A 100,541-nucleotide genomic window follows, 5' to 3' on the forward strand; every position below is an offset into this window, starting at 1 on the left:
GCCGACCCGACCATGGTCACCGACGACCTCATCCGCACCCGTCAGGCCATCTTCCAGCAGCCCGACTGGCTCAAAGCATGCGAGATGAACATGGCGCTACAAGACCTCGAAACCCGCAAACGAAACATGATCACCGACGAAGACCTGCGTGCGATCCAGGCGCCGGCCCTGGTCATCTGGACCACCAAGGATCCCTCCGGCCCCGTTGACGAGGGTCGTCGGATCGCCTCGCTCATTCCCGATGCTCGACTGGAGGTCATGGAGAACTGCGGCCACTGGCCCCAGTACGAGGACGCTGACACCTTCAACCGGATCCACCTCGACTTCCTCCTCGGACGACACCGGGAGGCAACGTCGTGACGCTGGCACTTCTGGCCACCAGCCACAGCCCACTCCTTGAGTACGCCGATCTCCCCAAAGATGTATCCGGCGAACTCGAGAACGCATTCGCCGAGGCCAAGCAGTTCGTCCATGACTTCGACCCGGACGTCGTGGTCAACCTCGGGCCCGACCACTACAACGGGTTCTTCTACCGCCTCATGCCGGCCTTCTGTATCGGCTACGCCGCGACCAGCATCGGCGACTATGGCTCCCAAGCCGGCCCGCTCAACGTCCCAGAAGGTCTCGCCCGCGACCTGGCCGAGGCGGTCATCGCCGACGGCATCGATCTGGCCGTGTCCCTCGACATGGAGGTCGACCACGGAGCCGTCCAGCCGATGGAGATCCTCTACGGCGACATCACCGCCAAACCCTTCATCCCGATCTTCATCAACTCCGTCGCACCCCCCTTCACCCCGCTCCGCCGGATCCGACTGCTGGGGGAAGCCATCGGGCGCCACCTGGCCACCCTCGACCAGAAGATATTGCTCATCTCCTCTGGTGGTTTGTCCCATGACCCGCCTGTCCCACGGCTGACGACCGCCACCACCGATCAGCGCCGCATGCTTATCGGCCAAACGGCGCCTCTCTCCCCCGAGGCCCGCGCATTGCGCCAGCAGCGCGTCATCGACGCCGCCCGCGACTTCGCGGCCGGAACCTCCACCATCCAAGACCTCGCCCCCGAGTGGGACCAAGAGCTCCTGCGCATCCTTGCCTCCGGTGACCTCACACCGATCGACGCCTGGACCCCTGAGGAGATGACTCGGATCGCCGGCAACTCCTCTCACGAGGTCCGCACCTGGATCGCCGGCTACGCCGCCCTCGGCGCTGCGGGAGCGTACTCGGTCCAGTTCAGCTACTACCGACCCATCCGAGAACTCATCGCAGGATTCGCCCTCACCACCGCCACCCTCGACTGACAGCCCGCCTGACAGCCCGCCTGACAGCCCGAGCCGCCACACATCGGAGAACTCCTGATGACAACCTCCAGTCAGACCACAACTGCCGCCACTTCCCCACTCAAAGTCGCTTCTGCCAGCTTCATCGGTACCACCGTGGAGTACTACGACTTCTTCATCTACGGCACCGCCGCCGCGCTGGTCTTCCCAGCCCTGTTCTTTCCCAGTTCCAGCCCCCTGGTCGGCGCCCTCCTGTCCTTCGCGACCCTCGGCGTCGGGTTCCTCGCACGCCCCGTTGGCGGCATCGTGTTCGGCCACTTCGGCGACCGCGTAGGCCGCAAGAAGATGCTGGTGATCTCTCTGGTCACCATGGGCCTGGCGACCACGCTCATGGGTCTGATGCCGACCCATGCCCAGATCGGCTTGGCAGCTCCGGTCCTGCTGACCCTGTTGCGCTTGGTCCAGGGCTTCGCTGTGGGCGGTGAGTGGGGCGGCGCCACCCTGATGGCTGTCGAGCACGCCCCTCGAGGCAAGCGCGGCTTCTACGGCGCCTTCCCGCAGATGGGCGCACCCGCTGGTGTCGGCTTGGCCACCATCGCATTCTTCCTCGCCACCAAGCTCAGCCCAGCCCAGTTCGAGAGCTGGGGGTGGCGCCTGCCGTTCCTGTTCAGCGCCCTCCTGGTCGTTGTCGGCCTCGTCATCCGCCTCACCGTCGCCGAAAGTCCTGTGTTCGAGGCTGTCCGCGAGCGCGGCGAAAGCATCAAACTGCCCGTTGCCGAAGCCTGGCGCAGACACCCTCGCGAGATTCTGCTCGTCGCGGGCACCTACCTCTCCCAGGGAGTGTTCGCCTACATCTGCATGTCCTACCTGGTCTCCTACGCCACCAAAGAAGTCGGGTTGGCTCGCCCCGCAGTGCTCATGGGAGTATTCATCGCCGCCGTTGTCGCCGTCGTTCTTTACCCCTCGTTCGGCGCTCTCGCGGACCGCTGGGGCCGCAAGACCATCTACCTGCTCGGCGCGCTCCTCATGCTGGTTTCGATCGCGCCGGCCTTCGCGCTCATCAACACCGGATCCCCGGTCGCCTTCGGTGTCGCAATGGTGATGGTCTTCGGCATCGCAATGGCTCCCGCCGGTGGTGTCACCGGCTCGCTGTTCAGCATGTTGTTCGCCCCCGAGGTCCGCTACAGCGGCGCGTCGGTCGGCTACACCATCTCCCAGATCTGCGGCGCCGCCTTCGCCCCGACGATCGCAACCGCGCTCTACGCGGCCAACGCAACAAGCGGCCCTGTTGTCATCTACCTGCTGATCGTTGCTGTCATCTCTGTTGTCTCGGTCCTTCTCTTGCCGGGCCGTCTCGGCGACCCCGATCCGCATGAACAGGTCGCCCGCTACGCCGCCTCGACCGGTCCGACTCCGAACCCCTCCGTATGACATGCGCCGCTTTGGCCCGCGAGCGCATGCCCGAAGGACAGGCCCGTCCGCTTAGACTCCCAGTCCCAACACCCCTCTCGAGGAGCCCAACGTGCCTGAACCCGCCGCCAACGCTCGTTCCGGACAGCGGCTGGGCAAGGTAGTTCTCGATGAACTTCGAGAGCGGCTCCTCGCCGGCCGATACGCCGTCGGCTCTCGGATCTCAATCGAAGAGGTCAAGGCCGAGTTCGGTGTGAGCAAGCAGCCGGTGATGGATGCGATGCGGCGCCTCGAGGCGACCGGGATCGTCGAAATCATTCCTCAGAGTGGCTGCCGGGTCGCGCACTATTCGATGCAGGAGATCAGAGACTTCTTCAACCTGTTCGGCCGGTTCGAAGGCGAGATCGCGGCCGCCGCTGCCCTACGACGGTCCGATTCCCAACTGGCCGAGATGGATGAGGCTTGGCGGCAGGTACAGGAACTCGAGAACCTCGCTGATCCTCAAGCCCGTTCACACGGTTATCGATTCCGGAACCGTGAGTTCCACCTCGTCATTCATCGGATGTCGCACTCGCGAGTCATGGCTGATCTCAGCGAACGCATGTGGGATCTGTCAGACTTCTTCATCAACACCGTTGCTGGTCCCCGACCGCTGTCGGACTCCCTCCACGACCGCAACCACGACCACGACGTCATCCGAACGGCGATCCGATCACGTAGCGCCGACATTGCCCGAGTCGCGATGGAGTCCCACATAATCAACACCATCACGCTTTTCGGGGACTCCCAAGACAACACCGCCTAGATGCTCGGAATCGAGCTTGCCCGCTGGTATCGAGATGGATGGCGTTGGACACCTGAGGAAATCGGCTAAAGGTAGGCCCAGATGGCATTGCGCATCGTGGGGGCATCGCCAACGAGCATGAGACCACGAGGTCGGAGATCCTGAGGTTCGTCCACGACTCCGAATGGTTTGCGGTTGCCGTCGCGGCTGCGTCGTCGGGCCACCCAAGACAGATGCAGGTGTACGCGACGTACCGATCCCTCCCGATGTACTTCCCGACGTCCCTGCCCATCTACGCGACTATGCAGCCAAGAGCACGAACGCGCTCCTCTTCCCAGACAGCGCCGGAGCACACCTGACTCCGAGAGCCATCTACGGCGCCGCCACGGTCTACCACCGTCGTGGCCCGAAGAGGCGAGATCAAGCGCACGGGCCACGGCTGGTACCGCGCCCGACAGGCCGCCGTTGCCGACGCGACCATCGCGGAGCTCATGGCGCTCGCCGGCCACTCGACTCCCGGTGCCGCGATGCCCTACCAACACGCTGCGAGCGACAGGACTCAAGATCTCGCCGCCCGTCTCTCCGAGCTCGCAGGCCAGGGCTCGTCGCCCGGGGTGCGGCGCGCGCGGTTGACTGGCAGTCCTTCGCGGCTGACGATGGCGTCAGCGAGGAGATCTCATTTGCAGGACGTTGCATCAGGAGACGTGTTCGTGCCCTTCTCAGACAGCCAATCGCCAGCGGATGTGCAAAGCATCTCCTGGATTCGCACCGTTCAGCCCACCGGTCCCGATGCGATGAGCCAGTCGGTGCTACCACCGGCGTACGTCGCGGACCTCGTCGACCGTGTCGGACCAGGGCCGATCGGTTGGGCCATCGAGGTCGCAGCTGGGATGGCTGAAAGCATCCTTGAGACGATCCCCGAGCTGGGCGTCGACGGGGTCGTTCAGGAGATGCGCAAGGGTTGCGAGGTTGTGGCGGTCCCGGTCGTACGCCGGTTTTGTTGACGCGGTGTTGACACGGGGAGATCAAGGGCCTCGGGTTTGGGAATTGCGGCATGCACGATGAGAACGTGTCGAGCCAACCGAAATCACCAGCAGACGACAATCGGCCCGCCACCCATTTCCGCAGGTGGCGGGCCGATCACGCGGTCGACACAGGTTACAGATACTGCCCCGTGTTGGAGACCTGCTCGATCGAACGGCCGGGCTCGGTGCCCTGCTTGCCGGTGATGAGCGTGCGGATGAAGACGATCCGCTCGCCCTTCTTGCCGGAGATGCGGGCCCAGTCGTCGGGGTTGGTGGTGTTGGGGAGGTCCTCGTTCTCCTTGAACTCGTCCACGCAGGCCTGGAGCAGGTGCTGCACCCGCAGGCCCTTCTGGCCGGAGTCCTCGCCGGAGTCCAAGAACGACTTGATGGCCATCTTCTTGGCCCGGTCGACGATGTTCTGGATCATCGCACCGGAGTTGAAGTCCTTGAAGTAGAGGATCTCCTTGTCACCGTTGGCGTAGGTGACCTCCAGGAAGCGGTTCTCCTCGGACTCCGTGTACATCCGCTCGACGACCGTGCGGATCAGCTCGTCGACGGTGGCCTGCTTGTCGCCGTTGAACTCGCCCACGTCGGTCGGGTGCAGCGGCAGGTCGGGGACCAGGTACTTCGAGAAGATGTCACGAGCACCCTCGGCATCGGGACGCTCGATCTTGATCTTCACGTCCAGACGGCCCGGGCGCAGGATCGCCGGGTCGATCATGTCCTCACGGTTGGAGGCACCGATCACCAGCACGTTCTCCAGAGCCTCGACACCGTCGATCTCGGAGAGGAGCTGCGGGACGATGGTGTTCTCCACGTCGGAGGAGACACCGGTGCCACGGGTGCGGAACAGCGAGTCCATCTCGTCGAAGAAGACGATCACCGGAGTGCCGGCCGCGGCCTTCTCACGAGCCCGCTGGAAGACCAGGCGAATGTGGCGCTCGGTCTCACCGACGTACTTGTTGAGGAGCTCGGGGCCCTTGATGTTGAGGAAGTAGGACTTGCCGTCCGCTCCCGTCTTCGCGGCGACCTTCTTCGCGAGGCTGTTGGCGACAGCCTTCGCGATCAGGGTCTTGCCACAGCCCGGAGGACCGTAGAGCAGCACACCCTTGGGCGGCTTGAGCTGGTGCTCGATGAAGAGGTCGGGGTAGAGGTACGGCAGCTCGACCGCGTCCTGGATCTGCTCGATCTGGCCGGCGAGGCCACCGATCGACTCGTAGGAGATGTCGGGCACCTCCTCCAGGACGAGCTCCTCGACCTCGGACTTCGGCACCTTCTCGTAGACATAGCCCGATCGTGGTTCGAGCAACAACGAGTCACCCGCGCGGATCGCGTCCTGCAGGAGCGGCTCAGCGAGACGTACGACCCGTTCCTCGTCGGCGTTGGCGATCACCAGGGCGCGCTCACCGTCGGCGAGCAGCTCCTTGAACATCACCACCTCGCCGACCTTCTCGAACTCCATCGCGGCCACGACGTTCAGCGCCTCGTTGAGCATGACCTCCTGGCCATAGCGCAGCTCGTCGAGGTCGACGTTGGGCGATGCGGTCACCCGGAGCTTGCGCCCACCGGTGAAGACATCGATCGAGTCGTCCTCGTTGCGCTCGATGAAGGTGCCGAAGCCTGCTGGCGGCTGTGCCAGACGGTCGACCTCCTCCTTGAGCTTGATGATCTGGTCTCGGGCATCCCGAAGCGTCACGGTGAGTCGCTCGTTCTGCGACGTCACCGCGGCCAGGGAGCGCTGCGCGTCAGCGAGCCGCGCCTCCAGGCCACGTGAAGATCCGGGCATCTCGGTCAGTCTGTGCCGCAGGTCGGTCACCTCAGCTTCGAGGAAACGGACATGACTCTCGAGCTCCTCGGGGCTGCGCCCCTCGGAATGGAATCCATCGGATGTCGACATCAGCACACCTCCTCTACTCCCTCGACCCTACAAGGGTGAGGGGCAGGAGCGGAGAAGGATTTACCGGTGTTGGACACTATTCGTCGACAACGGCCAAGTTCGTGTCAACCCGTGGCACACGTTCTGCAGAATGGACTCAGTCCACTTCGGCGCCATCGTCGGGCAGGACCTCCACGACGGGCTCGGGAGCCGGCATGTCGGCCGGGCGCGGGCCGGTGTAGTCGGATCCGTACGCACCGGGGGCAGGTCGGCGTGTCTTGCGCGGCGCGCGCTCGCCCGGCGCCAGCCTTCGCGCTGTCACCAGGAAGGCGGTGTGGCCGATCATCTTGTGACCCGGCCGGACCGCGAGACCCTCGACGTGCCAGTCACGAACGAGCGACTCCCAGGCCTGCGGCTCGGTGAACCCGCCGTGGGCGCGGACCGTCTCGACGAAGCGGGACAGCTGGGTGGTGGTCGCGACGTACGCGCAGACCATGCCGCCGGGGTAGAGCGCCTCGGCCGCCGCGTCCACGCACTCCCACGGAGCGAGCATGTCGAGGATCAGCCGGTCGCAGCGGATCTGCTGGCGCGGCAGCTCCTCCTGGAGGTCTCCCAGGTTGAGCGACCAGCTCGGGTGGGATTCCCCCGCCGGGGTGCCGAAGAACTGGTCGACGTTCTTGCGGGCGACCTCGGCGAACTCCTCGCGGCGCTCGAAGGAGGTGACCTTGCCGAACGGGCCCACCGCACGCAGGAGCGAGCAGGTCAGGGCACCGGAGCCGACCCCGGCCTCCACGACGGAGGCACCCGGGAAGATATCGGCCATGGCGACGATCTGGGCGGCGTCCTTGGGGTAGACCACGGCGGCACCGCGCGGCATCGAGACCACGAATTCCGACAGGAGCGGGCGGAAGACCAGGTACTCACCTCCGGTGGAAGCGGTGACGGTGAAGCCCTCCTCGCGGCCGATCAGCTCGTCGTGGTCGATGTGGCCCTTGTTGGAGAAGAAGCGCTTGCCGGCGACGAGCTCGAAGTTGTGGCGGCGACCCTTGGTGTCGGTCAGCCGCACCCACTCGCCCTCGCGGAGCGGCCCGCGGTGTACGCCCGCTCGGGCCTCGGCCGGAATGTCTGGAATATCAGCGCTTGACACCCGCCGAGGCTACCCGTTTTCCCGGTCAACCCGGCAAACCGCGGCTCGGTCCGGCTCAGGCTCCCGCGCGGAAGGCGGCGTCCACGTCGGAGGTGACCAGTACGCCGTAGATCGAGCCGTCGGGCTCGACCAGGAGGTATTCGGGTGCCGGGGTCTTGGAGATCGCCTGGATCAGGGACTCCCCGTCGATGTCGGCCGGGAGGGTGAGGCCGTCCTCGAGCTGTCGGGTGACCGTCGAGGTGGCCATCCAGGGACGACGGTCCTCCGGGGTCGCCAGCAGCGCGCCCTCGTGGACGAGACCGATCGGCTCGCCGCCGCTGCTCACGGTGACGATGCTGCCGGCTTCGGCCTCCTGGGCACGGCGTACGGCCTCGGCCAGCGGGAGGTCGGCGGGCACGGCCAGGGTGCGGCGGGCGAGGTCGCGGGCGACGAGCAGCGGGAGCCGCATGCGCGCCCTCCCCGACATGATCGCCGCGGAGGCACCGCTCCAGAGGAAGACGCCGATGATCACAGCGAAGACGTAGCTCCTGAGCTGCGGCTCGTTGCCGAGGATCTGGCCCTGGATGAAGGGCCACAGCAGCACGAGTACCGCGAGGACGCGGCCGGCCCAGCCGGCGACGATGCTGCCCCGATTGATGTTGCCCGTCGCGGCCCACACGCCCGCCTTGAGCAACCTGCCGCCGTCGAGGGGCAGGCCGGGGACGAGATTGAGCACGCCGACGAACAGGTTGGTGAACCACAGGCCGGTGATGAACAGCCCGACCAGGCCGCCGGAGGTGAGGAAGGAGACACCGAAGGCAGCAGCCGCGACGGCCAGTGAGGCCAGCGGGCCGACGACAGCGATCCAGAACTCGTCGCGGGGCCGCTTCGCCTCCTTCTCCACGGCGGTCGCGCCGCCGAGGAAGTGGAGCATGATCACGCCCACGGGGTAGCCGAGCCGCTTGGCGACGATCGCGTGGGCCGCCTCGTGCAGCAGCACCGCGCCGTAGAGGACGATCGCGAAGGCGAAGCCGGCGACGTACGTCAACCAGCCCAGACCCGGCTCCACGGCATCGATCCGGGGCGCCATCACCCAGGCGATCACCGCAGCGATGAGGAACCAGGACGGTGTCACCAGGACGTCGCTGCCGGCGACGGAGCCGACCTTGATCGTGCCCGGGACTCGGGAGGTGGGCGCCGCCTCTTCGACCGGCTTGTCGCCGCCGGGGCGTGGGTCAGGGTCTGCCACATCCCGAGCGTACTTGAGCAGCGGTTGTCGGGTGGTGTCGACCCGGTTGTCGGTGCCTGCGAATAGTGTCGACCTCATGAGCACCTCACCCGCCGATTCGCTGTCGACCCCGGTCGACGGCGTCAACGTGCTGGGGTCGCTCTCACCGAGCCGCGCGAGCGACTTCACCTCGTGTCCGCTGCTCTACCGGTTCCGCACCATCGACCAGCTGCCCGAGCCGCCCTCGGAGGCAGCCGCACGCGGGACCGTGGTGCACAAGGTGCTCGAGGACCTCTTCGACCTGCCCGCTCCCGAGCGCACGCCCCGGCAGGCGAGGTCGATGGTGGAGCAGGCGTGGGAGGACGTACGCAGCCTCGACCCGGCCCTGGCGACGCTGTTCACCTCGGAGACCGAGGGGGCGCAGGAGGACTGGCTGGAGTCGTGCCGGCAGGTGCTGCGGCGCTACTTCGACCTGGAGGACCCGCGACGCCTGGAGCCCGCCGAGCGCGAGCACTACGTCGAGGCGCTGCTCGACTCCAAGCTCCTGCTGCGAGGGTTCATCGACCGCGTCGACGTCGCCCCCGACGGCCGGATCCGAGTGGTGGACTACAAGTCGGGCCGCGTGCCCAGCGAGGCGTACGAGGCGAAGGCGCTGTTCCAGCTCAAGTTCTACGCCCTGGTGATCTGGCGCACCCGGGGCGTGGTGCCGGCGATGCTGCAGCTGATCTACCTCGGCTCGGGCGACATCCTGCGCTATGTGCCGGACGAGGCCGATCTGCTGGCCACCGAGCGCAAGGCCGAGGCGATCTGGCGGGCCATCCGCACCGCCCAGGAGACCGGCGAGTGGCAGCCGAGCCCGGGGCGGCTGTGCGAATGGTGCGCCCACAAGTCGCTGTGCCCCGCCTTCGGCGGCACTCCTCCCCCGCTCCCGGCGATCGCAGGCCCCGTCGCCGCGGGAGACGACCTCGATCTCGACTAGGACCGTAGGCGCGTCTACCAGGATCGGCCGGTTACGGGAGTTATCGTCGCGACGAATGTGACGAATGCGCTTGGCTGAGGAGGTGCGGCTGCTCGTGGGCACGACGGACTCGTCCACCGGCTCGACCAGCGGGAGCGCGACCTCGTCTCGGCACCGTCCCGACATCCAGGGGCTCCGCGCGATCGCGGTGCTCGCGGTCGTCGCGCTGCACGTCGGCTTCGGGTCGCTGACCGGCGGCTTCGTCGGCGTCGATGTCTTCTTCGCGATCTCGGGCTTCCTGATCACCCAGCAGCTGATGCGGCAGGTACGCACCGAGGGCCGGGTCAGCCTGCTCGGCTTCTATGCGCGCCGGGCCCGCCGGATCCTGCCGGCCGCGACCGTGGTGCTTCTCGCGACGGTCGTCTACGCGGCCCTCTTCCTGGGCTTCGTACGCACTCGGGAGATCGCCCTCGACGCGCTGTGGTCGGCGGCGTTCGCCGCCAACTTCCGGTTCGCGTCGCTGGAGACCGACTACTTCTCGGCGGCGCTGCCGCCCTCACCGCTGCAGCACTTCTGGTCCCTCGCGGTCGAGGAGCAGTTCTACCTGGTCTGGCCCCTGGTGATCCTGGGATGCCTGTGGGCGATGAAGCGGCGCAGCCGGAACGCCACGACGGACGGCCCCATCGACCAGCGCGGGCGCAGGCGCGTGCTGGTCATCGCTCTCGGCGTGGTCATCGTGGCATCGCTGCTGGCCTCGGCGGTGCTGACCCGGACCAGCCCGGAGGCGGCGTACTTCTCGCCCTTCACCCGCGCCTGGGAGCTCGGCCTGGGCGCGATCGCGGCGATCGCGTTCCGTGACGACGGGACCCAGGACGCCACCGCGCGGTGGCGGGCGCAGGTGCTCTCCGCGTTCGGGATGTTCTTCATCATCTGCGCCTGCCTGCAGTTCAACGACGCTACCCCGTTCCCCGGCACCCCGGCGCTCGTGCCGGTGCTCGGCAGCGTCTTCATCATCGTGGCCGGCACGCTGTGGCACGGCCCGACGGTGGTCGGCCGGCTGCTGTCGGTGCCGCCGCTGCAGGTCGTCGGAAACTGGTCCTACTCGCTCTACCTGTGGCACTTCCCCGTGCTGGTCCTCGCCGAGCTGCAGCTGGGCCGCGAGCTGCGCTGGTGGGAGCAGGTGCTCCTCGTGGCGCTGGCGTTCGGTCTGGCCGGCCTCTCCTACCACTACATCGAGGAGCCGTTCCGGCGCGGCGTGCTCTGGCGCCGTCCGGCGTTCGGTCGAGCCGCCACGCTGGGTCCGGTGGCGCTCTACCCGCTGAGCATCACCCTGGTCGCGGTGACCTGCTTCGGCGCCAACACCTACGCCACCGGAACCGCCCGCGACGGCTACCAGCCGGCGATCACGCTGGCCGAGGCCGATTCCTCCGGGTCCTCCGAACCGCCCAAGCAGCCCGACCGACCCGCCTCGAGCGCCGCGCCGCCCGCCGCCAAGGCGCAGGAGCCCGACCCGCTCCCAGCCCTGCTGAAGGCCTCGGTGCTCGCGGCGCGCAAGAACCAGGCGATCCCGACCAACCTGAAGCCGGGCCTCACCAACCTCTCCGACGACGTGGAGTCGGTCGGCGAGTGCAACTACTACTCGACGAACGTACGCAAGCTGTGCCCGCGCGGTGACGCCGACGCCGAGAAGACGATCGTGGTCATCGGCGACTCCCACGCCCGCCACTGGACGCCCGCGGTCGAGGAGATCGCCGAGCGCTCCGGCTACCGCGCCTACATGCTGGCCATGCCGCAGTGCACCGTCTCGCTGGTCACCCCCGACAAGATCGACAGCACCGACCCGATGACGTCGTGCGACGACTTCCACGACTTCATGCTCTCCTCGGTCAAGAAGCTCCGCCCCGACCTGCTGCTGATCTCCTCGCGCCCGATCAGCGCCGCCTACCACGACTCGTCGGGCCGGCACACCGACCGCGCAGACGTACGCCGCGCCGTCTACCGCGGCTACCAGCGGCTCCTGGCCCAGGTGAAGCCCGCCGCGAAGCGGACCGTGTGGCTGCGTGACGTACCGGCGCTCGAGTTCGACCCGGCCACGTGCCTGAGCAGCAACAAGACGCTCTCGCCCTGCACCTACAAGCCGCTCGAGAGCCAGCAGGACGGCGCCGACCTGCAGATGCAGGCGGCGAAGTCAGCTCGCGTCGAGACCGTCGACCTCGACGACATGTTCTGCGACAGCGTCGGCATCTGCACGACCGTCGTCGGCGACACCATCACCCATCGCGACGGCCACCACCTCACCGCGACCTACTCCAAGGAGCTCGGTCGCACCCTGGGCGAGCGTCTCAAGATCTGGTGATCATCACCGGGTCGGGTCAGGCTCGGGCTCTGGTGGCGTCTCGGCGCCGTCGCGCTCGTCGCGCTCGGCCCACTCGAGCAGCGGCTGGATCGAGAACGGATGGTCGTCGATGTCGGCGTGCAGGTCACCGATCTCCGCGAACCGTGCCGGCACCGTACGCATCGTGAACTCACGTGGGTCGACGTCCTTGGCCTCCTCCCAGGTGATCGGGGTGGAGACCCGGCCGTCGGCGACGCCACGGATCGAGTAGGCACACGCGATCGTGTGATCTCGGGTGTTCTGGTTGAAGTCCACGAACAGCTGCGCCGGGTCGCGATCCTTACGCCACCAGGCGGTGGTGACCAGCTTCGGTGCCCGGCGCTCGACCTCGCGGGCGAAGGCGTGCGCGGCGCGGCGTACGTCCTGGAATCCGTGCTCGGCCGGGATCCGGACATACACGTGCATCCCGGAGCCACCGCTCGTCTTCGGGTAGCCGACCGCGCCGAGCTCGTCGAGGAGCTCGCGTACGACGCCCGCCACCGTCTGCACGGTCGAGAACGGGCACTCGGGACCGGGATCGAGGTCGATGCGCCACTCGTCGGGCTTCTCGGTGTCCTCGCGTCGGCTGTTCCAGGGATGGAACTCGACCGTCGACATCTGGACGGCCCAGATCACCGCGCCGAGCTCGGTCACGCAGAGCTCGTCGGCGGTGCGGCCCCAGCGCGGGAAGTAGAGGCGTACGGTCTCGATCCAGTCGGGCGCCCCCTGCGGCAGCCGCTTCTGGTGCACCTTCGGCCCCGCCAGGCCCTTGGGAAACCGGTGCAACATGCACGGACGCTCCCAGAGCGCGTTGACGATCCCAGGCCCGACGGCGAGGTAGTACTGCGCTACGTCGAGCTTGGTCGCACCGGTCTCAGGGAAGTAGACGCGGTCGGGGTTGGAGATCCTGACGACGCGGTTGTCCACCTCGATCTCCACCGACGGCGATGCCTTGGCCATGCTCGCCAGCGTAGGCGCTGAGATGATGCGGTGAAACGAAACTCGCTCATCTCGATCCTCACGGGGGTGTCACGTGGACCTCATCCCGAGGCGTCGAAAGGATGTGAGCACATCGACCGTGAGGCCTCCCGCCGAGGAGTTCGCCGACTTCGTCCATGCGACGGGCGGCGCGCTCTACCGCACCGCGCTGCTGCTGACGGGTGACCATCACCTGGCCGAGGACCTAACCCAGACGACGTACGCCCGGGCCTTCGCGTCCTGGCGGCGGGTCAGTAGGGCGGACAACCCGGCGGCGTACGCACGACGTGTGCTCCTCAACGGATTCATCTCCCACCGACGGCTCCGGCGCAACGCCGAGACGCCGACCTCGACGCTGCCGGACGATCCGGGCAGCGATGCCGACCCCAGCGCCCGGATCGACCTGCTTGCCGCCCTCCAGCGGCTGTCGCCGACCGACCGGGCCGTGCTCGTCGCGCGCTATTGGGAGGACCGATCCGTGTCCCAGACAGCTGCCGACCTCGGACTGACCGAGACGGCGGTCCGCACCCGCTCGAAACGTGCCCTGGAACGGCTGCGCCCGCTGGTTGCGGACATCTTCCCGGAGAGGACCACCCGATGAACGACCCAGAGACCAGCTTCCGTACGGCACTGCACGAGCGTGTCGCCGACCAGCACCCCGACTACGCGCGGATCTCCGCCGGCGCGATCAGCGCGGGCTCGCGCATCCGCCGCCGCCGGCGGATCACCGGTGCCGTCGGCGCCGCTGCGGCCGTCGGCGCATTCACCGCAGGTGGGCTGGGGCTCTCTCAGTTCCTGACCACGACCGCGGTCGACCAGGCTCCCCTCGGCGCCGCCGGCGCACCGTCGGCGTCGGCCTCGACGGCACCCCTTGCCTCCGGGCAGAGCCTCGACCTCGGCGATGGTGTCACCGGACAGGTCGTCACCAACGACGAGGCCAAGACGATGGACATCACCATCCAGACAGGCAGCGCTCGCCCGGGCGCCGGGACCGGGTTCACGATCGTCCTGTCCGGACCGGCCGTCGCGGTCGAGCAGAAGTGGAGCAACGGCACGCTCCTCGAGGACTATCCCGGCGTCACGATCGCCACCGAAGGCGCGCGCGTAGGGCTCGTCGACGAGGTTCCCGTCGAGCAGCCGCCCGGTTGGACGTGCGAGTGGTACCTGATCGACGACGGGGCCTCCTGCACGTCCGAGGACGGTGGTGTGGCCGGCCTGGTGATCCGCCCGGCGGAGGACTACCCGGACTGGAGCAAGAGCGCCGACAAGGCCGGCCCCGGCTCGGGGTCCTACATCACCCCGCTCCACGGCGACATCTTCATCAGTGTCCAGAGCGGGGAGGGCACCACCGACGCCGAGCTCGAGGCGCTCGCGAGCTCGCTCAGGTGGACCGACTGACCCGCTACGGGGTACGCCGCAGCAGCGCCAGGAACATCGCATCGGTGCCATGGCGGTGCGGCCACAGCTGCACGGTGCCTGCCATCGGCCCGGCGCTGTCAGGCACCGTGCCGACCGTGGCGCCGATCGGCTCGAGGACGACATCGGATCGGTCCTCGAGCACCCTGCGCACGACGCCCTCGGTCTCGGCCAGAACCGGCGAGCAGGTGGCGTAGAGCACCACACCGCCAGGCCGGGTCAGATCGATCGCCCGGTCGAGCAGGGAGCGCTGCAGGTCGACGAGTACGTCGAGGTCGGCCGTGGCTCGCCGCCAGCGTGCCTCCGGCCGACGGCGCAGCGCCCCCAGACCGGTGCACGGAGCATCGACGAGGACCCGGTCGAACGTCGCGTCCTTGAACGGCGGCCTGGTCCCGTCGCCGGCCACGACCCCCGCGGACCCGTCCACGTGCGTGCCGGATGACCGGTCGGTCAGGTTGGCGAGGACGAGTCCGGCACGGTGCGGCTGGCGCTCGTTGGCGACCAGCACGGCGCCCTGTTGCGCGGCCAGGGCGGCCAGCAATGCCGACTTGCCGCCGGGCCCGGCGCACAGGTCCAGCCACAACTCGGTCCCGGAGTCCTGCCGGTCGAGGTCGGCCTCGGCCAGAGCGATGGCCACCAGCTGGGACCCCTCGTCCTGCACCCCGGCGCGCCCCTCCGCGACAGCGGCGATCCCGGCCGGTGAGCCGGAGTCGAGCGTGACGCCGAAGGGCGAGTACGGCGTCGGCATGCCGCCGAGCTCGTCGATCCTCGCCCGCCCGGGGCGGGCGACCAGCGTGACCGACGGCGGCACGTTGTCGGCCTCGAGCAGCGCGTCGATCTGGTCGCGACCGACGGCCTCGGCGAGTCGCTCGACGACCCAGCGCGGGTGGCTGAAGGCGACCGTGGCCCAGCCGTCGTGGTCCCTCTCACGCGGGGGCGCCACCTCGGCGACCCACTCGTCGAGGGACTTGCGGGTGACCTTGCGCAGGACGGCGTTGACGAACCCCGCCGGCCCCTGGCCCACCTTCGACCGGGTAAGATCGACGCTGGTCGAGATCGCGGCATGGTCGGGCACCCGCATGGACAGCACCTGGTGCGCACCCAGCCGCAGCACATCGAGCACTTTCGCCTCGACCTTGGCCAGCGGTCGGTCGATGCAGGCGGCCAGCACGGCGTCGTACGTCCCCTGCTGCCGCAGCGTCCCCGAGGCGAGCTCGGTGGCGAAGGCCGCGTCGCGGCCCTCAAGCCCGAGGCGGCCGAGGACGTGGGGCAGCACCAGGTTGGCGTACGCCTCATCGACCCGCACCGCCTTGAGCACCTCGAACGCGGCGAGCCGTGCGGGATCGGCTGGCTTGGTGGCCCCACGCGGCTTCCCCTGCGGTCGCCGGCCGGCCCCCGGACGCCTACCCGGCTGTGCCCTATTCGAAGGTGACACCGGACTCCAGACGTACGCCTCGGGCCCAGTCGGCCGCCGGCATCTCCTTCTTGCCGAAGGCCTTCACCCGGCCGAGCCGGACCGCCGTGGTGCCGGTGCCGACGAGGACCTCGTTCTTGCGGACGACCAGCTCCCCGGGAGCCGCCGTGTCCTCGGCCATGGTGACCGGCCCGACCTTGAACCGCTCGCCGTCGAGCAGGGTCCAGGCTCCCGGCGCGGGGGTACAGGCGCGGATCTGCCGGTCGATGGCCACGGCGTTCTGCGTCCAGTCGATCTGGGCGTCCTCGACGGTGATCTTGTCGGCGTAGGTGATCCCGTCGGTCGGCTGCTCGCGTGCGTCCAGGGAACCGTCCTCGATCCCGTCGAGCGTGGACACCAACAGCCTGGCCCCACCTTCGGTGAGCTTCTCGAAGAGCGACCCGGAGGTCTCGTCGGGCGCCAGCGCCTGGGTCATGGTGCCGAAGACCGGGCCGGCGTCCATCGCCTTCACGATCCGGAACGTGGTCGCCCCGGAGATCTCCTCGCCGGCCCAGACGGCACGCTGCACCGGCGCGGCGCCGCGGTAGGCGGGCAGGAGCGAGAAGTGCAGGTTGACCCAGCCGTGCCGCGGGATGTCCAGCGCCGACTGCGGCAGCATCGCGCCGTAGGCGACCACCGGGCAGCAGTCGGGCTCCAGCGCCTTCAGCTCGGCCTGGAACTCCGGCTCACGGGGATGCTCCGGCTTGAGCACCGGAACCCCCAGCTCCTCGGCCCGCTGGGCCACCGGCGAGGGCACCAGCCGCTTGCTGCGCCCCTGGGCGGCATCGGGCCGGGTGACGACGCCGACGAGCTCGTGGCGCGAGGCCGCGATCGCGTTCAGCGAGGGCACGGCCACCTCGGGCGTACCGGCGAAGACGACCCTCATCAGAACCCGAACCCGTTCGTCGCGTGCGGCGAGACCTTCACCGTGGGTTTCTCCAGGCCGAACCACTCCGACTCCCGGATCTCCTTCATCGCCGCCTTGCGTGCGGCCTCGTCGAGCCGGTCGATGAAGAGGATGCCGTCGAGGTGGTCGGTCTCGTGCTGGATGGCCCGGGCGAGCAGCTCGGAGCCCTCGATGGTGACCGGCTCACCGTGCATGTCGAAACCCTTCGCCACCACCGACAGCGCCCGGCGGCAGTCGAAGGTGATGTCGGGCAGCGACAGGCAGCCCTCTCCCCCGTCCTGCGTCTCCTCCGACAGGGTCAGGTCCGGGTTGATGAGGTGACCCACCTGGCCGTCGACGTACCACGTGAAGACCCGCAGGCTCACTCCGATCTGCGGAGCGGCCAGTCCGGCGCCAGGCGCCTCGAGCATGGTGTCGGTCAGGTCGGCAACGAGCTTGCGCAGCTCCTTGTCGAAGTCGACGACCTCGATCGCTGGCTTGCGCAGCACGGGGTCGCCGAAGAGTCGGATGGGCTGGACTGCCACTGTTCTCCTAGGTGGTCGAGCGTGTCGGGACCACTTTACGCGGCGGGGCGCTCGCTCAGAGCGTCGGCGGATCCACCTGGACCCGCACCGGGTCGAGCTTGCGCGCCGAGCGCACTCGCTGCAGCTCCCCGAGCGCCTCGGTGAGCCTCACTCCGAGGGATCGCGGGACCCGTACGACCGCGCGAAGCCGTGGCTCACCGGTCGACGTGGGCTCGGCGGGCACCGGACCGAGCACCTCCGCGCCGAGCGGGAGCGCCAGCAGGGTGAGCGCGTCGTCGAGCGCTCCGGGAGTGCCGGTGATGGTGGCCAGCCGCGACGCCGGCGGGAGGTGGGCCTCCTGCCGGGCGGCCGCCTCGCGCTGGGCGAACCCGGGCTGGTCCCAGCGCACCAGCGCCTGTAGCACCGACAGCGCCGGGTCGCCGACGACCAGGACCCGCCCACCGGGCCGCACCAGCCCGGCGGCGTTGCTCCAGCGGCGCAGCGCCTCCTCGTCCATACGCAGATCCGGCCGTCCCAGCAGCAGCCAGGTGTCGAGCAGCAGCACCCCGGCATAGCCACCCTCGGCGACGGGCTCGGCGCCGATGGTCGCGACCACGATCGCCGGAGTGCCCGGCACCGTCTGCTTGACCGCCCCCGCCGAGGAGGTCACCACCCGGACCCCGGCGAAGGACCGACCCATCTCCTCGGCCGTACGCGCCTCACCGATGATCGGCGCCCGCAGCCCGAACCCGCCGCAGGCTCCGCACGCCCAGGCCGCCTCGACGTGACCGCACCAGCCGCACGTCGGCGGCGCGGCCGGCCCCCCGAGCTGGAGCGGCCCCTGGCAGGCCGAGCACCTGGCCGGCGTACGGCACCGGTCGCAGGCCAGCGAGGCCGCATATCCGCGCCGCGGCGTCTGCAGCAGGACAGGTCCGGTGGCCAGTGCCGCCCGGATGATCTCGTGGGCCTCGCGGGGCACCCGGGAGGCGCGGGTGAGCGGGTCCTTCTCGAGGTCGAAGTCGGTGTCGCCGGTGATCTCGATGCTCACCCGCTCGCGGGCCAGCGCCCGGGTGGGCCGGATCTCCTGCGCCCAGCCGGTCTCGGCCAGGAACCCTGCCTCCACGGTCCGCGCGAAGCCACCCACCAGGGTGGCCGCCTGCTCCTGCTCCGCCCGCAGCAGCAGCACGTCACGCGCGTGCGGGTAGGGCGAGCGCTGCTCGGCGAGCAGGTCGTCGCCGTCGTCCCAGACGACCACCAGCCCGAGGTCGTGCACCGGCGCGAAGGCGGCCGCGCGGGTGCCGATCGCCACCTTCACCGTGCCCCGGGCGACCCGCAGGAACTCCCGGTAGCGCGAGGCCGGCCCAGCGTCGGCGGCCAGCACGGCATGCTGCCCCTCCCCCAGCACTTTCGTCATCGCGGTGTCGAGGCGGGCGAGGTCCTTCCAGTCCGGCACCACGACCAGCGCGCCGCGTCCGGAGGCCAGCGTCGTCGCGGTGGCATGAGCGATCAGGTCGGCGTGGTCGGTGCCGGCCGCGGCGTGCCAGACCGCTCGCGGCGCCCCGCCGGAGGCCAGATGTCGTAGGAACGCGGCCGCCGGCTCGTGCCCCGCCCACGCCGCTGCCGCGGCGGCGGCGTCGAAGGGCCGCCCGGCCGGGGCGACCGCTGAGGGCTCCTTCTCGGTCGAAGCGTGCCGGGGCGGGATCGCCAGCCTGAGCACGTCGGCACGGGCACCGGCGTAGCGCCGGGCGACCGACTCGCTCAGTGCCGCCACCTGCGGCGTGAGCACCGGCTCGGAGCTGACGACCCGCTTGAGCGGCTGCAGGTTCGCGTGCTCGGAGGCTTCGGCCCGCTCCACGACGAACCCGTCGACGTCCTTGGGACCGAACCGCACCTTCACCCGGACCCCGGGCTGGGCCTCCTCGGCCATCGAGGCCGGGACCGCATAGTCGAAGGGCCGGTCCAGGTGGGCCATCGGCAGGTCGACCAGGACCTTGGCGACCGGATCGACCTCGGCGATCGACGCCTCGGCGGCCTTTCGTGCCCGCGTCGCCGCGGCCTTCGCCCGGCCCTCCTTGACCCGGTCGCGAACCAGCCCGGGCAGCTCCAGCTCCGCTGCCCCGGCTGCCTCCTGCGGTCCCCGGCTCACAGGGGTCATTTCTACCAGCAGCCGCCGACAACCCAGCGGCGCCGACCCCGCAAACGCCACCGGCGCCCGTCTGTGATGGGACGGACGCCGGACTTCTCTGGCTTTTCCTGCACTTCTCAGGTGTTGCAATGCCTGAGAAGTGCAGGAATACCCGGTTAACCGGGTATTCCTACCGCTCAGGCGCCGGCAGCAGCCTTGAGGGCGTCGGCGCGGTCGGTGCGCTCCCAGGTGAACTCGGGGAGCTCGCGGCCGAAGTGACCGTACGCGGCGGTCTTGGCGTAGATCGGGCGGAGCAGGTCGAGGTCGCGCAGGATCGCGGCCGGGCGGAGGTCGAAGACCTCGAGGACGGCCTTCTGGATGTTGGCCTCGGGCACGGTGTGGGTGCCGAAGGTCTCCACGAAGACGCCGACGGGCTGGGCCTTGCCGATGGCGTAGGCGACCTGGACCTCGGCGCGACGGGCCAGGCCCGCGGCGACGATGTTCTTGGCCACCCAGCGCATGGCGTACGCAGCCGACCGGTCGACCTTCGACGGGTCCTTGCCCGAGAAGGCGCCGCCGCCGTGGCGGGCCATGCCGCCGTAGGTGTCGACGATGATCTTGCGGCCGGTCAGGCCGGCGTCACCCATCGGGCCACCGACGACGAAGCGGCCGGTCGGGTTGATGTGGAGCTTGTAGCCGTCGAAGGGAACCGACGACTTGAACTGCTCGAGCACCGGCTCGATGACGTACTTCTTGATGTCGGCGTGCAACTGCTCCTGAGTGGTCTCCTCGGAGTGCTGCGTCGAGAGGACGACGGTGTCCACGCGCACGGCGCGGCCCTCGTCGTCGTACTCGATGGTGACCTGGGTCTTGCCGTCGGGACGCAGGTAGTCCAGCGTGCCGTCCTTGCGGACCGCGGTCAGCTTCTCGGCCAGCGTCTGCGCCATCTTGATGGGCAGCGGGAACAGCTCGGGCGTGTCGTCGCAGGCGTAGCCGAACATCAGGCCCTGGTCGCCGGCACCCTGCAGGTCGAGCTCGTCGACCGAGCTCTCTAGGCGGTGCTCCTCGGCGGTGTCGACGCCCTGGGCGATGTCCTGGCTCTGGGCGCCGATGGCGACCTGGACGCCGCAGGAGTGGCCGTCGAAGCCCTTGAGGGAGGAGTCGTAGCCGATGTCGAGGATCTTCTGGCGCACGAGCTGGGCGACCGGCGCGTAGGCGTCGGTGGTCACCTCGCCGGCGACGACGACCAAGCCGGTGGTGAGCAGGGTCTCGACAGCCACCCGGCTCTTGGGGTCGTGCTCGAGCAGGTAGTCGAGCACGGTGTCGCTGATCTGGTCGGCGATCTTGTCCGGGTGCCCCTCGGTCACCGACTCCGACGTGAAGAGACGTCCGGTCACGTGTAGCTCCGTTTCAAAGGTTCGTGTGGTTTGAACAGGTAGGCAAACGTCAATCGTTCTGGTCGACAAACATAGACCCCGAACCCCAGGACCGCAGGGGTGGTCCTCATCGTGGCGCGTGGCGTGTCGTCAGTTTGTACGTTGTTCATCCAGGCGTAAGGAGATCTGGTCCCAGATCACCTCTGCAAGGGCGGATTTCGCCCCTTCCTGCACGTCGACGTGGCCTCCGTCGGCGCCCAGGATGACTGCCTTGTTGACCTCGCTGCCGAAGACCGCGCCGCCGCTGACGTCGTTGACGACGAGCAGGTCACAGCCCTTCCGCTTCAGCTTGGCCGTGGCGAGCTCGAGCACCGAGCCGGTCGCGTCGCCCGTCTCGGCCGCGAATCCCACGACGACCTGGCCGGGCTTGGTCCGGTGGTGGGAGAGCTCAGCCAGGATGTCGGGGTTCTGCATGAGCTCGATCGTCGGCGCCGACCCGTCGGCCGCCTTCTTGATCTTGGCCTCGCTCACCCCGGTCGGCCGGAAGTCGGCAGGGGCGGCTGCCATGACGACCGCGTCCGCACCGGTGGCCGCGGAGACGACGGCGTCGCGCAGCTCGGCGGTGGTGCCGACACGTACGACCTTCAGGCCGGCCGGGTCCGGCAGGGTCACGTTGGCGGCGACCAGGGTCACCTCGGCGCCTCGGGCGGCCGCGGCCCGGGCGATGGCGTAGCCCTGGAGCCCCGAGGAGCGGTTGCCGAGGAAGCGGACCGGGTCCAGGTACTCCCGGGTGCCGCCGGCCGAGACGACGACGCGACGACCGACGAGATCGGCGCGCCCGCCATGGGCGAGGACCGCACGCGAGAGCTCGAAGATCTCGGCCGGCTCGGGCAGGCGGCCCTTGCCGGTGTCCTTGCCGGTCAGTCGGCCCTCGGCGGGCTCGATGACGATGTTGCCGCGCTCGCGCAGGGTGGCGACGTTGGCCTGGGTCGCCGGGTGCTCCCACATCTCGGTGTGCATCGCCGGGGCGAACACGACCGGACAGCGCGCGGTGAGCAGTACGTTGCTGAGCAGATCGTCCGCGAGGCCGTGGGCCGCGCGGGCGAGCGTGTTGGCGGTCGCGGGCGCGACCACGACGAGGTGGGCCTGCTGCCCGATGCGTACGTGCGGGACCTCGGTGATGTTCTCGAAGACGCCGGTGGCGATCTCCTTGCCCGACAGCGCCGCCCAGGTGGGGGCGCCGACGAACTCGAGGGCGGCGGCCGTGGGGACCACGGTCACGTCATGGCCGGACTCGGTGAACCGGCGTAGCAGCTCGGCCGCTTTGTAGGCGGCGATGCCGCCGGCGACCCCTAAGACCACGCGCGGCCGCTCCCCCTCGAGGGGAGCGGCCGAAGTGGTGCTGTTGGTGGACAGCGGAGGACCTGGACGATCAGGCGTCGCCGGCAGGCGCCTCGGCAGCGGCAGCCTGAGCCGCAGCCTGGGCGGCCAGCTCGGCCGGGTCGATGTCCTCGCAGGTCAGCAGGTCCTCGTTGATCTCGCGCAGCGCGATCGAGAGGGGCTTCTCCTGAACGTGGGTGTCGACCAGCGGGCCGACGTACTCGAGGAGGCCTTCGCCGAGCTGGGAGTAGTAGGCGTTGATCTGGCGAGCCCGCTGGGCGCTGTAGAGAACCAGCTTGTACTTGCTGTCGGTCTTCGTCAGCAGGTCGTCGATCGAGGGGTTGGTCACGCCCTGGGCGTCGATCTGAGGGGCAGCCACGTGAGCCTCACTTGTCGGCTTGGTCGGATTTCTTGCTCGGAAGCCCGAGCGTCATCAAGGTTACCAACTCATCGGCTGCCTGATGAACTTCGTGGTTAACGATCGTCACGTCGAACTCCTTCTCCGCCGCCAGTTCGACCCGCGCGGTCTGCAGGCGGCGCTCCCGCTCGGCCTCGGTCTCGGTGCCTCGACCGACCAGCCGGCGTACGAGCTCTTCCCAGCTCGGCGGAGCCAGGAAGACGAAGATCGCCTCGGGCATGGTCTCGCGCACGAGCCGGGCGCCCTGCAGGTCGATCTCGAGCATCGCCGGGCGTCCCTCGGCCAGCGCCTTGTCGACGGGACCGCGAGGGGTGCCGTAGCGCGCCATGTTGTGGACCGTGGCCCACTCCAGCAACTCGCCGCCGGCGATCATGGCGTCGAACTCCTCGTCGGAGACGAACAGGTAGTGCACACCGTGGACCTCGCCAGCGCGTGGCTTGCGGGTCGTCGCCGAGACGGACAAGAAGACCTCGGGGTGGTCGTCGCGCACCGCCGCGGAGACGGTGCCTTTGCCGACCGCGGTCGGACCGGCCAGGACGACCAGTCGCTTCTCGTGGCCATCGCCGGCACCGGTCGGGGTCTTCTCGTCCGTCATCAGACTCATCGGCGAGCGAACTCCTCGACCAGCGCGGCCACCTGCTTGGGGCCGAGGCCCTGCACACGGCGGCTCATCGCGATGCCGAGACGCTCCATCATCTGGGTTGCCCGCACCTCACCGAGGCCGGGGTGGGAGGTCAGCAGGTCGATGACCTTCATCTTGCCGACGACCTCGTTCTTCTTCCCTTCCTCGATGACCTCGAGGACGGACATGCCGCCAGTGCGGACCTTGTTCTTGACAGCAGCCCTCTCCTGGCGCGAGGCCGCGGCTTTGACGAGCGCGGCAGCGCGCTGTTCAGGGGTGATGTCCGGAGGCAGAGCCACGAAGACTCCCTTTCACGATCAAATGTGTAGTCGACAGGGCAACCGGGTCGCGCGGTACAGGGATCGTGCCCCCCGGCTGAGCGCTGAAAGTAAGCGCTCGCGCCAATCTAGCCATTACGTTGCCGGGGCGGCAATCGGGGTCGCCTAACTGGTGTCCATTCGGTTCACAGCGTCAAGGACGTGTGACAGACGTCCCGGGCCTGCTGCTGGACGCGTACGGACGCCTCCTGCGTCTCCGTGCTGCTCACCTTCGTGGCCGCGTCGGCGATCTTCTTCGCCTCGGCGTCGCTGACGCCCTCGGGCGGCTCACCGTTCTCGAAGTCGTCGGCCGAGACGCCGGCGTCCTCCAGAGCCGCGCTGAGCCCCGAGATCGCCCCCGTCAGCGTCTTCCAGTCCTTCGCGATGTCGTCGGGCGCATTGCGCTCGAGGTCCTCGAAGATCGGCAGGGCGGCGATCAGCCCGCTGGTGCCATCCTCGCCCAGGGTGTTCGTCAGCTGCTCCTGGTGGCCCCTGAGGGACTCGCAGTAGTCGTCGATCGGATCACCGCACGAGCTCAGGCCCGTGGCGAGGATCGGCAGGACGAGGAACTGGGCGGCCATCCGGAGACTGGTCATGGCGCCAGTGTCTCAGCCGAGCTCGTCTCGCAGCCTCAGGGCCTCGTCGCGCAGCGCGGCCACGTCCGGGCCCTTGCGCAGCAGTCCGCGGCTGGTGCTGGCGACCACGTTGGCGTTGGCGGAACCGAAGATCCGGGCGAGGTCGCCCGGGGTGCCGCCCTGCTCACCGAAGCCCGGCGCCAGGATGGGGCCGTTGAACCCGAAGTCGTACGCCACCCCCGCACCGTCCGCGCCGTCGATCGTCGCGCCGACGACCGCGCCGAACGACCCCAGCGGGGTCTCGGACTCGTTCAGCCGGCGCAGGTGGTCGAGCATGACCCGGCCGACGCTGCGGCCGTCCTCGACCGTCGCGTGCTGCACCTCGGGGCCCTCCTTGTTGGAGGTCAGGGCGAGCACGAACAGCCCGGCGTCGAACTTCGTGGCCGTCTCGACGAACGGGGTCAGCGAGCCGAAGCCCAGATAGGGGCTCACGGTCACCGCGTCGCTGCCGAGCGGGCTCGCGGGATCGAGGTAGGCGTCGGCGTACGCCTGGCTGGTGGAGCCGATGTCGCCGCGCTTGATGTCGAGGAGCACCAGCGCGCCGGCCGCCTTCGACTCGGCGATGACCCGCTCCAGCACCGCGACGCCACGCGAGCCGAAACGCTCGTAGAAGGCGCTCTGCGGCTTGACGACGGGGACATGGGGGGCCAGACCCTCGACCGCGGTCAGGGCGAACCTCTCCAGGCCGGCGAGGTCGTCGTCGAGGCCCCAGTCGAGGAGCAGCGAGGCGTGCGGGTCGATCCCGGCACAGAGCCGCCCCCGCTCGGCGAGAGCGGCGACGTAGCGGGCACCAAAGCTCATCGGCGGACTCCGTTCGCGATCCGGCGGGCGTAGCCTGGACCTTCATAGATGAACCCGGTGTAGCCCTGGAGCAGGTCGGCACCGGCGGCGAGACGCTCGCGGGCGTCCTCGACGGTGGCGATGCCACCCACACCGACCAGCGTCATCTCGGGGCTGACCCGGCTGCGGAGGAGCCGCAGGACGTCGAGCGCCCGCGCCTTGAGCGGGGCGCCGGAGAGTCCGCCGGCACCGGCCGCGGTGATCTCGGCGGGCGCCGAGGCGAGGTGCTCGCGGCCGATGGTGGTGTTGGTCGCGATGATCCCGTCCAGGCCGATCGCGCTGGCCAGGTCGGCGACCTCGACGACGTCGGAGTCGGCCAGGTCCGGCGCGATCTTGACCAGCAGCGGGACCCGGTGCTTGGTGACCTGGTCGGCGATGGAGCGGACGTGCTCCAGCAGCGGCTGCAGCTTCTCGACCGACTGCAGGCTGCGCAGGCCGGGCGTGTTGGGCGAGGAGACGTTGACCACCAGGTAGTCGGCGTAAGGAGCCAGCAGCCGGGCCGACTTGGCGTAGTCGGCCTCGACGGCCGACTGGTCGTCCTCCGGCACGAGCTTGGTCTTGCCGATGTTGATGCCGAGGATGGGCCCGCCGGCGGCCGTGCCACGGCGCTCCAGACGGCTCGCCAGCCTGGCGGCGACCGCCTCGGCTCCGTCGTTGTTGAAGCCCATCCGGTTGATCACGGCGCGGTCGGAGGGCAGCCGGAAGAGGCGCGGTGCCGGATTGCCCGGCTGCCCCTCCCCCGTGACCGTGCCGATCTCCACGTGCCCGAAGCCGAGCCCGCCCAGCGCGTCGATCCCGACCGCGTTCTTGTCGAAGCCCGCGGCCAGGCCGATCACGTTCGGGAAGGTGAGCCCCATCGCGTGCACCGGGGATCCCGGCGTACGTGTCCTGGACAGCGCCGGGCCGGCCGCGCGGATCGCGGCGAACGCCTGCTGGTGGGCACGCTCCGGATCCGTCTTCGTCAGCACCTTGTCGAACAGGGTCCGGTAGGCCTTCACTTCGACGACACCCCGCCGTCGTGGTGGCCGACGACGTCGCGCCACTCCTGCAGGCTGCGTACGTCGATCTCACCGCGCCGCAGCGCCTCGATGCCCTGTACGGCGGCGCCGAGGCCCTGGACCGTGGTGATGCAGGCGATGTTGGCCATCACCGCGGCGGTGCGGATCTCGTAGCCGTCCATCCGGGCGGACTTGGCGTTGGAGGTGCCGTTGGGCGTGTTGATGACCAGGTCGACCTCGCCGTCGAGGATCCGCTGGACGGTGGTCTTCTCGCCATCGGGCCCGGTGCCCTCGGAGTGCTTGCGCATCAGCCGCGAGGGCACGCCGTTGCGGCGCAGCACCTCGGCGGTGCCCTCGGTCGCGAAGATCTCGAAGCCGTGGTCGGCAAGTACCTTGATCGGGAAGATCATGGTGCGCTTGTCGCGGTTGGCCATCGAGACGAAGATGCGGCCCTGGGTCGGCAGCGGGCCGAACGCACCGGCCTGGCTCTTGGCGAAGGCACGGCCGAAGTCGGAGTCGAGCCCCATGACCTCGCCGGTCGACTTCATCTCCGGGCCGAGCACGGTGTCGACCTGCTGACCCTCTGGGGTGCGGAACCGGTTGAACGGCATGACCGCTTCCTTGACCGCGATCGGCTGGTTCGGCGGCAGCGCGCCACCGTCGCCAGTCGCCGGGAGCACGCCGGCCGTACGCAGGTCCGCGATCGACTCGCCGAGCATCACCCGCGCCGCGGCCTTGGCCAGCGGGGTCGCGGTCGCCTTGGAGACGAACGGGACGGTGCGGGAGGCGCGCGGGTTGGCCTCGATGACGTAGAGCACGTCGGAGCCGAGCGCGTACTGGATGTTGAGGAGGCCGCGTACGCCGACGCCTTCGGCGATCGCCAGGGTGGCCACGCGGATGCGCTCGACCTCGGCGGCGCCGAGGGTGATCGGCGGCAGCGCGCAGGAGGAGTCACCGGAGTGGATCCCGGCCTCCTCGATGTGCTCCATGACGCCGCCCAGGAACAGCTCGGTGCCGTCGTAGAGGGCGTCGACGTCGATCTCGACCGCGTCGTCGACGAACTTGTCGACCATCACCGGCTTGTCCGGGGTGACCTCGGTCGCCGCCTCGATGTAGGAGCGCAGCGCCTCGTCGTCGTAGACGATCTGCATGCCGCGGCCGCCGAGGACGTAGGAGGGACGCACCAGGACCGGGTAGCCGATCTCGTCGGCGATCTCGCGGGCCTCGTTGAACGTGGTGGCCATGCCGTGCTTCGGCGCGACCAGACCGGCCTTGTGGAGCACCCGGCCGAAGGCACCGCGCTCCTCGGCGAGGTGGATGGCCTCGGGGCTGGTGCCGACGATCGGCACCCCGTTGTCCTTGAGCGCCTGCGCGAGACCCAGCGGGGTCTGGCCGCCGAGCTGGCAGATGACCCCGACCACCGGTCCGGCCTGCTGCTCGGCGTGGACGATCTCGAGCACGTCCTCCAGGGTGAGCGGCTCGAAGTAGAGCCGGTCGGAGGTGTCGTAGTCGGTGCTCACCGTCTCGGGGTTGCAGTTGACCATCACGGTCTCGTAGCCGGCCTCGCTCAGCGCGAGGGAGGCGTGCACGCAGGAGTAGTCGAACTCGATCCCCTGCCCGATCCGGTTGGGTCCGGAGCCGAGGATGATCACGGCCTCCTTCTCCCGGGGCGCGACCTCGGTCTCCTCGTCGTAGGAGGAGTAGTGGTAGGGCGTACGCGCCTCGAACTCGGCCGCACAGGTGTCGACCGTCTTGTAGACCGGGCGGATGTTCAGCGCGTGGCGAACGCCTCGGACCACGTCGGCCGTCATGCCGCGCATCTTGCCGAGCTGGTAGTCGGAGAAGCCGTGGCGCTTGGCGTAGCGGAGCACATCGGCGGTCAGCTCGGGGGCCGCGATGATCTCCTGGGCGATCTCGTTGATCAGGAAGAGCTGGTCGACGAACCAGGGGTCGATCCTGGTGCTCTCGAAGATCTCCTCCGGCGTCGCGCCGGAGCGGATCGCGTCCATGACCCGCTTGAGCCGGCCGTCGGTGGGGACCTTGATCTCCTCCAGCAGCGCGGGTTTGTCGAGCTCGACGACCTCCTGGGTCCAGTCGAAGACCGCCTCGGGCTTCTCCAGGCTGCGCAGCGCCTTCTGGAGGGCCTCGGTGAAGTTGCGGCCGATCGCCATCGCCTCGCCCACGCTCTTCATGTGGGTGGTCAGGGTCGTGTCGGCGCCCGGGAACTTCTCGAAGGCGAAGCGCGGGACCTTGACCACGACGTAGTCGAGGGTCGGCTCGAACGAGGCGGCGGTGGAGCCGTTCGGCCCGGCGGTGATGTCGTTCTCGATCTCGTCGAGGGTGTAGCCGATCGCGACCTTCGCGGCGATCTTGGCGATCGGGTAGCCGGTCGCCTTGGAGGCCAGCGCCGAGGACCGCGAGACACGCGGGTTCATCTCGATGACGATGATCCGGCCGTCGGCCGGGTTGACGGCGTACTGGATGTTGCAGCCGCCGGTGTCCACGCCGACGGCGCGGATGATGCCGATCGCCAGGTCGCGCAGCTTCTGGTACTCGCGGTCGGTCAGCGTCAACGCCGGGGCGACGGTGATCGAGTCGCCGGTGTGCACGCCCATCGGGTCGAGGTTCTCGATCGAGCAGACGATGACCGAGTTGTCCTTGCGGTCGCGCATGACCTCGAGCTCGTACTCCTTCCAGCCGAGGATGGACTCCTCCAGGAGCACCTCGGTGGTGGGGCTGGCCGCGAGGCCGGCGCCGCCCAGGCGCCGCAGCTCGGTCTCGTTGTACGCGAAGCCCGAGCCCGAGCCACCCATGGTGAAGCTCGGCCGGATGACCACGGGGTAGCCGAGCTCCTCGGCGCCCGCGAGCAGGTCGTCGATGCTGTGGCAGATGACCGACTTGGCGCTCTCGCCGCCGAGCTCGGCGACGATCTTCTTGAACTCCTCGCGGTTCTCACCGCGCTGGATGGCGTCGATGCTCGCGCCGATCAGCTCGACGTCGTACTTCTCCAGGATCCCGCGCTCGTCCAGCGCCACCGCGCAGTTGAGCGCGGTCTGGCCGCCGAGGGTGGCCAGGAGCGCGTCGGGGCGCTCCTTGGCGATGACCTTCTCGACGAACTCCGGGGTGATCGGCTCGACGTAGGTCGCGTCGGCGAACTCCGGGTCGGTCATGATCGTGGCCGGGTTGGAGTTCACCAGAACGACCCGGATCCCCTCCTCGCGCAGCACGCGACAGGCCTGGGTGCCGGAGTAGTCGAACTCGCAGGCCTGGCCGATGACGATCGGCCCGGAGCCGATCACGAGCACGGACTTGATGTCCTCGCGCTTGGGCATCGCTCAGACCTCCTTCGCCATGAGAGAGATGAACCGGTCGAAGAGGTAGGCGGCATCGTGCGGGCCGGCCGCTGCCTCCGGGTGGTACTGGACGGAGAAGCCCTTGAGCTTCCCGGTCTCGGCGTCCTTGAGCTCGAGGCCCTCGACACAGTCGTCGTTGAGGTTGACGTGGGAGACGGTCGCGATGCCGTATTCGGTCTTCGTCTCCTCACCGATCGGCGCGTCGACGGCGAAGCCGTGGTTGTGGGCGGTCACCTCGACCTTGCGGGTGGTGAGGTCCATGACCGGCTGGTTGATCCCGCGGTGACCGTACTTCAGCTTGTACGTCCCGAAACCGAGCGCGCGGCCGAAGAGCTGGTTGCCGAAGCAGATCCCGAAGTAGGGGATGTTCTCGGCCAGCGCCGCCTTGAGCAGTTCGACCTGGCCGGTGGTCGCGGCGGGGTCGCCGGGGCCGTTGGAGTAGAAGAGCCCGTCCGGCTTCGTGGCGAGGACGTCCTCGAGGGACGCGGTCGCCGGGAGGACGTGGACCTCGATGCCGCGCTCCGCCATCCGCTCCGGGGTCATCTCCTTGATGCCCAGGTCGAGGGCCGCGACGGTGAACCGCTTCTCGCCCTTCGCGGGGACGACGTACGCCTCCTGGGTGCTGACCGCGTCGGAGAGGTTCGCACCGCTCATCTCGGCGCTGGCGAGCACCTTCTCGAGCAGGACCTCGGGGTCGGTCTCGATCGTCGAGATCCCGACGCGCATCGCGCCGCGCTCACGCAGGTGGCGGGTCAGGGCGCGGGTGTCGATGCCCGCGATGCCCACGACGGACTGGTCGCGGAGCTCGTCGTCGAGGGTGCGCTGGGCACGCCAGTTGGAGGGGACCCGGGCTGGGTCGCGTACGACGTATCCGGCCACCCAGATCCGACGGGACTCGGGGTCCTCGTCGTTCACGCCGGTGTTGCCGACGTGCGGGGCGGTCATCACGACCACCTGCTGGTGGTAGCTCGGGTCGGTCAGCGTCTCCTGGTAGCCCGTCATACCGGTGGAGAAGACCGCCTCGCCGAAGGTCTCACCCTCGGCACCGAACGACTCCCCCCGGAACGATCGACCATCCTCGAGTACGAGGAGTGCTTCTTTGTGGGCATGCAGCGGCACGCCGTACCTCCTTCTCCGCCTCACGGGACGGTGCTTAAAGGATGTCGGTCAACTTGCTGGTGACAGTATCAAGCAGATGCCGGTTGACGGCAGTTGGCGTCCGCCGCGTACGCCAGCACTGTGACGTACGCGGCATTCGGCCAGCTGTGGTCGGGCTCAGCTGTGCGAGTGGGGCGGCACGACCCCGCCCTCGGACGGCTGGACGATGACGAAGCCGGCGCCGTGGAAGGCGACCTGGAACGCCTCGCCGCTGCCCCGGCCGATGAGCGCACCGGCGGTGAACGACTTCTGCAGGCTGGTCTGGAGGCCGAGCGACCAGCCGACGACCGCGTTGGTGTCGGTGAAGGTGGGCGCCTCGCCTGCGTTGAGGACCACCGGGTCACCCTCGGTGGTGACCGCGACCCAGCCGGAGCCGCGCAGGGTCGTGTTGAAGAGGCCGCCGGTGAGCATCCCGGCACCCTGGACCCGCTCGATGTTCCACTGCAGGCTGTTGGAGAAGGCGAGCACGTGGTCGCCGTTGATCGAGATGCCGGAGTTGTTCAGGTGGAGGATGTGGACCTCCTTGGCCGCGTCGGCCAGGAAGACGTCGCCCTGACCCTCGACGCCCATCAGGCTGAGGCCCTCACCGGTGACGGCCTTCTTGAGGAACTTCCCAACGCCGCCGCCCTGGTACTTGAACTGCACGTTGCCCTGATAGGCCACCATCGAGCCCTGGCGCGCCTGGAACGGCTCCCCGACGCGCACGCGCAGGAGCTTCTTGTTCTGCAGCACCGCGCCGCTGCCCTCGATCTCGGCGAAGCGGCCGTCGATCAGGTCGCCCGAGATCCCGGCGAACGGGTCGCCCGTGGGCTGGGCCTGCGCGGCCTGCTGCCCGTACTGGGCGCCCTGCTGGCCGTACTGGGCGGACGCGGCCTGGGCCGGCTGCGCCTGGGCGCTCTCGCCGTACGCGGCCTGCACCGCCTGCGCCGACCCGACCTGCGTCGGCGCCTCCTGCTCCACAGTGGCCTGAGGCGGCGTCAGGGGCGCCGTCGACTGCTGCCCGCCCGTGGAAACGTGCTCCGTCCACTGGCTCCCGTCGTAGTAGCGAAGCTCGGCCTGTCCGGTCGGGTCCGGGTACCACGCTGCGTCCGTCATCTCTAACCCTTGCGTTCACGGACCCACATCGGTCCTTCTCGACTCCATCCTGGCATGTGCTTGATGCGCGACTCACCGGTGTTCCACTCGGCCGCCCTATTCTGTGACCGTGACGACCAGGTTCGGGGCGACCGACGTCCATTACCCACCATCCGGTGGGGGGCATGCCGCCCTGGTGGTGAGTGACGAACCCGAGTTCGGCGCGATCATCGAGGAACGTACGGCCTGGCTCGGTACCGTCGCCGATTACGCCCCTGGCAGGTTCTACGAGCGAGAGTTGCCCGCCCTGACGGCTCTCCTCGCCGACGCCGACCCGCTCGACGTACTCATCGTCGACGGCTACGTCGACCTCGACCCGACAGGACGGCCCGGCCTGGGGTGGCATGTCTGGGACGCGGGGCTCGCGCCGGCGGTCATCGGAGTCGCCAAGACCAGCTTCCGCGCCGCCACCCACGCCGAGCCCGTCCTCCGCGGAACCTCGACAAGGCCCTTGTACGTCACAGCCGTCGGAATGTCGCTGGCAGACGCCGCTCACCTGGTCCGCACCATGGCCGGCTCCGCCCGCCTACCTGATGCGCTGCGAGTCGTCGACCGCCGCGCCCGGGCCGCGCCTCCTGTCTCCGCCGACGAACAGATGATCTAATCAAGGCAACTCAGGCGATAACTCCGAAGTACCGGGCCAGCCAGGTCTGCGAGAAGGGGCCGCCAGTCGCGAGGGTAAGTAATAGCGCCACAGGCGCCTCCAGGAGCGGCGAACGTACCGCCTGCAATCGCAGGCGGTGATTCGTACGCCTCTAAGGAGAACGCCCATGTCCGACGCCTCTGCGCTGCCCGAGGGTTACACCGAGTGGCTCGGTGACCTCAAGAACCAGATCCGCACCGCGCGCCAGCGTGCCGCGCTCGCCGTCAACACCGAGCTCGTCCAGCTTTACTGGCATATCGGCAACCAGATCGTTGACCGCCAGTCCGCTCAAGGCTGGGGTGCGAAGGTGATCGACCACGTTGCAGATGACCTGCGATCGGAGTTTCCCGACATGACCGGGTTCTCAGCCCGGAACCTCAGATATATGCCCGGAACCTCAGATATATGCGGGCCTTCGCCGCAGCCTGGCCCGTGTCGGCAATTGTGCAAGCACCTCTTGCACAATTGCCCTGGTATCACCAGATCGCCCTGCTCGAGAAGCTCGACACCACCCGAGACCGTCTCAGGTACGCCCGCGCGGCAGTTGAGCACGGCTGGTCGCGCAACGTCCTGGTGCTCCGCATCGAAGCCCGCACCCTGGAGCGCTCAGGCCAGGCGGTGACCAACTTCGAACGCACGCTCCCACCCGAGACGTCTGATCTCGCCCGCGAGATCGTCAAAGATCCCTACAACTTCCAGTTCCTCGGCATCGGCGACGAAGCGCGCGAACGGGACATCGAACAGGCGCTCGTCGACCACGTCACCCAGTTCTTGGTCGAGCTCGGAGTCGGGTTCGCGTACGTCGGGCGCCAGGTGTCTCTCGAAGTCGGCGGGGAGGACTTCTTCATCGACCTGCTCTTCTATCACCTCAGGCTGCGCTGCTACGTCGTCATCGAACTCAAGGCCGGCAAGTTCAGGCCCGAGCATCTGGGGCAGCTCAACTTCTATCTGGCGGCGGTCGACGGGGAGATGGCGCATCCCGACGATGCCCCGACGATCGGGATTCTGCTGTGCCAGAGCCGCAATCAGGTCGTCGCGGAGTACTCGCTGCGCGGTTCAATGCAGCCGCTCGGAATAGCCGAGTATCAACTGCTGGCTAGCCTCCCGAGCGTCGAGCGACTCCAGCAGGAACTGAGCGGTCCTGAGTGAGGCCTCAGAGTCCGGCAGTCCTCAGCTTGTCGAGCATCCGACCCATGTGGGGGTCGAAGAACCGCGCGTCCGCGGCGCGGATCTCGGAAGGTGTCCACCAGCGCACACCGGCGTATTCCCGCTCGTCCGGCACCACAGCGACTCGGTGGTCGTGGGCGAGCACGAACCAGAGGCTGACGTCGGTGTGCGGATCCGGGCGGTCGGGCCGGGTCGTGGTGACGGTGATGAACAACGGGCGTGGGCCGAGGTCAGGGTGGAACCGCGCCTCGACGCCCAGTTCTTCGAGGCACTCGCGACGCACGGTGTCGGCGGGGTTCTCACCTGGCTCGACGTGACCTCCTGGCGGCAGCCACAGCCCCGACTTGCGATGGTCGCCCAGCAGGATGTGGCCGCTCACCGGGTCGACAAGGAGGAAGTAGGAGACCAGGTGCTTGGCTGGCTCGGTCGGAGCGGTGGTGCGCCGGAACACGTCGTTGGTGACGCACAACCACGCTGACGCGTCGGCGATGTGGCCGCTCTCGACCGGGTCCATCGGCTCGATCGAGTCCACCATGATCGTGATGTCGGTCAGCAGTCGGTCCTCCGGGCTCATGGCTGTGGACCATAGAGGCGAGCACCGACAGCCCGGCCAAGCGTGGCGTCAGGTGAGTGCGACACGATGTGACGGTTGTCGCAGGTCATTGCGTTGCATGGTTGTGCACCGCTAGCGTTTCGATGTTTCATCCAGATTTCCGTGCGGGGGTACGCAATGACCGAGACGTCGATCAGCATCGACGCGGACTTGTTGGCCGAGGCGAGAAAGATCGCCGGGACGACGACCAACCAGGCTGCGATCGACCACGCGCTGCGTGACCTCGTCGAGCGTGAGGCCGCCTCGGCGGAGTTCGACAGCATCGTCTCGCGCGAGCTCGGCGACACGAAGGTCACGCTGGAGTTCTGAGCTCGCCGAGCTCGTCCAACGGGACGGGCCAGAAGTCTCGGTCGGTCGCGAGGTGGATGACATCGACCGGCACTGCGGCCGCGGCACACGCTCCGTAGAGATGGGCAGCGTTCTTCCGGTCCGAGCGGCTGGGTGGGCCACCGCCCGGGCGGCACAGCAGGAGCTCGACCCGGTCGAAGCCGTGCGCATCGACCAGGTCACGCAGCATCGTGGCGAGGTTGGCAGCACCGTCGTCGGCGATCTCCACCGGCAGCCCCTCGATCTGACACAGCTGCGGGAACGGCACCCCGTCGGGATCGACCAACATGAACCACAACCGGGGCTCGGGCCAGCCGAGGGGGTTGATCAGATGTCGCCAGGCGGCTTCGACGTCGGCCTGGGTGCGGAGGACTGGAGCGTACGGAATCTTGTCGGTCATGGGTCAAAGGCACCATGGCCTGTCGAGGAGGACAACGACGATCTCGGCGCCTGTGGATAACTCTGCTCATCCACAGGGTTTCGTCCGCAAGTGGCCCGCCCGCGGCGCCTCAGGGCACGAGACGGTGCTCCGGACCCGACCAGCGCCGCCGCAGCCAGCGGTCGTGGGAAGCGACGACGACGGTGCCCGGGGTGACCCCGATCGCCTCCTCCAGCTCGCCTGCCAGGGTGAGCGAGATGTGGTTGGTGGGCTCGTCGAGAAGCAGCAGGTCCGGGCCGGTGGCGATGGCGATCGCCAGGTCGAGCCGCCGGCGCTGGCCGACGCTCAGCGCGCCGACGGGCCGGTTGAGGTCGCGCGGGTGGACCAGGCCCAGGTCACGTAGCGGCACCTGGGTCGCCAGCACCTCCCCCACCGACTCCAGGTAGACGTCGGCGACCTTGCGGCGCAGGTCCCCGAACTGCGGGTCCTGGGTGAGCTCCTCGACGTGACGGGCGCTGACCTGGACCTCCCCGGAGGTCGGCTTCACACGCCCGGAGATCACTCCGAGCAGCGTGGACTTGCCGCTGCCGTTGGGTCCGGTGATCAGCAGGTGCTCCCCCGCCATGATGTCCAGGACCGGCAGGCTGACCCGCTCCTCGACCACCAGGTCGCGTACGACGACCATCCTGCCGCTCGCGCCGGCAGCCGACAGAGCGGCGTTAAGCCGCAGAGGCGGCGGTGGCTTGCGTACCTGTGCCTCCTCGGCCTCCTCCAGCCGGCGGTTGGCGTCCTTCTTGCGGCGGGCGACAGTGCGCTCGACGTTGCTGCCCTTGAACTTGTAGATGAACTTGTCGTTGTCGGTCGGGCCGCGGTTGTGGGCGATCGCGTCGTTGCCGATCTTGGTCGCGGTGCGGAGACGCTTGAGCTCGTCCTGCTGCTCTGCGTACGTCTGCTCCCACCGCTCGCGAGCGGCCTGCCGTGCCTCCTCGTAGGCGCTCCAGCCGCCGCCGAAGAGGCGCCCGCCGGCGCCGTCGGTGCCGAAGGCCGTCGGGTCGAGATCGCAGAGGCCGGTGGCGACCTCGTCGAGGAAGACGCGATCGTGGGAGGCCATCAGCACGACGCCGGGGAGGTCACGCAGGAACTCCCCCAGCACGGCGACCGCCTCGTCGTCGAGGTGGTTGGTCGGCTCGTCGAGCAGCAGTGCGTCGGGCCGCCGGGTGATCGCGGTGGCCAGTGCCAGCCTGGTCCGCTGCCCGCCGGAGAGCGTGCTGATCGGACGCTCGAGGTCAAGGCCGCTGAGGCCGAGACGCTCGGCGGCCAAGATGGCTCGCCGATCGGCGTCCCACGCGTCGTGGGCCACCGCGAAGTCGAGCGCGCTCGCGTACGTCTCGGCGACCTCGGGGTCGTCGAGACGGTCGGCCAGCGTCTCGACCGTCGCGACCGCCTCTCGGAGCGGACGCAGGGTGGTGGCTAGTACGTCCTCGATGCTCGCCGCGTCGCGGAACGGCGGCTCCTGCGGCAGCCAGACGAGGTCGTCGGGTGCCTCGAGCGTGCCTGTGCGTTGGGCGGTGGGCGGCAGTCGGTGTGCGATAGCGCGGAGCAACGTGGACTTGCCGGCGCCGTTCTCCCCCACGAGCGCGATCCGCTCGCCCGGGGGGACGGTGAGGTCTATCCCGGCGAGGACGGAGCCGCTGCGGAAGGAGACGGAGAGGTCGCGGACGACGATGGGTCCGGAGACGATGGAAGATGACATGAGAGCGCTGGCCTTCGGGTTCGAGGACGACCCGCCGGGCATGTGCCTCGGGCGCAGGTCGGAGGTCAGCGCAAGATCTTCATGATGGGTAAAGAGTACGCGGCCGACGGCCGCGGCGTCCAACCGATTATCCGCGCAGGATCTTCTCCATCGCCTTGCCCTTGGCCAGCTCGTCGACGAGCTTGTCGAGGTAGCGCACCTGCCGCATGACCGGGTCCTCGATCTCCTGGACCCGCACGCCACAGACCACACCGGTGATCAGCTCCGAGCTCGGGTTGAGGTCGGCCGCGGCGAAGAACTCCTCGAAGCTCGTCCCCGCCTCGACGTGCTTCGCGATCGCGTCGTCGTCGAAACCCGTCAGCCAGGTGATCACCTGGTGCAGCTCGGCCGTGGTGCGGCCCTTCCTCTCCACCTTCGTCACATAGTGCGGGTAGACGGAGCCGAAGGGCATCTTGTAGACGCGCTCGAGGTTATCCACGTTCCCGAGCCTAGCCCGGACGTTCCGCGACGAGCTGGTACATCCCGGCGATACGTACGAACGGCTCCTGGTCGCACAGCTCGCGCTCGAGCTCGAGGAGACGGTCGAAGTAGGCAGGGTCGGACTTGGCGGCGTCGTCGGTGAGCAGGTCGTTGGCGATCCTGGTGCCGAACCGGCCGGTGAGCTCCAGCCCCGCGGAGACGACCTCGGCCTCGAGATCAGCCATCGGCACCTTGCGTACGTCATGCTCGAAGGTCACGGCCCGCTTGGTGTCCGCGCGCAGCTCGGTGAGAGCGGCCTCGGGTCCGCGCGTGACCAGCTGACGCAGCACCATGCTCGCCGGGTTGGGGACCATCACCGAGAGGCGCCCACCCGGTCGCACGGCGGCCGCGAGGCGGCGTACGTCTCCGGGCTCGGCTGGGCGGTACTGCAGCACGAAGTGGCACAGGACCAGGTCCCACTCCCCGTCGGGCAGATCCTCGAGACCGCCGACGAGCGTGGTCAGCGACGTGCCCGCCTCTACCGCCCGACGCTTCGCCTCCGCCAGCCAGGACTCAGACGGGTCGAGGATCGTGACGTCGTGACCGGCCAGTGCCAGCGGCAGCGCGTCCATCCCGTCCCCGCCGCCGACGTCGAGGATCCGCAGCCCGTCACCCAGGTCCGCACACTGGCGCCGGAGAATCTCCTCGACCACGCTGTAGCGGATCCGGCCCCACGGGGTCGCGGTGTAGGCACGCCACTGCGCGAGCTTGTCGGAGAAGACGTCGGTCATGGCGGTGGAGCCTAACCGGCGTAGGTCTGCTTCCCCCGCAGGTAGGTGGCGACGACGCGGCCAGTGAGCTTGCGGTCGTGCCAGGGGTTGTTGCGGGAGAGCGAGAGCGAACGGTCGCGATCCACGACGTAGGTCGCGGACGGGTCGACCAGAGCCAGGTTGGCTGGCTCTCCGACCGCGATCGGACGCCCGTGCTCCTCGAGGCCGGCGATCCGGGCCGGGGTCGCGGACATGACCCGGGCGACACCGGCCCAGTCCAGCAGACCCGAGGTGACCATGACGGTCGAGACGACCGAGAGCGCCTCCTCGAGCCCGAGCATCCCGAACGCCGCGTCAACGAAGGCGTGCTCCTTGTCCTGGCGAGCGTGCGGGGCGTGGTCGGTGGCGACCGCGTCGATGGTGCCGTCGGCCAGCGCCGCCCGCAGGGCCTCGACGTCCTCGGCGGGGCGCAGAGGCGGGTTGACCTTGAAGGTCGGGTCGTAGCCGGCGAGCAGGTCGGTGGTCAGCAGCAGGTGATGCGGGGTGACCTCCGCGGTCACCGCCCAGCTGCCGTCCTTCTCCGCCTGCGCCTTCGCCCAGCGCAGCACCTCGACGGTGCCCGCGGTCGAGGCATGGGCGACGTGCACGCGCGAGCCGGTGTGGCGGGCGAGCATCACGTCGCGGGCGACGATGACCTCCTCGGCTACTCCCGGCCAGCCGGGCAGACCGAGCCGGCCGGAGAGCTCGCCCTCGTGGCAGCAGGCCGAGCCGTAGGGCGCCAGCGACGGATCCTGGGAGTGCTGGGAGATCACGCCGCCGAACGCCTTGACGTACTCCAGCGCCCGTCGCATCACCCGCGGGTCCGAGACGCAGCGGCCGTCGTCGGAGAAGACCTTGACGCCCGCCCGGGACCGGTTCATCAGGGACAGCTCGGCGAGCTCCTCACCGGCCAGTCCCTTGGTCACCGCGCCGACCGGGAACACGTCGGCCAGACCGGCCTCGCGGCCGAGGTCCCACACCGAGACCGCGGCCTCGGCCGTGTCGGTGACGGGTGAGGTGTTGGCCATCGCCAGTACGGCGGTGTAGCCGCCGGCGGCAGCCGCCGCCGCACCCGAGGCGACGGTCTCGGCGTCCTCGCGGCCCGGCTGGCGCAGGTGGGTGTGCAGGTCGACCAGCCCCGGAAGGAGGACGAGACCGGAGGCGTCGACCACCTCATCGACGGTCGCGGAGAGCGTGCCGATCTCTCGGATCACTCCCCCGTCGACGTGGACATCGGTCGGCTCGGCCCCGAGGACGGAGACTCCCTTGATCAACAAACTCATGCGGACTCCTCGCCGGCAAGCAGGTGGTAGAGGACGGACATCCGGATCGCGACCCCGGCCGAAACCTGGTCGAGGATCCGCGAGGAGGCGGCGTCAGCTGCCTCGGGAGAGATCTCCAGGCCGCGGTTCATCGGCCCGGGGTGCAGGATCGGCGCGCCCTCGCGCAGCATTCCGAGCCGCTGACGGGTGAGTCCGTAGCCGACGGTGTACTCCCTCGACGTCGGGAAGTAGCCACCGCTCATCCGCTCGCGCTGGACGCGCAGCATCATCACCGCGTCGACCTCGGGCAACACGTCGTCCAACGTGTAAGAGGTGGCGAACCCGTCGGCCTTGGCCCACTCGGCGATGCCCGAGGGCATCAGCGTGGGCGGGGCGACGGCGACCACGGAGGCTCCGAGCTTGGTCAGCGACTTCACGTTCGACCGGAACACCCGCGAGTGGGTCAGGTCGCCGACGATCGCGATCCGCTTGCCCTCCAGGGAGCCAGGGCCGCCGAGCTGGCGCTGGAGCGTGTAGCCGTCGAGCAGAGCCTGGGTCGGGTGCTCGTGCATCCCGTCACCGGCGTTGATCACGGGGATGTCGAGCCAGCCGGCGACCTGATGGGCCGCGCCGGAGGCCGAGTGGCGCATCACCAGGCCGTCGACGCCCATCGCGGTCACGGTCAGCACGGTGTCGCGCAGCGACTCCCCCTTCGAGGTCGAAGAGCCCTTCGCGGACAGGTTGATCACGTCGGCCGAGAGCCACTTCCCCGCGATCTCGAAGGAGGACCGGGTGCGGGTCGAGTCCTCGAAGAAGAGGTTGATCACCGTACGCCCGCGCAGCGCCGGGAGCTTCTTGACCTCACGCTTCTGGACGTCGTGCATCTCGGCGGCGGTCGCGAAGAGCCGCTGGATCTCCTCCGCGCTCACGTCGTCGATGGACAGAAGATGCTTCGTCATGCCGGAACCCCCTCGAGCTCCACGATGCGTACCTCGTCGATGCCGTCGGTCTCCTCCAGGCTCAGCCCGACCCGCTCGGAGCGGGCGGTGGGGAGGTTCTTGCCGACGTGGTCGGCCCGGATCGGCAGCTGCCGGTGGCCGCGGTCGACGAGAACGGCCAGACGTACGACAGCAGGGCGGCCGTAGTCTGCCAGGGCGTCGAGCGCGGCGCGGACGGTGCGGCCCGAGAAGAGCACGTCGTCGACCAGCACCACGGTCTTGCCGTCGATGCCGCCCGGCGGGATCTCGGTGTGGTGCGGCGCGCGGGTCGGGTGGGTGCGCAGGTCGTCGCGGTACATCGTCACGTCGAGCGCGCCGTGGGCGACCGGGTGACCTTCGGCGGCCTCGATCCGAGCGGCGATCCGCTTGGCCAGCGGCACTCCGCGGGTGTGCAGACCCAGGAGCACCAGGTCTTCCGCGTCGCGGTTGCGCTCCAGGATCTCGTGGGAGATCCGGGTGAGCGCCCGGGAGATGTCACGGGCATCGAGCACGACGCGACCATCGGTCGACGGCTCTTGCAGGGCATCAGACAAGGTTGTGGTCTCCTTCTCCGCCTCACGGGACGGCTCGTTAAAGGATCGGGCCAACCCTATCCTCACTCCAGGTCGATCAGCACTTTCCCGACGGCACCGGCTTCGACCGCGTCGTGGGCGGCGGCGGTCTCCTCGAGCCGGTAGTGGTGAAGGGGTACGCCACCCTCCGGTCCGACCCGCAGCGCCCCTGCCGCCACGGCTGCGGCGACGTCGTCGGCGGCGGCCTGGATCTGCGCCTCCTCGATGCCGTAGAGCTGGATGAACTGGTAGCGCAGGTTGAGCGAGAAGGTGGCTCGCAGCGGCATCGTGAGCTCGTCGCCGCCGTTGTTGGCGTAGATCGCGATCGTGCCGCGCTTGGCGATGACCGCGCGGTCCAGGTCGTTGTTGACCGCCGGAGCGACCTCGACGATCTGGTCGACGCCGTCGGGTGCGATCTCGCGGATCGCGGCGGCCGGATCGCCCTCGCGGTAGTTGACGATGTGGTGCGCCCCGGCGGCCTTCGCCAGGGCCGCCTTCTCCGGAGAGCTGACCGTGGTGATCACCGTCGCCCCGGCCCACACGGCGAGCTGGATCGCGGCGTTGCCGACCGCTCCGGCGCCGCCGTGGACCAGGATGGTGAGGCCGCTGAACGACTCGGGGGCCACCCGCTCCACCGACCCGGAGGTGAGCGCCCGGTGGGCGGTCATCGCCGGGACGCCGAGCGAGGCGCCGAGGTCGTAGGAGGCGCCTGCGGCCAGCTCGACGGCCTTGTGGGCCGGCACCGTGACGTACTCCGCCGCGGTCCCCCAGGGCTGCCCGTGCTGGACCATGAAGAGCCAGACCGGCTGACCGACGACGTGGTCGGTGACGCCCTCGCCGATCTCCTCGATCACGCCGGCGCCGTCCTGGCCCGGGGTCGCCTCGGGAGTCGTCAAGGTTGCGCTCAGGCCGGCGCGTACCTTCCAGTCGGTGGGATTGACTCCCGCCCGCACCAGTCTGACCAGGACCTCGCCCGGGCCGGGCTTCGGTACCGGGCGCTCGGTCAGACGCATGGCGGAGGAGGGACCGTTCTCGGAGTAGACGACTGCGCGCATGACTCCGACGTTAGCGGCCGATGGCTAGAGCGCGTGCGCCATCCCAGCGCAGGCCTTGAGCCACGACATCTTGGTGTCCTCCGAGAGCTGGGAGTACTGCACCGTGGACCCCGCGACGAGCACCGGGTCGAACGGAACCCGGTAGACCCCGCGGGTGCGCTGCTGGTAGACCTCGGTGAGGTCGCGGGCCAGGTTGGTGTCGACCTTCGGGGACGGGTCGGAAAGCACGGTGATCGTCTTCAGCTTGAGGTCGGCGTAGCCGGACTCCTGGAGCGCGTCGAGCATCCACAGGCCGCTGTAGCCGGTGTCCTCGCGCACCGTCGAGGTGACCACCAGCAGATCGGCGGTGTCGGCCGCGGCCAGCCAGTTCTCGGCACGCATGTTGTTGCCGGTGTCGACCAGGATCACCTTGTAGAAGCGCTCCAGCAACTGGTGCACCTGCCCGAAGTCGTCGGCGTGGATCTGGCCGGTGACATCGGGCCGCTCGTCGGAGGCGAGCACATCGAAGTGGGCGTCGCCCTGGGAGCGTACGAAGGCACCGAGGTCGCCGATGCGGGATTGGTAGACGTTGTTGAACGCGGCCAGGTTGTCGAGCAGCTCGCGGGTGGTGTTGCGGTGGGTGCTCCGCATGCCGCGGATGCCGAGGGTGCCGCGGGTCTCGTTGTTGTCCCAGGCCACGATCCCGCCACCGCGCACGGTGCCGAAGGTGTAGCCCGCCGCGAGCACGCCGGTCGTCTTGGCGGCGCCGCCCTTGGGGTTGATGAAGACGATCGTGCGCGGTCCGTCGAAGTCGCGCTGGATCATCGCCCGGTCCTGCTCGTAGGCGACCTCGTCCTGCCCCATCTTCGGGCTGATCAGCCCGCCGGACATCCTGCGGATCGCGCCTCGCCAGCCCCAGGTCGCGGGGCCGAACCCGGCCGACTCCGCGCGCCGGTCGAGGAAGTCGGTCGCGCTGGGGACCTCCTGCCCGTGAACGGCCGGGGGCGGCGGTGCCACCGCCACCGGAGGGGGCGGGGCGGGTGTCGTGGTGACCTGTGGGTTGGTGATGCGAGTCGCCTCCTGACTCGGGTCCGGATGGGGCTGGCTGGGGGGCGTCACCGGCCTTCCCGCCGTGTTCGGCGGGGGCGGCGTCACCCAGTGCGAGGGTGTGCCGGCCGGCCGGGTGCGCGAGTCCGGCTCGTCGTAGGGGTTGTTCTCCTGCGTCATGCGCTCTCCGAATACGGGTGCTTGGTTACGGCCTCCATCACAGCCTTGGGTCCAAACATACGGTCCCGACCGAAGCAATCGTCGATAACCGGAAAACACACGCGTCGCGCCGCACCCGAAATGACGCTACGCCTGCCCGGAACGGTCCCGGACAGGCGTACGTCTCGTGCCGATCAGGCCTTGGCGAGGTCCTTCGCGACCGCGGCGAGCACGCCGTTGACGAAGGACGGCGAGTCGTCGGTCGACAGCTCGGTCACCAGTGCGGTGGCCTCACTGATCGCGACCTCGGAGGCGACATCGCCGTCGAGGAGCTCCCAGACGCCGAGGCGGAGGACGTTGCGGTCGACCGCGGGCATCCGGGCCAGCGACCAGTCCTTGGCGAAGGCGGCGATCAGAGCGTCGATGCGCTCGGACTCGGCGACCACGCCACGGACGAGCTTGACCGTGAAGGGGTTGTTGGGCACCTCACCCTCGCGGATCTGCTGGTCGAGCAGATCACCGGCGGAGAGTCCACGGGCTTCAGCGGCGAAGAGCAGGTCGAGCGCGCGCTTACGGGCCTTGGTGCGGGCGGTGGCGACGTGAGCCACAGGTCAGCCCTTGACGCGGGAGAGGTAGGAACCGCCCTCGCGGGTGTCGACCTTGATCTTCTCGCCCTGCTCGATGAAGAGCGGCACCTGGATCTCGGCGCCGGTCTCCAGGGTGGCGGGCTTGGTGCGGCCGGTGGCCGAGTCACCCATGACACCGGGCTCGGTGTAGGAGATGACGAGCTCGACCGACGGCGGGAGCTCGACGAAGAGCACGCGACCCTCGTTGGTGGCCAGGATGACCTCCTGGTTCTCCAGGAGGAAGCCGGCGCTGTCGCCGATGATCTCCGGGCCGACCTCGACCTGGTCGAAGTCGGCGACGTCCATGAAGACGAAGTTCGAGCCGTCGTTGTAGAGGTACTGGAACGAGCGGCGATCGACCGTGGCGGTCTCGACCTTGGTGCCGGCGTTGAAGGTCTTGTCGACGTTCTTGCCCGACTCGACGTTCTTCAGCTTGGTGCGGACGAAGGCCGGACCCTTGCCGGGCTTCACGTGCTGGAACTCGACCACCTGCCAGAGCTGGCCCTCGATCTTCAGCACCATGCCGTTCTTGAGGTCGTTCGTCGTCGCCATAACCGTCCGTCAGCCTTCGTCTCTTTGACCTGCACCGATGCAGGCTTCAATTGTCAATGTTCGTGGGGCCCGAAGGGCCTCAGAGAATCCTAGTCAACAGACGTACGCCGACCCAATCCGTCACGCGGTGCCGAGCTTCGCGGCGATGACCGAGAGCGCCTCGTGGTAGCCGTCGATGCCCTTGCCCGCGACGACCGCGACCGCGTGTGGGGTGATGACGCTGGTGTGCCGAAAGACCTCTGGGCGCTCGAGCGGCTCGGAGATGTGCACCTCGACCAGCGGAGCGGTCAGCTGCGCGCAGGCGTCGTAGATGGCGTAGGAGTAGTGGGTCCAGGCGGCGGCGTTGAGCACGACCGGGATGCCCTTGTCGGCCGCGGCGTTGAGCCAGTCGACCATGTCGCCCTCGTGGTTGGTCTGACGTACGTCCACGGCGAAGCCGAGCGCATGACCCCAGTCGACGCACATCGCGGCGAGCTCGTCGTGGGTGGTGTGCCCGTAGATCTCGGGCTGACGCTTCCCGAGACGACCGAGGTTGGGGCCGTTGAGGACCAGGACCGGCTGTAGCTTCTTGCTCACCCGGTCATCCTGTCACGGGCTCTGGGCGGTCTCTGGGCCGTCTCGACACCGGTGACGGCGATCCCAATCTAAGCGCTCACTTATATTGTGCGACACTGGATCCGACACCAGGAGACTCCGACACGAGACTCCGACATGAGGAGGGCGATGAACGAGCTCCGCACCAGCACCCAGGCGCGCGGCGACCGTAGCCGTGCCCGTCTGCTCGACGCGGCGGTCCAGGCATTCTCCGCCAAGGGGTTCCACGGCACCAGCACCCGCGACATCGCCACGGCGGCTGGACTGAGCCCGGCCGCGGTCTACGTCCACCACCGCTCCAAGGAGGAGCTCCTCCACGCGATCGCGGTGCGTGGCCACGAGGTGATCCTCGAGGCGGTCACCGACGCCACCCGCGCCGACGCCACGCCCGCAGAGCGGGTCGCGGCCGCCGTACGCACCTATGTCCTCTTCCACGCGCGCTCCCACACGACGGCCCGGGTCATCAACTACGAGCTCGCCGCGCTGACCGAGGAGCACTTCCGCGAGATCGCGGGGCTGCGCCGCGCCATCGACACCGTCATGCGCGAGGTCGTCGAGGAAGGCGTACGCAGCGGCGACTTCGACACCCCCGACCCCGCCAAGGCCGCCACCGCCCTGCTCTCGCTCGGCATCGACCTGGCCCGGTGGTACCGCGACGACGGCTCCTGGACCCCCGAGGACCTCGCCGACTTCTATGCCGACCTGGCGCTCCGCGTCGTCGGCGCCCGCCCCTGATCCCCACCGGAAAGCACCCGAGGAGAAAGCACCATCATGCGCCGCACCATCTACACCGAGGACCACCAGTCCTTCCGCGAGACCATCCGCTCGTTCATCGAGAAGGAGGTCACCCCGGTCTACGACGAGTGGTACGAGGCCGGGATCGTCCCCCACGACTTCTACCTCAAGCTCGGTGAGCTCGGCGTGTGGGGCATCCAGGTGCCCGAGGAGTACGGCGGCGCCGGGATCGAGTCGTTCAAGTACTCCGCCGTCATCACCGAGGAGCTCGCCCGCGCCGGCGTCTCCTTCGGCGGCTCCAGCACCCACGTCGGACTGTGCCTGCCCTACCTCCTCAAGCTCGGCACCAAGGAGCAGATGGAGCGCTGGATGCCCGGATTCGTCTCCGGTGAGGAGATGTGGGCGATCGCGATGACCGAGCCCGGCACCGGCTCCGACCTCGCCGGCATGACCACCAACGCCAAGCTCACCGAGGACGGCAAGCACTACATCCTCAACGGCGCCAAGACCTTCATCACCGGCGGCGTCAACGCCGACCGGGTGATCGTCTGCGCCCGCACCGCGCCGGCGTCCGCCGACGACCGCCGTGGCGGGATCACCCTGCTCGCCGTCGACACCTCGCTCCCGGGCTACGAGGTCGGCCGCAAGCTCGACAAGCTCGGGCTCAAGGTCTCCGACACCGCCGAGCTCTCCTTCACCGACGTGCAGGTCCCCGTCGAGGACGTACTCGGCGAGGTCGGCAAGGGCTTCTCCTACCTCGGTCAGAACCTGCCCGTCGAGCGTCTCGGCATCGCCGTCGGCGCCTACGCCCAGGCCGCGGCCGCAGTCGAGTTCGCCAAGGCCTACGTCCACGACCGCAAGGTCTTCGGCACCACCGTCGCCTCCTTCCAGAACACCAAGTTCGAGCTGGCCGCCTGCAAGGCCGAGGTGGACGCCGCCGAGGCCGTGGTCGACCGCGCCATCGAGGCCGAGGACGCCGGCACCCTCACCGCCGCCGAGGCCGCCTCCGCCAAGCTCTTCTGCACGGAGGTCGCCCACCGCGTCATCGACCGCTGCCTCCAGCTCCACGGCGGCTACGGCTACATGAACGAGTACCCCATCGCCCGCCTCTACGCCGACAACCGCGTCAACCGCATCTACGGCGGCACCTCCGAGGTCATGAAGCTGATCATCGCCAAGGACATGGGTCTGTGAGTTGAAGGTCAGGCGGGCTGGGGCTTCTCCGAGTCTCCAGCCCGCCTGGGCTCCTCTGCCCGCGCGAGCTCGGCGATGTAGTCGTTGAGCCAGGCGCCCGCCTCGGAGACCGAGTCCAGCACATCGAGCCCCTCGGCCGCCTCTTCGTACAGTGACCCCCATCGCTCGCCCGGCGACAGCAGCGGCGGCCAGTCGTGCTCCTGACGGAATGCGAAGAGCCGCTGGGTCACCTGCGCAACCAGCTTCGGATCCGTCGCCGGAACGATCAGCTGAAGGTCGACGAGGTCGTGGGCTCGTTCGCTCCGCGGAGCGGTGCAGGCGTGGATCTTCTGAGCGATCTGGTGATGTAGCGGCTGGACCCGCACCGCGCCCGGTTCGGGGAGACCGAGCGCGTCGAAGATCTCCAGAACCTCTGACGACATCACCAGCTCGGGCGGCTCGTTCGTCGTCGACTCCAGCTCGTCGTACCCGATCTCGAGGTCGATCGCCTTGAACGTCTTGCGAGCGAACTTGAGCCGCACTCTGAACGGTTGCATGACGTACGCGTCCGGAACGGACTCGGGCGCACGCCGTTCGCCCATCGTCACCTCGCCGGTGAACCCATACCAACCCACGCCGAGACGATCTGCCAGCTCATCGCGGAACGCGTCGAGGTCACCTCGATAGGCGGCATCGACGTCAGGGGTCTCCCTCGTGAGCCGTTCGCCGAAGCGCAGCTTCAGCCCCGTGCCACCCTTGACCGCCGAGTCGGGCAGCATCTGCGCAAGCACCACATTCGCGACCAAAGCGACCAGTCGCTTCTGGGAGAGGCCGCGCTCTGCAGCCAGGGTCGTCGTCGCACGGATCAGATCACCGACTCGCCTCGGCATCGCTCCACCCATCCGCCGCCTCCAACTCCGAGATGACCCGCTGCGCCTCGTTGTGGTCGATCAGGCCGCGCGCGGCCGCCAAATTCATTGCATCGACCAGTCGTGTCTCCATCACCTTGCCACGACAGGCGAGCGCAGCGGCGCCGACACGCATCGAGGCGATCCCCTCGATATCGGCTCGCAGGTACGGCGGCACGTGCTTTCGAACGATCTGGACGGTGGGCGGCAGCCGCTTGCGGACTCGCGCGGTCGTCGCGACCTTGATCCGACGGACGTTGATCTGCCCGAGGTCATATGCAGCCAGCACCGACTCGTCAGCCAGGACAGCGTCCGCGCCGACCAACGCCACCGCAGCCGCGAACTCGTCCAGAGGCCCAGGCGGGACCTCGGCCATCCGATACACGCCCTGGCCCAGTCGGATCAGAGCTCCGCGGGAGGCCAGCTTTCGCACCTCGACCGCGGGCACGCCGGCGGATTCGGACTCTGCGAGCGTGACGATGCCGTGGCTGTCGAAACCCAGTTCGCGTAGGACGCTGCGATAACTCATTGGAACCACCTCGGTCAAAAGCGTACCGGATTCGGTACGCTTTTGCCGGGCACGACTTCTGTGCAGGCGTACGCTCGGGGCATGACGCCGCGCGAGGACGAGAACCGTCGCTTGCTGCGGGCGCGTGACGCGATGGACCGGCACTACGCCGAGCCGCTCGACGTCGCTGCGATCGCCCGCGTCGCCCACGTGTCGCCGGCGCACTTCAGCCGCAGGTTCAAGGCGGTCTTCGGGGAGACGCCGCACCGCTACCTGCAGCGGCGGCGGATCGAGCGGTCGATGGCGTTGCTACGGGACACCGCGACCCCGGTCACCGAGGTCGCGATCACGGTCGGCTTCACCAGCCTCGGCACCTTCGGCCGTACGTTCCGCGACATCGTCGGCACCTCGCCGACCGACTACCGCGCCCGGGCCGACAGCCCGGCCGTGCCGGGGTGTGTGGCCCGCGCCTGGATGCGGCCGGCGAGCTGAGCAGTTTCGGAGAAGCGCCCGACGGCGAACCGCCGCAGACTGGTCGCATGCTGACCAACATCAACATCACCGGAATCTACGTGCTCGACCAGGACGAGGCGCTCGACTTCTACGTCGGCAAGCTCGGGCTGGAGATCGGGAGCGACGTCGACATGGGCTTCATGCGCTGGCTCACCATCCACCTTCCCTGCGACCCCGACCACCAGTTGCTGCTCGAGGTACCGGGCGGCTCCCCCGCCCACAGCGAGGAGACGGTCGCCCAGCTGCGCGACCTGGTCACCAAGGGAGCCATGGGCGCCGTGGTCATCTTCAACACCGACGACGCAGAGTTGCTCTACGAGGACCTCTCCGCCAAGGGCGTCGAGTTCACCGACAAGCCCACCAAGCAGCCTTACGGCATCGACTGTGCCTTCCGCGATCCCTTCGGCAACCACATTCGGGTGACGCAGCGCGTCGAAGGCCCGTTCGAGGTCACCGACGAGGACATCGCCCGCTGGTCCGGGAAGTGAGCCGAATCGAGGAGGACTAGCTCCTCGATCGCTATGACGGAGGGTCCGACCTTGTGAATGATTCACAAGGTCGGACCCTCCGTCATCGCGGTCCGCTCGGCGTCCAGCGGAGGCGCGTCCTAACCTGCTACCACCGCGTACGCCTCGCGCAGCTGCTCCTCCGGCGGCCCGGTGAGGATACGCGGGGTGGCGAGGTCGTGGAGGACGAGGAAGCGGAGGACGGAGCCGCGGGCCTTCTTGTCGACGCGCATGGCACCGATGAGGTCGTCGAAGCCGGCCTCGACGCCGAGCTCCTTGACGGTGGTCGGGAGGCCGACCTTCGCAAACGTCGGCGCGTGCCGGGCGGCGACGTCGTCGGAGAGGACCCCGGCGAGGCGGGCGAGCTCGGCGGCGTACACGCAACCGACGGCGACCGCGTCGCCGTGGCGGATCGAGAAGCCGGAGTGCTTCTCGAGTGCGTGCGCGAGGGTGTGGCCGTAGTTGAGGGTCTCACGGCCGGGGTGCCCGTCGGCGCCGCCGGTCTCCTTCAGGTCGGCGGCGACGACCTCGGCCTTGACCCGGACCGCACGCTCGACCAGCTCGGCGAGAACGGGCGAGGACGCGGTGATCTTGTCAGTCTCGTCGACCAGACGCAGGATCTCGGGGTCGGCGATGAAGCCGCACTTGACGACCTCGCCGAGCCCGGCGATCAGGTCGGCCTCGGGCAGGGTCTCGAGCAGCGCGAGGTCGCACAGCACCCCGGCGGGCTCGTGGAACGCACCGACGAGGTTCTTCCCGGCAGCGGTGTTGACGCCGGTCTTGCCGCCGACCGCGGCATCCACCATGGCGAGCACCGTCGTGGGCACGTGCACGACGCGTACGCCGCGCAGCCAGCCGGCCGCGACGAACCCACCGAGGTCGGTGGTCGCACCGCCACCGAAGGTGACGACGGCGTCGGAGCGGGTGAAGCCCCGCTCCCCCAGCGCCTCCCAGCAGTCGTTGGCGACCGCGACCGTCTTCTGGTCCTCGCCGCTGGGCAGACCGAGGCCGAGCACGTCGTAGTCCTTCAGCAGCTCCTCGAGTACCGGCTCGGCGTACTCGGCCAGGTCGGCGGCGTAGAGAAACGCCACCCGCTCGACGCTCTCGCCCAGCAGTCCCTGGAGCCGGCCGGCGAGGCCGGAACCGATGACGACGTCGTACGCAGCGGCGCTCTCGACCCTGATGACGGTGCTGGCTGGCTCAGTCACATCTACTCCGTGGTGTTCAGCGCGGTCAGGGCGGTGGCGAGCTCGGCGGCGACGTCGTCGGCCGAGCGGCCGTCGGTGTCGACGACGAGCGTCGCGACCGACTCATAGATGGGTGCGCGCTCCTCCAGGAGCGTCTTGATGCGGCCGCGTACGTTGCCGAGCAGCATCGGACGGCCCGAGCCGAGCCCGACCCGCTTGACCGCGTCCGCGACCCCGACCCGCAGGTAGACGACGGTGTGCTCCTTGAGCAGGATCTGGGTCTGCTCAGCCAGCACGGCGCCGCCGCCGAGGGAGACCACGCCGTCGTGCTCGGCCAGGGCAGCCGCGACGGCGGAGGCCTCGACCGCACGGAAGTGGGCCTCGCCCTCGTCGACGAAGATGTCCTGCACGCTCTTGCCTGCGGCCGCCGCGATGTCCTCGTCGGTGTCACGCAGGGTCACCCCGAGACGGGAGGCGAGCAACGCTCCGACCGTGGACTTCCCGGCGCCCATCGGGCCGACCAGCACGATGGCGGGCATCACGAGTACCTCAGGTTCTCGAGGTAGGCCTTGGCGTTGCGCGCGGTCTCGGCGACCGAGTCGCCACCGAACTTCTCCAGCGCCGCCTCGGCCAGCACGAGCGCGACCATCGCCTCGGCGACGACGCCGGCGGCAGGCACCGCGCAGACGTCCGAGCGCTGGTGGTGCGCGACGGCCTCCTCACCGGTGGCCACGTCGACGGTGCGCAGCGCACGCGGCACGGTCGCGATCGGCTTCATCGCGGCGCGGACCCGCAGGATCTCGCCGGTCGACATGCCGCCCTCGGTGCCGCCGGAGCGTCCGGAGGCGCGGCGGATGCCGTCGGCGGAGGGAACGATCTCGTCGTGGGCCTTGGAGCCAGGCGTCGCGGCGAGCTCGAAGCCGTCGCCGACCTCGACACCCTTGATCGCCTGGATGCCCATCAGCGCACCGGCCAGGCGGGCGTCGAGGCGGCGGTCCCAGTGCACGTGGGAGCCGAGGCCCGGCGGCAGGCCGTGGACGACGACCTCGACGACGCCGCCGAGCGTGTCACCGTCCTTGTGGGCCTCGTCGATCCGGGCGACCATCTGCTTGGAGCCGTCGGGGTCGAGCACCCGCACCGGGTCCTCGTCCAGGCGCGCCACGTCCTCGGGAGCGGGGACCTCGCGGCCGGGCGTACGGACCCCGCCGATCTCCAGGACGTGGGAGACCAGGCGGACGCCGAGCGCCTGCTCAAGGAAGGCCGAGGCGACCGCGCCGAGCGCGACTCGGGCCGCGGTCTCACGGGCCGAGGCACGCTCCAGAATCGGGCGGGCGTCGTCGAAGTCGTACTTCTGCATCCCGACCAGGTCGGCGTGGCCGGGCCGCGGACGGGTCAGCGGCGCATTGCGCGCCTGGCCGGCCAGCACGTCGGGGTCGACCGGGTCGGAGGCCATCACGGTCTCCCACTTGGGCCACTCGGTGTTGCCGACCTCGATCGCGACCGGACCGCCCTGGCTCTCCCCGTGGCGTACGCCGCCGGTGATCCGCACCTGGTCCTTCTCGAACTTCATCCGGGCACCGCGGCCATAGCCGAGCCGCCGCCGGGCCAGGGCATCAGCGATGTCGTCAGAGGTGATCCGGACGTGGGCGGGCAGACCCTCCATCACGGCCGTCAAGGACGGACCATGGGACTCGCCCGCAGTGAGCCAACGCAACATGACGCCAGTCTTTCATCCCGGCCACGCAACCCCGTGCACCCGGCCTCAAAGCGAGACGGCGAGCACACCGACGAGCATGCCCAGAATCATGAACGGCCCGTACGCCAGCGGCTCGCGCATCGCCGTACGCGAGCGCTGCACGACGGCGCGCCCGATGCCCCAGACGCCGAAGATCGCCAGCCCGGCCCACAGCCCGACCGCCAGCTGCTCCCAGCCGAGCCGACCGAGGACCAGGCCGACGAGCGCCGCCAGCCGTACGTCGCCGAAACCCATCGCGTGCGGCAGCACCCGCCACAGCAGCCAGAACGCCGAGCGCGCGATCACCAGCCCGGCGAGGGCGCCGAGTGCCGCCGCGCTGTCACGCGTCCAGAGCCACTCGGCGGCGAGCAGGCCGAGCGCGACCGCGGTCGCCACCAGGATCGGCACCTTCGGCAGCCGCTGGACGCGCCAGTCGACGTAGGCGAGCAGCACCCAGACAGGGGTGAGGGGCACCAGGGCCACCATCAGCCGCGAGGGCTCCACCTGCCAGGCGAGCAGCCCGGCGAGCGCCGCGGAGACGGCGACCGCAAGAGGAAGCAGCGGGGGCCATCCAGCCACCGTGGCATAGGAGACCGCCGGCGGGTCGTCGACCGGCTCGGGGAGCCGGCGGAGCAGTGTCGGCACCCCGAGAGCGAGCAGACCGGCGACGGCCGCACTCACCAGCACGACCGCCCCGGTACTCATGCCGGTGTCGGCTCCATGATGCCGCGCGCCTTCTCCCCCGCCGCCCGCATCGCAGCGAGCGGCGCGGTCCGGCCGGTGAAGAGCTCGAACTGCAGCACCGCCTGGTGCACGAGCAGGTCCAGGCCGCTCACCGCCACCCCAGGGGTCACCGACAGCAGGGGCGAGGGCCACGGGTCGTAGACGACGTCGAAGACGACCGGGGTCGAGGCCCAGCGGTCGATCAGCTCCGGGGTCTGCGCCTTCGCCGGAACAGTGGAGACGACCACGTCGACGCCACTGGTGGCCGACTCCTGGGCGGCCGAGTCGAGCGGCAGCACCGAGACGACGGGCTTGCTCCGGTGACGCGAGATCATCTCGATCGTCTCCCCCGCCGCCCCTGGGTTGCGCGCCAGCAGCGTGATCCGGGAGGCACCCAGCTCGGCCAGCGCGAGACCCGTGGAGGCCGCGGTCGCGCCGGCGCCCAGGATCGCACCGGACGTGCAGGAGAATCCCTCGCCCGCGCGCTCCCGGATCGCCGCGACAGCGCCTGGCAGATCGGTGTTGTCCCCCACCCAGCCGTGCGAGGAGCGCACCAGCGTGTTGACCGCCCCCACGAGCTGGGCCCGCGGCGACTTCGACCGCGCCAGCTCGTACGCCTCCCGCTTGAGCGGCATCGTCACCGACAGCCCACGCCATCGGCTCGGCGGCCAGTCACCGCCGAGGTCCGCGACGTACTTCGCCAGGCCACCGGCCTGCACGCGCGTGGAGGTGTAGGTCCAGTCGGACATCTCCAGCTCGGCGTACGCCGCCTGGTGAAGGACCGGGGAGAGCGAGTGATCGATCGGATCACCCAGAACAGCGCACTTCAATCAACGTCTCCTTGCATCAGCACTTGTTCTTAGCGCAGTACGCGTCCAGGTCAGCGCTCCAGCCCTGGAACTCCTCGTAGTCGCGGGTGAACTTGGTCTCGCCCGTCTTCAGATTCACCGTGATGTAGAAGAGCCAGTTGCCCTTGGCCGGGTTGAGCGCCGCCTCGATCGCCGCGTCACCGGGCGAGCCGATAGGAGTCGGCGGCAGACCAGCGCGACGACGGGTGTCGTACGGCGTGTCCTTGGCCAGTTCAGCGGATGTCAACTGGGTGGTGCCGGACTTCCCGATGCCGTACGCATTCGATGCGTCGATCCCGAGCGTTCCATTCGTGGCTCCGTCGTCGATCTTGGGATCGAGCCGGTTGTAGATCACCCGGGCGACCTTGGGCATGTCGTCACCGCGACCCTCCGCCTCGACCAGCGAGGCGATGGTCATGATCTGCTCGGCCGTACAGGCCTTGCCGCCACCGCACTTGAGCTGTTTGGCGCGCGCCTCGATGTCGTTGTCGCCGAGCGCCTGCTCCCACCGGTCGACCATCATCGCCAGCATCTCGGTTGGCGTCGCATCGGGCGGGAAGGCGTACGTCGCCGGGAACAGGTAACCCTCGACGTTGCCCTCGGCGTAGTCGGGCAGACCGATCGCCTCGGTGTCCTCGGCGGCCTTCTTGAACTCCGCCGGCTTCTTCTTGGTCTTCTCGGCGAGCACCTTGTAGATCGCCTTGGCCCGCGACCCCTCGGTGATGGTGACGTTGACCGTGTCGATGTTCTCCGGGTTGGCGAGGATCTCGACGGCGTCGGCGGCCTTCATCTGCTTCTTCAGCGGGTAGAAACCGACTTGGACGGTCAGCCCCTCGGCGTTGGCCGCCTCGATGAAGGCGTCGACCGACTCCACCACGCCGACCTCCTTCAGGTTGCGGCCGACGGCTGAGACCGAGTCACCCTCGTGCACCTCGAACGAGACGGGGTCGGTGCCGGGTCCCGGGTAGTCGGCCGGCGGCGCGACCATGTCCTTGACGTAGTCGATGGCCCGGTCGCCCACGAAGTAGAACCCGCCGAGGACGACCGCCATCGCCACCAGCACTGCCAGACAGCCACCGAAGCGGCGCTTGCGCTTGGGCGGCTCCTCGTCGAAGTAGGGGTCGTGATCGGATGGACCGCCCTCGAAGAAGGCCGGCTGCTGCTGGTAGGTCGGACCGCCGTAGCCGCCCGGCCGTGGCGGGGGCTCCTGCCGGCCGTAGCCCGGAGGGGGCGTGCCGGCACCGGGCATCGGACGGGGCCCCGGGCGCCGACCCGGCTGGCCCTGCTGCCGCGGAGGCATCTGACCCGGCATCTGACCGGGGGCCTGCCCGGGCATCTGCGGCGGCATCCGGCGTGGGTCACGGGGATCCTGCGGAGGCTGTTGCCGTGGCGGATAGCCACCGCGCGGATCGCGACCATATGACCCCTGGCCAGGGCGACGCGGGTCGCGCGGGTCCGGGGGGTAATAGCGCTCACTCAATGACCGACCTCAACGATCTCTCCAGGCGCGGTCCCCGAAGCGCGCTCACTGTCCAATGCGTGTTGCAGGATCACAACCGCTGCGGCCATGTCCACCACGGCTCGGCGGTCCTGGCCCTTGCGACCTCGGTCTCGGAGCATAGCCTCCGCGGAAACTGTTGTAAGTCGTTCGTCAACGAGGCGAACCGGGACCGGAGCCACTCGTCGCGCCAAGGACGCGGCGAAGTCCCGGACCTTAGCAGTCGCTGGGTTCTCTCCTCCCTTGAGGGACCGGGGCAGCCCGACGACCACCTCGAGCATCGTCGACTCCTCGGCGATCTCGGCGACGATCGCCTGCAGACGGGCGAGGTCTCCGCGGCCCTTCTTGACCGTCTCCAGCGGCGTCGCCAGGAACCCCGTGGGGTCACTCCTGGCGACGCCGATCCGGGCGTCGCCAGGATCGAGACCGAGGCGTACGCCGTGGCGCATCAGGCTTGCGCGACCAGCGTCGCGACCATTCCGAGCGCGGTGTCGATCTTGGAGACGTCGGTGCCACCGCCCTGGGCGAAGTCCGGCTTGCCACCGCCGCGCCCGCCCACGACCGGCGCGAGCTCCTTGATCAGGTCACCCGCCTTGACGCCCTTGGCGATGCCGGCCGGGTTGACCGCGGCCACGACGGCGACCTTGTCGTCGGCGTCACCGATGAGCACCACAGCCGCCGGCGCGTCACCGAGCCGGGCGCGTACGTCCTGGGCGAGCGTGCGCGCGTCGCCGCCGCCCACACCCGGCACCCGCTGGGCGACGAGCTGGACGCCGTTGACGTCGACCGCGGAGGCCGCGATCGAGCCACCGGAGGCGAGCAGCTGTGCCGTACGCGCCCGGGCGATCTCCTTCTCGGCGGCCTTGAGCCGCTCCATCAGGTCGGAGACCCTGCCGACGACGTCGTCGGACTTCGTCTTGAGCAGCAGGTTGAGCTCGGAGACCACGTCACGCTCACGGGCGAGGTAGTTGAAGCCCTCGACGCCCGTGTAGGCCTCGATGCGCCGGTTGCCGGAGCCGACCGAGGCCTCCGAGGTGACCACGATGGTGCCGATTTGGGCGGAGTGGTCCACGTGGGTGCCACCGCACAGCTCGCGCGACCAGGGGCCGCCGATCTCGACGACCCGCACCTTGGAGTCGTCGTAGGTCTCACCGAAGAGCGCGATCGCGCCCCACTCCTTGGCCTGCGGGAGGGTCATGTAGTCCCAGGAGACCGGCAGGTCGGCCCGCAGCGCGTGGTTGGAGACCTCCTCGATCTCGTGCATCTGCGCAGGCGTCAGGCCCTTGGTCCAGCCGTAGTCGAGACGCAGGTAACCAGGGCGGTTGTAGGAACCCGACTGCAGCGCGGTCGGACCGAGCACCTCGCGCAGCGCCGCGTGCACCACGTGGGTGCCGGAGTGGGCCTGGCGGGCGCCGAGACGCCACTCGGGGTCGACCTGCGCGTGCACGAGGGACTCGCCGCCGTGGAACTCGCCGTCGACGACCCGGACCTGGTGCACCACGAGACCCTTGACCGGCCGCTGCACGTCGACGACCTCGAGCCGGCCGCCGTCGAACTCGATGATGCCGGCGTCGGCGGACTGGCCACCGGACTCGGCGTAGAACGGGGTGCGGTCCAGGACGATCTCGCCGATCTCGTCGGGACCGAGCACGTCGACCCGCTTGCCCTCCTTGAGGAGGGCGATCGGCTTCGACTCGGTGTCGAGGGTCGTGTACGCCTGCCAGTCGGTCGGACCGTTGCTGTCGAGGATGCCGCGGTAGACCGACACGTCGGCGTGCTGGCCCTTCTTGGCGCGCGCGTCGGCCTTGGCGCGCTCGCGCTGCTCGGTCATCAGGCCGCGGAAGCCCGGCTCGTCGACCTCGAGGCCCGCCTCGGCGGCCATCTCGAGGGTCAGGTCGATCGGGAAGCCGTACGTGTCGTGGAGCTGGAACGCCTTGGCCCCCGTGAACGTGGTGGATCCGCTCGACTTCACCTCGGTCGCGGCCAGGTCGAAGATCTGGGTGCCGGCCGCGAGGGTCTTGCGGAAGGCCTCCTCCTCGGCGTCGGCGACCCGCTTGATCCGGTCCCAGCTGGTGTGCAGGTCGGTGTAGGTCTCCCCCATCTTGTCGCGGGAGATCGGCAGCAGCTCCGGCATCGCCGGGTCCTCGTAGCCCAGCAGGCGCATGTTGCGGATCGCACGGCGCATCAGGCGGCGCAGGACGTAGCCGCGGCCCTCGTTGCCGGGGGTCACGCCATCGCCGATCAGCATCAGCGAGGAGCGCACGTGGTCGGCGACGACCCGGAAGCGGACGTCGTCCTCGTAGGAGGCGCCGTACTTCTTCCCGGTCAGCTCCATCGCCTTCTCGATGACCGGGAAGACGACGTCGGTCTCATACATGTTGGACTTGCCCTGCATGAGGTAGGCGACGCGCTCGAGGCCGAGGCCGGTGTCGATGCCGGTCTGCGCGAGCGGGCCGTCGATGTCGACGTCGTACTTGGACCGCGCCGCGACGACGTTGTCCTGCATGAAGACGAGGTTCCAGAACTCCAGGTAGCGGTCGCCGGCGTCCCAGTCACGGTCGGCGCCGAACTCCGGGCCGCGGTCGATCAGGATCTCCGAGCACGGACCGCCCGGCCCGGGCACGCCCATGGACCAGTAGTTCTCGCTCGGGGGCAGCCGCACGATGCGGTCGTCGGGCAGGCCGGAGATCTTCTTCCAGAGCGCGACCGCCTCCTCGTCGCCGTTGAGCACCGAGGGGTAGAGGACCGACTCGTCGAAGCCGAAGCCACCGTCGGCGACCGACTTGGTGACCAGCTCCCAGGCGAGCGTGATCGCGCCCTCCTTGAAGTAGTCACCGAAGGAGAAGTTGCCGCACATCTCGAAGAAGGTGCCGTGACGGGTGGTCTTGCCGACCTCCTCGATGTCGGGCGTACGGATGCACTTCTGCACCGAGGTCGCCCGGTCGTAGGGCGGGGTCGCCTGGCCCAGGAAGTAGGGCTTGAAGGGCACCATGCCTGCGTTGACGAAGAGCAGGTTGGGGTCGTCGAGCAGGAGCGATGCCGACGGCACCACCGTGTGCTCGCCGACACTCGTGTTCTCGGCGAAATGCACCGTGAAACGGCGGCGGATCTCCGCCGTGCTCAACCACTCCATCAGGGGTTACTGCCTTCCGTGTTCTGCTGGGCCTCGTTCTCGGGCCCTGTCAATCCAAGTCTCTGCTGACCGACACCCGCGGCGCCAATCTGTTTCGGCCCCGCAGTGCGGGACTCGATCCACTCGCGAAGCTCGAGCTCCTTCTCGGCCTTGCCGGTGGCCAGCTCGTCGCGGAAGATCCGCGCGCCGACGCCGAGCGCCTGGGCCCGGTCGCGCAGGCCGTCGGCGGTGAACGCCTCCGCGGCCCGCCGCCCCTTGACCATCGCGTACACGCCCGCACCCGCACCGACCACGAACCAGATCGCGCCCCTCATCGGGAGTCCTCCATACGTATGTCCTCGTCAACTGCCGCGCGCTGGCGCGCACGGTATTCGCGCAGCGCCTCGCGCATCTCGCTCTTCCGGTCCTTGCGTGCCCGCTTGACCTCGCGGTGCATCTCGTAGCGGATCTTGAACCGCACCTCGGGCGAGAGCGCCCGGCGCACCCCGTGGACCAGCGCGGCGCCGTGGACCACGGTCTCCCGGAACACGGCGTCAGCGAAGGCGGGTGCGGTCAACGTACGCTGCACCACCTGCTCCACCTCGGCAGGCTCGCCGTCCTCTCCGAGGGAGGTGATCACATACTCTCTCTCGGCGGCCTCCCGGCGCCGCCGCCGGCCGACCGGCTCGGGCGGGGTCAGCCGCTTCTCCAGCGCCTCGAGCCGCTCGCGCAGCTCGGCCTCGCTGGCCTCGGCCTCCTCGAGCCGGCGCCGCGCGGCGCGGCGCGCCCGGAGCGCGAGCAGCACGGCCACCAGCGAGATGAGGACCAGGACCCCCACCGCGGTCAGCGTCGCCACCAGCGCCCACCCGGGCATGCTCGAGTTCGTCATCGTGCGCCTACCCTATCCATCCTGTCCGCGCACGATTTTCCGGACACGCTCCCAACGTTCCTTCACTCCGGCCTCGGCTCCGTGGGTGGTCGGCTGGTAGTACTCCGCGTCGGCCACCGCGTCGGGTGCGTACTGCTGCGTCGCGATGCCGAACGGCTCGTCGTGGGCGTACTTGTACGCCTCCCCGTGCCCGATCTTCTTCGCGCCCTCGTAGTGGGCGTCGCGCAGATGTGGCGGGACGTTGCCGATCTTCCCGGCCGCGACGTCGGCGCGAGCGGCGAAGATGGCGTTGGTGACCGCATTGGACTTCGGCGCGACAGCGAGGGCGATCGTCGCGTGCGCCAAGGTGAGCTGAGCCTCGGGCATCCCGATCAGCTGCACCGTCTGGGCCGCGGCCACCGCGGTCTGCAGCGCCGTCGAGTCGGCCAGGCCGATGTCCTCGGAGGCGAGGATCATCAGCCGGCGGGCGATGAACCGGGGGTCCTCCCCCGCCTCGATCATCCGTGCCAGGTAGTGCAGCGCCGCGTCGGCGTCCGAGCCGCGCACCGACTTGATGAAGGCACTGACCACGTCGTAGTGCTGGTCGCCCTGCCGGTCGTAGCGCACCGCCGCCTGGTCGACCGCCCGCTCGGCGGCCTCGAGGGTGATCTTCCCGCCGGACGCAGCTCCCGCCGCGGCCTCCAGGTACGTCAGCGACCGCCGTGCGTCGCCGCCGGCGAGGCGTACGAGATGATCGAGCGCCTCGTCCGTCAGCGTCACCGAGCCGCCGAGGCCACGCTCGTCCTCGACCGCCTTCAGCAGTACGCCACGGATGTCGTCGTCGGTGAGCGACTCGAGCCGCAGCAGCAGCGAGCGCGACAGCAGCGGCGAGATCACCGAGAAGAAGGGGTTCTCCGTGGTGGCGGCGACCAGCGTGACCCAGCGGTTCTCCACGCCCGGCAGCAGCGCGTCCTGCTGCGCCTTGCTGAACCGGTGGACCTCGTCGACGAAGAGCACCGTCTCCTTGCCGGTCGCGACCAGCTCGGCGCGGGCCGCGTCGATCGCCGCGCGGACCTCCTTGACCCCGGCCGAGACCGCGGAGACCTCGACGAAGCGACGGTCGGTGGAGCGGCTCACGATCGAGGCGATGGTCGTCTTGCCGGTCCCCGGCGGCCCCCACAGCAGCAGCGAGAGCGACTGTCCGCCCTCGACCACCTGGTGCAGCGGCGACCCGGACGCCTTGAGCGAGCTCTGGCCCACGAGCTCCTCGAGCGTACGCGGCCGCATCCGCACCGCCAGCGGCGCGGCCGCATGGTCGCTGTGGCTCAGCGACCCGCCACGCGAGGCGCCGGCAGCAGCCCCCATCTCAAACAACCCGTCCACACGCCAACCCTAGTGGTCGGCACCGACAGACTCAGCCGACAGGGGCGGGGGTCAGGTGAGCCGTACGCGTGGATCGAGCACGCTGTAGAAGAGGTCGACCAGGAGGTTGGTGACCACGATGATGAAGGCGGAGATCAGCGTGGTCGCCTCGATGACCGGCAGGTCGCTCTGGCTGACCGCGTTGAGCGCCCGCAGACCGAGGCCGGGGATGCCGAAGATGAGCTCGGTGAAGATGGTGCCCGTCAGCAGCGATCCGAAGTCGATGCCGAAGATCGTCACGATCGGCACGACGGCCGCGCGCAGCGCGTGCTTGTTGACGATCCTGCGCTCTGGAAGGCCCTTGGCGCGCGCCGTCCGGACGTAGTCCTGGTTGAAGGCCTCGATCATCGAGCCACGGGTGAACCGGGCGTACTTGGAGGAGTTCACCAGGCCGAGTGCGAGCCAGGGCAGCATCAGCCCCCATGCCCACTTCAGCGGTGAGTCGGTCAGCGGGTGGTAGCCCTCCTGCGGGAAGATCCCGGCGCTGACCGCGAGATAGAGGAACGCGAGCAGGACGAACAGATAGTAGGGAATCGACTCGATCACCAGGGTCGCGCCGATCACTGCCTTGTCCGCCGAGGTCCCCCTCCGTCCGGCCGCGAACATTCCGATGGGCACACCGATGAGCAGGATCGTGACGCCGGCGCCGACTGCTACCGAGACCGTCGGCCCGATCCGGTCCTTGATGTCGTCCCAGACATTGACCCGGTAGATGAAGCTGACCCCGAAGCACGGAGCCTCACAGTCGTACGACTCGGAGCCGAACGCGATCTCGCGACCCTTGACGATGCCGGTCATGTATTCGACGTACTGAACATGGAGCGGCGCATCCAGGTTGAGCGCCTCCCGGATCGCGTCCTGACGCTCGGCGGTGCACTTGGGCTCAGGGCACATCGCGTCCGCCGGGTCGCTCGGGCCATAGGTGAAGAGCGCGACGACCGCCACCGAGATCACGAACAGCACGAGCGCTGCTGAGATCAACCGGCGTACGACAAAACCGATCATGGGACGGAGGTCTCGCTTCCTAGAAAGATTTCCACCGGGCGCTGGCCCGGAGTTGCTGTGTCCGACTTGCTGGGTCCGGCCGGCGTGGGGTCTCCCACGCCGGCCGGATCACCTCACTTCAGGTACATGATGGAGAAGCTCGGCATGCCCTTGACCGGGTCGTTGACGACCCCGCCGACCTGCGAGCCCTTGATGAAGGCGTTCGCGTCGTAGCCGGCGTTGATCTCGACCATGTAGGTCTCCTGCATCCACTTGTCGAACTCGCCCCAGGCCGCGGGAACCTCGTCGGCGTCCATCTTCAGGATCTCGGCCTGCTTCGCGTCAGCGTCGGCCTCCTTGAAGTTGGTCGGGTTCGGCATGCCCGCCTTGTTGGCGTTCGAGCCGATCCACTGCGCCGGGAACCACGAGCCGCCCGAGGGCCAGTCGGAGCACCAGCCGCCGTAGCGCAGGTTGACCGGAGCGTCGAGGTTGCTCTCGTCGTCACGGTAGGTCTCGTCGGTCGAGGCCACCGGGGTCGCCTTGAAGCCGGCCGCCTCGAAGCCCTTGACCATCTGGTCCTTCTTGGCAACCGAGTTCTCGTCGTCACGCTGGTAGTGCCACTTCAGCTCGAAGCCCTCGGCCCCGGCCTCCTTCAGCAGCGCCTTGGCCTTCTCCGGGTCGGTGGTCTGGCCGTCCTGACCCTTCGGGTACTGGTACTCGACCCGGCCCGCGGTGCCCGGGGGCAGGAGCGAGGTGCCGGGCTGGATGGTGACGCCGACGATCTCGCCGGAGGCCTTCCAGGCAGCCTGGTAGGGGTAGGCCCAGCTGATGGCCTCGCGGACCAGCTTGTCCTTGATCTTGGTCTGGTCCGGACGGTACATGTAGGTGCACGGCGAGGTGCCCTCGATGAGGTTGTCCGGCGCGCTCTCCTTGATCGACTTGTAGGTCGGCGGCGTGACGTCGTCGTACGTCATCATCGTCTGCGCCGCCCCCTTGTCGCCGAGGATCTGGTTCTCGAGCTTCGCGGTGTCCTGGGCGAACTTGAAGTCGAACGCGTCGGCGGCCTGGATACGGCCGGGGTCGGTGTCGGGGTCCCACTGGTCATTCTTGACCAGCGTCAGCGAGGTGCCGGGCTTGTAGGACTCGAACTTGTAGGGCCCGGTCGCCATCGGGTGGCTCTCGTAGGCCAGCGGGTCCTTGTCCTTGGCCTTGGGGATCGGCGAGAAGACGGGGAACGAGGCGTAGTAGTCGAGCTCGGGGAACGGCTGGGCCAGGTGGATGATCACCTTGTTGCCGTCGGCCTCGACGCCGTCGTAGTCCTCGCCGCCGTACCAGCCGGCGCTGGCGTCGTAGTCGGGGAGCTTCTTCAGCTCGGCGTCGGTGTCCGCGAACGGGCCCTTGTACTTCTGACCGTCCTTGAAGAACGTCGTCTGGTACGTCGGGCCGTCGGTCAGGGTGTCGATGGCGAAGGAGCGCTTGATGCCGTAGACGACGTCCTCGGCGGTGACGTCGGTGCCGTCCTCGTACTTGATCCCGTCCTTCAGCTCGAAGGTCCAGGTCAGGCCGTCCTCGGAGACCTGACCGAGGTCGGTGGCGAGGTCGGGGACGAGAACGGAGTCGCCGCTCTCCTCGTCGTAGACGTACTGCGTCAGCGAGCGGGTCACCAGGCCGGACATGATCGCACCGGAGTCGGTGTAGTAGGTCCGGGTCGGGTCCAGGGTGTGGGGGGCGTTGTTGGACAGCACGGTGATCGTGCCGCCCGTCTTGGCGTCGGACGGGATCTCCAGCGGCCCCTCGGCCGTGGCGTCCTTGCCCGCGCCGGCGCCGCCGCCGGCCTTGAACTCGCCGGCCGGGTCCTCGCCGCCGCCGTCCCCGCCACCACACGCAGCGGTGAGCGTCAGCGCAGCGATCGCGCTGGCGGCGATCACTGTTCTCTTCAATCGCATCGTAGGTCTCCACCTTCCATGGTTGATGCCTCTCTCCGACGACGTGCTCACCGGAAAGACTTGGGGTCGAAGGCGTCGCGAATGGCGTCTCCGAGCAGGTTGAGCGCGAAAACCAGGACCACGATCCCGACAATCGGCGCGTAGAGGTACAAGGGGTATTCGTCGAACCAGTTCTGGGCGCGCAGGATCGTCTGTCCCCAGGACGGGCGCCCGGTGACACCGACGCCGAGGTAGGCCAGCGTCGCCTCCGCGGCGATCGTGGCCGGCAGGCTCAGCGAGAACGAGACGACGATCGGAGCGATCAGGTTGGGGAGCAGCTCCTTGAACAGGATCCGATGGGTCGGCATCCCGAGGACGTGCGCGGCCTCGATGAACTCGCGCTCGCGCAGCGAGATCACCTCGCCGCGGATCAGCCGGGCCAGGCCCATCCACCCGAAGATCGAGAGGATCACGATGAGTGCGATCAGCGAGGCGTTGTCGAGCATCGTCGGGTTCTCCCGCCAGCGCTCCACGAGCATCGGCGAGATCGCGATCGCGACCAGCAGGAACGGCAGCGTGAGGAACAGGTCGATCAAGAACGTGATCACCCGGTCACCCCAGCCGCGGCTGTAGCCCGCGATCAGGCCGAGCACCACACCGACTACGGTCGAGACGACCGTGGCGATCGTCGCGACCAGCAGGGACGTACGCGCGCCGTAGAACCACTCCGCGAGCAGGTCGTTGCCGGAGTTGGGCTCCAGGCCGAGCGGCGCCTCCCACGTGAACCCGTAGTTGGGCGGGCCGATGACGGGGTAGTTGAACGAGTCGGTGTCGGTGACCGGGTCACCGGCTCGCACCTCGACGCCGAACAGCTTGCACAGCAGCGGGGCGAAGATGGCGATCAGGACGAAGAGAAGCACGATCCCGGCGCAGATCATCGCGACCTTGTCCGAGAGGAGGCGGTCCATGGCGATCCGCATCGGCGAACGGCCGGCGACATCGCCCGACTTCGGTTCCGGATCGATCTCGGGATCAGGACCCTGGATCAACACTTCGGACACAGTCATACGCTCGGATCTCCGTTCGATGCCAAGGCTCGGTACGCCCAAGAACAGACCACTTCGCGCGGTCCCGAGCCGGCGCGGTGATCAAGTTATGCCAAGTTCCAGCGGTTCGGGCGGGGCTACAGATAACGGTTCGATACCGACAGTGACGTGTGACACATACGTAACAAAGACGGCCCGCAGCCAAAGGCTGCGGACCGTCTTTCGTAATCTCGGCGATACGCCGGAGATTCTCAGGAGCGACCCCGCGAGTTGTTCGCCAGGTCGTACCAGGTGTCGGCGTAGCCCGGACCGTCGCCCGGGACCTCCGCCGGGCTCGCGCCCGGGTCCGGCGCACCGAACTCGTCGACGCCCAGGAGCGGCGCGGTGATCGGCTTCTCCGGGTGCTGGTGGATCTCACCCGGGAAGTGGCAGGCGACCTTGTGCTTCTTGCCGATCTGCAGCAGCGGCGGCTCGACCACGGAGCAGATGTCCTTGGCGATGGAACAGCGGGTGCGGAAGTGGCAGCCCGAGGGCGGGTTGATCGGCGAAGGTACGTCGCCCTCCAGCCGGATCCGCTCACGGCGGCCGCCGATCGCGGCCTGCTTCACGTCGGGCACGGCGGAGAGCAGCGCCTGGGTGTAGGGGTGGTGAGCGTGCTCGTAGATCGACTCGCGGTCACCGATCTCCACGATCTTGCCGAGGTACATCACCGCGACCTCGGGGCAGAAGTGACGAACGATGGCGAGGTCGTGCGCGATGAACAGGTAGGAGATGTCGAACTCCTTCTGCAGGTCCTGCAGAAGGTTGATCACCTGGGCCTGGATCGACACGTCCAGCGCGGAGACCGGCTCGTCGGCGACGAGCAGCTTCGGCTGCAGGGTCATGGCCCGGGCGATGCCGATGCGCTGACGCTGGCCGCCGGAGAACTCGTGCGGGTAGCGGTTGTAGTGCTCGGGGTTGAGGCCGACGAGCTCGAGCAGCTCCTGGACCCGGCCGAGCACCTTGTCCTTGGGCACCATGTTGTGGATCCGCAGCGGCGCGCCGATGATCGACCCGACCGTGTGACGCGGGTTCAGCGAGGTCGACGGGTCCTGGAAGATCATCTGGATCTCCCGGCGCATCGGGTGCAGCTTCCTACCCGAGTAGTTGGCGATGTCGGTGCCCTCGAAGTTGATCTTCCCCTCAGTGGGCTGGTACAGCCGCGTCACCATCCGCCCGGTGGTGGACTTGCCACAGCCGGACTCGCCGACGAGGCCGAGGGCGCTGCCCTTGGCCACCTCGAAGGAGACCCCGTCGACGGCCTTGACGTGCCCGACCGTACGCCGGATCACGCCGCTGCCCTTGACCGGGAAGTGCATCTTCAGGTTCTCGACGGAGAGCACCGTCTCGGTGCTCGCCGGCGCGACCGAGGCCGCGGTGGTAGTCGTGGTGTCGCTCATCAGTCCTCCACCAGGTCAGGGGCGATCTCGGGCAGGATCTCTGCCTCGTAGACCTCGTCGGCATTCTTGATGTGGCAGCGCTTGGTGTGGTTGCCACCACTGCTGGCCGGGGTGAGGTCGGGAAGGGTCGTCCGGCACAGGTCGCCGCCCACCTTCGCAACGTGGTCACAGCGCGGTTCGAAGGCGCATCCCGGCGGCGGGTTGAGCAGCGAGGGCGGGTTGCCCCGGATCGGGATCAGCTTGGCCTCGGTCGAGGCGGTCAGATCCGGCACGCTGGAGAGCAGGCCCCAGGTGTAGGGCATCTGCGGGTGGGTGAGGATCTCCTTGCACGGGCCGTACTCGACCGCGCGGCCGGCGTACATCACGAGTACGTCATCGGCCATCTCAGCCACGACACCGAGGTCGTGGGTGATGATGATGACCGCGGCGTCGAAGTCGCGCTGCAAGTCCTGGAGCAGGTCGAGGATCTGCGCCTGGACCGTCACGTCGAGAGCCGTGGTCGGCTCGTCGGCGATGAGCAGGCTCGGGTTGTTGATCAGCCCCATCGCGATCATCGCGCGCTGGCGCATACCGCCGGAGAACTGGTGCGGGTAGTCGTCCACGCGACGGTCGGGCTGCGGGATGCCGACACGGTCGAGCATCTCGATGGCGCGCTTACGCGCCTCCCTCTTGGTCACGTTGTTGTGGACCAGGTAGGCCTCCATGATCTGGTTGCCCACCGTGTAGTAGGGGTGCATCGCGGAGAGCGGGTCCTGGAAGATCATCGCCACGTCGCGGCCGCGGCGCTTGCGCATGTCCTCGTTGCTCACCTTGAGCAGGTCGACGCCGTCGAGCATGATCTCGCCGCTGAGGATGGCGTTGGTGCCGCGGTGCAGCCCCATGATCGCCGAGCTGGAGACAGACTTGCCGGAGCCGGACTCGCCCACGATGCCGAGCGTCTTGCCGCGCTCGAGCTCGAAGGAGAGACCGTCGGTCGCCTTGACGATGCCGTCGGAGGTGGAGAAGTGAACCTTCAGGTCCCGCACCGAGAGGAACGCGCCATCGTTGGCGGGCCTCGTCTCGGGCGTCGTGGAAAGGTCAGTCATGGATCAGATCCTCCTCAGGCGACGCGCACGCGCGGGTCGATGAAGGCGTACAGGACGTCGACGATGATGTTGGCGATGATCACCAGAGCCCCGAGGAGCAGCACCAGGCCCACGATCGTGGGAAGGTCGTAGGTCTCGTTCGCGGTCACCGCGAGCTTTCCGAGACCGTAGTAGTTGAAGACGTCCTCGGTGATGATCGCGCCGCCGAGGACGGCAGCGAAGTCGAGACCGAACATGGTCACCAGCGGGGTCAGCGCCGCACGCAGCGCGTGCTTGAACAGCACCTTGCCACTCTTGACGCCCTTGGACTTCGCGGTGCGGATGTAGTCCTCGCTCATCGACTCGAGGACGAACGCCCGAGTCATGCGTACGTAGCCCGCCATGTAGACCACCGCGAGCGTGAACCCGGGCAGCATGAGCTGGACCAGCCATTGCCCGACACCACCCTCGGCTATCGACACGTATCCGGGGGCAGGGAAGATCCCCCACTTGATGGCTACGAAGTTGATCAGCAACGCCCCCACGAAGAACGTCGGGAACGCGTAGAGCGCCAGCGTCGCGCCGACGACGCCGCGGTCGAGGAGAGAGCCCTTGACGATCGCGGCCAGCACACCGAACAGAACACCGAAGACGACCCAGATGGTGACCGCGACCATGGCGATCGAGATCGAGATCGGCGCCGCTTCCGCGATCTCAGCGTTGACCGTCATCTGCAGCTGCTGGGAGTAGCCCAGGCAGGGAGCCGCGCACTCGGTGACCAGCTCGGGGTTCGCCTCGCGCATCGCCTCGTCGGCGGGGTACTCGCGGCCGACGACGACGCCCTTCGCGAAGTTGCCCCACTGGACCAGCAGGGGCTGGTCGTAGCCGAGGGCCTGACGGGTCTCCTCGATGCGTTCGGGGGGGCAGTTCTTGCCGCAGGAGAACTGTGCCGGGTCGACCGGGTTCTTCATGAACAGTGCGAAGACGATGAAGCTCATCGCCACCAGCATGAGCAAGCCGACGATCACGCGCCGGATGATGTAGGCGACCATCGGTGGGTCTCACCTTCGTTGGGATCGGCCGGACCACCGTCGTGGGGTGTCGTCCGGGGGGAATCGTGTCCAGGTACATGGGGGGAGGCGGGGCTCTGGCGAGCCCCGCCTCCAAGGTCGGAACGGCTCAGGGCCGTCCGAACGGTGTTGCGGAGCTGAAGGATCAGTCCTCGACGTCGATGGGGCCCAGGTCCGGGTAGGACGAGGAGGCATCGGTCGTGATGAAGTCCTTCACCTTGGAGCCGTGAACCCAGTTGAAGGTCGCGATCTCCAGCGGGATGTAGGCGACGTCCTCACCCATGACCGCGTCGGCCTCCTGGAGGAACTTGTTCTGCTCCTCGATGGTGGCGGAGTTGGCGGCCTGGTCGAACAGCTTGTCGACCGCAGGGTTCTTGTAGTTGCCGTAGTTCTGACCGTTGGTGGTCTTCTCGATCTGACGGCTGTCGAACAGCGCGGCAGTAACGGTCATCGCGGAGCCCCAGTCGGCACCCCAACCGCCCCACACGACGTCGGCCTTGTTGGAAGGCTTCTGGATGTTGGAGTAGTAGACGTCGCCCAGCGGGTCCAGGGTGACCTTGAAGCCGGCGGCCTCCCAGCCCTCGACCAGCGCAGCGGCCTGCTTGTCGAGGGTGTCGCTCTGGGGGTAGGTGAACGTGATCGGGTACGGCGTCTTGACACCAGCGTCGGCCAGGGTCTTCTTCGCCGCGGCCGGGTCACCCTTGAGGTTGCGGTCCTTGAAGGCCGGGTTGGCGACGTAGCCCGGAACAGCCGGGTTCACGACCGAGTCGGCCGGAGTGTAGGCCTTCTCGCCACCGCCGGCGGCGATCCAGGACTCGACGTCGGTCGCCTGGGCCAGCGCCTTGCGGACGTTCGGGTCCTTCATCTGGTTCTGGTTCGGCACCAGGTAGTCGACGTAGGGCGACTGGACCTGGACGTAGCGGTCCTTGACACCGGCCTCGGTCAGACGCGGGAAGAACTCCGGCGGGACGCGCGAGCCGCTGACGATGGTCGCCTGCGAGTCGGGGCTGTCCGAGAAGAGCTTCTCGTAGATGGTCGACGCCTTCTCACCGAACTTGAAGACGATCTTGTCCGGCTTCGCCTCACGGAGCGACTTGTCGTCGGTCTCCGGGTCATACGCGTCGTTGCGCACCAGGGTGCCGCCCTTCTGGGCGTTCCAGGTGTCGACCTTGTACGGGCCGTTGGAGAAGATCTTGTCGTCGTTCTTGGCACCCTTGTCGAAGGACTCCTTGTAGGGGTCCATCATGTGCAGCGACGAGATCGCCAGCGGGAAGTCCGGCCACGGGGTCTTGAACTTGTAGGTGATGGTCTTGCCATCGCAAGTCACCGCCTGGTCGAAGTCGGCCTGCTGCTCCGGCGTCGCGGTGTACGGGCCCGGGTACTCACCCTTGAGGGCGAGCTTGGAGGTCAGGTAGAAGCCCGGACCACCGGTGAGCTCGTCGGCCGCGAAGTTGCGCGAGGCGCCGTAGGCGAAGTCCTCACACGTGATCTCGGAGTCGTCCTCCCACTTCACGCCGTCCTTGATGGTGAACGACCAGGTCTTGGCGCCGTCGGTCGAGGTGCCCTCGTCGGTCGCCAGGTCGGGGATCGGCTTGCTCGAGACCTTGGGGTCGGTCGACGCCGGGTTCGAGAGCAGCTTGCGGTAGACCAGACGCGTGGTGTGCGAGATGGTCTCACCGACGTAGATGCGCTGCGGGTCCAGGTGGTCGATCGGGTCCTCAGCGACGATGGTCAACGTGTTTGCCGAGCTCGAGCCACCGCCGTCCCCGCCGCCACAGGCAGCCAGGCCCAGCGAAAGACCGAGCACGCCAGCGGCACTGACCGCTACGTACTTAGCTCGCTTCTTGAGCATTCGTTTCTCCTTGGTGTGGTCGCCGTCAGCCTCTGACAACTGACGCCGTATCGGTGTCCCGGGCGGGTCACCTGTGTGTGTTCGGAGCCCCGAGGCTCACCTGTCACCCTTGGGGTCAAGGGCGTCTCGCAACCCGTCCCCGAGAAGGTTGAACGAGATCACGATGGTCGCGATCAGGATCGCGGGCATGAAGAAGTAGAACGGGTCCACCTGCGCGTACTTCAACGAGTCCGCGAGGACGTTTCCGAGCGTGGGCGTCGGCGGCTTGACGCTGACCTGGAGGTAGCTCAACGCTGCCTCCGCCGAGATGTAGGCCGGCATCATCAAGGTGACCAGGACCAGCAGCGGAGCCCACAGGTTCGGCAGGATCTCCTTGAAGTAGATCCGCGGCTTGGAGGCACCCAGGACGATCGCGGCCTCCACGAACTCCCGTTGCTTGATCGAGAGCACCTGGCCTCTCACCACACGGGCCGTGCTGGTCCAGCCGAAGATGGCCAGCACCACCGTGCAGTAGATCCCCTGCGCGAGCGGCCCGTTGGGTAGCCCGGTCAGCTGTTGCACGAGCTCGAGGCCGAGGGCCGAGAGCGCCAGCAGCATCAGCGTCGAGGGGAAGGAGAGGGTCAGGTCGGTGAAGCGGCTCAGGCCGGCGTCCAACCAGCCACCGCTGAAGCCGGCGACGATCCCGACGATCGCGCCGATGACGACGGACAGGATCGCGGCGGTGAGGGCGATGACCAGCGAGAACGTGATGCCGTACCAGAACCGGGACATCGCGTCGCGGCCGGTGCCGGGCTCGACGCCCAGCGGGTGGGCGGCGCTCGCGCCGCTGAACCTGCCCTCGGGGATGGTGTTGGCGTCGAGCAGCTCCTGGTTGTAGCTGAACGGGTCCAGCACGCCCAACCTGACGAGAAGGGGGGCCAGCACCGCGGCCAGGATCACCAGGACGACGATCGTCAGCGACACCATCGTCAGCTTGTCCTTCAGAAGCCGCATCCATGCCAGCTTCATCGGTGACTTGCCGGCGAACTTCTTCGCCTCCTCAGGCGAAGACGAAGGTGTCGATCCACCCGAGAGTTCTTCACCTTCGAACACGGTGGCCGATTCGCTCATGGTTCCTCTGTCTAGTCGTATTTGTGGGTGCCGCCGTCGCACGGCAGCGTCCGACCCACGAGGTCGACGGATGGAACTCTATGTGATCCCTTTGCCCGGATGCGCCCCGTACCGGTAACGATCCGATTTCAACCAGTGATACGGCAGATCGGGAGGGATTCTTGCCATTCACCGCTGAACGACGAGAGTCTCCGGGACCGGCGGACCGGTCCCGGAGACTCTGTTGGCTCTGCGCGAAGGGCGCTCAGTTCGCCTATTCGCCCTCGCCGGGCGCCGCAGGAGCCGGCTTGGCGTCGACGCCGGCCTCCTTGCGCTGCTCGGGGGTGATCGGCGCCGGGGCGGCGGTGAGCGGGTCGTAACCGGCCCCCGTCTTCGGGAAGGCGATGACGTCGCGGATCGAGTCGGTGCCGGCGAGGAGAGCGACGACGCGGTCCCAGCCGAAGGCGATGCCGCCGTGCGGCGGCGCACCGAACTTGAATGCCTCGAGCAGGAAGCCGAACTTCTCCTCGGCCGCCTCCTCGCCGATCCCCATCAGGTCGAAGACCCGCTTCTGCACGTCCTCGCGGTGGATACGGATCGAGCCACCGCCGATCTCGTTGCCGTTGCAGACGATGTCGTAGGCCCAGGCGATGGCGTTGCCGGGGTCCTTGTCGAAGCTCTCGACGTCCTGCGGGCTGGTGAAGGCGTGGTGGACCGCGGTCCACTCCCCCGCGCCGACCGCGACGTCACCGGACTCGACGGCCTCGGAGGCCGGCTCGAGCAGCGGCGCGTCGACGACCCACAGGAAGCTCCACTCACCGTCCTTGCGGAGGTCGAGACGGTTGCCGATCTCGAGCCGGGCGGCACCCAGCAGGGAGCGGCTCGACTTGGGCGCACCGGCGGCGAAGAAGATGCAGTCGCCGGGGTTGGCGCCGACGTGAGCGGCCAGTCCGGCGGCCTCGGTCTCGGAGAGGTTCTTGGCGACCGGACCGGTCAGCGAGCCGTCCTCCTGGACCAGGACGTACGCCAGGCCCTTGGCGCCACGCTGCTTGGCCCAGTCCTGCCAGCCGTCGAGCTGACGCCGCGGCTGGCTCGCGCCGCCCGGCATCACCACGGCGCCGACGTAGGGCGCCTGGAAGACGCGGAACGTCGTCTCGGAGAAGTAGTCGGTGCACTCGGTGATCTCGATGCCGAAGCGCAGGTCGGGCTTGTCCGAGCCATACTTGGCCATCGCGTCGGCGTAGGTCATCCGCGGCAGCGGGAGCGGCACGTCGTAGCCGATCAGCTTCCACAGCGCCGCGACGATCTCCTCGCCGAGGGCGATCACGTCGTCCTGCTCGACGAAGCTCATCTCGATGTCGAGCTGGGTGAACTCCGGCTGCCGGTCGGCGCGGAAGTCCTCGTCACGGTAGGCGCGCGCCAGCTGGTAGTAGCGCTCCATACCGCCGACCATGAGCAGCTGCTTGAACAGCTGCGGGGACTGCGGCAGTGCGTACCACGAGCCCGGCTGCAGGCGGGCCGGGACCAGGAAGTCACGGGCGCCCTCGGGGGTGCTGCGGGTCAGCGTCGGGGTCTCGATCTCGACGAAGTCGTGGCCGGCCAGCACGTCGCGGGCGGCCTTGTTGGCCTTCGAGCGCAGGCGGATGGCGTTGCCGGGCGCGGTGCGGCGCAGGTCGAGGTAGCGGTGCTTGAAACGTACGTCCTCGCCGACCTCGACGTGGTCGTCGATCGGGAAGGGCAGAGCTGCCGCTGCGGAAAGGACCTCGAGGTCCTTGGCGACGACCTCGATCTCGCCGGTGGCGAGGTTGGGGTTGCGGTTCTCCTCGGTGCGCGCGACGACCTCGCCGGTGACCTTGATGCAGTATTCGTTGCGGAGCGCGTGGGCGATCTCCTCGTCGCGGACGACGACCTGGACCACGCCGCTGGCCTCACGCAGATCGAGGAAGGCGACCCCGCCGTGATCGCGTCGACGGCCTACCCAGCCGGCGAGGGTCACGGTCTGGCCGACGTGCTCGGCACGCAGGGTGCCGGCGTCGTGGGTGCGGATCACTTCTTCTCCTCGTTGTTCGCGACGACCTGGGGCTTCAGGTCGCTCTCGTTCTGCGGCGTCCAGGTGGCCGGGTCGGCCGGGACCTGGTCGCCGGTGCGGATGTCCTTGATCTCGTAGCCGCCTTCGGTGGCGAAGAGGACGTACGGGATGCCGCGGCGCTCCGCGAAGCGGATCTGCTTGCCGAACTTGGCGGCGTTGGGCGAGACCTCGCAGGCAACATTGTGAGCGCGCAGCTGCTGGGCCGCCGAATCGGCCTCGGCCCTGCTCTCCTCGTCGGAGACGGCGACCAGCACGGTGCTCGGGACCTTGCGGTCGCCGTCGAGCACGCCCTTCTGCACGAGGGGCACCAGGACGCGGCTCACGCCGAGCGAGATCCCGACACCCGGGTAGGTGGTCTTGCCGTCGCTGGCGAGCGCGTCGTAGCGGCCACCGGAGCAGATGCTGCCCAGCGACTCGTAGCCGTCCAGGCGGGTCTCGAAGACGGTGCCGGTGTAGTAGTCCAGGCCCCTGGCGATGCTCAGGTCGGCCACGACGCGTACGGAATCGGTGTTCAGCGGCGCGGTGGCGGTGATCAGCGTGGCCAGCTCGGTCAGGCCCTCCTCGAGCAGCTCGCTCTCGACCCCGAGCGCACGGACCTTCTCCACGAAGGAGTCGTCGGTGGCGGTGATCGTGGCGAGCTCGAGGCACTTGGCCGCCTGCTCGTCGGTCAGCCCCGCCTCGGAGACCAGCAGCTTGCCAACCTCCTCGGCCGGCATCTTGTCGAGCTTGTCGATGAGCCGCATGGTCTCCTCGACGTCGGGGGCGCCGAGACCGGCGTAGAAGCCCTGGATCAGCTTGCGGTTGTTGACCTGGAGCGTGAACCCGGGCAGGAAGGTGAGCTTGCCGAGCGCCTCGAGCATGACTCGGGCGACCTCGACGTCGTGGTGGAACGGCAGGGTGTCGCGTCCGACGATGTCGATGTCGGCCTGCGCGAACTCGCGGAAGCGGCCCTCCTGCGGGCGCTCGCCTCGCCAGACCTTCTGGATCTGGTAGCGGCGGAAGGGGAACTCCAGCTTGCCGGCGTTCTCGAGCACGTAGCGGGCGAAGGGGACGGTGAGGTCGAAGTGGAGCCCCATCCCCTTGTCCCTGCTGGAGTCGTCCTCCTGCAGGCGGCGCAGGACGTAGACCTCCTTGGAGGTGTCGCCCTTGCGCAGCAGCTGGTCCATCGGCTCGACGGCGCGGGTCTCGATGTTGCCGAAGCCGTGCAGCTCGAAGGTGCGGCTCAGGGTCGCGATGACCTCGCGCTCGACGGTGCGCTGGCTCGGCAGGAACTCCGGGAAGCCGGAGAGCGGTGTTGGCTTGTTCATGGTGTGGTGATCAGGTCCTGAAGGAAGGGGTTCGTCGCACGCTCGCGACCGATGGAGGTCTGTTCGCCGTGTCCGGGGAGCACCACGATGTCGTCGGCGAGGGGCAGCACCTTGGTCGTCAGGGACTGCAGCATCGTGGCGTGGTCACCGCCGGGGAGATCCGTACGCCCGATGCTGCCCGCGAAGAGCAGGTCGCCGGAGAACATCACGTCGCTGACCTCGGCGTGGTCGGGGTAGGGAGTCCGGAAGGTGACCGACCCCTCGGTATGCCCGGGCGTATGGTCGATCAGGAAGCTCATCCCGGCCAGGTCGATGGCCTGGCCGTCAGCGAGCTCGCGGACGTCATCGGGCTCCACGAAGTCGTAGGTCCCCTGCGGCATACCGAGCAGCATCTGCGCCGACTCCGGCGAGATGCCCTGGAGCGGATCGGCCAGCAGGTGACGGTCGTTGGGGTGGATCCAGGCCGTCGAGTCGTACGTCCTGCTCACCGGCGTCACGGACCACATGTGGTCGACGTGGCCGTGGGTGAGGAGCACGGCGACCGGCTTGAGGCGCTGCTCCCGGACGATCTCCTCGATGCCCTTGGCTGCGTCCTTCCCGGGGTCGATCACGACACACTCGGTGCCCGGACCGGTGGCGGCGACGTAGCAGTTGGTGCCCCACGGACCGGCGGGAAAGCCTGCGATCAACACGAGAAACACCCTATCCAGCGGTACAGTGCAGCGCCGCATCGTGGCGTCTGACTACGATGGGCATCCCGAGGTGTGCCGGGACACCACGGGGACCTGCAAGTTGAGCCGACCGGGACTGTGACGAGCACGGTGTCCGGCGGGGGAGATTTCATAAGAGGTTAGCGCCTCATGCGAAGAGTAGGGACATTGTGACCAGCGAGCAGTGGGGTCGGGTCGAGGAAGACGGAACGGTCTACGTGAAGACCGCTGAGGGCGAGCGTTCCGTGGGGCAATACCCGGAAGGCACGCCGGAGGAGGCACTTGCCTTCTTCACCAACCGGTTCGACCAGCTCGCCTTCGAGGTCGAGCAGCTCGAGCGGCGCGTGCATGCGGGCAAGACGTCGCCCGACGAGGCGACCGCGGCGGTCAAGACCGTCGTGGAGAAGGTGACCGACGCCAACGCCGTCGGTGATCTGGCCTCGCTGGTGGCCCGGCTGGAGGCACTCGCTCCGGTCATCGCCACCCAGCGCGAGGCCCGCAAGGCCGAGCGGGCCGCGAAGGCGGCCGAGGCGAAGGTCGCCAAGGAGGCTCTCGTCGACGAGGCCGAGAAGCTGGCCCAGAGCAACGACTGGCGCAACGGTGCCAACCGGCTGCGTGAGCTGCTCGACCAGTGGAAGGCGCTCCCCCGCATCGACCGCGGGTCCGACGATGCGCTGTGGCGGCGCTTCTCGACGGCGCGCACCGCCTACACGCGTCGCCGTAAGGCCCACTTCGCCGAGCTCAACGCTCGGCGCGAGGACGCCAAGGTGATCAAGGAGCGGATCATCGTCGAGGCCGAGCAGCTCTCCACCTCCACCGACTGGGGCCCCACCGCCGGGCGCTACCGCGACCTGATGCGCGACTGGAAGGCCGCCGGGCCGGCTCCGAAGGACGTCGACGACAAGCTCTGGAAGCAGTTCCGGGCCGCCCAGGACGTCTTCTTCGGTGCCCGTGACGCTGCCAACGCGGCGCTCGACGCCGAGTTCGCGCAGAACGCCGTCGTCAAGGAAGGTCTGCTCGCCGAGGCGCAGGAGCTCCTCCCGCTGCTGGAGAAGGGCGACGACCTCGACGCGGTCAAGCGGTCCTTCCGCGACATCGCCGACCGCTGGGACGAGGCCGGCAAGGTCCCGCGCGACCGCATCAAGGAGCTCGAGGGAGCGATGCGCAAGGTCGAGCAGGCCATCAAGTCCGCCGAGGACGACCAGTGGCGCAAGTCCGACCCGGAGAAGTCCGCTCGAGCCGACGACATGATCGCCAAGCTCGAAGAGGCCATCGCACAGGTCGAGGGCGACCTCGCCAAGGCCCAGGCCTCGGGTGACGCCCGCAAGATCAAGAGTCTCGAGGAGAACCTCGAGTCGCGTCGTCAGTTCCTCGAGATGGCCAAGCGCGCCAGCGCCGACTTCTCCTGACCCACCCCTCGACTCGGCGCGTCTGTCCCACTCAGGCGTGCCGAGTCGGCGCGTTCTGACCAGGAATCCGGCCGAGTCGGCTCGTCATGACGAGCCGACTCGGCCGGGGGTTACAAGCCGGCGCCGCCGTGGTAGTCGCCCTTCCCGGCGTTGCGGATCTTCGCCCGGCGCACATCAGCGTGGTCGACAGGCTTCCCGCCCTTGCCCAGGGCGGTCCAGACGATGCCTGCGAGGAGAAGTACGCCGCCGATGATGAGGATCCAGGTGAACATGCCGTGCTCCCTCTGTCGTGCGCCCGAGTCGACGCATCTTTCCAGGACAACGATCCAGTCGGCACGAACGTCCCGTTGCCTGGGGTATCAGTAGCGAGGATGCGCCGACTCGGCGATGGTCACAAGACGCCGGAGATCCCACCGTCCGAACCGCCGTGGTGCGGGCGCCCCTGATACTCGGCCTCTCCCAGGGCCTGGCCCCGGTTCCGGCTCGCCACGGACTCATCGATGCCTCCCGACGGCTTTCTCAGCACCAGCCACACGATCGCGCCGATGAAGACGACGCCTGCGGCGATCAGAAACCAGGTGAACGGATCCACGAGATGCTCACTTTCTCATTGGGTGACGCGGTAGGCGTCGAAGACGCCGGGGACGGTGCGTACCTGCTTCAAGACGGTGTCCAGGTGCTTGGAGTCGGCCATCTCGAAGGAGAAACGAGACTTCGCGACGCGGTCGCGAGTGGTGGTCAGCTGGGCCGAGAGGATGTTCACGTGGGCGTCGGAGAGCGCCATCGTGATGTCGGACAGGAGTCGGGCCCGGTCGAGCGCCTCGACCTGGATGTTGACCAGGAAGACCGAGTTGGAGGTGGAGCCCCACTCGACCTCGAGCAGGCGCTCGGGGTGGGAGCGGAGCTCGGCGGCATTGGTGCAGTCGGTGCGGTGGACCGAGACTCCCCCACCCTTGGTGACGAAGCCGAGGATCTCGTCGCCAGGCACCGGCGTGCAGCACTTGGCGAGCTTGACCCAGACGTCCGGGGACCCCTTGACGATCACGCCGGCGTCGGAGTTGGCGGTGGAGACCTTGCCGTGTCGCCTGCGACCGACGTTGATGGCCTCGGCGAGGTCCTCGGCGGCACCGTCGTCGCCGCCGTGATCCTCGATGACGCGGCGTACGACCGCCTGGGCGGAGAGGTGGCTCTCGCCGACCGCGGCGTAGAGCGCGTCGACGTCGGCGAGGTCGAAGTGGTCGGCGGCGAGCATGAGCGACTCGCGCGACATCAGCCGCTTGAGGGGCAGGCCCTCCTTGCGCATCAGCCGGGCGATCGCGTCCTGGCCCTTCTCGATGGCCTCGTCGCGGCGTTCACGGGTGTGCCACTGCCGGATCTTCGCCTTGGCGCGGTTGGACTTGACGAAGGAGGTCCAGTCCCGCGACGGACCGGCGTTGGGCGACTTGGAGGTGAAGACCTCGACGACGTCGCCGCTCTCCAGGGTCGACTCCAACGGCACCAGACGGCCGTTGACCCGGGCGCCGATGGTCTTGTTGCCGACCTCGGTGTGGACGGCGTACGCGAAGTCGACCGGGGTCGCGTCGGCGGGGAGCGCGATCACGTCGCCCTTGGGCGTGAAGACGTAGACCTCGGTGCGCTTCATCTCAAAGCGCAGCGACTCCAGGAACTCGCCGGGGTCGTTGACCTCCGACTGCCAGTCCATGAGCTGCTTGACCCAGCTCATGTCGTTGTCCATCGGCCGGTCGGTGTCGACACCGGCGCGGCCGTCCTCCTTGTACTTCCAGTGCGCGGCGACACCGAACTCGGCACGGCGGTGCATCGCGAAGGTGCGGATCTGCAGCTCGACCGGCTTGCCCTGCGGGCCGATGACGGTGGTGTGCAGCGACTGGTACATGTTGAACTTCGGCATCGCGATGTAGTCCTTGAAGCGCCCCAGGACGGGGTTCCACCGCGAGTGCAGGATGCCGAGGACGGAGTAGCAATCGCGCTCGTCCTCGACCAGGATCCGGATGCCGACCAGGTCGTTGATGTCGGAGAAGTCCTTACCGCCGACGATCATCTTCTGGTAGATCGAGTAGTAGTGCTTCGGTCGGCCGGTGACCGTCGCCTTGATCCGGGCCTCGTGCAGGTCGCGCTCGACCTGGTCGATGACCTGGGCCAGGAACTTCTCCCGCGACGGGTTGCGGTCGGCGACGAGGCGGACCAGCTCGTCGTACATCTTCGGGTAGAGGGTCGCGAAGGCGAGGTCCTCGAGCTCGAACTTGATGGTGTTCATGCCGAGCCGATGGGCCAGCGGCGCATAGATGTCGAGGGTCTCGCGAGCGCTGCGCTCCTGGCTCTTCTGCGGGACGTAGCGCAGCGTACGCATGTTGTGCAGGCGGTCGGCGAGCTTGATCACCAGCACCCGGATGTCGCGGGACATCGCCACGACCATCTTGCGGATCGTCTCGGCCTGCGCGGAGTCGCCGTAGGTGACCTTGTCGAGCTTGGTGACGCCGTCGACGAGGTGGGCGACCTCCTCCCCGAAGTCTCGGGTTAGCTCCTTGAGCGTGTAGGGCGTGTCCTCGACGGTGTCGTGCAGCAGCGCCGCCACCAGGGTCGGCTCGGTCATGCCGAGCTCGGCCAGGATCGTGGTCACCGCGAGCGGGTGGGTGATGTAGGGGTCGCCGCTCTTGCGCATCTGCGTGCCGTGCAGGCGCTCGGCGGTGACGTACGCCCGCTCGAGCAGGGCCAGGTCGGCCTTCGGGTGGTTGGACCTCACCGCCCGGAACAGCGGCTCCAGCACAGGATTGCCCGGCGTGCCACGTCCGCCGATCCGGGCCAGGCGCGCACGGACGCTGCGGCCCGACGGGGCCGGGCCACTGCTCTCCCGGGCCTCGATGTTGTGCGCACGAGGCTGCGCGACGATGCGATCCTCTGCCATAGCCAGAGTCTACCGGCCGCACCCGGAACGTTGGCTAGGACGACACCTGCAGAATGGACCTGTCAACTGACCAGCAGTGCGTGCACCGGCGTGTCCGGCAGCTTGCTGCGCGGGTCGAGGAAGCCGAGCTCGAGCAGCACCGATACGCCCGCGACGACACCGCCGCAGCGCTCGACCAGCTCGATCGTGGCGGCCGCGGTGCCACCGGTCGCGAGGACGTCGTCGATGACCAGCACCCGCTCCCCCGGCGCGACCGCGTCGGTGTGGATCTCCAGGGTGGCCTCGCCGTACTCCAGCGAGTAGGAGACCGCGTGGGTCTCGCGGGGCAGCTTGCCGGCCTTGCGGACGGGCACGAAGCCCACGCCGAGGTGCAGGGCCGCCGGGGCGCCGAGGATGAATCCTCGCGACTCCATGCCGAGCACCTTGGTGACGGTCACGTTGCCGTCGGCGTCGCGCGCCGGAGCGGCGAGCGCCTCGACCACCTGGGTGAAGCCCGCGTGGTCGGCCAGCAGCGGGGTGATGTCCTTGAAGCCGACACCCGGCTCCGGGAAGTCGGGAACGTCGGCGACCAGCCGCTCGAGGGTTTCCTCGAGCGACCGGCCGCCAGCGGCCGTCTCGGAGACAGTCACTTCCGCTTCGACCTCGACTCGCGCTTGGGCTGCGGACGCCCGGCGGCGCCGCTGTCGGAGACCGCACGGTGCTGGTCGGGTACGTTGCGGCCCCGGCCGGTCGCGGAGCGGTTGGGGCTCGTGCCCCGGCTCACGCCGGCCTCGTGAAGGTCCTCGGACGGGCCGTCGCGAAGCTCGTCCGGCTCGTCGCTCTCCGCGACCGGCATGCCCTCGTCGAAGACCGGCACCGCGGCGTACTTGTCGGCTTCCTTCATCCGCGCGGCGGCACGCTTGTCGGCGTCGACGACGTCCTTCTCCTTCGACTTCAGGTGCACCAGCAGCGGGGTGGCGATGAAGATCGAGGAGTAGGTGCCGACGGCCATGCCGACGAAGAGCACCAGGGAGATGTCCTTCAGCGAGGAGGTGCCGAGCTGGACGGTGCTGACGTAGAGGATCGCGACGACCGGCAGCAGACCGATGATCGAGGTGTTCACCGAGCGGACCAGGGTCTGGTTGATCGCCAGGTTGGCCGCGGCGGCGTAGGTCTGCTTCTTCTGCGACAGGTTGCGGGTGTTCTCCTTGACCTTGTCGAAGACCACCACGGTGTCGTAGAGCGAATAGCCGAGAATCGTCAGGAAGCCGGTGACCGTTGCCGGGGTCACCTCGAACCCGACGATCGCGTAGACGCCGACCGTGATCACCACGTCGTGGAGCAGTGCGACGACGGCCGCGACCGACATCTTCCACTCGCGGAAGTAGATCCAGATGAACAGGACCACGCCGACGAGGAAGATGCCCAGCGCGAGGGCCGCCTTCGAGGCGACCCGCTGGCCCCAGCTGGGGCCGATGCCGGTGCGGCTGACGTCGTCCTCGGCCACGTCGGCGGTCTTGGTGATCGCCGCCATGATCGAGTCGTCGGCCTCGGAGTTGTCGGCGATCGCCTTGGTCTCGATGACGATCGACTTGCCACCGGCCGTGCGCACCGTGGCGCCGTCGGCGGCCTCGACAGCCGTGTCACCGACCGCCGTACGCAGGTCGTCGGCGAGCTCCTGGTCGGCCTGGGCGACGGTCACCGTGTAGCGCGTGCCGCCGGTGAAGTCGATGCCGAGGTTGATGCCCTGGAGCCAGACACCGAGGACGACCGCGACGAGCACGACCGCGGAGGCGGCGTACCAGACCATCCGGCGGCCGACGAAGTCGAAGGACTTCTCGCCGGTGTAGAGCTCCTTGCCGAGCCGGGAGAAGGAGAACTTGCTCATCAGGCCTTGCCTCCGACCAGAGTGGTGCCCGTGGGGGCGTCGACGGTGCCGATTGCGCGCTTGTCCATGCCGGAGAGCACGTGGCCCTTGTTGAAGAAGCCCCAACCGGCCATCAGCTTCGTCATCGGGTGGGTGAACCAGAAGAACACCAGCACGTCGATGATCGTGGTCAGGCCGAGCATGAACGCGAAGCCCTTGACCTCGTTGGTCGCGAAGACGTAGAGCACGAACGCGGCCAGGAACGAGACGCCGTCGGAGGCCAGACAGGTGTTGCGGGCCCGGACCCAGGCGGTGTCGACGGCCACCCGCATCGAGCGGCCCTCACGCATGTCGTCACGCATCCTCTCGTAGAGGATGATGAACGAGTCGGCGGTGATGCCGATACCGACGATCAGACCGGCCACGCCCGGAAGGTCCAGGGTGACGCCGGCGGTCTCGCTGAGCAGCAGGATCATGCCGTACGTCAGCGCACCCGCCACGAGCAGAGACCCGATCACCACGATGCTCATCGCGCGGTAGTAGAGGATCGAGAAGATCACCACGAGGATCAGGCCGACCAGACCGGCCCACAGTCCGGCGGTGAGCTGGTTTCCGGCCAGGGTCGGGCCGATGACCCGGGTCTGGATGCCGTCCTCAGGGAAGTCGAGCGGCAGCGAGCCGTACTTCAGGTTGTTGGCCAGCGCGGCGGCGGACTCCTGGGTGAAGTCGCCGCTGATCTGGGCGCCTCCGCTGATCCGCGAGTCGGCGGTCGGGGCCGAGATCACCTTGGCGTCCAGGACGATCGCGAACTGCTCACCGGTGCCGGCAATGGCGCCGGTGGTGTCGGCGAAGACCTTGTTGCCCTCGGACTTGAAGTCCAGGGTCACCACGTAGTTGGCCTGCTGCTGCGGGATGCCGTAGGAGGCCTCGCTGATCTCGGTGCCCTCGATGACGGCAGGCGTCAGCAGGTAGGGGACGCCGTCGTCGTCGCAGGTCAGCAGCGGCTTTCCGGGGATGTCCTCGGCCGGCTCGGCGCCCGGTGCGGGGCAGGTGAAGGAGTTGTAGGCGGTCGCCCACTCCTGCGGCACGGTGCGCATGAACTTGACCGCGTCGTCGACCTTGACGACCTCGTTCTCGTTCGGCTTCTCCGGCTTGGCACCCGCCGAGGCCGAGGGGCTGGCGCTCGGGTCGGCGCTCTCGGACGCCTTCTCGGAGGCCTGCTCGGACGCGCTAGCGGTCTCGGAGGCGCTGGCGGTCTCACCACCGAACGCCGCGCGCGGCGAGGTGCCCGGCACGGTGCCGGCCGAGGGGTCCTCGACCATCGAGCCGCTGGGGTCCGCGGCACCACACGTCTTCTGCGGGCTGCAGGCGACCAGGCGGAAGCGGAGCTTCGCGGTCTGGCGGACGCGCTCGGCGGTCTCCTGCTGCACCTTGCCGGTGCCGGGGATGGAGACCTTGATGACGTCGTTGCCCTCGGTGGTCACCCGGCCGCCGGTGATGCCGGAGCCGTTGACGCGCTGGTCGATGATCGACTTGGCCTCGTCGAGGCTCTCCCTCGGGACCGATCCACCCTCGGAGTTCTCCGCGGTCATCGAGATCTCGGTGCCGCCGCGCAGGTCGAGGCCCAGCTCGGGCTTCCAGGTGCCGGCGAACGCGATGCCGCCGAACATGATCGCAATGGCCAAGAAGAGCAGTGCGAGTGTCCGGCCGGGGCGCGCTGTCTTGCGTGCCATGTGTTGGTCAGTCCTTCTTGTCGAGGTCCACGATGACGTTCTCGGCGTCGGCGGAGGTCTCGTCGGCCGCAGCCTCGACCTCGCGCTCCTCGCCGGTCTCCTCGTCGGACTCCTCCGCGGGCGCCTCGGTGACCTTCTGGGCCACGGCCTGGCGCACGACCTGGATGACGACGCCGTCGGCGATCTCGACCTTGATGTTCGTCGTGGTCTCCTCGACCTCCGTCACCGTGCCGAAGAGCCCGGCGGTCAGCATCACCCGGTCACCCGGCTGGAGGTTGAGCTGGAGCTCACGAGCCTGCTTCGCACGCTTCTGCTGCGGCCTGATCAACAGGAAGTAGAACAGGACGATGATGACGATAAAAGGAAGGAATTCCACGGGGGTTCGGCTCCGACAGTCTGAGTGGTCACCGGCAGGCGCACGGCGACGTGCAAGTCTAACCAGGCACCTGGTTGAGACTGTGAATCAGGCCTCATCCCAGAGCGTTTCCTTGGACCAGGCCGCAGCCTCGGCGTTGGCCGGCACCGGCAGGCCGAGGTGCTCCCATGCTGCCGGGGTCGCGACCCGGCCCCGCGGCGTACGTGCCAGGAAGCCGGTACGCACCAGGAACGGCTCCGCCACCTCCTCGACCGTCTCGCGCTCCTCCCCCACCGCGACGGCGAGGGTGGAGATGCCCACCGGGCCGCCGCCGAACCTCCGGCACAGGGCGTCGAGGACAGCCAGGTCGAGGCGGTCCAGGCCGAGCGGGTCGACCTCGTAGAGATCGAGCGCCTTCTCGGCGATCTGCTGGGTGACCGTGCCGTCGGCCTTGACCTGGGCATAGTCGCGGACGCGGCGCAGCAGCCGGTTGGCGATCCGCGGGGTGCCTCGGGAGCGGCCGGCGATCTCGGCGGCGCCGTCGTCCTTGAGGGTGACGTCGAGCAGCCCCGCGGAGCGGCGCACGATCAGCTCGAGGTCGGCCGGGTCGTAGAGCTCGAGATGTCCGGTGAAGCCGAACCTGTCCCGGAGCGGGCCGGGAAGGAGGCCGGCGCGCGTCGTCGCGCCGACGAGCGTGAACGGCGGCAGGTCGATCGGGATCGCGGTCGCGCCCGGGCCCTTGCCGATGACCACGTCGACCCGGAAGTCCTCCATCGCCAGGTAGAGCATCTCCTCGGCGGGTCGGCTCATTCGGTGGATCTCGTCGACGAAGAGAACCTCACCCTCGTTGAGCCCGCTCAGGATCGCGGCCAGGTCGCCGGCATGGGTGATCGCCGGACCGCTCGTGATCCGAAGCGGCGCCGACATCTCGGCCGCGATGATCATGGCGAGGGTGGTCTTGCCGAGGCCTGGCGGGCCGGACAGGAGTACGTGGTCGGGGGCCCGCTCACGCTGTCGCGCCGCCTCCAGGACGAGGCCGAGCTGCTCGCGGACGCGTTGCTGGCCGATCAGCTCGTCGAGGGTCTTCGGGCGCAGCGCGGCCTCGACGGCCCGGTCGTCACCGTCGGCCTCGGCGATGGTGAGCGAGGAGAAGTAGTCCTCCTCGGCTCGGTCCAGGTCGTCCTCGTGCATGGGTTCCTATGCCTTCGAAAGGGTGCGTAGAGCTGCCCGGAGCAGCAAGGAGATGTTGGCCTGGTCGCCGGCCTCGGGCTCGATCGCGGTCACCGCCTTGTCGGCGTCCCGGGCGTTGTAGCCCAGGCCGACGAGGGCCTCGGTGACCTGGTCGCGCCACGGCGCCGCTGCGGTGGCGCGCGCAGGGGCGGAGGCGGTGCCGGTCGGGGCGCCGATCCTGTCCTTGAGCTCCAGGATGATCCGCTGGGCACCCTTCTGCCCGATGCCGGGGACCTTGGTGAGGGTCTTGGCGTCCTCGCCCGCGATGGCCAGCCGGATACCGTCGGGCGAGAGGACGGCGAGCATCGCCTGGGCGAGCTTCGGGCCGACGCCGGAGGCGGTCTGGAGGAGCTCGAAGAGCGTGCGCTCGTCGGTGTCGGTGAAGCCGAAGAGGGTCAGCGAGTCCTCGCGCACGACCAGGCTGGTCGGCAGGTGCGCCTCCTCGCCGGTGCGGAGCGTGGCCAGCGTGTTGGGCGTGCAGAGCAGCTCGATGCCGATCCCGCCGACCTCGACGACGGCGGTGGAGAGACTGACGGCGGCGACCTTGCCGCGTACGGACGCGATCACTTCTTTGTCCTTCCGGCCGCGGCGAGCGCGGCTTCGATGCGGTTCTGGGCGCCTCCGCGCCACTGGTGGGTGATGGCCAGCGCCAGCGCGTCGGCGGCATCGGCGGGCTTGGGCGGGGTCGAGAGCCGCAGGATGCGGGTCACCATGGCGGTCACCTGGGCCTTGTCGGCCCGGCCGTTGCCGGAGACGGCGGCCTTGACCTCCGAGGGCGTGTGCAGGGCGACGGGGAGACCGCGCCGCGCGGCGCAGACCATCGCCAGGCCGCTGGCCTGGGCCGTACCCATGATCGTGGAGACGTTGGACCGCGCGAAGATCCGCTCGATCGCGACCGCATCCGGCCGGTGCTCCTCGATCCAGGCGTCGATCCCCTTCTCGATGGTCACCAGCCGCTCCCAGACGGGGAGATCTGAGGACGTACGGATCACTCCGACATCCACCATCGACAGCGGCCTGCCGAGCGAGCCGTCGACCACGCCCATACCGCACCGGGTCAGGCCGGGGTCGATCCCAAGCACCCTCACGCACACACCTCCATCGAACGTCTGTTCGCAGACTACAGACCTCGCGCCGAATCCTGAGGTATGGCGTGCCGAGAATGCAGTTGTGGGCGACGAAAGTGGAGTTTCGTCGCCCACAACCAACGATTCGGCCCGCCGAAACCACCGATTCGGCCGGGGTACTGCTCAGGCGTCGACGGTCTCCATGACCTCGTCGGGGACGTCGGCGTTGGAGAAGACGTTCTGTACGTCGTCGAGGTCGTCGACGGCGTCGATGAGCTTGAAGACCTTCTCGGCGGCCGAGGCGTCGGCGACCGGGATGTCCATGCTCGCGACGAACTGGACCTCGGCGGAGTCGTAGTCGATGCCGGCGTCCTGGAGCGCGGTGCGGACCGCGACGACGTCGGACGGGTCGGAGACGATCTCGAAGGACTCACCGAGGTCGTTGACGTCCTCGGCACCGGCGTCGAGGGTGGCTTCGAGGAGGTCGTCCTCGGAGATCTCCTTGCCCTCCTGCGCCTTGGCCACGACGACGACGCCCTTGCGGTCGAAGAGCCGGCTCACCGAGCCGGGGTCGGCCATGGTGCCGCCGTTGCGGGTGACCGCGGTGCGCACCTCCATGGCCGCCCGGTTGCGGTTGTCGGTCAGACACTCGATGAGGAGCGCGACGCCCTGAGGGCCGTAGACCTCGTACATGATCGTGTCGTAGCTGACCCCGCCGCCGTCGAGCCCACCCCCGCGCTTGACCGCGCGGTCGATGTTGTCGTTGGGGACCGACTGCTTCTTGGCCTTCTGGATCGCGTCGTAGAGGGTCGGGTTGCCCGACGGGTCGGGACCGCCGGTCTTGGCTGCGATCTCGATCGTCTTGATGAGCTTGGCGAAGAGCTTGCCGCGCTTGGCGTCGATCGCCGCCTTCTTGTGCTTCGTCGTTGCCCACTTGGAGTGGCCGCTCATCTGGAAACCGTCCTTTGCCCCGCGTCGTCGCTGATGCTTGTCGAGCCGCCACCGGAGTCGTCACAGGGCAGCAGGTACCCATTCTAACTACGTGCGGTACGTCACCGTCAGCAGCAGGTGTCGACGAAGAGCTGGTGCAGCCGGTCGTCGGCGTTGACCTCGGGGTGGAACGAGGTCGCCATGAGCTGGTTCTGACGTACGGCGACGGGGTGCTCCCCCACGCTCGCCAGCACCTCGACACCCGGGCCGATCTCCTCGACCCAGGGCGCCCGGATGAAGACGGCGTGGACCGTCTCGTCGAGCCCGGTGACCTCGAGGTCGGTCTCGAACGACTCCGTCTGCCGCCCGAAGGCGTTGCGCCGGACCGTGATGTCGAGCCCGCCGATGGTCTCCTGGCCCTGGGCCGCGTCGAGCAGTCGGTCGGCCAAGAGCACCATCCCGGCGCAGGTGCCGAGCGCCGGCATCCCGCCCCGGACCCGCTCGCGGAGCGGGTCGAGCAGCTCGAACGTACGCGCCAGGCGCCACATCGTCGTCGACTCACCGCCGGGGATGACGAGCGCGTCGCACGCGTCGAGCTCCTCCCGACGGCGTACGGACGTTCCCTTCACCCCCAGGCGGTCGAGGGCGGCGAGGTGCTCGCGGACGTCGCCCTGGAGGGCGAGTACGCCGAGGGTGGTCACCAGCCGCGCTCCGCGAACTGGATCGACCTGGCCGGCTCGTCGACGTTGATGCCGACCATGGCCTCGCCGAGGCCACGGGAGACCTTGGCGACGACGTCGGGGTCGTCGTGGAAGGTGGTCGCCTTGACGATCGCCTCGGCACGCTGGACCGGGTTGCCGGACTTGAAGATGCCGGAGCCGACGAAGACGCCCTCGGCGCCGAGCTGCATCATCATCGCGGCGTCGGCCGGGGTCGCGATGCCGCCGGCGGTGAACAGGACGACCGGGAGCTTGCCGTTCTCGGCGACCTCCTTGACCAGCTCGTAGGGAGCCTGGAGCTCCTTGGCGGCCACGTAGAGCTCGTCCTCGGCGAGGGCGCCGAGGCGGCGGATCTCGCGGCGGATCGTACGCATGTGGGTGACCGCGTTGGACACGTCGCCGGTGCCGGCCTCGCCCTTGGAGCGGATCATCGCCGCGCCCTCGGTGATGCGGCGCAGGGCCTCGCCGAGGTTGGTCGCGCCGCACACGAACGGCACGGTGAAGGCCCACTTGTCGATGTGGTTCTCGTAGTCGGCCGGGGTCAGTACCTCGGACTCGTCGATGTAGTCCACCCCGAGGCTCTGGAGCACCTGGGCCTCGGCGAAGTGGCCGATCCGAGCCTTGGCCATGACCGGGATGGAGACGGCCTCGATGATGCCGTCGATCATGTCGGGGTCGGACATGCGGCTCACGCCGCCCTGGGCGCGGATGTCGGCGGGGACGCGCTCGAGCGCCATCACCGCCACCGCCCCGGCGTCCTCGGCGATCTTCGCCTGCTCGGCGGTGACCACGTCCATGATCACGCCGCCCTTGAGCATCTCCGCCATCCCGCGCTTGACCCGCGAGGTTCCCGTCTCGTTCATGCTTGTTGCCATGGGGCGATCGTAGGTCGGGACAAGGCGTACGCCACCCTCGGAAAGGCCTGGTCAGGCCACTGTTCCCAAAGTGGACTGCTCCAAGTGGACTGCTACCTGGTCAACGCCTCGGCGGCCTCGGCCACCGCGCTGGGGGTGCCGGCCAGCGACCAGATGACACCACCGGCCTCCACCTGGGTCGTGGCTCCGCCGGCGCCCAGGACGAGGGCGGCGCCGGGGAGGCGGTCCCAGTCGGGGACGGAGTGCTGACAGAAGAGGTGGAGCTTTCCCTGGGCGATGGCGGTGAGGTCCATCGAGCCGGAGCCGAGGATCCGGATGGAGGCGGCCCGGCTGGCGACGCGGACGTATGCCTCGCCGACCGGATGCTTCAGCTTCGAGGGGTGGAGGTAGGTGGTGAGGCAGGCGAGGGCGAGCGGCGTGTTGGGCATCGCGTCGAGCCGGACGCCGTTGCGGGTCGTGGGCAGCTCGGGGCCACCGACGTAGACCGCGTCCTCGGCGGGTGAGTAGATCGCCCCCAGGACGATGCCGTCGCCGTCGGTCAGCGCCAGCGCGGAGCACCACCAGTCGAGGCCGCGTACGAAGTTGTAGGTGCCGTCGACCGGGTCGATGGTCCACACCCGGCCGGTGGTCGACTCGCGGGCCGAGCCCTCCTCGCCGAGGATGCCGTCGCCCGGGTGCTCGGCCGTCAGGCGTTCGACGATCGCCTTCTCAGCAGCCTTGTCGGCGGCGGTGACCAGGTCGGAGACCGAGGTCTTGGTCTCGATCGAGTCGCCGATGCCCTCGATGCGCATCTTCGCGGCGAGCGAGCCGGCGCCGCGGACGAGCTCCGCGGCCAGGCGTACGTCTGACTCCGTCGGCGCGGTCACGAGGCGGCTTCCTCGGCGAGGGCCTGCTTGCGGACGGTCCAGACGCGCTGGCCGACGGTGACGGTCGAGGCGACGGCGAGGATCCACAGCGCGATGTAGATGAGCAGGTCCAGGGAGAAGATGCCGGCGAAGCCGGTCATCACCAGGACCAGGACCAGACGGTCGGCGCGCTCGGCGATGCCGACGTTGGCGGTGAACCCCAGCGACTCGGCGCGGGCGCGTGCGTAGGAGGTGACCGCACCTATGACGAGGCACCACAGAGACAGTGCGAGATAGAGGTCGGAGTCGCCCGGGCCGGCGAAGTAGAGCGCGAGGCCGCCGAAGACCGCGCCGTCGCCGAACCGGTCGAGGGTGGAGTCCCAGAAGGCACCGAACTTGCTCGTGCGGCCCACGGCGCGGGCCATCGCACCGTCGATCAGGTCGCTGAAGACGAAGCAGGTGATGAAGATCGTGCCGGCCAGCAGCTCGCCGCGCGGGTAGAACGCCAGCGCCCCGACCGCTACTCCGATGGTGCCGACGAGCGTCACGAGGTCGGGGCTGATCTTCAGCGCCACGAACAGCCGGACGATGGGCGCGAGGACGACTCCCTGAACGAAGCCTTTGATGTGATCCAACATGGCGCGGCCACGCTATCGGATCCCACCGAGGCGTCACCTGCGCGCGCCGAAACGTCACTCACATTCTGCCGAGGCGTCACTCGCGTCGGCCGAGGCGTCACTCGCGTCGGCCGAGAGGTCAGCGGGTGACATCTCGGCCGACGTAGGTGACGCCTCGGCCAACCGGGGTGACGTCTCGGCCGACCGGGGTGACGCCTGGGCTATACGCCTTCGGTCAGGTCGCGGACCTCGGCGTAGCGGGCGCGTACGGCGGGGTCGGGGTCGGCCTCGTAGGTCTCGGTGCCGGCGAGCTCCCAGGTCGGGGGCTCCGCGCCGCCGGCGAGGAGCCAGGCGGCCTGGCGGGCGGCGCCGTCGGCGACGTACTCCCCCGGCTCGGGGACCAGGACGGGGTGGCCGAGGACGACGGGAGCGAGACGGCGTACGGCCTCGGAGCGGGCGCCGCCGCCGACGAGGAGGACGCGGTCGACCGCGACGCCCTGGGACTTCAGCGCGTCGATGCCGTCGGCGAGGCCGCAGAGCAGTCCCTCGACGGCGGCGCGCGCCAGGTAGGCGGGCTCGGCGGTGGCCAGGGTCAGTCCGTGGATCACGCCACGAGCCGACGGCCGGTCGGGGGTGCGCTCGCCCTCGAGGTAGGGGACGAGGACCAGGCCGCCGGAGCCCGAAGGGGCCTCGAGCGCCAGCCGGGATAGCTCCTCGTGGCTCACCCCGAGCAGCCGAGTGGTGGCATCGAGGACGCGCGCGGCGTTGAGGGTGGCGACCAGCGGCAGGTAGCGGCCGGTGGCGTCGGCGAAGCCCGCCACGGTGCCCGACGCGTCCGAGGTGGGTGTCTCCGAGACCGCGCAGGCGACGCCGGAGGTGCCGATGGAGACGACCACGTCGCCGGGCCGGGCGCCCACGCCCAGGGCCGCGCCGGCGTTGTCGCCGCAGCCGGGGCCGAGCAGCGCCCCGGCCGGCGTACGTCCCGCCGAGGCCGAGGGCGCGAGCACCTCCGGCAGCACGACATCGTCCCGCCCGAGCGCGCGTTTGAGCAGGTCGCGACGGTATTCGCCGGTCACCGCCGAGTAGTAGCCGGTGCCGCTGGCGTCGCTCCGGTCCGTACGCAGCGCCTCCAGCCCCGGGGCGCCGGCGAGCTTCCAGGTCAGCCAGTCGTGGGGCAGGCACACCGCCGCGACCCGCGCCGCCGACTCCGGCTCGTGCTCGGCGAGCCAGCGCAGCTTGGTGGCGGTGAAGCTGGCGACCTGCACGGACCCGACGGCATCGGCCCAGGCCGCGGCACCCAGCTCGGCGTTGAGCGCGGCGGCCGCGCCGGCCGAGCGGGTGTCGTTCCACAGCAGCGCGGGGCGTACGACCTCTCCGGCCTCGTCCAGGCACACCATCCCGTGCTGCTGCCCGCCGACGGAGACGGCGGCGACATCGGCGAGCCCGCCGGCCGCCTCGGCGGCGGACTCGAGCGCGGTCCACCACGCCGCCGGGTCCACCTCCGTGCCTTCGGGGTGCGGCGCGGAGCCGGAGCGCACCAGCGCCCCGGTCTCCGCGTCACGGACGACGACCTTGCAGGACTGGGTCGAGGAGTCGACCCCGGCGACGAGCGGCATGCCCTGCAACCTAACGAAGCCCGAGGAGGTGGTCCATGGCCAGCTGGTCGAGGTGCTCGAACGCGTAGCCGTGGTCCAGCTTCTCGATGTCGTAGGTCGCCGTGCGGATGTCCTCGAGCGTCTCGCCCTCGGCCAGGGTCGGCACGGAGAGCTCCTCGACCTGCGAGGCCTCGAGCGCAGCCTTGACCTCCGGGTCCGCCCGGAACGCCTTGGCCCGCTCACGCAGCACGAGGTAGTTGCGCATGCAGCCCGCGGCCGACGCCCACACGCCGTCCTCGTCCTCGGTGCGCGGCGGCTTGAAGTCGAAGTGGCGCGGGCCGTCGTAGCCCTTGGACTCCAGCAGGTCGACCAGGTTGAACGCACCGCGCAGGTTGCCGGCGCCGAAGCGGAGGTCCTGGTCGAAGCGCGGCCCGTGCTGGCCGTTGAGGTCGATGTGGAAGAGCTTGCCGTGCCACAGCGCCTGGGCGACGCCGGAGGCGAAGTTGAGCCCGGCCATCTCCTCGTGACCGACCTCCGGGTTGAGGCCGACCAGCTCGGGGCGGTCGAGGGTGTTGATGAAGGCGAGCGCGTGGCCGATGGTCGGCAGCAGGATGTCGCCGCGGGGCTCGTTGGGCTTCGGCTCGATGGCGAACCGGATGTCGTAACCCTGCTCGGTCACGTAGTCGCCGAGCAGGTTGACCGCCTCGCGGTAGCGGTCCAGCGCCGCCGCGATGTCCTTGGCAGCGTGGGACTCGGCGCCCTCACGGCCACCCCACATGACGTACGTCGTCGCGCCGAGCTCGGCGGCGAGGTCGATGTTGCGCGCGACCTTGGCGATCGAGTAGCGGCGCACCTCGCGGTCGTTCGAGGTGAAGCCACCGTCACGGAAGACCGGGTGGCCGAAGAGGTTGGTGGTGGCCATCGGCACCTTGAGACCGGTCTCGTCCAGCGCGGCCTTGAGCTTGTCGATCTCCGCCTGGCGCTCGGCGTCGCTCGCGTCGATCGCGAAGACGTCGTTGTCGTGGAAGGTGATGCCGTAAGCGCCGAGCTCGGCCAGCTTGTGCACCGAGTGGGCGACGTCGAGGTGAGGCCGGCTCGCCGAGCCGAACACGTCCTGCCCGTTCCAGCCCACGGTCCACAGCCCGAAGGTGAACTTGTCCTCGGAGGTGGGGGTGTAATCCGTCATAGCCTTGCTTCCTCACATTAGTTCATGACTCGGACTATATGAGGATCATGAAACGCGACGGCCGTCACATTGTCAACCCTTTGGACACCTGAAAGCGGGTCGCTTGACCTAAAGTTCAGAACTTGGTCTAATCCCGTGCATGACCGTCAGAACCGAGCCTTCCCAGCATGCCGGGATGCGGGCGAGCAATCTCGCGCTCGTGCTCGGCGAGGTCGCCCGCACCAGCCCGGTCTCCCGGGCGCAGGTCGCTGCGCGCACCGGTCTGACGAAGTCGTCGGTATCCGGGCTGGTGTCCGATCTGATCTCCGCCGGCCTGATCCAGGAGAGCGCCCCGGCTGCGACCGAGCGCGGCCGGCCCGCCACGGCGCTCAACCTCGCTCCCGGAGGCGTCGCCGGCCTCGGCCTGGAGGTCAACGTCGACTACCTGGCTGCCGTGGTGACCGACCTGACCGGCGTGCCGCGCTACCACCATGTCGTACGCCGGGACAACCGCGGCCGCGAGGTCGACGAGGTGGTCGCCGACGTCATCGATCTGGCCCGCACTGCCGCCCGCAGCGCCACCTCCCAGGGTCTGCCGCTGTCCGGAGCCTGCGTGGCGGTGCCCGGGCTGACCGTCGAGGGCGCCGTCGTACGCACGCCCAACCTGGGCTGGGCCCGGGTCGACCTCGCCGACGCCGTCGGCGAGGGCACCGGGCTCCAGGTCGATGTCGAGAACGAGGCCAACCTGGCGGCTCTCGGCGAGATGTGGTTCGGCGGTCACGAGCACGACGGCGCTCCCCTGCGCGACTTCGTGCACGTCTCCGGCGAGATCGGCATCGGTGGCGGCATCGTGATCGGCGGCGAGGTCTTCCGCGGCGCGCATGCGGGCGCCGGCGAGCTCGGCCATGTCGTGGTGGCCCCCGACGGCCCGCGGTGCGGCTGCGGCGGCCACGGCTGCCTGGAGCGGATGGCCGGGCAGCAGGAGATCCTCGCCCGCGCGCAGGTGGCGACCATGGCCGACCTCACCCGGGCCTGCGAGGCGGGCGATCAGGCGGCGCTCGACGCCGTCGCCGACGCCGGACGGCACCTCGGAGTCGCGCTCGCCTCGGTGATCACCCTCCTCGACCCGACCGCGATCGTGCTCGGTGGCGCGTTCGCCACGCTCGCGCCCTGGCTGACCGCGGCGACCGCGGCCTCGATCAGCCACCACACCGGTGCCGTCGAACCGCCCCGGCTGCTGGTCTCCGGGCTCGGCAGCGACGCCGCCGTGCGCGGAGCGGCCGGGACCGTCGTACGCCGCGTGATCGCCGACCCCGCCGCCCATCTCGCCCGGCAAGCCGCCCAGCGCTCCTAGCGCGAGACCGTCACCGTCGTGATCCGCCGGTCAGCGGTGCTGACCCGGTGGACGTCACCGGTGACCGTGACCAGCGCCTTGTCGATGCCCGACTCGCCGGCGGCGGACGCCACCTCGACGTCGGAGAGCTCGTCGATGCCCTCGGCGACGCCGGTGGCGACCTTCTCGCCCGCTGAGGCGGCGACCCAGACCTCGACCTCACCGGGCTCGACGACCCGGACGAGGCCGCGGTCGGTGAAGGCCAGCCGGGTCGTGGGCACCTCGAAGCGGACCGTCGCCGACTCGCCCGCCCGCAGCGCGACCCGCTGGTAGCCGAGCAGCTGCGAGACCGGTCTGGCCACCGAGGCCAGCAGGTCGCGACCGTAGAGCTGGACCACGTCCACACCGGCGACATCACCGAGGTTGGTGACGGTCACCTCCACCCCGAACGTGCCGCCGGCCTCGACCGAGCGGTCTGCCGAGAGCCCGCTGTAGCAGAAGGTGGAGTAGGAGAGCCCGAAGCCGAACGGCCGCACCGGCGTGGAGTCCGCGGAGGTCACCCCGGAGGGGCCGCCGAGGATGGGGTGCAGGTAGGTGTAGGGCTGGGCCCCGGCAGAGCGCGGCAGGGTCACCGGCAGCCGCCCGGAGGGGTTGACGGCGCCGGTGAGGACGCGGGCGATCGCGGGTCCGCCCTCCTCGCCCGGGAAGAACGTCTGCAGCACCGCCGCGGGACGGGTGGCGCCATTCTGATCGCCTCGAGCTCCGCTTCGGCCGTCGAGCGCCCAGCCGATGGCGTACGGCCTGCCGGTGACGAGCACCAGGATCGTCGGGGTCCCGGTGGCGACCACGGCCTCAACCAGCTCGCGCTGGACGCCAGGCAGATCGAGGGACTCGGTGTCGTTGCCCTCCCCCACGGTGCCCTTGCCGAACAGGCCGGCCTGGTCGCCGGCGACGACCACGGCCACCTCGGCCCGTCGAGCCGCTTCGACGGCGGCCGCGATCCCGGCGGTGTCGGTGCCCTCGACCTCGCAGCCCTGGACGACCTCGATCTCGGCGCCGACCAGCTCGGCCCGCAGCGCGTCCGCGATCGTCGGCACCTCGATCCCGAGCGCGACGTCGGGATGGTGAGCGAGGACGTGGTTGGGGAAGGAGTAGCACCCCATCAGCGCCTCAGCGCGGTCGGCGTTGGGCCCGATCACCGCGAGCCTGGTGGCGGCCGGAGCGAGCGGGAGGGTGCCGTCGTTGGCCAGCAGGACCACCGACTCTTCGGCCAGGCGGCGGGCCACGTCACGGTGGGCCGGCGTGTCCAGGTCGATGTCGGTCGGGGGCTCGGCGGTGAACTCCTCGTCGAGCAGCCCCAGCTCCTCCTTCGCGGCCAGCGCTCGCAGAACGGCACGGTCGATGACCGCCTCGTCCACCTCGCCGGCCCGGACCAGCGCGGCCAGGGGCTCCAGGAACGCGTCGCCGCTGGGCAGCTCGACGTCGATCCCGGCCTCCAGAGCCATCGCGGCGGCGTGGCCACGGTCCGCCGCGACCCCGTGCATGAGGGCGAGGAAGGCGACCGCGAAGTAGTCGGCCACCACCGTTCCGTCGAAGCCCCACTCCTCGCGCAGCAGCCCGGTGAGCAGCTGGGTGTGAGAGGCCATGGGGATGCCGTCGACGTCGTTGTAGGCGTTCATCACCGACCGTGCACCGCCGTCGAGGACGGCCATCTCGAAGGGCGGCAGGAAGATGTCGGCCAGCTCGCGCGGGCCTGCGGCGACCGGCGCGTGGTTGCGTCCGGCCCGCGAGCCGGAGTAGCCCACGAAGTGCTTCAACGTCGCCTGGATGCCGGCTGACTGCAGCCCCCGGACGTACGCGGTCCCGACCGTCCCGACCACGTAGGGGTCCTCGGAGATGGCCTCCTCGGTGCGCCCCCAGCGCGGGTCCCGGATCACGTCGAGCACCGGCGCGAGGCCCTGATGCACGCCCAACGTACGCATCGAGGACCCGATCAGCGACGCCATCTCCTCGACGAGGTCGGGGTCGAAGGCGGCGCCCCAGGCCAGTGGCGTCGGGAAGCAGGCGGCCTTCCAGGCAGCCAGCCCGGTGAGGCACTCCTCGTGGACCAGGGCCGGGATGCCCAGCCTGGTCTCGCGCAGCAGCCGGCGCTGCTCCTCCCACAACCACGCCGCCCGCTCGGCCGGTTCGACCGGACGGGTCCCGTAGACACGGGTGAAGTGGCCGATGCCGTGCTCGGTGACCTCGGCGAGCCGCTCGGGCGCGCCGGCGCTCATCTCGTCGGCCAGCGGCGCGACGACCTCGTCGCCGTGGTCGATCCAGAAGCCGACGAGCTGCGCCAGCTTCTCCTCGAGCCTCATCCGCGCGTGCAGCTCGCGCACCCGCGTCGACACCTGCGGCCAGGCACGCAGCTGGGCCTGCTCCTGGGCTCGCTCCTGAGCTTCCGTCATCCCTTCACCGCTCCTTGCAGTCCGGAGACGATCCGCCGCTGCAGGGCCAGGAACAGCACCAGCGCGGGGATCATCGCAATCGTCGTGAACGCCAGGACACCGGCGGTGTCGGCGGAGTGCTCGGTGGAGAAGTCGGCCACCCCGAGCGGCAGCGTGCGCATGTCGTCCTGCAGCAGCAGGAGCGGAAGGATGTAGGCGTTCCAGGAGGTCACGAAGGCGAGCACCGCCACCGTGATCACCCCCGGCATCGACAGCGGCAGCATGATCCGCCAGAAGACACCGATCCGCGAGGCGCCGTCGATCAGCGCCGCCTCCTCGAGCTCGCGCGGCAGCGCCATCAGGAACGGCCGCAGGATCACCACCGTCAGCGGCAGCGCGAACGCCGCCTGCGGCAGCGCCACGCCCCACCAGGTGTTGCCCATCCCTAAGTCGCGGGTGACCAGGATGAACAGCGGGATCACCGCCACCGCCGCCGGGAAGAGCAGGCCGAGCACGAAGACCATGAACAGCGCCTCGCGGCCCTTGAACCGGTAGCGCGCCAGCGGATAGGCGGCCATCACCCCGAAGACGACCGCGACCACCGTGGTGATGACCGCAATGACCGTCGAGTTGATCGCGTACGTCCAGAACGACCCGCCGCTCAGCACGCTGGCGTAGTTCGACGTGACCCACGGGTCGGGCAGCCCGGTCGGCTTCTCGGCCAGCTGGGCGTTGGTGCGGAAGCCGCCCATCGCGCCGTAGAGCACCGGCCCGACGGTGATCGCCACGACGATCAGCGAGACCAGATAGACCAGCACGTTGTTGCCGCCGCGCCTGCCGCGCGGCGCCAGGTTCGTCGTCACACTCATGCCGCCTCCTTGGTGTCTCGGCGCAGCACGACCAGCTGGTAGACCAGCGCCATCACGAACGCGATCGCGAACAGGACCACCGACGCGGCCCCGGCGATGCCGTAGTTGTGCCGGTTGGTGCCCTCGTCGATCAGGTACGTCGCCATCGTGGTCGTCGCGTCGGCGGGACCACCGCCGGTGAGGACCCAGATCATGTCGAAGCACTGGATCGAGCCGATCATCGACAGGAAGCACCAGGTGCGGATCGTCGGGCCGAGCAGCGGGATGCTGATCCGCCACTGCGTCTGCCACCAGCTGGCACCGTCGAGCTGTGCCGCCTCGTAGAGCTCCTCGGAGACACCCTGCAGGCCGGCGAGGAACAGCAGGACCGCCAGGCCGAGGTACTTCCAGGTCAGCACCGCGAGCACCACCCACAGGGCGACCTCCGGGGTGCCGAGCCAGCCCTCCTCGGGCGGACTGAGACCGATCCCGTTCATGAGGGCGTCGACCAGGCCGTACTCGGGCTGCAGCAGCTGGAACCAGATGACGCCGGCGATGACCTCGGCCAGGACGTACGGCACGAAGATCAGCGTCCGCAGCACCCCCTGCCCCGCCATCTTGCGGTTGAGCAGCAGCGCGATGGCCACGCCCAGGGGCAGCTGCACGACGATCGAGCCGACCACGATGATCATGTTGTGGGCGACCGCGTCCCGGAAGACGCTGTCGGCCAGCACCTCGGCGTAGTTCTCGAACCCGACGAAGTCGTCGAGCGGACCGAGGCCCTTCCAGTCGTAGAGGGAGAACCGCGCCGCGGTGAGGATCGGCCAGGCGACGAACAGGGCCATCAGGGCCAGGGCCGGGGTGACGAAGAACGCGATCTCCGCCCACTGACGCCAGCCGTCTCGTGACCGGTGCGGTCGCCCCGAGGTGACCGCACCGGTAGTTGCTTCAGAGCTCACGAGGCGACCGTGCCTCCCGAGGGCGTGCTTCGGTCAGCCATGCTCACTTCTCCTTGTCCGCGGCTTCCTGGGTCGCCGTGACGACGTCCTCAGGGGTGGCCTTGCCGGCGAACAGCAGCGCGATCTCGTCGTTCATCGCACCGCCGATGGACTCACCGAAGGCGGTGTCGAAGTAGAGCTGCACGAACGGTGACTCGTCGCGCACCTTCAGGAGCTCGGCAAGTGCCGGGTCCTTGACCGAGGAGCCGGCCGCCGGGATGGTCGGCAGGCCCATGTCGTTCTCGGCGAAGCCCTTCTGGACCTCGTCGGAGAGCAGGTAGTTCACGAGGTCCACGGCCTTGTCGGGCGCTCCCTCGGAGACCGCCCAGGCGTCACCGCCGCCGAGCTGCGCGGCCGGGTCGCCCGCGCCGCCCTCGACGGCCGGGAACGGGAACCAGCCGGTCTTGTCGCCCAGCCCCTTCTTGTCCTCGGTGAGGCCCTGCATCACGCCGGGCTCCCAGTGGCCGGCCAGTTCCATGGCGACCTTGCCGGTGGCCAGCAGGCCGCTGGCCGAGGTCGGCCCGGTCTGCGACGGGGTGGAGAGGAAGCCCTTGTTGAACGGCTTCTGGGCGACGATCTCCTCGACCGTCTCACCCGCCTCGATGAAGCACGGGTCGGAGAAGTCCAGGTCGGCGACCGCGCTCTCGAGCACGTCCTGGGAGCAGACGCGCAGTGCGGTGTAGTACCAGTAGTGCGCGGCCGGCCAGCCGTCGCCGGCGCCCAGCGAGACCGGGGTGATGCCGGCCTGGTCGAGCTTGTCGAACGCGGCGTACAGCTCCTCCATGGTCGTCGGGGGCGCGGTGATCCCGGCCTTCTCGAAGAGCTCGGTGTTGTACCAGAACCCGACCACGCCCATGGAGAACGGCAGGGCGTACGTCTTCCCGTCGACCTGCCAGCCGGCGGCGCTGCCACCGATCTGGTCGATGATGTCCTTGGAGTCCTCGGAGAGGTCGCGGGTGAGCCCGGCCTCGACGTGGTCGGCGAGCTCGCCGCCGCCACGCTCCATGTAGACGTCCGGGACGTCGCCGCTCTGGAACGCGGCGTCGAGCTTGGTCAGCATGTCCTCGTGGGCGAAGGCCTGGACCTTGACGTCGATGCCGGGGTTGGCCTTCTCGAAGTCCTTCGCAACCTGCTCGTAGTACCCCTTGCCGGGGTCGTTGTTGGAGTTATGCCACCAGGTGATGGTCTTGTCGTCGCCACCGGAGTCGCCCGAGCCGCCACAACCGGTGGCGGCAATCATCAATCCGGCGCACAGCGCGGCGAGCGCTTGTGTCTTCCTCGACATCTTGGGACCTCTTCGTCACAGCTCTGGATGTATGGGTATGTGACTGCCGCCACATCGTCGGGGTTGAGCATGGCGCTTGCCAGGGGCCTCTGTCAATCGTTGTCGATAACGTTTTCGTAGATGGTTATCGAACTTGGCCCGAGTGGGCTACTGTCGGGCCATGAGCGAGCGCCAGCGAGTGACCACAGGCCTCAGGCCGCCGCATCCGTACGATCGAGCTTGCGCTACGGAGGCGGCGGCATGAGCACGCTCGATCAGCCACGCCCGCGCCGGGTGACCATCACCGACGTGGCTCGCGAAGCCGGCGTCTCGGTGGCCACCGTCTCCAAGGTGATCAACGAGCGCTACGGCGTCAGCGAGGCGACGGCCGAGAAGGTGCTCGCGGTCATCGACGAGCTCGGCTACCAGTCCTCATTGATCGCCTCGAGCCTGCGCCGCAAGTCCACCGGCGTGATCGGCGTGCTCGTGGCCGAGTTCGAGCCGTACTCCGCCGAGCTCCTCAAGGGCATCTCGGCGGCCCTGGACGGCACCGGCTACGAGCTGCTGGCCCACGCCGGACGCACCGGCGCCCACAACCACACCGGCTGGGAGCGCCGCTCGCTCTCCCGCCTCGGTCACACCCTGATCGACGGCGCGATCGTGGTCACGCCGTCGATGATCATCACCGACGAGACGACCATCCCGGTCGTCGCGATCGACCCCCACACCGGGCCGGACGGCCCGATGACCGTCGACGCCGACAACATCACCGGCGCCCGGCTCGCCGTCGACCACCTGATCGGGCTCGGCCACCGGCGCATCGGGTTCCTCGGTGGGCGCCCCGACCTCCGCTCCGCCGGACTCCGTGAGCAGGGCTACCGCGAGGCTCTTCACGACGCCGGTCTCAGCGTCTCCCCCGACCTCATCCGGGTGGGCGGCTACCACCCCGAGCTCGCCGAGGCGCCGGCTCGCGAGCTGCTCTCGCTCCCGGCCGGCGAGCGCCCGACCGCCATCTTCGCCGCCAACGACATCTCCGCGATCAAGGTCATCGAGGTCGCCGGCTCGCTGGGCCTGCGCGTGCCCGAGGACCTCTCGGTGATCGGCTTCGACAACGTACCCGAGGCCCGCGACGCCACTCCCCCGCTCACCACGGTCGCCCAGCCGCTCCACGAGATGGGCCGGGCCGCTCTCGGGCTCCTGCTCGAGCTGCTGGAAGGCAAGCAGACCGAGCGCCACCTGCGGCTGCCCGCCGAGCTGGTCGAGCGCAGCAGCACGGCGCCGCCGAAGAAACCGTAGTTCTGGCTCGCCGAGATCGCAGAAGTGGGGGGGGGGGGGGGGGGGGGGGGGGGGGCGGGGGCGGGGGGGGGGGGGGGGGGGGGGGGGGGGCGGGGGGCGGGGGGGGGGG

96 protein-coding genes and 1 pseudogene (1 of these 97 running past the window's edge) are annotated in these 100,541 nt (G+C 69.0%); 20 read left to right on the forward strand and 77 right to left on the reverse strand.

Going from position 1 to position 100,541, the window contains the following annotated elements; genetic code table 11:
- The 5 genes from ACIO3S_RS12600 to ACIO3S_RS12620 all read left to right on the forward strand — a co-directional run.
- Positions 1-360, forward strand: the end of a protein-coding gene (locus ACIO3S_RS12600) for an alpha/beta fold hydrolase (RefSeq protein ID WP_400463717.1). Its footprint begins 570 nt before the window's first position; 360 of the gene's 930 nt are visible here — the last part of the coding sequence; its start codon lies beyond the left edge, outside the window; the stop codon is at positions 358-360.
- The gene (locus ACIO3S_RS12605) at positions 357-1,298 is read left to right on the forward strand and encodes a 3-carboxyethylcatechol 2,3-dioxygenase (protein WP_400463719.1); all 942 of its coding nucleotides are present in this window, start codon (positions 357-359) and stop codon (positions 1,296-1,298) included. The genes ACIO3S_RS12600 and ACIO3S_RS12605 overlap by 4 nt, the downstream gene beginning before the upstream one ends.
- A gap of 57 nt (positions 1,299-1,355) precedes the next feature.
- Entirely contained in the window at positions 1,356-2,708 is a 1,353-nt protein-coding gene (locus tag ACIO3S_RS12610) for an MFS transporter (RefSeq protein ID WP_400463722.1), read from the forward strand.
- A 91-nt stretch (positions 2,709-2,799) separates the two neighbouring features.
- Positions 2,800-3,492: a GntR family transcriptional regulator gene (locus ACIO3S_RS12615; protein ID WP_400463724.1), complete on the forward strand. Its 693-nt coding sequence runs from the start codon at positions 2,800-2,802 to the stop codon at positions 3,490-3,492.
- Positions 3,493-4,151: 659 nt separating this feature from the next.
- Complete coding sequence (locus tag ACIO3S_RS12620; RefSeq protein WP_400463727.1) at positions 4,152-4,475, forward strand: hypothetical protein; 324 nt, start codon at positions 4,152-4,154, stop codon at positions 4,473-4,475.
- A 154-nt stretch (positions 4,476-4,629) separates the two neighbouring features.
- On the opposite strand, the gene arc is transcribed toward ACIO3S_RS12620, so the two are convergent.
- From arc to ACIO3S_RS12635, 3 genes are all read right to left on the reverse strand, one after another.
- Positions 4,630-6,393, reverse strand: a complete 1,764-nt coding sequence (gene arc, locus ACIO3S_RS12625; protein ID WP_091041342.1) for a proteasome ATPase — start codon at positions 6,391-6,393, stop codon at positions 4,630-4,632.
- Between the two features lie 136 nt (positions 6,394-6,529).
- Positions 6,530-7,519 (reverse strand): tRNA (adenine-N1)-methyltransferase, encoded by a 990-nt coding sequence (locus ACIO3S_RS12630; RefSeq protein ID WP_400463731.1) that lies wholly within the window; start codon positions 7,517-7,519, stop codon positions 6,530-6,532.
- Positions 7,520-7,574: 55 nt separating this feature from the next.
- Complete coding sequence (locus ACIO3S_RS12635) at positions 7,575-8,747, reverse strand: site-2 protease family protein (RefSeq protein ID WP_400463734.1); 1,173 nt, start codon at positions 8,745-8,747, stop codon at positions 7,575-7,577.
- A 76-nt stretch (positions 8,748-8,823) separates the two neighbouring features.
- Between ACIO3S_RS12635 and ACIO3S_RS12640 the strand changes: the two genes are divergently transcribed.
- Both ACIO3S_RS12640 and ACIO3S_RS12645 read left to right on the forward strand, forming a co-directional pair.
- Positions 8,824-9,705, forward strand: coding sequence for a RecB family exonuclease (locus ACIO3S_RS12640; protein WP_400463737.1), 882 nt, complete (start codon positions 8,824-8,826; stop codon positions 9,703-9,705).
- A 64-nt stretch (positions 9,706-9,769) separates the two neighbouring features.
- Positions 9,770-12,040 carry an acyltransferase family protein gene (locus tag ACIO3S_RS12645; RefSeq protein WP_400463740.1) on the forward strand — a complete coding sequence of 757 codons (2,271 nt, stop codon included), beginning with the start codon at positions 9,770-9,772 and terminating at the stop codon, positions 12,038-12,040.
- A gap of 3 nt (positions 12,041-12,043) precedes the next feature.
- Here ACIO3S_RS12645 and ligD read toward each other — a convergent pair whose 3' ends face one another.
- A complete protein-coding gene (gene ligD, locus ACIO3S_RS12650; protein WP_400463743.1) occupies positions 12,044-13,018 on the reverse strand; it encodes a non-homologous end-joining DNA ligase in 975 nt (324 codons plus the stop codon).
- Positions 13,019-13,121: 103 nt separating this feature from the next.
- Here ligD and ACIO3S_RS12655 point away from each other — a divergent pair, with 103 nt between their 5' ends.
- Together ACIO3S_RS12655 and ACIO3S_RS12660 are read left to right on the forward strand one after the other, a co-directional pair.
- Complete coding sequence (locus tag ACIO3S_RS12655; protein WP_400463746.1) at positions 13,122-13,637, forward strand: SigE family RNA polymerase sigma factor; 516 nt, start codon at positions 13,122-13,124, stop codon at positions 13,635-13,637.
- A complete protein-coding gene (locus tag ACIO3S_RS12660; protein ID WP_400463749.1) occupies positions 13,634-14,434 on the forward strand; it encodes a hypothetical protein in 801 nt (266 codons plus the stop codon). Before ACIO3S_RS12655 ends, ACIO3S_RS12660 begins: the two co-directional genes overlap by 4 nt.
- A 4-nt stretch (positions 14,435-14,438) precedes the next feature.
- Here the strand turns inward: ACIO3S_RS12660 and ACIO3S_RS12665 are convergent, their stop codons facing one another.
- From ACIO3S_RS12665 to ACIO3S_RS12735, 15 genes are all read right to left on the reverse strand, one after another.
- Positions 14,439-15,887 (reverse strand): RsmB/NOP family class I SAM-dependent RNA methyltransferase, encoded by a 1,449-nt coding sequence (locus tag ACIO3S_RS12665; RefSeq protein WP_400463752.1) that lies wholly within the window; start codon positions 15,885-15,887, stop codon positions 14,439-14,441.
- A complete protein-coding gene (fmt, locus tag ACIO3S_RS12670) occupies positions 15,871-16,791 on the reverse strand; it encodes a methionyl-tRNA formyltransferase (RefSeq protein ID WP_400463755.1) in 921 nt (306 codons plus the stop codon). The genes ACIO3S_RS12665 and fmt overlap by 17 nt, the downstream gene beginning before the upstream one ends.
- On the reverse strand, positions 16,791-17,336 hold the full coding sequence (def, locus tag ACIO3S_RS12675; protein WP_091041329.1) for a peptide deformylase: 546 nt from the start codon (positions 17,334-17,336) through the stop codon (positions 16,791-16,793). The genes fmt and def overlap by 1 nt, the downstream gene beginning before the upstream one ends.
- A 55-nt stretch (positions 17,337-17,391) precedes the next feature.
- Entirely contained in the window at positions 17,392-19,461 is a 2,070-nt protein-coding gene (locus ACIO3S_RS12680; protein ID WP_400463759.1) for a primosomal protein N', read from the reverse strand.
- A gap of 176 nt (positions 19,462-19,637) precedes the next feature.
- A complete protein-coding gene (gene metK, locus ACIO3S_RS12685) occupies positions 19,638-20,837 on the reverse strand; it encodes a methionine adenosyltransferase (RefSeq protein WP_160022986.1) in 1,200 nt (399 codons plus the stop codon).
- A gap of 129 nt (positions 20,838-20,966) precedes the next feature.
- Positions 20,967-22,178, reverse strand: a complete 1,212-nt coding sequence (coaBC, locus tag ACIO3S_RS12690; protein WP_400463762.1) for a bifunctional phosphopantothenoylcysteine decarboxylase/phosphopantothenate--cysteine ligase CoaBC — start codon at positions 22,176-22,178, stop codon at positions 20,967-20,969.
- 70 nt (positions 22,179-22,248) lie between these two features.
- The gene (rpoZ, locus tag ACIO3S_RS12695; RefSeq protein ID WP_160022984.1) at positions 22,249-22,575 is read right to left on the reverse strand and encodes a DNA-directed RNA polymerase subunit omega; all 327 of its coding nucleotides are present in this window, start codon (positions 22,573-22,575) and stop codon (positions 22,249-22,251) included.
- Positions 22,576-22,582: 7 nt separating this feature from the next.
- Entirely contained in the window at positions 22,583-23,218 is a 636-nt protein-coding gene (gene gmk / locus ACIO3S_RS12700) for a guanylate kinase (RefSeq protein ID WP_400463765.1), read from the reverse strand.
- Positions 23,215-23,535: an integration host factor, actinobacterial type gene (gene mihF, locus ACIO3S_RS12705; protein ID WP_168381123.1), complete on the reverse strand. Its 321-nt coding sequence runs from the start codon at positions 23,533-23,535 to the stop codon at positions 23,215-23,217. The genes gmk and mihF overlap by 4 nt, the downstream gene beginning before the upstream one ends.
- A 164-nt stretch (positions 23,536-23,699) precedes the next feature.
- The gene (locus ACIO3S_RS12710; protein ID WP_400463769.1) at positions 23,700-24,149 is read right to left on the reverse strand and encodes a hypothetical protein; all 450 of its coding nucleotides are present in this window, start codon (positions 24,147-24,149) and stop codon (positions 23,700-23,702) included.
- A gap of 12 nt (positions 24,150-24,161) precedes the next feature.
- On the reverse strand, positions 24,162-24,989 hold the full coding sequence (pyrF, locus tag ACIO3S_RS12715) for an orotidine-5'-phosphate decarboxylase (protein WP_400463772.1): 828 nt from the start codon (positions 24,987-24,989) through the stop codon (positions 24,162-24,164).
- Positions 24,986-26,026, reverse strand: a complete 1,041-nt coding sequence (locus tag ACIO3S_RS12720) for a quinone-dependent dihydroorotate dehydrogenase (protein ID WP_400463775.1) — start codon at positions 26,024-26,026, stop codon at positions 24,986-24,988. Before ACIO3S_RS12720 ends, pyrF begins: the two co-directional genes overlap by 4 nt.
- The gene (carB, locus tag ACIO3S_RS12725; protein ID WP_400463778.1) at positions 26,023-29,358 is read right to left on the reverse strand and encodes a carbamoyl-phosphate synthase large subunit; all 3,336 of its coding nucleotides are present in this window, start codon (positions 29,356-29,358) and stop codon (positions 26,023-26,025) included. The genes ACIO3S_RS12720 and carB overlap by 4 nt, the downstream gene beginning before the upstream one ends.
- Positions 29,359-29,361: 3 nt before the next feature.
- On the reverse strand, positions 29,362-30,498 hold the full coding sequence (carA, locus tag ACIO3S_RS12730) for a glutamine-hydrolyzing carbamoyl-phosphate synthase small subunit (protein WP_400463781.1): 1,137 nt from the start codon (positions 30,496-30,498) through the stop codon (positions 29,362-29,364).
- 156 nt (positions 30,499-30,654) lie between these two features.
- Complete coding sequence (locus tag ACIO3S_RS12735; RefSeq protein ID WP_400463784.1) at positions 30,655-31,632, reverse strand: AIM24 family protein; 978 nt, start codon at positions 31,630-31,632, stop codon at positions 30,655-30,657.
- A gap of 109 nt (positions 31,633-31,741) precedes the next feature.
- Between ACIO3S_RS12735 and ACIO3S_RS12740 the strand changes: the two genes are divergently transcribed.
- The 3 genes and pseudogenes from ACIO3S_RS12740 to ACIO3S_RS12750 all read left to right on the forward strand — a co-directional run bounded on the left by ACIO3S_RS12740 (position 31,742) and on the right by ACIO3S_RS12750 (position 33,463).
- The gene (locus ACIO3S_RS12740) at positions 31,742-32,275 is read left to right on the forward strand and encodes an endonuclease V (RefSeq protein ID WP_400463787.1); all 534 of its coding nucleotides are present in this window, start codon (positions 31,742-31,744) and stop codon (positions 32,273-32,275) included.
- Between the two features lie 166 nt (positions 32,276-32,441).
- Positions 32,442-32,621 (forward strand): annotated as a pseudogene (locus tag ACIO3S_RS12745) (DUF1016 N-terminal domain-containing protein); the annotation flags it as partial.
- A gap of 98 nt (positions 32,622-32,719) precedes the next feature.
- Positions 32,720-33,463 (forward strand): YhcG family protein, encoded by a 744-nt coding sequence (locus ACIO3S_RS12750; protein ID WP_400463790.1) that lies wholly within the window; start codon positions 32,720-32,722, stop codon positions 33,461-33,463.
- Positions 33,464-33,467: 4 nt separating this feature from the next.
- Here ACIO3S_RS12750 and ACIO3S_RS12755 read toward each other — a convergent pair whose 3' ends face one another.
- Positions 33,468-34,055, reverse strand: a complete 588-nt coding sequence (locus tag ACIO3S_RS12755; protein WP_400463793.1) for an NUDIX hydrolase — start codon at positions 34,053-34,055, stop codon at positions 33,468-33,470.
- 156 nt (positions 34,056-34,211) lie between these two features.
- Between ACIO3S_RS12755 and ACIO3S_RS12760 the strand changes: the two genes are divergently transcribed.
- Positions 34,212-34,403 carry a type II toxin-antitoxin system VapB family antitoxin gene (locus ACIO3S_RS12760; protein ID WP_400463796.1) on the forward strand — a complete coding sequence of 64 codons (192 nt, stop codon included), beginning with the start codon at positions 34,212-34,214 and terminating at the stop codon, positions 34,401-34,403.
- Here ACIO3S_RS12760 and ACIO3S_RS12765 read toward each other — a convergent pair.
- The 12 genes from ACIO3S_RS12765 to ACIO3S_RS12820 all read right to left on the reverse strand — a co-directional run bounded on the left by ACIO3S_RS12765 (position 34,387) and on the right by ACIO3S_RS12820 (position 44,626).
- Positions 34,387-34,821, reverse strand: a complete 435-nt coding sequence (locus ACIO3S_RS12765) for a hypothetical protein (protein WP_400463799.1) — start codon at positions 34,819-34,821, stop codon at positions 34,387-34,389. The genes ACIO3S_RS12760 and ACIO3S_RS12765 overlap by 17 nt on opposite strands.
- Before the next feature lie 109 nt (positions 34,822-34,930).
- Complete coding sequence (locus ACIO3S_RS12770; protein ID WP_400463802.1) at positions 34,931-36,553, reverse strand: ABC-F family ATP-binding cassette domain-containing protein; 1,623 nt, start codon at positions 36,551-36,553, stop codon at positions 34,931-34,933.
- Positions 36,554-36,680: 127 nt separating this feature from the next.
- Positions 36,681-37,031 carry a DUF2200 domain-containing protein gene (locus ACIO3S_RS12775; RefSeq protein ID WP_400463805.1) on the reverse strand — a complete coding sequence of 117 codons (351 nt, stop codon included), beginning with the start codon at positions 37,029-37,031 and terminating at the stop codon, positions 36,681-36,683.
- Positions 37,032-37,041: 10 nt separating this feature from the next.
- The gene (locus ACIO3S_RS12780; protein ID WP_400463808.1) at positions 37,042-37,803 is read right to left on the reverse strand and encodes a class I SAM-dependent methyltransferase; all 762 of its coding nucleotides are present in this window, start codon (positions 37,801-37,803) and stop codon (positions 37,042-37,044) included.
- An 11-nt stretch (positions 37,804-37,814) separates the two neighbouring features.
- The gene (locus tag ACIO3S_RS12785; RefSeq protein ID WP_400463811.1) at positions 37,815-39,104 is read right to left on the reverse strand and encodes a dihydroorotase; all 1,290 of its coding nucleotides are present in this window, start codon (positions 39,102-39,104) and stop codon (positions 37,815-37,817) included.
- Positions 39,101-40,042: an aspartate carbamoyltransferase catalytic subunit gene (locus ACIO3S_RS12790; protein WP_400463814.1), complete on the reverse strand. Its 942-nt coding sequence runs from the start codon at positions 40,040-40,042 to the stop codon at positions 39,101-39,103. The genes ACIO3S_RS12785 and ACIO3S_RS12790 overlap by 4 nt, the downstream gene beginning before the upstream one ends.
- Positions 40,039-40,614, reverse strand: a complete 576-nt coding sequence (pyrR, locus tag ACIO3S_RS12795; protein WP_400463817.1) for a bifunctional pyr operon transcriptional regulator/uracil phosphoribosyltransferase PyrR — start codon at positions 40,612-40,614, stop codon at positions 40,039-40,041. Before pyrR ends, ACIO3S_RS12790 begins: the two co-directional genes overlap by 4 nt.
- A 62-nt stretch (positions 40,615-40,676) precedes the next feature.
- On the reverse strand, positions 40,677-41,687 hold the full coding sequence (locus ACIO3S_RS12800) for an NADPH:quinone reductase (protein WP_400463820.1): 1,011 nt from the start codon (positions 41,685-41,687) through the stop codon (positions 40,677-40,679).
- A gap of 24 nt (positions 41,688-41,711) precedes the next feature.
- Positions 41,712-42,893, reverse strand: a complete 1,182-nt coding sequence (locus ACIO3S_RS12805) for a MinD/ParA family protein (protein ID WP_400463823.1) — start codon at positions 42,891-42,893, stop codon at positions 41,712-41,714.
- Between the two features lie 173 nt (positions 42,894-43,066).
- Positions 43,067-43,480 (reverse strand): transcription antitermination factor NusB, encoded by a 414-nt coding sequence (nusB, locus tag ACIO3S_RS12810; RefSeq protein ID WP_160022948.1) that lies wholly within the window; start codon positions 43,478-43,480, stop codon positions 43,067-43,069.
- 3 nt (positions 43,481-43,483) lie between these two features.
- Positions 43,484-44,050: an elongation factor P gene (efp, locus tag ACIO3S_RS12815; protein WP_160022946.1), complete on the reverse strand. Its 567-nt coding sequence runs from the start codon at positions 44,048-44,050 to the stop codon at positions 43,484-43,486.
- 120 nt (positions 44,051-44,170) lie between these two features.
- Positions 44,171-44,626 (reverse strand): type II 3-dehydroquinate dehydratase, encoded by a 456-nt coding sequence (locus tag ACIO3S_RS12820; protein ID WP_400463827.1) that lies wholly within the window; start codon positions 44,624-44,626, stop codon positions 44,171-44,173.
- Between the two features lie 147 nt (positions 44,627-44,773).
- Here ACIO3S_RS12820 and ACIO3S_RS12825 point away from each other — a divergent pair, with 147 nt between their 5' ends.
- Positions 44,774-45,379, forward strand: a complete 606-nt coding sequence (locus tag ACIO3S_RS12825; RefSeq protein WP_400463830.1) for a TetR/AcrR family transcriptional regulator — start codon at positions 44,774-44,776, stop codon at positions 45,377-45,379.
- Positions 45,380-45,415: 36 nt separating this feature from the next.
- Positions 45,416-46,573, forward strand: coding sequence for an acyl-CoA dehydrogenase family protein (locus tag ACIO3S_RS12830; RefSeq protein ID WP_400463833.1), 1,158 nt, complete (start codon positions 45,416-45,418; stop codon positions 46,571-46,573).
- An 8-nt stretch (positions 46,574-46,581) separates the two neighbouring features.
- On the opposite strand, the gene ACIO3S_RS12835 is transcribed toward ACIO3S_RS12830, so the two are convergent.
- Positions 46,582-47,442: a nucleotidyl transferase AbiEii/AbiGii toxin family protein gene (locus ACIO3S_RS12835; protein WP_400463835.1), complete on the reverse strand. Its 861-nt coding sequence runs from the start codon at positions 47,440-47,442 to the stop codon at positions 46,582-46,584.
- On the reverse strand, positions 47,423-47,998 hold the full coding sequence (locus tag ACIO3S_RS12840) for a type IV toxin-antitoxin system AbiEi family antitoxin domain-containing protein (protein WP_400464622.1): 576 nt from the start codon (positions 47,996-47,998) through the stop codon (positions 47,423-47,425). The genes ACIO3S_RS12835 and ACIO3S_RS12840 overlap by 20 nt, the downstream gene beginning before the upstream one ends.
- Before the next feature lie 72 nt (positions 47,999-48,070).
- Here ACIO3S_RS12840 and ACIO3S_RS12845 point away from each other — a divergent pair, with 72 nt between their 5' ends.
- Complete coding sequence (locus ACIO3S_RS12845) at positions 48,071-48,460, forward strand: helix-turn-helix domain-containing protein (protein ID WP_400463838.1); 390 nt, start codon at positions 48,071-48,073, stop codon at positions 48,458-48,460.
- Positions 48,461-48,507: 47 nt separating this feature from the next.
- Positions 48,508-48,969, forward strand: a complete 462-nt coding sequence (locus tag ACIO3S_RS12850) for a VOC family protein (RefSeq protein WP_400463841.1) — start codon at positions 48,508-48,510, stop codon at positions 48,967-48,969.
- Between the two features lie 119 nt (positions 48,970-49,088).
- Here the strand turns inward: ACIO3S_RS12850 and aroB are convergent, their stop codons facing one another.
- The 22 genes from aroB to ACIO3S_RS12960 all read right to left on the reverse strand — a co-directional run bounded on the left by aroB (position 49,089) and on the right by ACIO3S_RS12960 (position 74,937).
- Positions 49,089-50,195: a 3-dehydroquinate synthase gene (gene aroB / locus ACIO3S_RS12855; RefSeq protein WP_400463844.1), complete on the reverse strand. Its 1,107-nt coding sequence runs from the start codon at positions 50,193-50,195 to the stop codon at positions 49,089-49,091.
- A gap of 2 nt (positions 50,196-50,197) precedes the next feature.
- The gene (locus ACIO3S_RS12860; protein WP_400463847.1) at positions 50,198-50,713 is read right to left on the reverse strand and encodes a shikimate kinase; all 516 of its coding nucleotides are present in this window, start codon (positions 50,711-50,713) and stop codon (positions 50,198-50,200) included.
- Entirely contained in the window at positions 50,713-51,891 is a 1,179-nt protein-coding gene (gene aroC, locus ACIO3S_RS12865) for a chorismate synthase (protein ID WP_400463850.1), read from the reverse strand. Before aroC ends, ACIO3S_RS12860 begins: the two co-directional genes overlap by 1 nt.
- Before the next feature lie 45 nt (positions 51,892-51,936).
- A complete protein-coding gene (locus ACIO3S_RS12870; RefSeq protein WP_400463853.1) occupies positions 51,937-52,614 on the reverse strand; it encodes a prepilin peptidase in 678 nt (225 codons plus the stop codon).
- A complete protein-coding gene (locus ACIO3S_RS12875) occupies positions 52,611-53,462 on the reverse strand; it encodes a shikimate dehydrogenase (protein WP_400463855.1) in 852 nt (283 codons plus the stop codon). Before ACIO3S_RS12875 ends, ACIO3S_RS12870 begins: the two co-directional genes overlap by 4 nt.
- A gap of 16 nt (positions 53,463-53,478) precedes the next feature.
- Complete coding sequence (gene mltG, locus ACIO3S_RS12880) at positions 53,479-54,828, reverse strand: endolytic transglycosylase MltG (RefSeq protein ID WP_400463858.1); 1,350 nt, start codon at positions 54,826-54,828, stop codon at positions 53,479-53,481.
- Positions 54,829-54,956: 128 nt separating this feature from the next.
- A complete protein-coding gene (gene ruvX, locus ACIO3S_RS12885) occupies positions 54,957-55,427 on the reverse strand; it encodes a Holliday junction resolvase RuvX (RefSeq protein ID WP_160022920.1) in 471 nt (156 codons plus the stop codon).
- Entirely contained in the window at positions 55,427-58,102 is a 2,676-nt protein-coding gene (alaS, locus tag ACIO3S_RS12890) for an alanine--tRNA ligase (protein ID WP_400464625.1), read from the reverse strand. Before alaS ends, ruvX begins: the two co-directional genes overlap by 1 nt.
- An 8-nt stretch (positions 58,103-58,110) precedes the next feature.
- A complete protein-coding gene (locus ACIO3S_RS12895; RefSeq protein WP_400463860.1) occupies positions 58,111-58,425 on the reverse strand; it encodes a DUF6167 family protein in 315 nt (104 codons plus the stop codon).
- Positions 58,422-58,979 (reverse strand): hypothetical protein, encoded by a 558-nt coding sequence (locus ACIO3S_RS12900; RefSeq protein ID WP_400463862.1) that lies wholly within the window; start codon positions 58,977-58,979, stop codon positions 58,422-58,424. Before ACIO3S_RS12900 ends, ACIO3S_RS12895 begins: the two co-directional genes overlap by 4 nt.
- A gap of 12 nt (positions 58,980-58,991) precedes the next feature.
- On the reverse strand, positions 58,992-60,323 hold the full coding sequence (locus tag ACIO3S_RS12905) for a replication-associated recombination protein A (protein ID WP_400464628.1): 1,332 nt from the start codon (positions 60,321-60,323) through the stop codon (positions 58,992-58,994).
- Positions 60,324-60,392: 69 nt separating this feature from the next.
- A complete protein-coding gene (locus ACIO3S_RS12910) occupies positions 60,393-61,385 on the reverse strand; it encodes an ABC transporter permease (protein WP_400463864.1) in 993 nt (330 codons plus the stop codon).
- Positions 61,386-61,498: 113 nt separating this feature from the next.
- Positions 61,499-63,310: an ABC transporter substrate-binding protein gene (locus ACIO3S_RS12915; protein WP_400463867.1), complete on the reverse strand. Its 1,812-nt coding sequence runs from the start codon at positions 63,308-63,310 to the stop codon at positions 61,499-61,501.
- 47 nt (positions 63,311-63,357) lie between these two features.
- Entirely contained in the window at positions 63,358-64,356 is a 999-nt protein-coding gene (locus tag ACIO3S_RS12920) for an ABC transporter permease (RefSeq protein WP_400463870.1), read from the reverse strand.
- 230 nt (positions 64,357-64,586) lie between these two features.
- Positions 64,587-65,774, reverse strand: a complete 1,188-nt coding sequence (locus ACIO3S_RS12925) for an ABC transporter ATP-binding protein (protein ID WP_400463873.1) — start codon at positions 65,772-65,774, stop codon at positions 64,587-64,589.
- Positions 65,774-66,859, reverse strand: a complete 1,086-nt coding sequence (locus ACIO3S_RS12930; RefSeq protein WP_400463876.1) for an ABC transporter ATP-binding protein — start codon at positions 66,857-66,859, stop codon at positions 65,774-65,776. Before ACIO3S_RS12930 ends, ACIO3S_RS12925 begins: the two co-directional genes overlap by 1 nt.
- Positions 66,860-66,873: 14 nt before the next feature.
- Positions 66,874-67,890 carry an ABC transporter permease gene (locus ACIO3S_RS12935; protein ID WP_400463879.1) on the reverse strand — a complete coding sequence of 339 codons (1,017 nt, stop codon included), beginning with the start codon at positions 67,888-67,890 and terminating at the stop codon, positions 66,874-66,876.
- Positions 67,891-68,053: 163 nt separating this feature from the next.
- Positions 68,054-69,760, reverse strand: coding sequence for an ABC transporter substrate-binding protein (locus ACIO3S_RS12940; protein ID WP_400463882.1), 1,707 nt, complete (start codon positions 69,758-69,760; stop codon positions 68,054-68,056).
- A 96-nt stretch (positions 69,761-69,856) separates the two neighbouring features.
- Positions 69,857-70,870, reverse strand: a complete 1,014-nt coding sequence (locus tag ACIO3S_RS12945; protein WP_400463885.1) for an ABC transporter permease — start codon at positions 70,868-70,870, stop codon at positions 69,857-69,859.
- A 253-nt stretch (positions 70,871-71,123) separates the two neighbouring features.
- Positions 71,124-72,899 (reverse strand): aspartate--tRNA ligase, encoded by a 1,776-nt coding sequence (aspS, locus tag ACIO3S_RS12950; RefSeq protein ID WP_350842562.1) that lies wholly within the window; start codon positions 72,897-72,899, stop codon positions 71,124-71,126.
- Positions 72,896-74,245 carry a histidine--tRNA ligase gene (hisS, locus tag ACIO3S_RS12955; protein ID WP_400463889.1) on the reverse strand — a complete coding sequence of 450 codons (1,350 nt, stop codon included), beginning with the start codon at positions 74,243-74,245 and terminating at the stop codon, positions 72,896-72,898. The genes aspS and hisS overlap by 4 nt, the downstream gene beginning before the upstream one ends.
- On the reverse strand, positions 74,242-74,937 hold the full coding sequence (locus tag ACIO3S_RS12960) for an MBL fold metallo-hydrolase (RefSeq protein ID WP_160022892.1): 696 nt from the start codon (positions 74,935-74,937) through the stop codon (positions 74,242-74,244). The genes hisS and ACIO3S_RS12960 overlap by 4 nt, the downstream gene beginning before the upstream one ends.
- A 188-nt stretch (positions 74,938-75,125) precedes the next feature.
- On the opposite strand from ACIO3S_RS12960, the gene ACIO3S_RS12965 reads away from it, so the two are divergent.
- Positions 75,126-76,364, forward strand: coding sequence for a DUF349 domain-containing protein (locus ACIO3S_RS12965; RefSeq protein WP_400463893.1), 1,239 nt, complete (start codon positions 75,126-75,128; stop codon positions 76,362-76,364).
- 110 nt (positions 76,365-76,474) lie between these two features.
- On the opposite strand, the gene ACIO3S_RS12970 is transcribed toward ACIO3S_RS12965, so the two are convergent.
- The 17 genes from ACIO3S_RS12970 to xylA all read right to left on the reverse strand — a co-directional run bounded on the left by ACIO3S_RS12970 (position 76,475) and on the right by xylA (position 92,285).
- A complete protein-coding gene (locus tag ACIO3S_RS12970) occupies positions 76,475-76,636 on the reverse strand; it encodes a hypothetical protein (protein WP_400463896.1) in 162 nt (53 codons plus the stop codon).
- A 119-nt stretch (positions 76,637-76,755) separates the two neighbouring features.
- On the reverse strand, positions 76,756-76,956 hold the full coding sequence (locus tag ACIO3S_RS12975) for a hypothetical protein (RefSeq protein WP_378829680.1): 201 nt from the start codon (positions 76,954-76,956) through the stop codon (positions 76,756-76,758).
- 15 nt (positions 76,957-76,971) lie between these two features.
- A complete protein-coding gene (locus ACIO3S_RS12980) occupies positions 76,972-79,287 on the reverse strand; it encodes a RelA/SpoT family protein (protein ID WP_400463900.1) in 2,316 nt (771 codons plus the stop codon).
- A 62-nt stretch (positions 79,288-79,349) separates the two neighbouring features.
- Positions 79,350-79,916, reverse strand: coding sequence for an adenine phosphoribosyltransferase (locus ACIO3S_RS12985; RefSeq protein WP_160022882.1), 567 nt, complete (start codon positions 79,914-79,916; stop codon positions 79,350-79,352).
- Positions 79,913-81,154: a protein translocase subunit SecF gene (secF, locus tag ACIO3S_RS12990; protein WP_400463904.1), complete on the reverse strand. Its 1,242-nt coding sequence runs from the start codon at positions 81,152-81,154 to the stop codon at positions 79,913-79,915. The genes ACIO3S_RS12985 and secF overlap by 4 nt, the downstream gene beginning before the upstream one ends.
- Positions 81,154-82,866 (reverse strand): protein translocase subunit SecD, encoded by a 1,713-nt coding sequence (gene secD, locus ACIO3S_RS12995; RefSeq protein WP_400463907.1) that lies wholly within the window; start codon positions 82,864-82,866, stop codon positions 81,154-81,156. The genes secF and secD overlap by 1 nt, the downstream gene beginning before the upstream one ends.
- A 7-nt stretch (positions 82,867-82,873) precedes the next feature.
- Positions 82,874-83,242, reverse strand: coding sequence for a preprotein translocase subunit YajC (yajC, locus tag ACIO3S_RS13000; protein WP_350714983.1), 369 nt, complete (start codon positions 83,240-83,242; stop codon positions 82,874-82,876).
- Positions 83,243-83,329: 87 nt separating this feature from the next.
- Complete coding sequence (gene ruvB / locus ACIO3S_RS13005; RefSeq protein ID WP_160022874.1) at positions 83,330-84,412, reverse strand: Holliday junction branch migration DNA helicase RuvB; 1,083 nt, start codon at positions 84,410-84,412, stop codon at positions 83,330-83,332.
- Positions 84,413-84,418: 6 nt separating this feature from the next.
- Positions 84,419-85,018, reverse strand: a complete 600-nt coding sequence (gene ruvA, locus ACIO3S_RS13010; protein ID WP_160022872.1) for a Holliday junction branch migration protein RuvA — start codon at positions 85,016-85,018, stop codon at positions 84,419-84,421.
- The gene (gene ruvC / locus ACIO3S_RS13015) at positions 85,015-85,497 is read right to left on the reverse strand and encodes a crossover junction endodeoxyribonuclease RuvC (protein ID WP_400464630.1); all 483 of its coding nucleotides are present in this window, start codon (positions 85,495-85,497) and stop codon (positions 85,015-85,017) included. Before ruvC ends, ruvA begins: the two co-directional genes overlap by 4 nt.
- A 204-nt stretch (positions 85,498-85,701) precedes the next feature.
- Entirely contained in the window at positions 85,702-86,469 is a 768-nt protein-coding gene (locus ACIO3S_RS13020; RefSeq protein ID WP_160022866.1) for a YebC/PmpR family DNA-binding transcriptional regulator, read from the reverse strand.
- Positions 86,470-86,576: 107 nt separating this feature from the next.
- Positions 86,577-87,149, reverse strand: a complete 573-nt coding sequence (gene pdxT, locus ACIO3S_RS13025) for a pyridoxal 5'-phosphate synthase glutaminase subunit PdxT (protein WP_400463913.1) — start codon at positions 87,147-87,149, stop codon at positions 86,577-86,579.
- A complete protein-coding gene (pdxS, locus tag ACIO3S_RS13030; RefSeq protein ID WP_160022862.1) occupies positions 87,146-88,042 on the reverse strand; it encodes a pyridoxal 5'-phosphate synthase lyase subunit PdxS in 897 nt (298 codons plus the stop codon). The genes pdxT and pdxS overlap by 4 nt, the downstream gene beginning before the upstream one ends.
- Positions 88,043-88,134: 92 nt before the next feature.
- Entirely contained in the window at positions 88,135-88,908 is a 774-nt protein-coding gene (locus tag ACIO3S_RS13035) for an inositol monophosphatase family protein (protein ID WP_400463916.1), read from the reverse strand.
- The gene (gene pgsA / locus ACIO3S_RS13040; protein ID WP_400463919.1) at positions 88,905-89,525 is read right to left on the reverse strand and encodes a phosphatidylinositol phosphate synthase; all 621 of its coding nucleotides are present in this window, start codon (positions 89,523-89,525) and stop codon (positions 88,905-88,907) included. Before pgsA ends, ACIO3S_RS13035 begins: the two co-directional genes overlap by 4 nt.
- A gap of 200 nt (positions 89,526-89,725) precedes the next feature.
- Positions 89,726-91,120, reverse strand: coding sequence for a xylulokinase (gene xylB, locus ACIO3S_RS13045; RefSeq protein ID WP_400463922.1), 1,395 nt, complete (start codon positions 91,118-91,120; stop codon positions 89,726-89,728).
- A 10-nt stretch (positions 91,121-91,130) separates the two neighbouring features.
- Positions 91,131-92,285 (reverse strand): xylose isomerase, encoded by a 1,155-nt coding sequence (gene xylA, locus ACIO3S_RS13050; RefSeq protein ID WP_400463925.1) that lies wholly within the window; start codon positions 92,283-92,285, stop codon positions 91,131-91,133.
- A 139-nt stretch (positions 92,286-92,424) separates the two neighbouring features.
- On the opposite strand from xylA, the gene ACIO3S_RS13055 reads away from it, so the two are divergent.
- The gene (locus ACIO3S_RS13055) at positions 92,425-93,618 is read left to right on the forward strand and encodes an ROK family protein (RefSeq protein WP_400463928.1); all 1,194 of its coding nucleotides are present in this window, start codon (positions 92,425-92,427) and stop codon (positions 93,616-93,618) included.
- Here ACIO3S_RS13055 and ACIO3S_RS13060 read toward each other — a convergent pair.
- The 4 genes from ACIO3S_RS13060 to ACIO3S_RS13075 are packed head-to-tail and all read right to left on the reverse strand — an operon-like array spanning position 93,615 to position 99,157.
- Positions 93,615-96,047 carry a beta-glucosidase gene (locus ACIO3S_RS13060; protein WP_400463931.1) on the reverse strand — a complete coding sequence of 811 codons (2,433 nt, stop codon included), beginning with the start codon at positions 96,045-96,047 and terminating at the stop codon, positions 93,615-93,617. The two genes, ACIO3S_RS13055 and ACIO3S_RS13060, sit on opposite strands and share 4 nt — an antisense overlap.
- The gene (locus ACIO3S_RS13065; protein ID WP_400463934.1) at positions 96,044-96,895 is read right to left on the reverse strand and encodes a carbohydrate ABC transporter permease; all 852 of its coding nucleotides are present in this window, start codon (positions 96,893-96,895) and stop codon (positions 96,044-96,046) included. Before ACIO3S_RS13065 ends, ACIO3S_RS13060 begins: the two co-directional genes overlap by 4 nt.
- A complete protein-coding gene (locus tag ACIO3S_RS13070; RefSeq protein ID WP_400463937.1) occupies positions 96,892-97,833 on the reverse strand; it encodes a carbohydrate ABC transporter permease in 942 nt (313 codons plus the stop codon). Before ACIO3S_RS13070 ends, ACIO3S_RS13065 begins: the two co-directional genes overlap by 4 nt.
- 43 nt (positions 97,834-97,876) lie before the next feature.
- A complete protein-coding gene (locus tag ACIO3S_RS13075) occupies positions 97,877-99,157 on the reverse strand; it encodes an ABC transporter substrate-binding protein (protein WP_400463940.1) in 1,281 nt (426 codons plus the stop codon).
- Positions 99,158-99,397: 240 nt separating this feature from the next.
- Here ACIO3S_RS13075 and ACIO3S_RS13080 point away from each other — a divergent pair, with 240 nt between their 5' ends.
- Positions 99,398-100,432 (forward strand): LacI family DNA-binding transcriptional regulator, encoded by a 1,035-nt coding sequence (locus ACIO3S_RS13080; RefSeq protein ID WP_160022844.1) that lies wholly within the window; start codon positions 99,398-99,400, stop codon positions 100,430-100,432.
- Positions 100,433-100,541: the final 109 nt, after the last annotated feature.

The organism is Nocardioides sp. NPDC087217, assembly GCF_044744805.1.
GTDB lineage: Bacteria > Actinomycetota > Actinomycetes > Propionibacteriales > Nocardioidaceae > Nocardioides.

What these genes read in the sequence shown, in the direction of transcription:
- ACIO3S_RS12905 (WP_400464628.1), bottom strand. Translation starts at nt 60,323, where the DNA reads ATGGGGGCTGCTGCCGGCGCCTCGCGTGGCGGGTCGCTGAGCCACAGC.
- ACIO3S_RS12645 (WP_400463740.1), top strand. Translation starts at nt 9,770, where the DNA reads ATGCGCTTGGCTGAGGAGGTGCGGCTGCTCGTGGGCACGACGGACTCG.
- ACIO3S_RS12785 (WP_400463811.1), bottom strand. Translation starts at nt 39,104, where the DNA reads ATGAGTTTGTTGATCAAGGGAGTCTCCGTCCTCGGGGCCGAGCCGACC.
- ACIO3S_RS12970 (WP_400463896.1), bottom strand. Translation starts at nt 76,636, where the DNA reads ATGTTCACCTGGATCCTCATCATCGGCGGCGTACTTCTCCTCGCAGGC.
- ruvC (WP_400464630.1), bottom strand. Translation starts at nt 85,497, where the DNA reads ATGGGCGTGGTCGACGGCTCGCTCGGCAGGCCGCTGTCGATGGTGGAT.
- ACIO3S_RS12610 (WP_400463722.1), top strand. Translation starts at nt 1,356, where the DNA reads ATGACAACCTCCAGTCAGACCACAACTGCCGCCACTTCCCCACTCAAA.
- ACIO3S_RS12835 (WP_400463835.1), bottom strand. Translation starts at nt 47,442, where the DNA reads ATGCCGAGGCGAGTCGGTGATCTGATCCGTGCGACGACGACCCTGGCT.
- ACIO3S_RS12790 (WP_400463814.1), bottom strand. Translation starts at nt 40,042, where the DNA reads ATGACGAAGCATCTTCTGTCCATCGACGACGTGAGCGCGGAGGAGATC.
- pyrF (WP_400463772.1), bottom strand. Translation starts at nt 24,989, where the DNA reads ATGAGCTTTGGTGCCCGCTACGTCGCCGCTCTCGCCGAGCGGGGGCGG.
- ACIO3S_RS13080 (WP_160022844.1), top strand. Translation starts at nt 99,398, where the DNA reads ATGAGCACGCTCGATCAGCCACGCCCGCGCCGGGTGACCATCACCGAC.
- hisS (WP_400463889.1), bottom strand. Translation starts at nt 74,245, where the DNA reads ATGAACAAGCCAACACCGCTCTCCGGCTTCCCGGAGTTCCTGCCGAGC.
- ACIO3S_RS13065 (WP_400463934.1), bottom strand. Translation starts at nt 96,895, where the DNA reads ATGAGTGTGACGACGAACCTGGCGCCGCGCGGCAGGCGCGGCGGCAAC.
- ligD (WP_400463743.1), bottom strand. Translation starts at nt 13,018, where the DNA reads ATGGCCAAGGCATCGCCGTCGGTGGAGATCGAGGTGGACAACCGCGTC.
- ACIO3S_RS13060 (WP_400463931.1), bottom strand. Translation starts at nt 96,047, where the DNA reads ATGACGGAAGCTCAGGAGCGAGCCCAGGAGCAGGCCCAGCTGCGTGCC.
- ACIO3S_RS12780 (WP_400463808.1), bottom strand. Translation starts at nt 37,803, where the DNA reads ATGACCGACGTCTTCTCCGACAAGCTCGCGCAGTGGCGTGCCTACACC.
- ACIO3S_RS13020 (WP_160022866.1), bottom strand. Translation starts at nt 86,469, where the DNA reads ATGAGCGGCCACTCCAAGTGGGCAACGACGAAGCACAAGAAGGCGGCG.
- ACIO3S_RS12735 (WP_400463784.1), bottom strand. Translation starts at nt 31,632, where the DNA reads ATGACGGACGCAGCGTGGTACCCGGACCCGACCGGACAGGCCGAGCTT.
- ACIO3S_RS12930 (WP_400463876.1), bottom strand. Translation starts at nt 66,859, where the DNA reads ATGACTGACCTTTCCACGACGCCCGAGACGAGGCCCGCCAACGATGGC.
- ACIO3S_RS12980 (WP_400463900.1), bottom strand. Translation starts at nt 79,287, where the DNA reads ATGGCAGAGGATCGCATCGTCGCGCAGCCTCGTGCGCACAACATCGAG.
- ACIO3S_RS12940 (WP_400463882.1), bottom strand. Translation starts at nt 69,760, where the DNA reads ATGCTCAAGAAGCGAGCTAAGTACGTAGCGGTCAGTGCCGCTGGCGTG.
- ACIO3S_RS12825 (WP_400463830.1), top strand. Translation starts at nt 44,774, where the DNA reads ATGAACGAGCTCCGCACCAGCACCCAGGCGCGCGGCGACCGTAGCCGT.
- gmk (WP_400463765.1), bottom strand. Translation starts at nt 23,218, where the DNA reads ATGAGTCTGATGACGGACGAGAAGACCCCGACCGGTGCCGGCGATGGC.
- ACIO3S_RS12830 (WP_400463833.1), top strand. Translation starts at nt 45,416, where the DNA reads ATGCGCCGCACCATCTACACCGAGGACCACCAGTCCTTCCGCGAGACC.
- mltG (WP_400463858.1), bottom strand. Translation starts at nt 54,828, where the DNA reads ATGCCGCCGCAGATGCCCGGGCAGGCCCCCGGTCAGATGCCGGGTCAG.
- ACIO3S_RS12850 (WP_400463841.1), top strand. Translation starts at nt 48,508, where the DNA reads ATGCTGACCAACATCAACATCACCGGAATCTACGTGCTCGACCAGGAC.
- ACIO3S_RS12910 (WP_400463864.1), bottom strand. Translation starts at nt 61,385, where the DNA reads ATGATCGGTTTTGTCGTACGCCGGTTGATCTCAGCAGCGCTCGTGCTG.
- fmt (WP_400463755.1), bottom strand. Translation starts at nt 16,791, where the DNA reads ATGAGGGTCGTCTTCGCCGGTACGCCCGAGGTGGCCGTGCCCTCGCTG.
- pgsA (WP_400463919.1), bottom strand. Translation starts at nt 89,525, where the DNA reads ATGTTGGATCACATCAAAGGCTTCGTTCAGGGAGTCGTCCTCGCGCCC.
- ACIO3S_RS13055 (WP_400463928.1), top strand. Translation starts at nt 92,425, where the DNA reads ATGACCGTCAGAACCGAGCCTTCCCAGCATGCCGGGATGCGGGCGAGC.
- ACIO3S_RS12915 (WP_400463867.1), bottom strand. Translation starts at nt 63,310, where the DNA reads ATGCGATTGAAGAGAACAGTGATCGCCGCCAGCGCGATCGCTGCGCTG.
- ACIO3S_RS12760 (WP_400463796.1), top strand. Translation starts at nt 34,212, where the DNA reads ATGACCGAGACGTCGATCAGCATCGACGCGGACTTGTTGGCCGAGGCG.
- ACIO3S_RS12845 (WP_400463838.1), top strand. Translation starts at nt 48,071, where the DNA reads ATGACGCCGCGCGAGGACGAGAACCGTCGCTTGCTGCGGGCGCGTGAC.
- arc (WP_091041342.1), bottom strand. Translation starts at nt 6,393, where the DNA reads ATGTCGACATCCGATGGATTCCATTCCGAGGGGCGCAGCCCCGAGGAG.
- ruvX (WP_160022920.1), bottom strand. Translation starts at nt 55,427, where the DNA reads ATGCGCCACGGCGTACGCCTCGGTCTCGATCCTGGCGACGCCCGGATC.
- ACIO3S_RS12870 (WP_400463853.1), bottom strand. Translation starts at nt 52,614, where the DNA reads ATGAGTACCGGGGCGGTCGTGCTGGTGAGTGCGGCCGTCGCCGGTCTG.
- ACIO3S_RS12660 (WP_400463749.1), top strand. Translation starts at nt 13,634, where the DNA reads ATGAACGACCCAGAGACCAGCTTCCGTACGGCACTGCACGAGCGTGTC.
- aroC (WP_400463850.1), bottom strand. Translation starts at nt 51,891, where the DNA reads ATGTTGCGTTGGCTCACTGCGGGCGAGTCCCATGGTCCGTCCTTGACG.
- ACIO3S_RS12935 (WP_400463879.1), bottom strand. Translation starts at nt 67,890, where the DNA reads ATGGTCGCCTACATCATCCGGCGCGTGATCGTCGGCTTGCTCATGCTG.
- secD (WP_400463907.1), bottom strand. Translation starts at nt 82,866, where the DNA reads ATGGCACGCAAGACAGCGCGCCCCGGCCGGACACTCGCACTGCTCTTC.
- ACIO3S_RS12895 (WP_400463860.1), bottom strand. Translation starts at nt 58,425, where the DNA reads ATGAGGGGCGCGATCTGGTTCGTGGTCGGTGCGGGTGCGGGCGTGTAC.
- xylB (WP_400463922.1), bottom strand. Translation starts at nt 91,120, where the DNA reads ATGCCGCTCGTCGCCGGGGTCGACTCCTCGACCCAGTCCTGCAAGGTC.
- ACIO3S_RS13075 (WP_400463940.1), bottom strand. Translation starts at nt 99,157, where the DNA reads ATGTCGAGGAAGACACAAGCGCTCGCCGCGCTGTGCGCCGGATTGATG.
- efp (WP_160022946.1), bottom strand. Translation starts at nt 44,050, where the DNA reads ATGGCGACGACGAACGACCTCAAGAACGGCATGGTGCTGAAGATCGAG.
- xylA (WP_400463925.1), bottom strand. Translation starts at nt 92,285, where the DNA reads ATGACGGATTACACCCCCACCTCCGAGGACAAGTTCACCTTCGGGCTG.
- pdxS (WP_160022862.1), bottom strand. Translation starts at nt 88,042, where the DNA reads ATGGCAACAAGCATGAACGAGACGGGAACCTCGCGGGTCAAGCGCGGG.
- ACIO3S_RS12920 (WP_400463870.1), bottom strand. Translation starts at nt 64,356, where the DNA reads ATGACTGTGTCCGAAGTGTTGATCCAGGGTCCTGATCCCGAGATCGAT.
- ACIO3S_RS12945 (WP_400463885.1), bottom strand. Translation starts at nt 70,870, where the DNA reads ATGAGCGAATCGGCCACCGTGTTCGAAGGTGAAGAACTCTCGGGTGGA.
- secF (WP_400463904.1), bottom strand. Translation starts at nt 81,154, where the DNA reads ATGAGCAAGTTCTCCTTCTCCCGGCTCGGCAAGGAGCTCTACACCGGC.
- ruvB (WP_160022874.1), bottom strand. Translation starts at nt 84,412, where the DNA reads ATGCACGAGGACGACCTGGACCGAGCCGAGGAGGACTACTTCTCCTCG.
- ACIO3S_RS12750 (WP_400463790.1), top strand. Translation starts at nt 32,720, where the DNA reads ATGCGGGCCTTCGCCGCAGCCTGGCCCGTGTCGGCAATTGTGCAAGCA.
- carB (WP_400463778.1), bottom strand. Translation starts at nt 29,358, where the DNA reads ATGCCCAAGCGCGAGGACATCAAGTCCGTGCTCGTGATCGGCTCCGGG.
- ACIO3S_RS12765 (WP_400463799.1), bottom strand. Translation starts at nt 34,821, where the DNA reads ATGACCGACAAGATTCCGTACGCTCCAGTCCTCCGCACCCAGGCCGAC.
- ACIO3S_RS12755 (WP_400463793.1), bottom strand. Translation starts at nt 34,055, where the DNA reads ATGAGCCCGGAGGACCGACTGCTGACCGACATCACGATCATGGTGGAC.
- ACIO3S_RS12900 (WP_400463862.1), bottom strand. Translation starts at nt 58,979, where the DNA reads ATGACGAACTCGAGCATGCCCGGGTGGGCGCTGGTGGCGACGCTGACC.
- ACIO3S_RS12860 (WP_400463847.1), bottom strand. Translation starts at nt 50,713, where the DNA reads ATGCCCGCCATCGTGCTGGTCGGCCCGATGGGCGCCGGGAAGTCCACG.
- ACIO3S_RS12710 (WP_400463769.1), bottom strand. Translation starts at nt 24,149, where the DNA reads ATGACCAGTCTCCGGATGGCCGCCCAGTTCCTCGTCCTGCCGATCCTC.
- ACIO3S_RS12925 (WP_400463873.1), bottom strand. Translation starts at nt 65,774, where the DNA reads ATGAGCGACACCACGACTACCACCGCGGCCTCGGTCGCGCCGGCGAGC.
- ACIO3S_RS12805 (WP_400463823.1), bottom strand. Translation starts at nt 42,893, where the DNA reads ATGACGCAGGAGAACAACCCCTACGACGAGCCGGACTCGCGCACCCGG.
- ACIO3S_RS12640 (WP_400463737.1), top strand. Translation starts at nt 8,824, where the DNA reads ATGAGCACCTCACCCGCCGATTCGCTGTCGACCCCGGTCGACGGCGTC.
- ACIO3S_RS12770 (WP_400463802.1), bottom strand. Translation starts at nt 36,553, where the DNA reads ATGTCATCTTCCATCGTCTCCGGACCCATCGTCGTCCGCGACCTCTCC.
- ACIO3S_RS12800 (WP_400463820.1), bottom strand. Translation starts at nt 41,687, where the DNA reads ATGCGCGCAGTCGTCTACTCCGAGAACGGTCCCTCCTCCGCCATGCGT.